The sequence below is a fragment of the Azospirillum melinis genome (assembly GCF_013340935.1).
Lineage (GTDB): Bacteria > Pseudomonadota > Alphaproteobacteria > Azospirillales > Azospirillaceae > Azospirillum > Azospirillum melinis.
Window position 1 is genome coordinate 1 of the sequence record NZ_WHOS01000027.1, and the last position, 98,489, is coordinate 98,489.

A 98,489-nucleotide genomic window follows, 5' to 3' on the forward strand; every position below is an offset into this window, starting at 1 on the left:
TGGTGGTCATGGCGAGGTGTCAAACACCCGATCCCATCCCGAACTCGGCCGTGAAAAGCCTCCGCGCCAATGGTACTGCGTCTTAAGACGTGGGAGAGTAGGTCGCCGCCAGGTCGCTCAGGCACAAGAGACGCTCCAATCCAAAGTACGTACGCTTGCATCTTCATCCAGATCGGAAACGCCCCGGCTCCAACGAGCCGGGGCGTTTCGCTGTTCGGATCGCAATTACTCCGGTGTCAGGTCCCGCCTGGAGATATGAGTCGTTGACGCACGGCTGCCGCCAGAGGAATGCAGGGCTGATTGTCAGTCTGCCGAATTAGCATGCTCTGCAACCTAAAGAGGGCGGCCGGTCATGATGGACGAAACGGTGGGCGGCAAGCGAAACAGGACGGCCCGCCAGATGGTAGCCGGAACGGAACCCGGCCCGACAATCTACCTGCAACTTGCCGGAGTCGTCCTGTTCTGGGGCGCCAACTGGCCGCTGATGAAGCTGGCGCTGGTCGACATCGGACCGCTCGCCTTCTGCGCCGTTCGGCTGGTCGGCACCATAGTAAGCTTGGCCTTGCTGGCGCCGCTGTTGCGCTATCCCTTGCTGCCCCAACGCGGCGAACGGCTGATGCTCGCGGTCGTCGGCCTGCTGCAGGTCGGCGGCATGATGGGGCTGAGCAACATCGGGTTGCAGTTCGTCTCGCCGGGGCGGGCGTCGGTGCTTGCCTACACCATGCAGATGTGGACACTGCCGCTCGGCCTCCTGCTGCTTGGCGAGCGCATCTCCAAGCGGCAAGCCGCAGCGGCACTGCTGACCTTCGCCGGGGTGGTCGTCTTTTTCAACCCGGCGCTGGTGAACTGGAGCGACGTCAACGCACTGATCGGCAATGGCTTCCTGATCGGCTGTGCGATCAGCTGGGCATTGGGGGCGACGCTCTACCGCCGACGGCTGTGGCGCACGCCGTTCTGGACCCAGATTTTCTGGCAGGTCGCCGCCAGCGCGGCGGTGATGGCGCCGCTGGCTCTGTTCGCCGAAACGGCGCACCCGATCAACTGGTCGGGCTCGCTGTTGGCGGTCATCGCCTACAACTGCCTGATCGCCACCGGGCTTTGCTATTGGTGGTGGAGCAAGGCGCTGTCGGTGATGCCGGCCAGCCAGGCCGGGCAGATCGTCTGTCTGGTGCCGGTCACGGCGCTGCTGTTGAGCGCGATCTTCGACAGCGAGCCGCTGAGCTTGGGGGTGCTGCTGAGCGTGGCGCTGATCGGCGGCGGCATCGCCCTCTCCGCACGGGTACGCTGATCAGTGGCATCAAGCGAACGCATGTAGGAAATCCCGATTGGCGGGCGGGCTTTCGGCCGAAGACGGGCTTCGGTAACGGGGCGGCCGGCCGCAATCCGTGCGGAGAACCGTCCTTCATTTTCGAAGTAGCCGTGGGCGCAATCCTCAATTGCGCTCAAATTTTCTTTGAACCGTTACCTTGTGGCGGTGGATTGTTCCGGAAATGGATTATCCAACAGTCCAGTTCGGAGCAAGTCCCGGTCGAAGCGGCGGCGTCAGTGTGGATACTGAGGCGGGAGAAACGGACCAACACTGGAGAGCACCCGATGGCCGGTATTCAGATCGCCGAGATGGATTTTTCCGCAGGGCTCAAGACCAAGCACATGAAGGTGCCTGCCATGGTCGCGAAGGTGGATCTGAAGGAGGTTCCGAAGGATCTCCAGAAGGCCATCGACAAGGATAAGATCATTGTCCAGAAGCTGATCGAAGCGGCCTATGAGCAGCTCAACAAGTCCAAGAAGGACATCCAGGGGGCTCTCCAGGATTTCGATGTCAACCTTGGCAAGAAGCCGCCGGCCAGCGAGAAGGAACTGGCCGAGCGCGAGAAGACGATCAACGTCATGTGCAAGCAGTTCACCGAGGCGCAGTCGGGGCTGGCACTGAAGGCGGTGGAAAAGGCGTGGGACGCCTATGCCAGCAAGAAGTCCGACCTGAAGTCGTTCAAGCTGAAGTTCGCCAAGAGCATGGTGCTGGGGTCGATCAGCATTCTTGCCAGCACCGTGTCGGCCGGCGTCAGCGTCGGTGTGGCGGCGGTGACGGCGGGCGGCGCCACCCCGATGGCGATCATCGGCATCTGCACGACCGTCGCCAGCATCGGCAAGACCGCCGTCACCATGGCACTCGCCATTCACAATTTCGCCCGCGACATCGAGAAGGCGGAAGCCGACATCCGCAAGACCGACGACACGCTGGCGTCGGCCTACAGCAGCGGCGACCTGAATTTCAAGGCCGGCGCGCGCGAAGTGGCGGCGATCCTGGGCGTGCCGTTCGTGAAGTCGGTCGGCGGCATGGAGAAGCTGCTGCTCGAATACCACGCCAAGACCGGCAAGATGGAAGAGCAGTCCGATAAGCTCTATGATCAGGCCAAGAAGATGATGACCCAGATCGAGAAGCTGGAGAAGGAGAAGCTCTCCAAGCAAGCCGATGCTCTGGTCAAGATTCTCGGCGAGAAGGTCACCTTCACGCTCGACAAGATCCACGAGCTGCAGGCGCGTATCAAGACGAAGGACGTCTTCTACGATCAGATGACCGGCCACCTGGTCTGCTACAAGGATCTGCGCGGCAAGCCGCTGGAGAAGATCGGTGTGACGAAGGAGACGCTGGAGACCATCGTCACCATCGGCTCGACCCTGAAGACCATCGTCTCCACGACGCTTCAGATCGTCAAGCTGGCCGGGGGCTGACGCCGGCGCCTATCGGAGTCTGTCCGGTGCCTGGAGAGGCGCTGGACAGACTCCGGGCTTTATTCCGGGAATGGACCGCAGGGAACGGGAAGGGGAGACGCATCATGGGAATGCAGGCCGTCATGGGCGCGATGACGATGTGCAGCTTCGGCGCCGCACCGTCGAGCCTCATGGTGCTTCCCGCCAGCGCGGTGATGAGTTCCAAGGTGCCCGCCGCCAACATCATGGACAGCAAGCCGTTCGTCAATGTCTTGCCGTTCGGCATGTGCATGAGCATGGCCAACCCGGCGGTGGCCGCCGCCACCGCGGCGGCCTTCGGTGTGCTGACGCCCATGCCCTGCACGCCGATGACGGCCGCCCCCTGGGTGCCCGGCTGTCCGACCGTGCTGGTCGGCAAGATGCCGGCACTCAACAACAGTTCGAAATGCATCTGCAGTTTCGGGGGTGTCATCCAGATCACGCTGCCCGGTCAGTTCACCGAAATGATCCCCTGAGCATCGGTTGCCGGACCGAACCGCCCGACGCTATCGCCCCGGCGGCTTCGGCGCCGGGATCGCGCCGGTTTCCTTCCCGCCTTCGGAGAAGGTCCGCAACGGCTCCACCAGGACGCCCTGGTGATAGACGCCGCGCTGCATAACCTTGCCGGACGGAAAGAAACGCAGGAACTCTCCCTCCAGCAGCCCGTCCTTGAAGACTGCCTGCTCGCTGACCGCTCCGCCTTCGAAAAAGCCTGCCGTCGGGCCGTGCAGACGGTCCGCAGCGTAGGTCTCCCGGCGCAGAACCGCGCCATGCGGGCTGTAGAAGACCGACTCGCCCTCGCGCTTGCCGGCACGGTACTGCACCACGGCCGCCACCGTGCCGTTGGTGGCGAAATAGACGGATGGCCCTTCCAGTTCGCCGGCGCGGTAGCTCATGCGGCAGACCAGCCGCGCCTGCATGTAGAAGGTCGATGTGCCGTGCAGCACCCCGTTTGCATAATCGGCGATCTGCACGATCTTGCCGTCATCGTCATAGTGGCGTGTCTCGCCGTGCATGACGCCGCCGCGCATGCGGGCCCGCATCGCCGGCAGGCCGGTTTCCCCATAACGGATGAAATCGCCGTCGAAAACCCCGTCCACCAGCCGTCCGGATTGAACGATGCGCCCGTGCGCGTCGCGCTCCTCGACCCTGATCTCGGTGGGGCCTGCGGCGTCGGGGGTGTCGGTTGGAGAGTCCATGTCCGTCATCTCAGTTCACCATCACCACGCCGCCCTTGAGCGTCAGCATGCCGCCGCCACTCACCTCCGCCGATGCCGACCCCTTGACCGTGCTGGACAGGCCTTCGGCGGTCAGAGCCAGCCCCGCCTTCAGGTCCAGCGTCGTGCCGCCCTTGAGCGTGGCGCCCATACCGGCCTTCATGTCCAGGCCCATGCCGGCGTCGATCTCCATGCCGGTTCCGGATTTCACGGTCATCGCGGTGCCGGACTTGACGTCCAGGGACGTGCCCGCCTTGATCTCGATGCCGGTCGCCGCCTTGATGCCGATGTCGGCCGAGGTCGCCGTCAGCTTGATCGACTTGCCCTTGATCACGATGTCGCCGGTCACGTCGATGGTCAGGTTGCCCTTGACCGTCAGCGTGTAGTTGTTGTCGACGGTGTGCTCGAAGTCGTCGTTGTTGAGGTGCGTCTCCTTGCCCTTGACCGACAGGTCGCGGGTGCCCTTCGAAATCGCGTGCGTCTCGTTGCCTTCGGACACAGTGATCGAATGGTTGTTCTTGACCGTCAGCTTCCGGTCGTTCTTGACGTCGATGGTGCTGTCGTTCTCGATCGTCTCGATCTCGTCGTGCTTGACCAGCCGTGTCAGGTCGTTGAGGACCTTGATGTTCATGTCCTTCTGGGCCTGGACGAAGATCTCCTCGTTGTCGGCCTTGTCCTCGAAGCGGATCTCGTTGAACTTGCCGGTGCCGTTCTTGGAGGTCTGCGTCTTGATGGTGCTCTTCGTGGAATCGTCGGGCAGCGTGTAGGGGACGGTCTGGTCGGCGTTGTAGACGGCGCCGGTGACCAGCGGCCGGTCGGGATCGCCGTCCAGGAAGGTGACGACCACCTCCTGCCCGACGCGCGGGAAGAACATGATGCCGTAATTCTTTCCGGCCCAGCCCTGCGCCACCCGAACCCAGCAGGAGCTTTTCTCATCGTTGGTGCCGAGCCGGTCCCAGTGGAACTGCACCTTGATCCGCCCATACTGGTCGAGCCAGATCTCCTCGCCCGACTTGCCGACCACCTTGGCGGTCTGGGTCGAGTGGATTCGCGGCTTCTGGGCGGTGTTGAGCGGGCGGAAGGGATGGGCTGACGGGAAGCCGGTGAAGGTCGCGACGAAGCGGTTGGTCGCCCCATCGATGCGGACGGAGTTCAGCACCATCTCCGCGTTGAGCGAGTCCTTGCGATGGCCGGAGATGGTGATCTTGGTCCCGGCCTCCAGCCCGCGACAACTTCCGCCGCCGCGGATGCGCTGGCTGGCGAAGGCGAGTGCCTGCTGGCGCACCAGGGCGATCTGCTCGCCGTCGGCGGACACGGTGTGGCGCACCGCATAGTCGTTCATCGTGCCGGTGCCGGCACTCCCCTCCGCCGTGGCGTAGAGGTCGGTTGACGGCGTCTCGAAGTGATAGCTGTCCACTCCGACGCTCTTGGTCGTCACCCGCCGCTCGACGCCGAGCTGGGTGATGACGTTGTCCTCGTTGTCGTAGGCCTTGTGCCCGCGATACTCGTAGGTGGAGACCAGCGCGCTGGTGGTGAAGGCGCTGTCGCCGTCGCCCAGAACCAGCTTGTGCTCGCCGTCGGCATGTTCGAAGAAATAGAAGATGCCCTCCTCTTCCAGCAGCCGGGCAATGAAGTTGTAGTCGGTCTCGCGGTACTGCACGCAATATTCGCGGGTCGGGTAGGTGCCGTTCAGCACCGTCTTGATGGTGCCGGTGGAGCCGATCACCGCCTCGACGATTTCCGGCACCGTCTTTTCCTGGAAGATGCGGCAATCGCCGGAATGGGTCAGCATCCACAGCCAGGGATGCAGTTCCGCCTCGTAATGCGCGGAGGAATCGCGGTCGTCGATGTGCGTCAGCTCGATGCGGCCGACGATGGCGTTGATGTAGCGCTTGGAGGTGCCGTCGCCCAGCGTCAGGGTCACCGTCACCGGTTTGCCGACGATCTGGTCGAAGTCGATGTCGTCGTCCGACGAGATCATGGTCACCCGGTAGGAGAAGAGCGACGACAGCCGCTCCTCGCCCACGATGTTGCGCAGGATCAGCTTGTCGGGTCCGAGCGGAGTCGAGATCGACAGGTGCTGTTGGGCCTGTGAGAAACGCTCGCTCATTTTTCCCTCGTGCTGCCTCGCCCCGTCCCGCGGCCGGTCAGGCCAGCGCCGGTTCCGCGGCTCCAACGGTCACGGTGAAACGCCCGTCGCTCTCGCAATCGACCCGGATCGCCCCCACCGGCTGTCCGGCGGCCACCTGATCGAGGATCCGCATGGCCACTTCGGGCACCACGAACTCCGACAGCAGGGTGTCGATCATACGGGCGCCCGCATCGGAATGCACGGCCCGCCGCACCAGCGCCTCCAGTGCCGCCGGCGTCACGGTCAGCGCTGCCGCACGGTTGCCCTCGGTGCGCTTGCGCAGCTTCTCCACCTTCATCATGGCGATGGCGCGGACCTGCTGCTCGCTGAGGGGATAGTAGGGCACGACCGTCAGGCGACCGAGGAAAGACGGCCGGAAGCGCCGCCGCAGCGGATCGGAGATGGCCTCGACACCCTCTTCCAGCGCCTCGCGGATCTCGCCGGCATCGAGCCGCGCCCGCCCGAGTTCCGTCAGCTCCACGTCGCCGAGATTGCTGGTCAGCAGGATCAGCGTGTTGCGGAAGTCGACCTCCACCCCCTCGCCATCCTCCAGCACGCCCTTGTCGAAGACCTGATAGAACATGTCCAGCACGTCCGGGTGGGCCTTCTCCACCTCGTCCATCAGGATGACCGAATGCGGACGGCGCCGTACCGCCTCGGTCAGCACGCCGCCGCTGCCATAGCCGACATAGCCCGGAGGAGCGCCGCGCAGGGTCGCCACCGCGTGTGCCTCCTGGTACTCCGACATGTTGATGGTGATGAGGCTCTGTTCGCCGCCGTTCAGCAGCTCGGCCAGGGCCAGCGAGGTTTCCGTCTTGCCGACGCCACTGGGACCGCTCAGCAGGAAGACGCCGATGGGACGGTTGGGCTCGTTCAGGCCGGCGCGGTAGCCGCGCACCGCCCGCGCGATGGCGCGCAGGGCCTGCGGCTGGCCGACGACGCGCGCCTCCATGCGCCCCTCCAGCCCGACGACGACATCGACGTCGTCCTTGGACATCGAGCCGACCGGAATGCCGGTCCAGTTCGACACCACCGCGGCGACCACGCCGCCGTCGACCCGGTGCGGCACCAGCGCCTCGTCGCCGCGCAGCGCGGCCAGCCGCTCTTCCGCCGCCACCGCGTCGGCCTGCCGGCCGGCGGTCAGCGCCTCGTCGATGGCCTTCACCAGCTCGGTCTCGCGGTTCCAGCGCCCGGTCAGCGCCGCAAGCTCCTCGGCGACGGCAAGGCGGCGGGTGGCGATGCCGGCCAGCCGGGCCTCGTGCGTTGCGCCTGCCTCGCGCTCCAGCCGCTCGGCCTCGCGGGCCAGCATCTGGTCCTCGCGCTCTAGGGTCTCGATGGCTTCGGGCTTGGAGGTGCGGGCGACGGCCACCCGCGCGCAGGCGGTGTCCAGCACGCTGATCGCCTTGTCGGGAAGCTGGCGCGCCGGGATGTAGCGCGCCGACAGCTTCACCGCCGCGGCGATGCCGTCGTCCAGCACGCGCACGCCGTGGTGTTCCTCGAAGCGGCGCACCAGCCCGCGCAGCATGGCGGCGGCGGCAACCTCGTCCGGCTCGGGAACCGAGACCGGCTGGAAGCGGCGGGCGAGCGCCGGGTCCTTCTCGAAGTATTTCTTGTATTCGGCCCAGGTGGTGGCGGCGATGGTGCGGAACTCGCCGCGGGCAAGCGCCGGCTTCAGCAGGTTGGCGGCGTCGCCCTGTCCGGCCGCCCCGCCGGCACCGATCAGCGCATGGGCCTCGTCGATGAAGACCACCGTCGGTACGGCGGAGGCCGCCACCTCCTTGATGATCGACTTCAGCCGGTTCTCGAACTCGCCTTTGACACCGGCGCCCGCCTGGAGAAGGCCGAGGTCCAGCGTGCGGATCGCCGTGCCGCGCAGCGGCTCCGGCACGTCGCCCTCGGCGATGCGCAGCGCCAGCCCTTCGACGATGGCGGTCTTGCCGACGCCGGGGTCGCCGACCAGGATCGGGTTGTTCTGCCGCCGCCGCATCATCACGTCAACGACCTGGCGGATTTCCCGGTCGCGGCCGATCACCGGGTCGATCTTGCCGGCCCGCGCCTGCGCCGTCAGGTCGACGGTGTACTGGTCCAGCATGGACTGGCCGGAGGCCAGCGGCGATGGGGTCGGTGGCGCCTCGCTGCCGAGCGGTGCGGCCGCGGTGGCGGACGCCTCGCCCAGCTTGGCATCGCTGCGCAGCATGCGCACCAGTTCCGGCAGGTCGGTGGCGGTGCGGTCGCGCGGGATGGCAAGAAGCGACGGTGCGGACTCACCGACCACCGCGCGCACGGAATCGCAGGCGACCGCCGCCCACAGCAGGGCCGGCACTAGGATCTGCGGGCTGTCCAGATGCGTCACCGAGGTGAGCAGCGCATTCTCCAGCAGCTCCGGCACCCGCGGCGAGAAGGCAGGGGTGCGCGTGTTGCCGCGGCGGATTTTCTCCAGCGCCGCGTTCAGCTCGGCCTCGACCCGCGCCGCATCGACGTTGTAATGGCGCAGGATGCCGGCCACGACGCCGCTGTTGGCGCGCAGGACACTGAGCAGCAGATGTTCGACCTCGACGTCGTAATGGGTGTTCGACACGCACAGCGCGGCGGCGCGTTCCAGCACCTTGCGGCCGTCGCGGTCGAGCTTTCCGATCAGGGTCTTGATGTCGGCGGTCACGGGCTGCCTCCGGTCGCGGGCTGAAGAGTGAGCTGGCCGGGTGTCCGGCTCGGCGAGTTGGGGAAGCGCAGCCAGGACGTCCAGCCGAGCAGGCTGCCGTCGCGGGCGGAAAGGCGGGTGCGCGGCACCATCGGCGGGCTCAGCACCAGGGAGATCTGGAAATCCATGCCGTCGCCGCTGTGGAAGCGGGCGAGGGCGCACAGCGTGGCATGGTGGCGGCCGTTGGGTAGGAAGTCGCGGTAGCGCTCCAGCGAGTCCATTTTCAGTTCGATGTCGTAGCAGGTCTGCTGGTCCCAGACGCGCCGTCCGACAACCACATCCTGGCCCAGCCGGTTGTTGCGTCCCCGCCGCCCGGCGCTGACGACGGTCGTCGCCTCTTCGCCGAGGGGAAGCCACCGGCCGACGAACCCCTTGACCCGCGCCTCCACCTGGAAGATGGCGCCGATCATCGTCTCCAGCCCGGCGGCCGAGCGCACGCGGCAGGACAGGATGCCGGAAAAGGCCAGCAGCATGCGGTCGGGCGCACCGGGCAGCCGCTCCTCCAGATGACCGGTGCCGATGCCCACCAGGGAGCGCAGGGCCCGCGCCAGCAGCGACCGCTCCGGATCGCGCTCCAGCAGCGGCAGGCTGCCCTGCCGCGTCCGGTAGAGGATCGACATCAGGCGGTGGTTGAAGATGTCGTAGAAGGCGGCGCCCGCCGTGTCGTGGCGGGCCACGCGCTCCAACATCATCTCGGTGGCGACATAAGGCAGGGGGCCGCCCGTGCCGCCGAGCCCCAGCACCGGCGAGCGCACGACGCCGCGTCCATTCTCGTCCTGCCGCGCCGACACCACGTCGCTGGCCGGAAAGGCGAGGGTGGCGTCATGTTCGATGCGCACGGCCTCGCGGTCGGGATCGATGCCGGACCCGAGCGGCTCGCGGTCCGGTGCGGCGCGTTCCAGCAAGGCGATGGCCTGGAACAGGTCGAACCCCCAGGGCTCGGCCTCCAGCGCCTCGATCAGAGGACGGGCTGATTGCCTGCCAGGCGTGGCCATGTCTTCCAGATCCCCCCTCGTTGCACCGACCGCAGCCGGAGCTGGGCGAAAGCGTTGACGTTGACGTAGAGGCCGAGGAAGCGGCTCAGCACCCCGCCGAACACCAGCGGGCTGGTGCCCACGAAGTTGCGCTCGTCGATGTCGAGCGTCAGCTCCAGCCCGCGCACGAAGCCGCGCCAGGCATCCTGGCCGATGCGGTGCAGGACCGGCCGCGAGGACAGCGCGTTCAGGCCGCGCAGCTGGTTCTGCGCCATCACGTCGTCCGGCGCATAGAGCCCGAGAATGGCCTGGAGCGCCCGCAGCCCCTCCGGATCGCCCGTCAGGCTGAGGTGGTTGACCGACAGGTGCGAGACCAGCTTCCACGCCGACGTGCCGCCGATCGGGGCGGGACGCCCGGCGGTCGGCTTGTTCAGGCAGCGGATGGATGCGATGGGGGCCGCCTCCTCGATCATCAGCACTGCGCCTGCCGGCACCTGCTCCGCCAGCCCGCGGTTGGTGCAGGTGACCCGCACCAGCAGCGTCTCGTCCGCCGGCTCCGCCGGGTCGAGGTCGAGATGGTGCAGGCTGAGATAGACGTCGGTGCCCGGCATGTCCTCGCGCTGGGTCGGTTCGCGCGCTGCAAGCCAGAAGCCGCGCGGATCGGCATCGGCGCTGGCATGCTGGAAGGAGAACAGCGGCACATAGGTGCGGCGCGCGCCGTCGGCGTCGCGCATGCCCGTGACCTCCAGCACCGAATGGATCTCGGTGGTCCGCTCGCGCATCGCATCGGCGACGACGCGGTAGGAGGTGCGCTTGTGGTTGAGCCGCACCGGCTCGGCCGAGCGGGTGAACAGGTTGACGATCGGCGTGCAGCCCAGCCGGAAACAGTCGCGGCGCACCGTCAGCCGGTTGGGCAGCGGGCGCGACACCAGGATCAGCACGTCCACCACGGTTCCCGACAGCCGGCCCTGCGGCAGCGCCAGATCGTAGAAGTCGAACTTCTGCGGGAACTCGAAATACTCCTGCAGCAGGCCGTAGGCCGGCTGGGCATGCCGCGGGTGGGGCAGCACGGTCTGGTCGGGCTCGAAGCCGACGGGGCGGAGCAGGTCGTCGCCGCGCAACCGCACCGGCGGCTTGCCGGGCATCAGGTAGACGACCTCCACCATGCCGCACAGCAGCATCTCGTGCAGTGCCGCGTTCAGCACCGGCTCGCCGTTGAGGAACAGCCTCAGGCTTTCCACCGGCAGGTTCTCGAAGACCTGATTGCAGGTTTCCAGCCGCAGGCGCAGGACCGAGGCGGCTTCGCCGCCGTCGATGAAGTCGTAGCGCTCGGTCGGCTCCACCGCGGCCTCGGTCAGCGCCAGCGGCCACAGGGTCACATCGTAGGCGGTGCGGAAGCGGCAGCGCGCCGATCCTTCCGCCAGGGCGTGCAGGGCCGTGCCCCGCGGCACGGTGAAGCCGCCGGTGAGCTGGCCGTTGCCGGCCGCCGGTTCCATCTGGGCGATGCCCATCGGCGGCACCGGCGCCACCAGCTGCGGGTGGAGGATGCCCAGCAGCGCTTCGGTGAAGCGCGGGAATTCGCGGTCGAGGTTGAGTTGCAGGCGTCCGGTCAGGAACGCAAAGGACTCGATCAGCCGTTCGACGTTGGGATCGGCCGCCTGGTCGGGCCCGAGCGCCAGGCGCCGGGCGATCTTCGGGTAACTGCGTGCGAACGCCTCGCCCGCCCGGCGGACGTACAGCAGTTCGCGCTCGTAATGTTCGAGGAGATCCTCGCGCCGCATGTCAATCCGTCCCGGCGGCGAGGCCGGCGGTTGGCGTCGGGGATGCAGCGCCGAGATTGACGGAGAAGAACAGCGGCTCGACGACGGTCCCGGCGGCCACCTCGCCGGAGATTTCCACCGTCAGCGTCCCGTTGCCCTTGCCCGGCGTCACGACGACGCGCGGCCGCAGCAGGCGCGGTTCGAAATCGAGGATGGCATGGCGGACCACGGTCTCCACCCGGCGGCGGTCGGTGAAGGAGCGCGGGTGGATCTCGCCGAAGTCCGGCAATCCGTATTCCATCACGGTGCCGCCGGTGTCGGTCCGGCGTTCGCCCGCGGTGCGGCTGTCCAGCAGGCGCTGGATCTCCCGCTGGATGGACGCGGTCAGGTCGGGCATGGACATGACGATCATGGACGGATCGTCGGTCGACGGGTTGTCCGGCTCGAAATCGATCAGGCGCTCGAAGAGCAGCGTGCGCCCGCCGTTCATCGCCTTGGACTGTGTCATTACCGGCCTTTCGATCCCTTGTCGTCGTCCGCTTGCCCGCGGCGTTGCCACGCTTGCCCCTCCCTTGCGGAGCGAGAGAGGGGGCAACCGTTTCCGCCACGGCATGGCCCCGGCGGTTACCGGGGGCTCATGCCGCAGAGTCTCAGCTCGCGCCGCCGACCGCACCAGTGAGCAGATCGAACGAGACGCCGCCGCCGCCCTGGCTGGTCTGCTTCTCGTCGTACTGCTTGTAGACCCAGGTGATCTTCGTGGCGTTGATCTCCAGGCTCTCCGTGGTGTCGCCCTCGCTGACGCTCAGCGAGTGCTTCGACAGGAGCGGGTTGGTCAGCTCCAGGGTGAGGAACTCAACCCACTGGAACTCGTCGTCGCCCAGCGGCTTGACGCAGTGGATCTTCCAGGTCTCGCCCTTCACGCCGGCACGCAGCAGCAGGCTGATGAGCTTGGGGGACGCGATGTCCCACTTGCGCTCCAGCGTGATGTTGTTGACCTTCGGCGTGTGAACGGTGCGCCGCGCGTTGGTCGTGACTTCCATCTCGACCTCCATGTCCTGTGAGAGCGATTCGCACAGGATCATGTCGGTGAAGTCGACCTGCTTCGTCTTGACCCGGCACTCGCCCTTGACCTCGGGGATCTCCAGGATGACCATGGACATGGTGATGAACTCCTAAACAGATGGGCGTTGGACGGTCGGGACCGGGGTCAGGCTTCCGGCGCCGGCAGCTCGGCCACCAGCCGGATCGAAGCCGACAGCTCTTCGAGCTGGAAGTGCGGGCGCAGGAACACGTTGGCGCGGTAAACGCCCGGACGGCCCGGCACCTCGTAGACGTCCACGCGGGCTTCGCGCAGCGGGAAGCGCGCCTTCATGTCCTGGGAGGCGTCGTCATCCAGCAGGATGTAGTTGCCGATCCAGGTGTTCAGGTAGCTCTGCACGTTGCCGCGGGTCGCGAACGAGCCGATCTTGTCGCGCAGCATGACCTTCAGGTAATGCGCGAAACGCGACGACACGAGCATGTAGGGCAGCATCGCCGAGAGCCGCGCGTTCGCGTTGGCTTCGTTGGTGTTGTACACCTTCGGCTTGTTGGCCGTCTGGCCGCCGAAGAACGCCGCATAGTCGGTGTTCTTGCAGTGCACCAGCGAAATGAAGCCGAGGTCGTTCAGCTCCTTTTCACGACGGTCGGTGATGGCGATCTCGGTCGGGCACTTCAGCGCGACGTCGCCCTCGTCCGTCTTGAAGGTGTGGGTGGGCAGACCGCCGACCCGGCCGCCGCCTTCGACGCCGCGGATGGCGGCCGTCCAGCCATACTTGGAGAAGGCTTCGGTGATGCGAACGCCGAGCGCCCACGAGGCATTGCCCCACAGGTACTTGGAGTGGTCGCGGCCGTCCACGTCCTCCACGAAGTTCACGCCTTCGACCGGCACCGTCTTCGGGCCGTAGGGCAGGCGCAGCAGCGTGTGCGGCATGACCAGCGCGACGTAGCGCGAGTCTTCCGACGCGCGGAAGGAACGCCACTTCACCATCTCGGCGGTTTCGAAGATCTTCGACAGGTCGCGCGGACCCGACAGCTCGGAGAAGCTGTCCATGTCGAACATCTTGGGCGAGGCGGCGGCGATGAAGGGCGCATGGGCCGCAGCGGCGACGTTCGAGATCTTCTCGATCAGCGACATGTCCTGCGGGTGGCGGCCGAACTCGTAGTCGCCGATCAGCACGCTGTAGGGCGTGCCGCCGAGCGTGCCGTACTCGGCCTCGTAGACCATCTTGAACAGCGCGCTCTGGTCGAACTCGACCGCGCTGTCCAGGTCCTTCTGCAGATCCTTGCGCGAGCTGTTCAGCACGCGGATCTTGAGCTGCGTGCCGGTCTCGCTGTTCATGACGAGGTAGTTCAGGCCGCGCCAGGTGGCTTCCAGCTTCTGGAAGTCCTCATGGTGCAGCACCTCGTTGAGCTGAAGGCTGATCAGCTCATCGATCTGGGCGATGCGGTGGTTGATCGCCTCGACGACATCCACGGCGACGGCGTCGCCGGTCTCGGCGACGACCTGGTCGACGAACTCGGACAGCAGATCGCGGGCGTAGGGGCGCTGGCCTTCTTCACGCGCCATCTTGCCCTCGACCATCATGCGGTCGAGCAGGCTGGCGCTGGCGGTGCTCTCGACGGACATTTCCGTAGTCACTTGGGCACTCCTGTGAATGCGTTCCGTATCAGCGGATTGGCGGCCGTCAGGCGGCCGGCGGCTCTTCCGTCGAAACCGGCGCCATGGCCGTTTCCGTGGGGCCGAGGAGCTTCTTCAGCTCGTCCTGCTGTTCGGTGTTGGAGATGACGTCGTTGAGCAGGCCGCTCAGCTCGTCGTTGCCGTCCAGCTTCGCCAGCAGATCGGAAAGCTTCTGCCGGGCCTCGAACAGGCGGGCCAGCGCCGGCACCTGGTTCAGCACCTGGACCGGCTCGAAATCGCCCATGTCGTCGAAGTTCAGCAGCACGTTGAGCTTGCCGCCGTCGGGCTGGAGCTTGTTGTCGACTTGGAACGCCAGCCGCGGAGCGGCGGAGGCCAGAACGTCGTTGAAATTGTCGCGGTCGATCTCGACGAACTTCCGCTCCTTCAGCTTCGGCAGCGGCTTTTCCGGCTTGCCGCTCAGGTCGGCCAGGACGCCGACGAGGAACGGAAGCTCCTTCATCTCGGTGGCGCCGCCGGTGTGAACCTCGTACGTCAGCTTGACGCGCGGCGGACGGACGCGCTCCAATTTCTTCTGGATGCTCTCGGTCATGACCTCACCACCTCGCAATGGATCCATGCGCGCCCTGCGCCGCGCGTTAGCCCCGCCATCATTCGGAGTGCAATCAATCTTAGCCAGCCGAGATAGGCCCCAATTGGCTGGCATCCCCCGGGAACACCTCCGTTTCGGAGGTATTACCCCGCAACCGGCCTTTCGGCCTGTTCCATTCCGGCGGGAAGCCCCGCGCCGGTACGGAGTTACCGGCGCAGGTGCCGCAGCAGGAAGTTGCGCGCTTCCACCAGCTGGCTCATCCGTTCCGCGCTCGACAGCAGGCCGGTGTCGGGATGGTAGATCGGCGCCAATGTGCGGAAGCGGCTGTTGACCGCCTGCGGATCGAGGCCCCATTCGTGGGTGAATCCCAGCACATAGGTCGCCTGCCAGGGCTTGAGGATCGGCTGCTGGAGCGGACGGAAGGCCAGCGTTTCCAGCGCGGACGTCAACTGCTCCAGGCGCAGGCGGCAGCGGCTCATCTCGGTTTCCACCGCCGCCAGTTCGCCCGACGTGACCAGACGCGCCCCGTCGGATGCACCGATGGTCGCCGCCGCCCACGCCGCCTTGCGCACTGTCGCATGGTCCAGGCGGACCGGGTAGCGCACCCTCAGCTTCGGCACCACGCGCACCCGCCGGGTACGGCCGTTCTTCAGCGTCACCCGCCGGTACGACAGGTCCACCGGGTTGGGTTCCCCCGGATCCGGCAGGGCTTCCAGCACGTCGGGACTCATGACCGTCAGGAAGGCTCGAATGAGCTGCGATGTCGTCATGCCGCGGGCGACCGCCGCCGCCTCGACGGCCGACCTCAGGGAATGCTGGCAAGGCACGACGATGGAGGACAAAGGGCAACCCCGAAGTGTGAGTGAAACCATGAATGACCTGTAAGGCTCAGTCCCGCGCCTGCCGGAGCTGGGCGAGCGCATCGCGGATCGCCGCCTCCAGCGCGGCGATCCGGCCGCGTTGCTGTTCGTCGCGGCGGGCGGCGGCCTGTGCGGCGCTGCGCAGGCGGCCGACCTCCTCGATCGGCGATGCGTCCACCCCCTGGCGGTCGAGGTAGAACAGCCCGACCTCGATCACCTCCCGCAGCGTCTGGCCGGCCGGCAACAGCCGCTCCACCGCTGCCAGCGCGGCAATCCGCTCGCCCGCCGCCTCGCTGCCCAGACGCGGAAGCACCGCCCGCAGGCGCTTGTCCCGGCTCAACGCGCCGCCCGGTCAATGCACGGCATGGGCGAGCCGCTGGAACATGCAGAGATAGCCGTGGACCGGAACCGACGCCTCGGTGCGCAGGATCACGTTGTCGATGGTCCTGGCGCGGAACAGGCCGCGCGCGCTGCTTCGCAGATGGTCGAGGCCATGGACGTAACGGCCGCTCGGCGTCAGCCGGTATCCCGGCTCCTCCTGCCGCTCCACCGTGAAAGCCAGCAGCCCGCCAGGATTCAGCACCCCCGCCGCCGCCCGGAAGACCTCCGTCAGGTCGCCGATGTAGCAAAGCACGTCCGCGCTGACGACGGCATCGAAACGTTCGTCCGTTCCGGTCATGAACCGGACGAGCTCGGCCTGCGCCAGCAGGTCATAAAGGCTGCGGTCGCGCGCCTTGTCCAGCATGCGTGCCGACAGATCGACCCCGACCAGCCGGGATGCCGCCGGACGCAGGATCGGCCCGCACAGGCCGGTGCCGCAGCCGATGTCGAGAATCCGCGCACCGCCATCCGCCGCCAGGGGCGCCGCCAGGGCCGCGACCGCGGTGCGGGCGACGATCTCATGCGCCTTGTACTGGAGCGTCTTGACCAGATGATCGTCGAAACGGTCGGCATAGGAATCGAACACGTTGGCGACATAGGCCTCCGGCGCCTTGGCCGAGGTGGTCCCGGCGATGGCGTGGACGAGATGGGCCAGAACCGTGTCGTCCGGGTCGAGTTCCATCGCCCGGCGATACACCTCGAGCGCCTCGTCGCGGTGATTGCGGTTCACCAGCAGCGATCCCAGCACGATCAGCGATTCCCGCCGCGATGGTTCGAGCGCCGCCCCGCGGCGGGCGGCGGACAGGGCCTCCGCCGACCGGCCGACGGCGTCCAGCGCCTGGGCCTGCACCGCCAGGACTTCCGTGCCCGCCGGATCCAGGGCGAGCGCGGCGCGGCACACGGGCAGGGCCTCCGCCGGCGCCCGGTCCTTGAACAGGGCCATGGCGCGCAAGGCATGCATCGCCGAGTGGTCCGGGCGCAGCTTGGCCGCCTGCTCGGCAGCGAGGGCGGCGTCGCGGTAGCGGTTCTGGGCAAGCAGGATGCGGGCGAGGTTGGCGAAGGCCTCGGAATAGTCGGGACGGTGGCGTAGCGCGGCGGCGCAGGCGAGCAGCGCCTCCTCCAACCGGCCCATGCCGCGCAGCGCGACCGCGAGGTTGTTGTAGGGCATCGGCCAGTCGGGTTGCGCGGCGATGGCGTCGCCGAACAAATCGGCGGCCTCGGCGAAGCGCCCCTGGCGGAGCAGGGCCGTGCCGTCCTCCACCTTCGCCCGGATTTCATCCGGGATCTCGCCGGCTTGGAATGAGGTGGTTTGGAGAGACGGGGCATGACGGGGGGAGGGTGTTCCGGCGACACTTGGCTGCGCCATTGCGGGCGCCATAGCGGCGGACGCTTCGTCCATGGCGGTCCCCTCCGAGAAAGACAGATATCCGGCCTATGCCGTGACAAAGGGCATACCGCACCCCCGATGCCGCCGCAAAAGCAGATCGAACCAACATGGGCCAATCTTCAGGGGCTCCGGCGCTGGATTCCGGCTATAGCCGAACCAGGAGGCCAGCCATGCTCTTCGGTTTCGGGCGCCTTGCATTCGTCCTGTGGCTCTGCGCGGTCGGCGGTCAGGTCTTCACCCTGTTCGCCTTCCACAACGCGGTGGCCGAGGCTCACACCAGCGAGATCGCCGCGCGGCTCTCGGCGCTGACGAACCGCGTCGCCGCGGCCGCGGCCGAACGCGCCACCATCGGAATTCCGCTGGCCCACCAGAGCGACCTCCAGCGCCGCATCGAACTGGCGACCGGCGTCGGCAGCGGCGTGGCGCTGCATGTCGTCGACGCGCGCGGCACGGTGCTTTTCAGCACCGCGCGGGAAATGGTCGGCGCGACGGTTCCGGCTTCGTGGATCGGCATCGTCGCAGCCGCTCCGGCGGATCCGTGGAGCCACGAGGGGCGTGACGGCATGGTCATCGGCGTGCCGGTGCTCGACGCCCTGGGGGCGGTGGGCGGTGCCATTCTCGGCCATGCGGCGCAGGAGGATGCGCGGGTCGAGGTGCTGACGGCGCTGCGCGAGACGGCGACGGTCACCCTTGTGTTCCTGATGCTGGTCGCCGTGCTGGCGGCGCTGGGCACCCGTCTGCTGGTCGGGGAGACCCATCGTTCCGTTTTGAAGCTAAAGGCATTCTATGAGGCGCAGTGCCAGAGGCTGATGGGGGCGGAGCCCGCCAACGCCGAGACGCGCCCGGCGGGGCAGGCTCTCGGCGTGGTCCTGCATGGTCTGGAGCAGGCCGAGGAACAGGCGGCCCGCATCGACGATGCGCCACCCCGCGGCACGTCGGGAGCATAATCAATGCTGTTTGGATCCGAGCACCCCGTCCGCCGCTTCGTCCCCCTGCTGGTCGCGGTCGTCGTCATTCCGTGGATCGCCACCCTGGCGGCGGCGCTGGTCGGCGCGGCCAATCTGGCCGACCGCGGCACGGCGACGCGCACCGACATCGTCGGACAGGCCCTGGTGCAGGACCTCGAAAAGGCGCTCGGCCTTGGGCTGCCGCTCAACCGTCTGGCCGGCATGGACGATTATCTGGAGGAACTCTCCGACATCGTTCCTGAGATCGAGCTGGTGCTGATCGCCGACGCCGATGGGAAGACGCTTTTCCAGAAAGCGACCACCGGGCGGCCGGACCTGTCGGCGCGCCTGTCCCCGGCCGAGACCGACTGGTCGGCCTTCCACCTGTCGGTGCAGCGCTATCCCCTGCGAACCGGGGCGACGCAGTCCGGCGAGGTGATCCTTGGCCGGAAGGCGCTGGCGCAGCCGGCGAACACCCGGCGCATCCTCATCGATTTCGCGGTGGCGCTGACCATCGCGCTGACGGGTGGGTCGCTGCTTCTCCGCATGCTCGTGCACACGCAGCTGGTCGCTCCGCTCGGCTATGCCAGCGGGCTGGACGCGGTGGTGGCCCGGCGCGTCTATGACCGGATCGCTCCGCCGGTGGATCAAAGCCTGATCGGCGGCCTGCTGGCGGAAATGAACCGGCTGGTGATCGGCGTCAACGACCGCTTCGCCCGCGCGCATGCCTACCTGACCGAAGTGCGCGACCTCAGCTTCAATCCGGATGCGGCGACGGAGGTCGATCCCCTGATCGCCCGCATCGAGCGGCTGGGCCGCTTCTCGCCCGACCGGCTCGCGGCGCTGCCGCCCGTCGCGGGCAACCCGCTGCCGCATGCCGTCGTCTTCTTCGCCGCGGTGGCGCTGTCCATCCTCGCCGGCGTCGCCGCCCAGCGTCTGCCGCTCGACACGGCCCTGGCCGCCACGGCGCTGGGCATCGCCCTGGCGGCCCCCTTCGCGCGCATCGTCGGGCGGTACGGGCTGGCGGTGACGCTCGCCGCGCTGGCGGCCTGGGGGGTGACCACCCTGTCGGACCCCGGCCGCGACCTGCTGCTCGCCGCGGCAGTCCTGGGCGGCATCGGCGCCGGCCTGTCGGTCCAGACCGTCCGCCCGATCCTCGACACGCTCGGCGCGGATCTCGGGGTGTCGGCCACCGGGGGGCTGGTCGCCGGGGCGGGGATTTCCATCCTCTGCACCGCGAGCATCGGCACCGGACCGGTCATGGGCATCGGTGCCCTGTCGGCAGCCATCGGCCTGCTGGTCGCCCTGCGCGTGGAGCGCGTCGCGTCGGCGCGCCGGGCTCCCCTGATCCTACGCCAGATCTTCACCCTCGACCGCTGGTGGAGCGGCGGGCGGCCCGCGCCGAAGGGCTGGGCGCTGTGGCTGGTCACCGGCCTTGCCCTGACCTATTCCGCCATGCCGCAGGTGGCCGGCAACCCCGGTGTCCGCCAGGGCGCGGAGTTCATCTGGTTCCACGGCGGTGCCGCGTGGCTGGCGGCGATTGCGGTGGTGGCGCTCTCGCCCCGGCCGGCGACCGCCGTGCTGCTGTCCTTGTCCGCCACCGCCCTGGCGGCCGGCGCGTTGGCGTTGGGGGCCGCCGCGGCCGGGCCGGGCACGGCGCTGACCGTCGCCGCGGCTCTCGGTGCCGGGCATGCCGCGCTGGCGGCGGGCGGCGAGAATGGCGGTCTGGTCGCCCTGCGTGGAGCGATGGCGCTTCTGGCCGGAATGGGGCTGCCGCTGCTGCTTGGCGGCAATGCCGGCGTCGCCGCGGCCTCGGCCGGACTGGTGGTGACGGTCGCCCTGCTGCCGCCCATCGCGCTAGCGCTGCGGCGCGTCCTGCTGGACCGCCGGACTGTGCCGGCCGCCGCGGCGGAGGGGAGTGCGGCGGCATGAGGATGGGCATTATGGGAGCCGGTTTGGGCGGGCGGATGTTCGTCTTCGCCGCCGGCGCGGTGCTGGCGGTGCTCGCCACGGCGGTCCTGTTCGCCGTGCTGTGGGGCGACCGCACCGCGGAGCGCCGTGTGGCGGAGGAGACCCGCGTTGCCCAGCGGCTCTGGGAAAGCCTGATGGAGGAGGAGGCCGTCGTCATGCAGCGGGCGGCGGCCGACCCGCTGCTGGTCGCGGCGATGGACCGCAACAACGGCCAGGCCGCGGCGGCCCGGCTGCCGCTGCTCGGCTTCTCCTCGGCGGCGCTGGTCAACAGCGTCGGGCAGCCGCTGATTTCGGTTCCGGCGCCGACCGACATGCGTCTTATCGACGAACGGCGGGTCGCCCAGGTGCTGGCGCAGAACGATGCCTACACCGGCCTCGTCGTCGTCGGTGGCGCCGTGCAGCACATGGTGGCAGCACCCTTCGGCGAGACGCGGCCGGCCGACCGTGTCGTCCTTGCGCTGCGCACCGTGCAGCCGAGCCTTACGGTGCTTGCCCGCGTCCTTGGCGGCTCGGCCTATCTGGTCGACGGCAACGGCGTGCTTTACGACCGTGCCGGCGCCCTGCCATGGGAGGACATCCAGCCGTCCCTGGGTGGAGGAGGCGGGGACCATGCCAAGGTCCACCGATCCGGCCGCAGCTTCGAGGTCCGCACCCTTCGCCTCGCCGATCCTGCCGGCGGCAATACGCTGGCGCTGGTCGTGGCGCGCGAATCCACGCTGGAGGACATGGCGACCAGCCTGTTCGACACCAGCGCCATCCTGGTGCTGATGACCGTGCTGGCGGCCAGCCTGTTCGGGCTTGAGTGGTTTTTCCGCCGCTCCCTGGCGCCGATCCACGCGTCGCTTTCCGCACTGTCGGCGCTGGCCGACGGCAACACCAACGTGGCGGTGCTCGGGGCCGAGCGCAGCGACGAGGCGGGCCGGCTCGCCCGGACCGTGGAGGTGTTCCGCAACCGCAGCCGCGCCCTCCAGGATGCCGAGGCGCGGCGTGGCCGCCATTGGCTGCGTCAACAGTCCTTCATCCGCAAGCAGATGCTGCGCATGGCCGAAACCCTGCCCGACCAGGGGCGGGTGGAGCTGCTGGGGGATCTGGACCGTATCGAGTCCGTCACCGGCCGCGGCGACGGGGCGGGCGGTGACGGGGCTGGCGGTCTGGCGGTCGCCTTCGAGGTGATGGCCGAGCGCGTGCGCAGCCAGCACGCCGCCCTGGACGGCATGGTCGTGCAGCTTCGCGCCTCGCTCGACACCAAGACCGAACTGGTGGAACTGCAAAAGCAGTTCGAGATCGCCCGCCGCATGCAGGAGGCGATCCTGCCGGCCGGCCTGCCGGCCCGCCCCGATCTGGCGGCGGCCGGCCTTCTGCTGCCGGCGGCGGAGTTCGACGGAAGCTTCTACGACTTCTTCCTGGCCGACGACGACACGCTGGTGGTGCTGCTGGGTCAGGTGTCTGGCGGCGGTCTGGCCGGCGGCTTCATGACGGTGACCGCCCGCACCGCCGTGCGCGCGCTGGCCTCCGCCGGGCTCGGTCCGGGGGCCTGCCTGACCGGCGCAAACCGCCTGCTTGCCGCCGACAATGCGGCGGGGCTGCGGATCGGGCTGGCGATGGGCGTGGTGACCCTGCGCAATCGCCGCTTCGTCTTCGCCGGTGCCGGCGTGCCGGCCCCGTTCCTCGCCCGTCGCCTGGGCGACGTCGTCGATCTTCCGGTGGCGGAGAACCCGCCGCTTGGGCTGGATGCCGGGCTGACGGTCGCCGAGACCGCATTCGACCTGCCGGTGCCGAGCACGCTGGTTCTGTGTGGCTCGGGACTGCTCGACGGCACCAACCGCTTCGACGTGCCGTTCGGCCGCACCCATATGGGAGAGGTGCTGAGCGGTCTCGACGATCTTTCGGCCGACAGCACGGTCGCCGCCGTGCAGGCGGCACTGTTCGAACATGCAGGCGGCCGCACCGTTCCGATGGCGCGCGACCGCACCTGCCTCGCCGTGCGGGTGCGGGCATGACGGCCGGCAGGCTTGTCCGCGCCGCGGCGGCGTTCGCTTTTCTCGCGCTGCTCGCGTTCCCCGGGGCCGCGCGGGCGCAGCATCCGTGCGAAAGCTACTTCGCGGCGAACGAGGCGGCCTATGGCATTCCCACCGGCATCCTGCACGCCATCGGCATGACCGAGTCCGGCCGCGGCGGCGCGACCTGGCCCTGGGCGCTCAACCTGGGCGGCGCTCCGGCCTTTCCGGCGAGCCGCGGCGAGGCGCTGGCGCTGATGGGCGACGGGGCGGGGTCGCTGCGCCTCGACATGGCGGTCGGCTGCATGCAGGTGCACACACGCTGGCACGCACGCGCCTTCCGCTTCGGCGAGGATATTCTGGACCCGGCGACCAACGTTGCCTATGCGGCGGCCTTCCTGCGCCTGCTCTATGACCGCCATGGCTCCTGGACCGAGGCGGTGCGCCGTTACCATGCCGGCGCCGGCAACACCCAGGCGCAGGACGTCTACCTGTGCCGGGTTCTGGGCTGGCGGGTCCGTCTCGGCTACCAGCGCGAGACCTCGGCGATGGACGGTCTGTGCGCCGCTGCCCGGACCGTTTCGGCGGAGGGGCGATGAAGAAGCTCCTCCTCGCCGTGCTGGTCCTGCTGCTGTTGGTGGTTGCGTTCGGCGGCGGTTACTATCTGGCCGGCGGCGGGCTTCCGGGCGTCACCGCCCAAGCCGCCAAGGATGCTCCGGCGCCCGCAGGAGGTGCCGCAGTGGGCGCCAATAGCAACGCTCCTGCCAACGCCCCGGCCGAAGCGAAGAGCGCGGAGGGGAAAGACGCCAAGGATGCGAAGGGCGCACCGGGGGAAACCCCGCCGCCCGACATCCCGGTGAGGCCCGCGGCGGCGGCAGCCAAGGGCGGCACGGTCTACGCCGTCGAACTGGGCGCCTTCCGGTCGCCCGACAATGCGAAGGCCTTTGCCGGCGTGATGCAGGAGCGTGGCCTTCCCGTGTCCATCGTCGAGACGGTCGATGCTGGCGGACGGCCCTGGCTGCGCGTGCGCGCCGGCAGCTTCGCCGACCTGTGGCAGGCCGAGGCCCGCCGGCCGGAGTATGAGCGGGTGGCGGGGATCGGTGGCGTGGTGGTCGGCGAGACATCCCCTGCCGCCCCTGTCGCCCCTCCCTGAACGGCGGTCGTCCGCGACCAGCCTCGGAAGTTGAATGCTCCACATTGGATGTATGCCTCAACCCCGCGGAAACGCATGGGATGCGGACTTTCGCCCATGCCGGAAATAGGCCTTCGGGACAGCGTCCGGTCCGCCCCTGCGGACTACGCCAGAACGAACCAGACAGAGGGCGTGATTCCGGCGGCTTGATGCTTCAATTGCCACGATCCGGGCCGACGGGCTCTCGGAACAGGATTTCGCTCGGGATGCGATGGCGATGACGACGATTACGCTGGGGCGGGGACAGGTGGCCGGGCTGGCCATCGGCGTTGTCGTGCTCATGGTTGTCGCCGTGCTGCTGGGCGTCGGGATCGCCGTGGCGACGATGGGGCCGGTGCCGGCCACGCAGGTCGCCGCCGGCCCCGGTGCCGCGCCGGGTGCCGCCCCTGCCACCGCCCCGGCTGGCGAAGGCCGGCTTGCCGGCGTCGCCGACACTGTCGGCATGAGCGCCATCTCGCGCCGGTTCGAGACCGAACAGGCGGTCAAGGCCAGCGCCGACCGTGCCGCTGACACCGTCTCGGGTGTGGCGGAGTCAGTGCTGGACCCGGTCGCCCACGGCACGCTCGCCGCCGCCGGCCGCTTCCTTCCGTCCTGGATGGCCGCTCCGATGGCCAAGTCGGTGAACCGCGCCTCCTTCCAGGCGCGCAGCAAGCTGTCCTACGGCGTCGAGAACAGCGTCGAGGAACGTCTCTTCAACGGGCTCGATCAGGTGTCCGGGCAAGGGCAAGGGGGGCAAGGGGCGAAGGCGGGCGACCCGGCCCCCGTCCGCAGCTTCGCGGTCGAGCTGGGGCGCTTCGCCAACCAGGCCAATGCCGAGAGCTTCGCCGACGCCGCCGGCCAGCGGGGCGTTGCCGCCGCCGTCTCCTACGCGCCCGACGGCGGGGCCACGACGCCCTACGCCGTGCGCAGCGGCCGTTTCGCCACCACCGACGAGGCGACCGCCGCCGCGGACGCCATCAAGCGGTCCAGCGGCGTCGCCGGAACCGTCGTCACCCTAGCCGAGCCGGGAGGACGGTCCTGATGTCCCTTCGACGTTCCCATGCTGCCCTTGCCATTCTTTTGCTTCTCGGCGCCTGTGCCGACAAGCCGGCGGCCTGGCTGAACACCGTGTCGTTCACTGTCGCACCCGCCGCCAACGACAGCACGCCGGTCGCCATCGACGTGGTGTCGATCCGCGACAAGGCCCTGGTCGATCAGCTAACGGCGCTCACCGCCGCCGACTGGTTCGCCAAGCGCGAGCAGTACCGGCGCGACCACCCCTCGACCCTGGACATCGCGAGCTGGGAACTGGTGCCCGGCCAGAAGCTCGACGCGCAGCTTCCGTCGGACCGGGAAGCGGCCTGGGCGATCCTCGTCTACGCCAACTACGCCACCCCTGGACCGCACCGCCTGCGCGTGCCCGACACGCGCACGCTTTCCCTCGCCGTCGGCGACAAGGATGTCGAACTTGCTCCCTGACGTATCCGCCATTCACCGGAGGCCGGCATGACCGAGGCACGCGACATTCCCGAGGCCATCGCCTGGCACGACGGCATGCTGCTGGCCCCGCAGCATTTCCAGCAGCAGGCCCTGCGCAACGAGCGGCTGCTGACCTACCACGCCGGCCATGCCCGCCCCTTCCACTGGGGCGTCGTGCATTTCCAGGTGGACCGCGTCAATCTGGTGTCCGGTCTGGTGCGCATCCGCGAGCTGGAGGCGATCATGCCCGACGGGCTGATCGTCCATCACGGCGGCGACAGCACCGAGCCGTTGGAGGTGGACATCTCCGCCTATGCCGACCCGGTCGGCCAGACGCAGATCACCATCCATCTGGTCGTCCCGCAGGCTCTGGCGGACCGGGCGCCCGGTCCCGGCGAGGTCTCCCGCTTCCTCTCGGTGGAGGGGCGTCCGGTTCCCGACCTCAACGGCGGCGAGGAGGTGGCCATCGCCCGCCTGCGTCCGCGCCTGGGACTGTTCGCCACCACCGGGCCCAACCAGAAGCCGCCGCAGAAATTCGTGTCGATGCCGGTGGCCCAGGCAACCTTCCGCAACGACGCCTTCGTGCTGACCGACTTTGTGCCGCCGACGCTGTCGGTGACCGCCAACTCGGCGCTCGGCCGCCTGGGCGGCGAGATCGTGCGGCGCGTGCGCGAGAAGGCGCTGTTCCTGGCCGAACGCTCCGGCGTCGGCACCGGCAACGCCGCCACCGAGCTGGCCGACGCCGCCCGCACGGAAATCCGCAGCCTCGTCACCGGACTGCCGCCGCTGGAGGCGCAACTCGCCGTCGGCGTCTGCCATCCCTTCGATGTCTATCTCTCGCTGTGCACGCTGGCCGGCCATCTCTCCGCCTTCGCCAACGGCGCGGTGCCGGCCAAGCTGTCGCGCTACGATCACGACGATCCGATGTCGGCCTACGGCGAGGTGCGCGACTTCATCCTGCGGATGATCGACCGCGTCAAGGAGGGCGTCGCCCGCATCCCCTTCACCTTCGAGGCCGGGATGTTCGGTCTGGTGATGGAGGAGGCCTGGCTGAAGGGCCGTCTGGTCATCGGCGTGCGCGGCCCGGCCGCCGCGACCGTGGGCGAGGTCGCGGCCTGGATGGAGAACTGCATCGTCGCCTCCCATTCCAAGCTGGAGACGCTCTCCGGTTTGCGGGTGAAGGGTGCCGACCGCATCGCGCTCGACGACAGCGGCGAATCCGGCGTCGCCGCACCGCGCGGCGTCGTGCCGTTCGAGGTGGTGGTGGACCCCCGCTACATCGTTCCCGGCGAGCGGCTGGAAATCTGGAACCCCGACAGCATCGGCAGCCGCTTCCGGCCCGCCGAGATCACGCTGTTCGTCACGGCCTGAGCTGAGGATTGGCACGATGCTTCACCGCCGGGATCTGGTCGATCACTTCCTCGCCTTCGCCCGCGAGATCCAGCAGCACCGTGCGGCGATCCGCGCCGGCCGCCCGGCTGCCGCTGCCGCCACAGGTTCCGGGGCGGAGGCGACCGAAAGCCTGCCGGCCTTCCTGAACGAGGACGTGCTCGCCCTGTCGGCCATTCATGCGCCCGCCGGCTTCGCGGCCCGGTCAGGGATCGGCGGGGTGGGGGGGCCGCCGGCGCTATCCCTCGAACCCGATGCGGAGATCGTCATCCGCCGCCTCCAGGACTTTCTGGAAGCCCAGGCGGCGCAGGTCGCGCGCACCGGCACCGAACTGATGATCAGCCAGTACCGTGAGGCGCAATACGCCATGGCGGCGCTGGCCGACGACCTGTTCATCCATGACGTGGAGTGGAACGGGCGGGAGGTCTGGCGTTCCGCGCTGCTGGAGCAGGCGCTGTTCCGCACCCGGCTTGCCGGCGAGCGCGTCTTCGACCGCATGGAGGCGCTGCTGGCCAGCAACGACCGCCGGCTGTCGCAGCTCGCCGCCGTGTACCTGCTGCTGCTGGGGTTGGGCTTCAAGGGCCGTTACCGCGAGCCCGGCGGTGCCGTGCAGCTGCGCAGCATCTCCGCCCGCCTTTTCGAATTCATCGCCGGGCGCGAGTCCGAGCTTGCCCCCGGCCTGCTGCCGGCCGGGCGCACGCTGATCCCGTCCGCCTACGCCCACACCATGACCGACGGGCAGATGCGCACGCTGGCGCGCGGCGTCCGCTGGCCGGTGGTGCTGGCCGCCCTGGCCGGGGCGTGGCTGGTCGTTGGTCAGGCGATGTGGTGGGTGACGACCGCGAACCTGTCGAGTGCGGCGGACGCGGTGATGCAGGCGTCCGTTCGCGTGACGCGCTGAGCCGGGGCGGGGAGAGGGACCATGGATATTCTCGGCACCGTCCTGACGGGCATCGCGCAGAACCAGCTGTGGTTCTTCGCAGCACTTCTGCTGGTCGTCCTCGTCATCATCGCTGTCATGGCGGTGATCCTGCTGCGTGCCGGCCGTCGGCCGGCCGAGCCGCCGCCCGAGGTCAAGGCCCTGCCTGCGCCCGAGAGCGCCGATCCCGCCGGGGCGCCCGCGTCGGGAGTGCCCGCGGCGCTCCCCATCGTCGGCGGGCGCGACCTCCGCCGGCTGTTCCGCGAGGGCCTTGCCGCCTATCGCGAAACCCTGTCGCGCAACGTCTATCTGGTGCCGTGGTACCTGCGCACCGGCGTCGTGCCCGGCGACGATGGCGGCCTGTTGACCTGCGCCGAGGAGGTCCGGCCGCCGGTGGAGTCCAAGGACCGGCCCTTCGGCTTCCACTGGCGCTTTTACGACCGGGCGGTGGTGATCGACATCGACGACGCCCGCGTTGCCTGGAAGGGCGTGCTCGACCAGCTTGCCCGCCACCGCGTCATGATGCCGGCCGACGGCGTGATCCTGACCATCCCGCTGGAGGAGCTTGAGGACGTCCGCCGCGCCGCCGCGCGCGGCACCGAGCTTTATGCCCGCCTGTGGGAGATCCAGCGCACGCTTGGGCTTGCGCTGCCGGTCTATGTGGTGGTCACCGGCTGCGACGCCATTCCCGGCTTCCCGCTGCTGGCCGATGCGCTGCCCGAGCCCCTGCGCGACGGCATGCTCGGCTGGTCGTCGCCCTACGCGCTGGAGACGGTGTTCACCCCGGACGTCGTCGGCGAGGCGCTCCAGTCCGTCGCCGCCGGCATGCTGGCCCTCCAGCTCGAAGTCTTCGGCGCGGCAGCGCGGGAGGACGGGGCGCAGATCGTGGCGCTGACCGACCGGCTGACCGGGACGGAGGCGGCGCTGCGCGCCATGCTCGGCACCGCCTTCAAGCGCACCGCCTATCAGGAAACGCTGTATGTCCGCGGCCTGTATTTCGTCGGCCGGACGGCGCCGGAGACGCCGGCCGTCTTCGGCCGCGACCTGCTGAACCGCAAGATCTTCCCCGAGGCGGGGCTGCCCAAGCCGACCCGCGCCTTCGCCGCGACGCGAACCCTGCGCCGCCATGCCTGGCCGGTCGGCACCGCCGTTGCCTCTGCCGCCGCGATCCTGCTGCTGTGGATGGGCGTGCACCGGGTGAACACGCTGTCGGACCAGCTGGTGCCGATCCTGTCGGACATCCCGGCAAACCTCCAGCAGCTTTCCGACCAGCGCGCCGCCAATCAGGCCGGCGCGCCGCTGCCGCCGACCTATGCCGATGCCGCCGCGCGGTTCGTCCAGGGCATGGCGACCCTGCCGCAGGATTTGCCCTTCAACCCGCTGCCGGCCGCCTGGATCAGCGGCGTGCCCGACGAGGTGGCCCGTGCGCTGGCGGTCGGCTATCGCCGGCTGACGCTGGCGACCATGCGCGATGTCGCCGAGGACCGGCTGCGCCGGCTGGCCCGCGATCCGCTCCGCGTCCAGATCGGTGCCAGCGAGTTCGACCGCCTGCGCGCCTTCGCCGCCGAGGTGGGCATCGCCGAAGGACTGGCCAGGGCCTACAACACCGTCGATTCCCGCGACGCCAACATGCCGCTCGACGAGGCGCTGGAATTCTCGCTGGGCTCCGCCGGGGCGCGCGGCTTCTCCGCAAGGCTGCAGGGCTGGAGCGTCGACGTGCCGCCGTCGGGCGGCGCCGTCCCGGCCCCCGGTCCCGGCGCGCAGCGGCCGATCGACCTGTCCGCCTATCGCGGCGACGTGACGCGCCGCTTCCGCCAGTTCGCCGACGCCTATCTGCGCGAACTCGCCATGAGCGGCCTCGCCGTGGCCCGCCTGTCGGTCGCCGCCAACGAGCTTGAACTGCTCGCCGGCGGAGCCCGCACCGGCGCCGATGCCGCGACCTCCTACGCCGAGGTGCTGGGCAGCCTGGACGAGGCCGCGCGCGGCCTGAACATGGAGCGCGGCGCCTGGATCGGCACCGATGGGCCGGTGCTGCCGCCCGAATTCGACACCCTTCTCACCCGCCTGGAGAAGTCGGAGCTGTTCGGCCCCGGCTTGCGCGCCGACATCATGGAGTTGGCCCAGCGCCGCTATGACGAGGCCGGGTCGGGCGGAAAGTCGCTGGATTCGGTGATCGGCCGGCTGCTGGTCCAGGGGCCGGCCGGCGCCCCGCGTCTGTCGCCCACGGCCGAAAGCCTCCGCCAGACCCTCACCGTCTGGTCGGCGCGCCGCTTCATGCGCTCCGGCGAGGCGTCGGGCACGGCAGCGGCTCCGACCAACCGCGCCGGCTGGGACCGCGCGGCTCTGGAGACGATCCCGCCGCTGCTGGAGGATTACCTGCTGTTCGACGCCAAGGAGGTGCCGCAGGCCCCGCAGATCCTGCGCGCCTCGATGCGCGCCGCGGCGCAGCACCAGCTTCGCCGCGGTGTCGAACAGGTTCTTGCCCGCGCCCTGTCCGGCACGCCGGCCGGCGGGACCATCGACCGTGCCGGCGGGCTGACGCAGCTTCGGGAGTCTGCGCGCTCGCTGCGCCTCGCCTTCCCGGTGCTGGCCGAGACGATGCAGAGCTTCCGGCAGATCGGCCTCGCCACGCCGGCCGACGCCATCCGCGACATCGTCGCGCGGCAGGCCAACGCCGTGCTCGCCCAGGCCGACCGCATGCTGGAGGAGGACCAGCTCTACCGCCCCGATGCGCGGTCGCTGAACGCCTGGATCGACGGCCCGCTGGTTCCCGCCCAGCTGTTCGGCCAGCAGAGCCCGACGGCGCTGGCCCTCTATCTCGGCAACGCGCGGCAGGAAGTGATGGCGCTGACCCGCGAGGTCGCGGCTCCGGTGGTCGAAATCCTGGAGAAGCCCGTCATGGGCGGAGGCGCGGCCTCCGGTCTCTCGGCCAAATGGTCGCGCATCGTCGCCGAGTTCGACCGTTACGAGGGTGGCCGTCCGAACAGCACGCTGGCCGCCCTGGAGAAGTTCGTCACCACCGACGTGGCCGCCATCGACGCCACCAACTGTTGGGACAAGGCGCAGCTCGACCCGCAGGCGGGCGATTTCTTTGCCAGCCGCCTGAACGAGCTGAAGCAGTCCATCGCCGACCGCTGCCGCCTGATGGTCGACCAGCGCGTCTATCTGGGCTATGCCGAGCTTGCGACCGCCTTCAACGTCTCGCTGGCCGGCCGCTTCCCCTTCGGTCCGGTCGGAGAGAACCAGGCCGACGTCGCCATGGTGCGGGCCTTCTATGACGCCTTCGATGCCCGCCAGGGCTATGTGATCGAGGGGTTGCGCCGCTCGACCCGCCTCGGCACCGCCGGTCACGACGCCCTGCGCTTCATGGAAACGATGGCGCTGGCGAAGCCGGCGCTGACGGCCGCTACCGTCACCGACCAGTCCGGCGGACTGCTGCTCGATCCGACCTTCCGCGTCAACCGTGGCCGCGAGGCCGGCGGCACCAACATCATCGAGTGGAAGCTGTCCACCCCGGCCGGCATCATCGCCAATATCGGTGCGCGCTCGCCGTTGCGCTGGTACCCCGGCGACCGCGTCGCGCTGTCGCTGCGTTGGGCCAAGGACGGCAAGCTGGTGCCGGTCACCGGCGTCGGTGCATCGTCCAGCGTGGACGATGCCACGCTGACCTTCGCCTATGAGGGGCCGTGGGCGCTGTTCGCGCTGGTCCGTCAGCACAATGCCGCCCAGCGCGACCGGCCTTCCAATGCCGATACGATCCTTCTGTTCGAGGCGCAGACCAAGCCCGTGTCGGCCGCCAGGGACAGCGAGGGCAGGGAGGTCGAGGACAAGGCCGGACGCGATGCGCCGGTCTCCCTCAGCCCGACTCCGCGTCCCGGCACGCCGGGTCTGCCCTCCGTGCCCGAGGCGAAACGGCCGGACACGCGGGTCTTCATGGCGCTGGGCGCCAAGCGGACAATCGTGACCGACGGCAAGCCGCCACGCGACGAGAAGGTGGCGCTGCCCGAGCTTCCGTCGTCGGCCCCGCTGCTGGCATCGGCCGGCGGCATGCCGCGGCCGGGCTACCCACCGGCCGTCCCGCCGAGCTTTTCCTCGAGTTTTCCAGCCACACCCCCGGCGGGGCTGACGGGCTTCCCCTCGGCCGGCTTCGGCGGTCAGCCGGTCAACCCGACGGACCGCGCCTTCTTCGACCTCCAGGCGCCGCCGGGCGTGCCGCCGCTGCTGCGGCCGGCCAACCAGCGCGTCTACTGACGTGTCAACGAACGGATCCCAGTCAACGCCATGACCGACACGCAGACCGCCGAACGCCCTCTCATCGACGTCGAACGGATTCTCATGCCGATCCCGGGAGATCTTCCGGCCGGCGAGGACATCCGCTACGAGCCCGAGTTCGACGCGCTGGCCGAGGCCCGGCGCATGGACGACGACACCGACAAGGGAATCTGGCAGACCGACGACGTCAAGCGGGCCGACTGGAAGGGCGTTGCGGCCGGGGCCACCGATCTGCTGGCGACCCGCTCGAAGGATCTCCAGATCGCCGTCTGGCTGGTGCAGGCGCTGGTGCAGCAGCATGGGCCGTCCGCCATCGCACCGGGCCTGTCGATGCTTGCCGGCCTTGCCGAAACATTCTGGGACGGGCTCTACCCGCGCATCGACGAGGACGGCGACATGGAGGCGCGCTTCGCGCCCCTCTCGTGGTTGGATGAACGGCTGGCCCGCGATCTGCTGGCGATGCCCATCGCGCTGCCGGAACAGGGGGCCAAGTCGGGCCTCCGGCTGCAGGACTGGCAGAACGCCCAGCGCCTGCGCAAGCTGGCCGGCCGCGATGCCCGTGCCTACAAGGCCGCCATCGCCGAAGGCGAGGTGCCGGTGGAGCGGATCGTCAAGGACGTCGAGAAGACGCCTTCGGAGTTCTACGTCGCCCAGCGTGAAAACCTGAAGGCGGCCGAGGCGGCGGCGCATGCGCTGGGCGCGGTGCTGGACCGGCTCGCCGGCCGCAACGCTCCCGCCCTCTCCCGCATCAAGCGCACGGTCGAAGAGCTGTGCCGGTTCCAGGAGGATGTCCTGCGCAAACGCGGTGTCGCCCTCGAGCCGGCGTCACCCGTGGCGGCCCCCGAAGACGCCGCTGCCGGCGACGCCGCCGCGGCCCCCGATGCCGCGGCTCGTCCGGCCAGCGCCGGCTGGACCGGCGGGCCGCGCAATCGGGAGGAGGCCTACGGAATGCTCCGGCAGATCGCCGACTATCTGGAAAAGGAGGAGCCGCACAGCCCGACCTCCTATCTGGTGCGCCGCGCGGCCTCCTGGGGGCAGCTCTCGTTGCCGGAACTCTATGCAGACCTGCTCGGCGACCGCGGCGAGGTCGGGCGGATGTTCTCCGTGCTGCGCCTGAAGGACGAGTGACCCCGCGATGCGCATCCTTCTCAAATATCCCGGCATTGCCGGGGATTCGCTGCTTCAGGGCTACAGCAACCTGATTTACTGCACGAAGTTCGACATGAAGACCGGCTCGAACGATGCCGGGTCCCTGGAATACGGCTCGGCGGTCGAAGACGACGACTACGACGTCTATGGCATCGCGGCGATGCACGACAATTACCGCAACGTGAAGCCGCAGGCGAAGCGGCGCACCGTCGGCATCGACAGCGTCGACCTCAGCAAGCCCATCGACATGGCCTCGCCGCTGCTGCTGAAGGCGGCGTTCGCCGACCCGGTGCCGGGTGCCGAGGCCACGATCTACTTCCTGCGGCCGATGGACACGCAGGTGTCGGCCGAGCAGTCGGACATCAGCGGCGGCAAGATCAGCTTCGACAAGTTCCTGACCATCGTGCTGACCGATGTCCACGTCACGTCCTACACCGTCTCCGCCAGCGGCAGCGGCGACAACAGCGGCGACGAGTCGATCTCGCTGTCCTTCACCAAACTCAACATGACGTACGTCCATTTCAAGAACGGCCAGCCGCAGAACGTTCCGGCTGAAATCAAGGTGGCAAAGAAAGAATGACACACGCTCATATTACTCCGGCGGAACTCCCGGCCGGCGCTCCGATCCAGGCTCCCCGTGGACCGGCGAAGCACGTCGAACATTGGCTCGAACAGGCGATGTTCCAGAGCCGCTGGCTGCTGGCGCCGCTCTATCTCGGCCTCGTTGGCGCACTCGGCATGATCGGCTGGTGCTTCGCGGTCGAGTTCGTCCACGCCTTCCCGAAGCTGGCCAGCGGCAACGAGTCCGAGGTCATCCTGGTCGTCCTGGCGCTGGTCGACCTGACCATGGTCGGCAACCTCGTGCTGATGGTGATCTTCAGCGGCTACGAGAACTTCGTCTCCAAGATCGACGTGGCCGGCCATTCGGACCGTCCGGAATGGATGGGGAAGCTCGATTTCAGCGCCCTGAAGGTGAAGCTGATCGCCTCCATCGTCGCCATCTCGTCGATCCAGGTGCTGAAGACCTTCATGCATGTCGGAACGGTGTCCGACCGCGACCTGATCTGGCTGGTGGCAATCCATTGCACCTTCGTGGTCTCGGGTCTGCTGCTCGCGCTGATGGATTACATGGTCAAGAAGAGCCACGCGCTCGAACACTAACCGGGCCGGAAAGGGGGACTTGAGATGTTTAGGAACCTGCTGGCGCTCGCGCTTCTGCTGTTCACGGGTCTGTCCGCCATGGCGGCGGACGAAGCGCGGGCCGAGCCGCAGAAGGTGATCGTGGGGAGTTACATCAACCAGATCACCGGGCTGAACCTGAAGGAAAAGCAGGTGACGGTGGACTTCTATGTCTGGTTCCGCTGGGATGCCGACGACATCAATCCACTCGACTCCTTCGAGGTGATGAACGGCACCATCAGCTCGAAGGAGCCGACACCGCTGCGCAAGGTCAACGGCCAGAATTACATCTCGGCCCGCGTGCATGCCGTGCTCAACCAGGCGTGGGACATCAGCCGTTTCCCGCTGGACAAGCAGTCGATCCGCATCGAGATCGAAGACAATGACCGCACCGTCGAAAATCTGGTCTATGTCGCCGACACCGAAAACACCGAGGTCAATCCGGACATCGACGTTGCCGGCTACAACGTGACGAAGTCCACGGCCGGCATCATGGAGAAGGCGTACCGCACCAACTACGGCGACATTTCCCTGCCGAAGGCGCACGAGTCGCGCTTCTCGCGCTTCGTGCAGGAGGTGCAGATCGACAGGCCGAACACGATCTATTATTTCAAGACCTTCTCGACGATCTTCATCTCGTGCCTGGTCGCCTTCCTGGCCTTCCTGGTCAAGCCGATCGACCTCGACCCCCGCTTCGGTCTCGGCATCGGTGCGCTGTTCGCGGTGGTGGCCAGCTACTTCATCGTCGCCGGCGAGCTTCCGCACAGCACGGGCTTCACGCTGTCCGACAAGATCAACATGGCGTCGATGGGGCTGATCTTCCTCAGCCTGCTGCAGAGTTCGGTGTCGCTGATGATCTACGAGCGCGACGCGGCGAAGGCCGTCAGGCTCGACCGCATCTCGGTCATCGTCTTCCCGATCGCCTACGTGATTCTCTGCGCCTGGATCACGGTGGGGTAAGGCCCCCGCCGCTCAAGGCAGGCGGCGGGCGGGGAGGCCGCAATGGGGCGGGCCTCCCTCCATCAACGCCGCCAGAACAGCAGTCCCTTGCGCTTCTTGGGCGGTTCGGGCTCCGGTTCCTTTGCTTCGGGCTCATCGTCGAAGGAGAAGGCGTCGGCACTGACCGTCGGGGTGTCGTCGGCTTCGGCTTCGTCGTCGAAAGCTTTGAACGGGTCCTCGTCCTCAGCCGTCTCAGCCTCAGCCGTGCCGTCCTCCGGATCGTCCTGAACTTCGGCCGTGCTTTGCTCCGTTTCGGACGAATCCTCCTCGGTGTCGAAGGCAGCGAACGGATCGTCGGAACCGAAGGGATCCTCTTCGCCGGGCTCCTTTTCCTTTTCGTCCTCGTCGAAGCTGAAAGGATCCTTGCCGCTTTCCGTCTCCGTGTCGCTGCTGGAACCGAACGGATCCTCCGCAGCTGTTTCAGCATCGTCATCGTCGCCGAAGCTGAACGGGTCTTTTCCGCTTTCGTCGTCGCCAAAGCTGAAGGGATCGGAGTTGCCCCCCTCTTCGTCGTCGTCGCCGAAGCTGAACGGGTTTTCGTCCGACGCGGCTTCGTCGTCATCGGTGGTCGAGGACCCGCCGGTAGCCCGCATTTCCTCTTTGAATTGCTCCAGTTCGGCGCGGAAGCGCTCCTCCGCCTCGGACCAGCGCGCACGTTCGGCCTCGAGCGCCTCCAGCAATTCCTCTTCGCGGGCACGCGCCTTGGCGCGCTCCTCGTCGAGGGCGCGGATCAGTTCGTCCTGGCGGTCGATCATCGTCTCGTGACGCTCGTCGAGCGTGGCGATGACCTCGCGGACATACTGCTCGAATGCCTGGAACTGAAGGGCGAGGACATCCCTGTCGTCATCCGCGGCGGCAGCCTTGGCGGCCTTCCCCTTGGGGGCCGGTGCGGGCGTTTCCGCCGGGCTGGATGTCGACTTTGAAACAGAGGCGACCCGGGCTGCCTGCTGAGCCGGGCCGTCGCCGAGCCAACGCGCCACCAGGATGTAGGAGACCTGCAACTCCTCGGATATCCGCCGATAGCTCCAGCCCTGCGCCCGCAGGCGCTCGGCCATCTTCTGGCGGTCCATCTCATCGCGCGACGTTGGGGCTTGGTCGGGGATCTTGCGGCCAACGTCGCCGGCCTGATCGGCCGAGGTCAGCACGATCAATTCCTTGAATTTCCGATCGCTCATTCAGCCCCCGCGGCCACGCGCTTCAAGATTGTCCGGCCTTCCCGAGTGTCGCGGGTTTGCATCGCGGTTGTCGATGCCCAAACAGTCCTCATTGGTGCGGTCTGCGGACCGGCGGAAGGGTCCGCTTCAGGCCGTCAATTGAACGGAGGCGGATTGATGGACTGGATGTGCTCGATGTAGCGGGACATGGCGGCGATCCCCTCTTCGGTCAGTTCGACGAAGACCCGCCGGCCGTCCTGATCGTCCGCCACCCGGCGGATCAGACCGCAGCCCTTGAGGTTGGAGATGCGGCGCAAGGCGGTCGTCTGCGCAACGCCGGACGCCATACAAAGCGAGGATACCGAGATCCGCTTGCCCAGCAGGTGGTTGGTCATCAGATCCAGCAGCATGGCCCAGCAGGGATCCTCGAACAGATCCTTCGGGAAGAATTTGTCGCGGGACGCCTGCCACTGCTGGAGCGCACGAAGCGCGCGCAACCGCTCATGGTCCGATTCGGGGCGGATCGGAACGGGCTTCTTCGCCTTGGTCATGGGGACGACGCTGATCGTCGGCGCTGGAGGCGCCACCGTTCCGGCGAAGGCGTGCGGGGTGGCCGAATTCTGCCGTTCGCGCAGTGCCTTCACGGCGGCGATCATCGCCATTCCGTGCCGGTAGGCCTCATCGAGCGCTGCGTCGTGGGGCGGGGCTTCGCGCGTGGTCTGGCTCACGGACAGCGCCCGCACCAGGGCACCGTGCAGCCGGCCGAAATCCTCCGGATCGTCCACGAAGTCGGCCACCTTGAGGTGCATCGCACGCACCACGTCACCGACCTGCGCACCGGATGCCAGGATGATAAACTGGACGGAACGGCTGCCGATGGAGGACTGCATGCGCTCGACCAGCGCCAGCCCGTCGAAATGCGGCATCACCATCTGGACGACGACGACACCGATTGAGGAGTCGGCCTCCAGCGTGTCGAGCGCCTGGACGATGTCGCTGGTCACCTGGATGCGGTGACCGTTGCGCAGGAAACTCTCACGCACGCGGTCGGCCGCGGGGAGGTTCTGCCCGACCACCAATATGGAAGGACCCGGTGCAACAAGCTCCGTGCTGGTCTCCACCGGTCGGATCGGCCACGTCAACGGTCGCTCGATTTCGATCCGCATCATCCTACCCTCTGGGTTGCGATGTAGCTATGCCCATAGTAGGTACCACAACGGGCGGCAGTATGAAAAGAAGCGATGTAGCACGGATGGGCATAAACTTCCGTGATCTCCCGAATTTGCGGAAACAATGCTGTGACACGACTCACGCTTATTCGGATGGTTGATGCAATTACCCCGCAATTGTCATGTTACAGCTTAGAAATATTAGATTGTTCTTGAAGGAAGCGAAGCTATCGCTCAGATTGTGGTGATATTACTTAAGTCGTAAGCGCACGAAATGAATGCCTGCTCCGGCCAGTGCACGCCGGACGCGTCCACTCTGGACCCGTCTCGTCCTCTGGGTCGGTGAATTTGCGTTAAGGTCGGCTGAACCCGAGTTCCAGGCCCGGCAGCAAAGCCGAGCAGACAAATCTGCGATCAGCCAAGCGACCGACCGACAATGCGATTGACCCTGTCGACCAAGATCATGCTCCTGCTTCAGGTGGCGCTGTGCTTCGCGCTCGCCTCCACCGCGGTGCTCTCGTATCTCAAAATGGAGCGCATGGTGGAGGAGACGGTGGCTTCGCGCTTCCGGGTCGTTGCCCATGGGTTGTCGAGCGAGGTCGAAGGTGCGGTGAGCCTCGGCGTGGCGCTGAACGCGTTGCGCAACCTCGACGAGATGATCCAGCGCGCCCTGGTGCGCGACCTCCAGATCACCGGCTTGATGCTGTTCAACGACCGGGGCGAGGTGCTGGGCGCTGCCGGCGGCAGTGCGGTCCGGGGCACGCTGCCCGACAGCTGGCTCGCGGCCTTCCACCGTGACGGCAAGACCGACCGGGGAGCGAAGATCGTCGACGGCGGCTCCCAGGTGCTGCTGCTCAGCATCGGCAACGCCTATGGCGGCGTGGCCGGCGGCGTCGCGCTGACCTACTCCCTGGACGCCTTGCGCGCGGGCATCCGCGGTACGATTCCGGAGCTGGCGATCTCCGGCGCGATCAACCTCGCCACCTGCTACGTCATCAGCATACTCGTCGTCTGGCTGGTGATGCGGCGCCTTCAGCGGTCCCTGCGGGAGGCGGCGGTCATCGTCGAGGCCGCGACCGACGGCGGCCGGCCGGTCGTTCCGCCGGAGATCGCGGCGTTCGCTCCGGGACTTGCCGGTTTCGTGGACCGCGTGTCCGCGCGACGCCGGCAAGGCATGGACGAGCGCAAGGCGGCGCCGGTGGAGGTCGCGTGATGGACCTCACCTTCATCAAGCGGCTGAACTGGCTGCTCACCGGTCTCGTGTCGGTTCTCATGCTGGTCAGCCTCGTCGTCCAGACCTCCCACTTCAACACGCTCTTCCGTCCCCAGGCGGAGCCGGAGCTGGCGCGCAAGGCGGAGGTCGTCGGCAGCTACATCGTCGCGCAGATCGACCGGGCGGTGTCGCTGGGCTTCGAGGTCGAGAAGCTCAACGGGGTGGACGAAATCCTCGCCGACGCCCTCGCGGTCAATCCGGACGTCAACTACATCGCGCTGATGGTCGGCGACCGGATCGCCGCGTTCGCCGGCGCCCCGGACGCGCGTGCCGGCGATGTGCTGGCGGCGCGCGACGCCGATGGTGCGGTGGCCGGGCGTTACATCGATGCCGCCTTGACCGTCGGCGGTGGTGTGCCGGCGCTCCTGCATGTCGGCGTCCCGTCCGGCTCGGTCGAAGCGGCGCTCAACGACATCGTCTTCGATCTCGGGTCGGTGCTGATCGTCGCCATCCTTCTGAACATCGAAATCCTGCTGCTGGTGGTCGGCAGTTCGGTGACTGCACCGCTTCAGCGGGTGGGCGACGTTCTCAAGGAGGGTGCGGAGGGCAGGCTGACCCTGCGGACCGGGCTGCGCGGACGCGACGAGGTGGGACATCTCGGCCGCGCCATAGACCGCGCGCTCGACGTCATGCGCGATACGGACGGGGCCGCCCCACGTCAGCAGGGCGCAAAAGCGGCCGAGGCGCCCGCCGCTGCCGACCGCATCGTGACGATGCAGAGGATCAGCGAGCTGCGTTTCGCCATCTTCGTCTTCGCCCTGGCGGAGGAACTGACCCGCACCTTCCTGTCCGTCTATATCAAGGATCTCTTCGAGCCGGTGCCCGGCCTGAGCAAGGAGCTGGTGATCGGCGCGCCCATCGCGCTGTTCATGCTGCTCTGGGCCGTCGCCCAGCCGATTGCCGGCAACGTGTCGGAGCGCCGGGGCCGCCGCACCGTTTTCCTTGCCGGCGCGGTGTTCTCGGCGCTTGGGCTGCTGGGATCCGGCCTGGCGACGGATCTGATCCAGCTCATCGTCGCCCGGTGCCTGACCGCGGTCGGCTACGCCAGCGTCTTCATCGCCGCGCAGGGCTTCGTCATCGATGCCACCGACCCGCGCCGGCGCGCCGGCGCCATCGCGCTCTATGCCGGCGGCATCCTGACGGCCGGCGTCTGCGGTCCGGCCATCGGCGGTGTCGTCGCCGACCAGATCGGCTTCCGCATGACCTTCATCGTCTCCGCGTCGCTGGCCCTGGCGGCGGCCCTGATGGCGTGGCACCTCCTGCCCAGGCATGTCGACAGCGGCAAGGCCAAGACCCGTGGGCTGAGGCTGCGCGACGTCGGCGTGTGCCTGACCAATCCGCGCTTCGTGGCGGTGACCCTGTTCAGCGCCGTGCCGGCGAAGTTCGGTTTGACCGCCCTGCTGTTCTTCCTGCTGCCGCTGGCGCTGGACGACAGCGGGGTCAGCCAGTCGTGGATCGGCCGCGTGCTTCTTCTCTACTGGCTGATGATGATCGTGGCGTCGCCGCTGGTGGCACACCTGTCCGACCGTTCGGGGCGGAGAACCCCGTTCCTGGCGATCGGCGGGGTGATCGCCGCGGGTGCCGCCTATGTGCTGGCGAATTCCGGGACGCTGCCGATGACCATCACCGGCGTCGCCCTGCTCGGCCTTGCCCATGCGCTGGTCAACACCCCGCAGATGGCGCTTCTGGCGGAATCCTGCGTGCGTGAGCGTTCCACGCTCGGCGAGACCACGGTGATCGGCATGTTCCGGCTGATCGAGCGCATGGGGTCGGTGGTCGCACCGTTCCTGGCCGGCCTGTTCCTCGCCTATTACGGCTACCACGGCGCCATGAAGGGCATTGGCATCGTGCTGGCCGCCTGTGTCGCCGCCCAGCTTCTCCTGCTGGCCGCCACCGGCGGGCGGCCCTCCGCTGACCTCCCCCAGAAGGACCCGGCATGACCTCCGTGACCCGACGCTCGCTGCTCCTCGGCTCCGCCGGCGCGCTCCTGGCATCCGGCCCGGCCGCGGCCGCCGTGACGGGTGCTCCGGCGGGAGCCCCGGTGCCCAATCCGGCCACGGCCGGGCGTGGCAACCGGCCCGCCAGCATCATCGTGCTGACTCCGCGCAAGGATGTCGGCGACGTGCTCGGATTCCGCGATCTGCTCGAATCCATGGGCATGCAGGCGAAAATCGACGTGCGCGAGGTGCAGCAGGCGTCCGCGGTCGCCGGCATGCTGCCGGACATCCGCGCCGCCCGCCCCGACCTCGTGCTTACCGTCTTCACGCCGCTGACGCTGGCGACCGTCGGCCGCTACGACGATCCCGATCCGTCGAAGTTCCTGACGGATGTGCCGGTGGTCTTCACCTCCGTCACCGACCCGGTCGCCTCTCGCATCGTCCGCTCGCTGGATCAGCCGGGCCGGGCGGTGACCGGCACCCGGCACATCGCTCCGGTGGCGGTCCAGCTGAAGACGATGCTGGCCTACCGGCGCTGGAAGAAGATCGCGGCGGTCTACAACCCGGCCGAAGAGAACATGGTCGTCGCCGTCCGCGACCTGAAGGAGGAGGCGGCCCGCCAGGGGGTTGAGATCATCGACGGTGCGGTTCCCCGCGATGGAGCCGGCAGGCCGAATCCCGATGCCATTCCCGACCTCATCCGGGACGTGGCGCGGGCCGGGGCGGAACTGGTCTACATCGGCCCGGACACGCTGGTGGCGTCGAACAACAGCCAGGCGGTGGCCGACGCCGCTCTGGCCAACAATGTCGCCACCTTCTGTTCCACCGAGCTGCCGATCCGCCGCTCCGGCCTGCTGATGGGGCTGGTGAGCCCGGCGGTCAACGTCGGCCGGTTCGCCGGGCTGAAGGCCTACGACATCCTGAGCGGAGCCAAGCCGGCCACGGCGATACCGGTGGAGACGCTGAACCGCTTCTCCCTGCTGTTGCGCATCAACACCGCCAAGCGCCTCGACCTTTATCCGCCGATGCGCCTGCTCAACATCGCCGAAATCGTCAAGGATGCCTGACATGCCGGTCGTGTCCTCTCCGTTACAGAGTCTCCATCAAGGCATTCTGGGCCTGTGCAACGGACAGCCTTCCGGCATTCCCTACCGCGTGCGTTTCCTCGACGCCGACGATCTTCCGGCGCTGGAGGAGTTCCGCGCCTTCATCTTCGGCAGCCTTCCGGACATCGACGCCTATTTCCCGGAAACGCCGGAATTCTCCGGCCTGCATATGGCCGAGCGCGGTGTCACGCTCGGCCTGGAGACGCACGGCGCGCCGGGCGGCAACCGCCTCATCGGCTGCGCTGTTCTCGGCCTGCCACAACCGGGGATGCCGGCCTTCGCCGATGACCTGCCGGGCGGAGGCCCCGATGTGACGGCTACCGCCCACATGTCGAGCTGCATGGTGCATACCGACTTCCGGGGCAACGGGCTCCAGCGCCTTCTGGTGACCATGCGCACGCTGTACGCCCTGGGGGCCGGCCGGCCGCACCTGCTGAGCCGGGTGGCGCTGTCCAACCCGGTCAGCCTCTCCAACATGCTGGCGTCCGGCTTCACCGCCCGTCGCATCCTGGTGATGCACAGCGGCCGGCTGCGCTACCTGCTGCACCGCGACATGCAGGCGCCGCCGCCGGCCTTCGAGCCCGGAACCGACCGTGCCCTGCGCGTCGCGGACCATGCGGCGCAGAACGCCGCCTTCGAGGCGGGGCTGGTCGGGCGCACCGTCACCTTCTGCGGCGACGAGCCCTTCATGATCTACGCCCGCCCGGCTGCCGCCGCCCGCCGTGCGGCCGCTCCTGCCGAACTGGAGGTCATCCCATGAGGACAGCGATCGTCGTCGATCCCTACTCGACCGGACATCTGCTCGCTCCGCGGCTTCGCGCGCGCGGTTACCGCGTCATCGCGGTGCAGAGCCGTCCCGATCTCGCGCCCTCGCTGCTTCTCAGCTATGTTCCCGGCGATTTCGACGAGCTGGTCCTGTTCGACGGCGACCTCCCGGCCCTGGCCGAGCGGATGCGGGCGCACGGCCCCTCCTTCGTGCTGCCCGGCAACGAGTCCGCCGTGGAACTGGCCGACGCGCTCGGTGCGGCGCTGGGCACGCCGGGCAACACGCCCAAGCTGACGGCGGCGCGTCGCAACAAATACATGATGATCGAGCGGCTGGGCGCCGCCGGCCTGCTGACGGCCCGGCAGACCATGGTGGAGTCGGGGGCGGAGGCGGTGGAGTGGGCGGCGGGCGCCGGCTGGCCGGTGGTCGCCAAGCCGCTCGACAGCGCCTCCACCGACCATGTCTATTTCTGCGACGGCACTCCGGCGCTGCGCGAGGCCGTGGAGTCGATCCTCTCCAGCCGCAATTTCTGCGGCACGCCGAACCGGCGGGCGCTGGTGCAGACCTATCTGGACGGCGCCGAGTATGTGGTCAACACGGTGAGCCGCAATGGCCGCCACTATGTCTGCGACGTGCTGCAGTCGGCCAAGCGCACGCTGAACGGCTCGCCCTTCGTTTACGACTATTACCGCCTTCTGCCGCCGGATGACGAGCGGTCCGTCCAGCTGATGTCCTACATCCAGCGCACGCTCGACGCGCTGGAGATCACCGACGGCGCCGCCCATGCCGAAGTGCGGCTCACCTCCCGCGGACCGGCGCTGGTGGAGATCGCCGCCCGGGCCATGGGGCCGGCGGGCTCGACCACGGCGATAGGTCATGGCACCGGCCACGATCAGGTGGATCTGCTGGTCGAGGCCTTCGACAGCGGAGTCTGCCCCGGTGGTCCCGATGGACATTACCGCTTCCTGGCCGACGCCATGGTGCTCTACCTGCCGGTGCTGGTCTCCGGCCGTGTGGAGGCGCTCCCCGACCTCGGCGTGCTGGACCGGTTCGAGAGCGTCCGCGGCTACGGCATCGTGCCGCGCATCGGTGCCCATATCGTCCCGACGCTCGACCTGACACAGGTGTTGGCGAAGATCTACCTCTCCCATGCTGACCGCGCCGTGTTCGAACGCGATTGGGCGGCGATCCGTGGAATGGAGGAGAGTCTGCAGCCGGTGGTGACCCCCTGAAGCAATCGACCCGCAAGGAGGAATAGATGGCGCACGTTCCGTATGATGAGCGGTGGGAAAAGGCCAAGAGGGAGTTCGAGGCGCTCACCGGCAAGCATAAGCCGAAGGAGAGCAAAGGCATTTTCAATGCCTTCGGCAGCCACACCGGCCTGTCCGGTTCGCTGAAGAAATGCGAGAAGGCGCTCACCGCCTGCGACACCGCCAACTCGACCGATGTCAAAGAGGGCAAGAAGGTCGTTGCCGCGTTCCAGGCCGCGTCGAAGGATTTCGCCAAGGCCAAGAAGGGCTATCTTGAAGTCCTTCAGAAGGAAATCTACGCGGAGTTCGACAAGCGTACGGAAAAGGACTTCAAGACGAACTACGAAAAGGCGCTGAAGTTCCTGGTCAAGGAGCTTGCGGCGCTGGAAGCGACCATCGAGTCCGCGGTGGCGATGTACACCCAGAAGTTCAATGAGGCAGAGAAGGATCTGTCCCTCGAGCAGAAAATGCTCAAGAACTGGGAAAAGAACATCAACGGTGCGTTGGCCCGCGCGGCGGCCGGCGTTGCCAAGGTCAAGGCCAAGCCGACGGCGGAAACCTACAACGAGCTGTTCCCGACGCTGGCCCGCGACATCACCATGCAGCTGGTGTTCGCGCGCAAGATCGAAGGCCTGTTGGCCGATCCCGACTTCTTCAAGAAGAAGTTGGACCCCTGGGCCAATCAGAGCAACACGGCCGAGCCGGTGAAGGTGCCGCCGGATGCCACACCGAAGCTGATCCTCGACCATATGAAGGAGTTTTCGGCAGCCTGCAAGGGCGTCGTCCAGCTCGTCAACTCGCGCACGAACGCCTGATCGGCTGCCCGATCCGCCGCCGGTTTGACGCCGGATGGTGCCTGCGCAGGTCGGAGCAGGGCGGGCAAAATACGCCCGCCCGGTCCGACGGATGCCGGTCACCGGAAGGAACAACCGTGTGGGACGGAAAGGCGTCCTCGATGGAACGGCAGCCGTGGCCCATAGAAGGGCGAAAATTTAACGAACAACAATCGTAAAATATAAGAGCAAGAGATGGCAAAGAAATATCTGGAATCCTGGAAGAAGGCCAAAGCCAAATTCGAGGCGGACACCGGCAAGAAAAAGCCCGACCCGAAGAGCCGCTTCGGGAAAATTTTTGCCAAAGTCAGCTCTACGGGATTTGAAAAATCGTTGAAGGCGTACGATGCGGCGAAGACCGTCAAGGAGGCGGAGAAGTACGCACGCGCCTTCCAATCTGCCGCCTCCGACTACATCCCGACGCTGGACGCTGCCGGCAAAGCGGCGCGGCAGGATGGGGACAGCGTGTATGCCGACGCCTGCGCCGCGATGGTTGCGTCGCTCAACAAGATCACCGCAAACGTCTTCATGGATCTGGAACGGTTCGGGAGCTGGCCGGATGACCTCGACGGCTTTTTCAAATCGCCATACTGGCACAAGCTCCTGCTGAAGCAGGCAAAAAAGGAATACTCGACCGAGAATATGGAGCTTTTCGGGCTGATCCTGAACAAGAAGGTGAACTCGGAAGCCAACGCGCAGAAGGCCTATGAACTTTACGTCCGAGTGGGTTCTCAGAAAGAGGTCAACATGTCCTCATCGACCCGGAAGCTCTGCGACAAATGTGCGCAGGACGGCAAATGGAAGGCGATGCCCTGGGACAAGGTCGAGATGGAAGTCGGCGTAAATCTGGCCGATACCGTCGCGAGGCTCGGCGCGGCGGTGGCCGACGGGACGGCGTAGCGCTGCCCACAGCGGTCGCATCTGTCTCCCGCCATAGGATGTCCGCTGGATATTGGAGGTGCGGATTGCCGCGTTGACCTGCATACTCGTCGTTGGGTGTCACCTGTCCCGGAAGTAGGCATTCGGAAGCGTCAGGGTCCGGATGCCGCATCTGTGCGTTTCATCTCCGGGAATGACACCGAGGCGAGTGCCATGATGAAGGATCCGAAGCAGATCGCGCGCGTTTGCCTCCAGGCGGCACGCGTCGACTTGGAAGCGCACGCTGCCTGTGGGCTGATCACCGCGGACGACGAGTTCGGCCTGCGCTACAAGATCGCTGTCCAGGCATGCGATGTGAACGGCGACGATTGCCGGTTTCCCGCCTGCGCGTGCCCTTGGCCGGACTGTTCCCGGCAATCCCGGAACCAGTGATCCGAATATGGGCTGAGGAAGCCGCCGTCGCCGGCCCTCTGACCGGCGACGGCGGCTTCCTTCACGTCGGCTTCCGCCGGAGCGGCGTTACCCGTTTCACACTGTCAGGAACAGCGCGGGGGTCCCCACCCGCGACTGGTCGCGCCGGCGTCCGGTGAGGAGCAGCGGATGCTCGCGGCCTGCCGCCAGATCCAGTCCGGCCAGCGCCAGTTCCGCCAGCGCCTTGTCCCGCTGCTCCGCCTTCGGCAGCCGGCCGGCCATCCACAGGCCGAACCGCACATGTCGAGCACGTCGGGCCAGGGAAACAGCAGCGGCGACTGGAAGACATGGCCGAGCGCCGGTATCTTCGGCGTCACCGTCTCGCCGTCGATGGTGATGCGGCCGGAATCGGGCGGCAGGAAGCCGGACAGCAGGTTCAGCAGCGTGGTCTTGCCGCAGCCCGATGGGCCGAGCAACGCCACGAACTTCCCCGGACGGGCTGATCGAGTGCCGCAAGGGTACCTTCACGGCGGGCAAGCGCGTCCAGCATCCGCCCGGCCTGCCGGCGGGAGCGCCGGTGCTGGTGATGGACCGCCGTTCCGTCTTCGTCGGCGGCGGCTGCGCCGACCGTTCGGTTTTCCATATCAGATCCGAACGCTACAGCGTCATCCTGTCCCACCGCTGGGAAGGGTAGGGTTGGGCGACGGACATCCCGGCTTGATAATACATGAAATATCTGTGCATCAGAATTTTAAATCGCTATCTTTACAGTAGGAATAAATAAGGTCTATGTTCTCTCCAGATGGTGAATGGAGAGCGCTGCACACGACCCCGAACGAGGAAGGATAGCGATCCGCGGCAGTCCATCGCTGTCGCCCGGACAGTCCCCGCCGATCCGGATACCCCGCTGCCGCCAACCGATCCGAATTTCAAAATTTGAAAGCCAGATTTTTGAAAGCCAGCCCCATGCTCGATCTGATCCTTCGTTCCACCGCCCTGGTCGCCGGCACCCTGTCGCTGCTGGCCGCACTCGGCCTTGCCCAGCCTGCCTTTTCGCGGACCGTGCCTACCGGCCCGGCGAAGGTGCCGGTGATGGTTGGCGTCGGCGGGCTGCCGTCGGTCGGCCAATAGCAGTTCCCGCGTTCGGCGGTTTCTCACGGCATAGCCCAACGCTCCAGGGCGGTGCGGACCCGAAGGATGACGGGAGGCCAGTCGCCCGGCCGGTCCTGGCGGAACAGGCGCATCGTCGGATACCAGGGGCTGTCGGACCGGTCGCGCAGCCAGCGCCAGCAGGCATCATGGCGCGACAGCATCCAGACCGGCCGTCCCAGCGCGCCGGCCAGATGGCACACCGAGGTGTCCACGCTGATGACGAGGTCGAGTTCCGCGACGAGCGCGGCGGTGTCGGCGAAATCCTCGACCTCATCCATCCAGTCGACAAGGTCGAGACCGGGCGGACACGCCTCGCTCGCCGGCGGACCTTTTTGCAGGCTGTAGAACCTCACACCCGGAATGCCCGCGAGCGGAGCCAGCGCGGAAAGCGGCAGGCTGCGCCGCCGGTCGACCATATGCGCGACGAACTGGTCGTCATGCGCCGAACCGGCCCAGACCAGACCGACCTTCAGTCCGCCCTCACCGCCGGGGCTCCCGTCGAGCCTCCGTTTCCAGGCGGCGCGCTCCTGCCCGGACGAGCTCAGATATGGGACGGAGGCCGGAATGGTGGCCAGACCCGTGCCGAACACCAGGGGAAGGCTGAGCAGCGGAATGCAGGCATCGCAAGCCGGTGGCGGCTCCGTGAGCGACCGGACGGAGGCGATGCCGGGAAGCCCGGACAGCAGCCGGACCAGCGCCGGCTGCACCATCAGGTGGACCTGGGCGCCGAGTGCCGCCAGCATCGGGGCATAACGGACGAACTGAAGCGTATCTCCCTGCCCCTGTTCGGCGACCAGAAGGAGTGAGCGCCCTGCCGGATTTCCGCCGGTCCAGTGTGGCGCATGGGCCGGATAGGCCACATGCTCCATCCGCCAGCGCGATTCGTAGAGGCGCCACCCCTTGGCGAAGTCGCCTTCCGCCAGCAGCACCATGGACAGGTTGAAGCGGGCGATGTCGCTTTCGGGCTGAAGCGCCAGGGCGCGCTCGTTGCCGCGGCGCGCCGGTTCCGTCATTCCGCTGCCATGTTCAGCCAGGGACAGGTTGATGAGGGCGGCCGGAGAAGCCGGTTGCAGGACGAGAGAGTGGCGGGCCAGCGATAGGGCCGTCGCGAAATCGCCGCGCAGGGTTGCCGCCAGACTGTCGCCGGCTTCGGCATGTCCTTCCAGCGGCGCCAGCCGGCGCAGCCGGCCATGCAGGGCCTGCGCCGCGTCGAGCCTGCCCAGCCTGATCAGCAGGCCGGCATGGTTCACATAGCCGGCCGGGCGGTCAGGCGCCAGCGCAACCGCGCGCTGGACACAGGCAAGCGGAAGAGCCGGCTCCACCGTTTTGCCAAGCCCTCCGGCCAGCGCCAGCCACGGCAGCGGGTTATCCGGAGCCAGCCGCACCGCCCGGCGGAGGACAATCGGCAGGCGCTCCATCGCCCGCCGGTCCAGCAGGATCGAGCCGGCGACCGACCAGGCTTCGGCAAACCCCGGATCGAGCGCCAATGCGCGCATCGCGGCGCGCGCCGCGACCTTGGAGCGGCGGCTTTTGAGTAACAGCGCGGCCAGCCCGGTCCAGGCCTTCGGGTAGGCAGGACGCAACCGCAATGCATGGCGGTAAGCCTGCGCCGCACCGGCAGATTGGCCCAAGGCACGCCGCGCTTCAGCGAGATTATGCCAGATGCTTGCCCGATGGGGCGCCAACAGGGCGGCTGTGGTGAAGTGGGAAGCGGCAAGCGCTGCCTCTCCCTCGGCCAGGGCGGCGGCGCCTCGGAGGGTGAGGGCGACGGCCGGGTCTGCAAAACTTTTGGTTTGGTAGGACATAATAAAATTGCCCTCTGGAACGTCTCGGACCGATGCAGAGCAGCCTTGGAGAGATGTATAGGCGGATTGGTGCTTCGGTCCGATTCGGACGGATGAAATTCCCGGTCCGCTCCGACCTCTGCAATCTTAAATCGTTCCTCCGTCGATATCCTCCCAAGTCATTTCTATCTTCGGATGCGGGTAATTCCCAACTTAAAGGAGATTTCATATTCTATTATTAATTTAACTTTATTTTACGGCGTATGCGAATAAATCATTGAGGATGGTTGGGGACGGACGAGAGGGAACGTTGGATGGCCACTGAAGAACGATCCCTGCCCATGGCGGCCCGGCCAATGCTGGAAGCTACACCGAGTCTGCCCGACTGGCTGGAGACGATCGGCTGCGCGATTGCCTTTTCGACATACGAGACCCACAGGCTGTTCTTTCTGGGGTTGGGTGAGGATGGGCGTTTGAAGGCCCATGAGCGGATGGTGCAGCGTTGCCAGGGGCTGTGTATCGACGGCGGCGCGCTGTGGGTCGGCGGGCAGTCCCACCTCTGGCGCTTCGCCAATACGCTTCAGCCATCCGACCGGACGCCGTCGGGCGCGGACCGTCTTTACGTGCCGCGCCTGGGCTATATGACCGGCGACGTCGATATCCATGACATCGCGGTCGGGCATGACGGTGTTCCGGTCTTCGTCAACACCCGCTTCAGCTGTCTTGCCGTTCCCGACCCCGACCGGGGCTTCCGTCCGGTCTGGAAGCCCGCCTTCATTTCCGCTCTGCGCAACGAGGACCGCTGCCATCTGAACGGGATGGCGCTCGGCGAGGACGGCCGGCCGATGTTCGCGACGGCATTGGGCCGCTGCGATGTCATCGAGGGCTGGCGCGAGCGCCGGACCGACGGAGGCGTGCTGATCGATGTCCCGTCCGGCGAGGTCGCCTGTGCCGGACTGTCGATGCCCCACTCCCCCCGCTGGCACCGCGGCCGGCTTTGGCTGCTCAATTCCGGCAGCGGCGAACTTGGAACGGTGGACGGAAGCGGCCGCTTCGAGCCGGTCTGCTTCTGCCCCGGCTTCGCGCGCGGGCTGGCCTTTCACGGGAAATGGGCGGTCATCGGGCTGTCGCGTCCACGGGGCGGTCACGGAACGCTGAGCGCCTTGCCGCTCGAACCGGCGCTGGAGCGGGCCGGGGTTTCCGCCCAGTGCGGCTTGGCCGTCGTCGATACGGACAGCGGAACCGTGGCGCATATGCTGTGGCTGCATCACACCGTGAACGAGCTGTACGACGTCGCCATCCTTCCCGGCGTACGCCGTGCGGAGGCGGTGGGATTGCTCGACGCGCGGGCGCTGGCCGAAGCGGTGACCATTCCAACGGAGATTCCGAATTGACCGGACGTCCGATGGCGGACGATGAGCGGAATTGTTGTCGGCGCTTGCATTTGAGGGGCTGAAAGATCGTGACCACTCCCACCTTTACCCTGGTCGGCACCAATTCTTTCGGCCTCAACGGCGTCGGCAATTATGCCGCCCCCACGTTCAAGGATCTCGACGGCGACGGCGACCTGGATCTTCTGGTCGGCAACGTGCTTGGCGAGACGGTGTATTTCGCCAATATCGGAACGGCGCTGGCACCGACCTACTCCCTGCAAGGCACGAATCTTTTCGGCCTCTCCAGTTTCGATACTTATGCGAAGCCAAGCTTCGTCGATATCGATGGCGATGGCGACCTCGATCTGTTCATCGGCAGCAAGAGCGGCGGCACGCGGTTCTTCCGCAACAACGGAACGTCATCCTCCCCAACCTTCTCGCTGGAGGGGACCAACCTCTTCGGCATCGTCACCGGCAGCTACATGGCTCCGACCTTCGCCGATCTGGACGGCGACGGAGATGCAGATCTGCTGATGGGGGACCAATCCAACGGCCTCCTTCTGTACCGCAACAACGGGACGTCGTCGTCGCCGACCTTTTCGCTGGAGGGAACGAACCTCTTCGGCATGACGGCGGGTGTCAGTCACAATGCGCCGGTCCTCGTCGACCTGGACGGTGACGGCGATCTCGACCTCGTGAACAAGGATGTCGTTTCCATCAACGTCGGGACGACATCGTCCCCCACATTCTCCCTTGTCGGCACGGCTGTCTACGGTCTCGTCACCGGGGGCTATCCGATGCCGGCGCTGGCCGACCTCGATGGCGACGGCGACGTCGACGCGCTCTATGGCGTCGTCAATGGCTCCCTGATATATCTCAGGAACGTCGCGCCGGTCGTCAGAATCCTGGCCGATTCCGGCAACACGCTGACGCTGTCGCAGATCAACACGCTGACAGGCGGTGCCGGGACCGACGCCATCACGCTGGGCGATATCGGTGCGACCTTCGGCGTTACCGGCGTCGAAACGCTGACGGGCGGAGCCGGCACCGACGTCGTCACGCTGGGCACCGCCGGCGCCACGATGCTGCTATCGTGGTTGGAAACCGTGCTCGGCGGTAGTGGCACCGACATCATCCTGCTCGGCACCGCAGGCAACACCCTTGCGGTCGCGGCAATCGAGACGCTGACCGGCGGGTCCGGCACCGATGTCGTGACGCTCGGCACCACAGGCAACACGCTGAGCGTCACCGCCATCGAGACCCTGACCGGCGGCAGCGCAAGCGACCTCGTGATGCTCGGCACTGCGGGCAACACGATTCTGGTTTCGCTTATCGAATCGCTGACCGGTGGTGCCGGCACCGACATCGTCACGCTCGGCACTGCGGGCAACACTCTCACGGTCGCCACAATCGAGACGCTGACCGGCGGCGGCGGCGCCGATGTCGTAACGCTCGGCACCGCAGGCAACACGATTCTGGTTTCGCGCATCGAAACGCTGAGAGGCGGCGCCGGTACCGATATCGTCATGCTCGGCACTGCGGGCAACACTCTTACGGTCGCCGCAATCGAAACGCTGACCGGCGGCGTCGGCACCGACATCGTGACGCTCGGCACCAGTGGCAACACGCTGAGCGTCAACGGTATCGAGACCCTGACCGGCAGCAGCGGCACCGATGTCGTGACGCTCGGCACCGCAGGCAACACGATTCTGGTTTTGCGCATCGAGACGCTGACAGGCGGCACCGGCACCGATGTCGTGACACTCGGCACCGGCGGCAACTCGGTGCTGGCATCCGACATCGAGACGTTGATCGGCGGGGCTGGCGCGGATTTCATCATACTCGGCACCGCAGGCAGCACGATTCAGGTCTCCCGCGTCGAAACACTGACGGGAGACAGCGGCACCGATGTCGTAACCGTGGGGTCCGCCGGCGTAACGATGAGGATGCAAGGCATCGAGACCTTGACCGGTGGGGCCGGTATCGATGTCCTGACGCTGGGCTCCACCGGCAACACGGTGATGTTTGCCGCCGTGGAAAGCATCATCGGCGGCACCGGTACAGATGTTGTGACCTTCGAGTCGGCCGGCAGCACGGTATTGATCTCGGCACTTGAAACACTGATCGGCGGTGCAGGTGTCGATTTCGTCGCAACCAGCGCCAGCGGCGGGACCCTGGTTGTTTCCCTGGTCGAAACGTTAAGCGGTAATTCAGGCCGTGACGCCATATCGCTGGCGGCATCAGGCAACACCATCCTGCTTTCGCGCATCGAAATGCTGACAGGCGGGGCCGGCACCGATGTCGTGACGTTCGGAGCCAGCGGAAACACGACACTGACATCCGGCATCGAGACTTTGACCGGCAGCACCGGCACCGACTTTGTGACACTGGGCACCGCCGGCAACACGCTGTCGGTCTCGGCTGTCGAATCGCTGACCGGCGGTGCCGGCACCGACGTCGTGACGCTCGGCACCGGCGGCAACACCCTGCTGGTCCTGGCTCTCGAAACGCTGACGGGTGGGGCCGGCACCGACGTGGTGACGCTTGGCACCGGCGGCAACATGGTGCTGGCATCCGACATCGAGACGCTGAACGGCGGGGCTGGCGTGGATGTCGTTGTCCTCGGCACCGGCGGCAGCACGATTCAGGTTTTCCGCATCGAAACGCTGGTGGGGGACAGCGGCACCGATGTCGTGACGGTGGCATCCAGCGGCGCATCGATAACGGTAGAAAACCTCGAGACGTTGACCGGAGGTATCGGCAGCGATGTGGTGATGTTGGGCACGTCCGGCAACACGATGTTGGTCTCGACTGTCGAATCGCTGACCGGCGGTGTCGGCACCGACGTCGTGATGCTCGGCACCGCGGGCAACACGGTTCTGGTTTCGCTCATCGAAACGCTGACCGGCGGTGTCGGCACCGACGTCGTGACGCTGGGCGCCGCCGGAAACACCCTGCTGACGACCGGCATCGAAACGCTCATCGGTGGCTCCGGCACCGATGTCGTCGTGATCGGCTCCAGCGGGGCGACCATTCACGTCGCCAATATCGAAACCGTCATCGCGACGGGGCAGACCCTTCATCTGAGCGGGCTGGAAACCCTGGTCAGCATTCTCACTGCCGACGTTCTCGTCCTGGACGACGGTGGCAGCACCCTGTCCGTCTCCACCCAATACAGGACCATTCTCGGATCGTCGGCATCCGATGTGATCGCGCTTGGAAGCGGCGGCAGCACGGTTCTCGTCGAACGCCTCGAAACGCTGACCGGATCGAACGGCGGCGATGCGGTGATCGTCGGCACGGCCGGCATCACGCTGCTGGCCACGCTGTTCGAAACGATCATCGGCGGGGCCGGCACCGACATCATCACCCTTGGCGGCGCAGGCGGCACCCTGCTCGTCGACCGGCTGGAGACTTTGAGCGGCGGCAGCGGAGTCGATATCGTCACCCTGGGCACCACCGGCACAACCCTGCTGGTGAATGGCATCGAGACATTGGCAGGGTCGGCAGGCACCGATGTCGTCACATTGGGAGCCGGCGGCAACACGATCCTGGCCGATCTGATCGAGACTCTCGTCGGCGGCACGGGGGACGATCTGGTCGTCCTCGGCACGTCCGGGTCCACCATCTCCCTCTCGGCCATCGACAGCCTGACCGGTGGATCCGGGACCGATGTCATTGCGCTGGGCTCGGCCGGCAACACCCTGCTGCTGCGCGGCATCGAGACGCTGGCCGGTGGCGCCGGCACCGACATCGTCACGCTGGGCATCACCGGCAACACCCTGCTGGTTTCGGCTCTCGAAACAATCGTCGGCGGTGCGTCTCTCGACTCAATTTCGCTGGGCACCGCGGGCAGCACCCTGTTTGCAACCGCTCTCGAGACGCTGACAGGCGGACTGGGCACCGACGTCGTGGCTCTCGGTTCTGCCGGCAACACCCTGTCCGTTTCGGGTGTCGAGACCATTGCCGGCGGCGGTGGCGCCGATGTCGTCGCCCTGGGCACGGCCGGCAACACCCTTCAGATCTCAGGCCTGGAGACGATCACCGGCGGTGCGGGCACCGATGTCGTGACGCTCGGTTCCGCCGGCGGCACCCTGCTTGCCAATTTGCTGGAGACGATTGCCGGCGGCACGGGCTCCGAGCTGATTTTCCTTGGCTCGGCCGGCGGCACGATCCTGGTGTCCGGCCTGGAAATGCTGATCGGCGGTGCCGGCGCCGACATCGTCACTCTGGGGCCGGCCGGCAGCACGGTCGTTGTGCGTGGCCTTGAAAGCCTGACCGGCGGTTCGGGCATCGATGCCGTCACCATCGGCGACACCGGCATCACCATGGCGGCCTCGGGCATCGAGACGCTGGTCGGCGGTTCGGGCAGCGATGCCATCACCCTGGGCACAGCCGGCGGCACCCTGCTGGTTCGGGCGATGGAGACCCTGACCGGCGGCATCGGCACCGACGTGATCGCCATCGGGTCGGCCGGCGGCACTCTGCTTGCCGACCTGCTGGAGACGATTGTCGGTGGTGCGGGCTCCGAGTTGATCTTCCTCGGCTCGACCGGTTCGACGGTCACGGTATCGGGCATCGAGATCCTGATCGGTGGGGCCGGCACCGACGTTGTCGCACTGAATGGCGGCGGCAACACCCTGCTGTTGCGCGGCATCGAGACCCTGACCGGCAACAGCGGCACCGATGTGGTGACGCTGGGCGACACCGGCAACACGGCGACGGTCTCCCTGTTCGAGACCATCATCGGCGGCACCGGTGTCGACGCCATCCTGCTCGGCAATGCCGGCAACACGCTGGCGGTGTCGCAGCTGGAGACGCTGTGGGGCGGGTCCGGCCTTGACGTGGTGACGCTGGGGTCCGGCGGCAGCACGCTGATGACGGTGGCGGTGGAAACACTGATCGGCGGCAGCGGCCTGGATGCGGTGACGCTGGGCACCGGCGGCACGACGGTGCGGATTGTCGGCATCGAGTCCGTCACCGGCAACAGCGGGCGTGACGTCGTCCAGCTGTCCGACGGCGGCGGCACCTTCGTCGTCAATCTGCTGGAAACGCTGGTCGGCAGTTCGGGCAACGACGTGGCGGTGGTCGGCGAGTTGGGCGGCGGCTCGACCCTGCTGATCGCCGGGCTGGAGATCCTCGTCGGCAGTTCCGGCTCCGACATCGTCACGTTGAGCGACGGCGGCAACACCACGCTGCTGCGCATGCTGGAGACGCTGACCGGTGGGACCGGGCTGGACGCCATCACCATCGGCAACCGCGGCTCCACCATGCTGGCGTCGAACCTTGAGACGCTGGTCGGCGGCTTCGCGCTGGACGTGATCGGGCTTGGCACCGGCGGCAACACGCTGCTGGTGTCGCAGCTGGAGACGCTGACCGGCGGGGCCGGTCTGGACATCGTGACGCTCGCGACCGCCGGTTTCGACATCGCGGCGGACATGAACCGGGTGTCTGGGACCAGCGGCAACACGCTGCTGGTCTCCGGGCTGGAGACGCTGATCGGGTCGAGCGGGACGGACGTTGTCTATCTCGGCTCGGCCGGCAACACGTTGCTGGTGTCGGGGCTCGAGATCCTGGTCGGCGGCAGCGGCAGCGACGCGGTGACGCTGGGCGATGGCGGCAATACCGTGCTGCTGCGCGGCATCGAGACGCTGACCGGCAACAGTGGTGTCGACGTCCTGACGCTGGGCGACACCGGCAATACGGCGACCGTATCGCTGTTCGAGACTATCATCGGCGGCACCGGCAATGACCTCATCGCCCTCGGGCCGACCGGCAACACGCTGGTTGTGCTGGGTGTCGAGACGCTGGTCGGCGGATCCGGCCTGGACGTGGTGACGCTGGGGTCCGGCGGCAGCACGATCTCGACCGTGGCGGTGGAAACGCTGATCGGCGGCAGCGCTCTGGATGTGGTGACGCTGGGCACCGGCGGTACGACGGTGCGGATCGTCGGCATCGAGTCCGTCACCGGCAACAGCGGGCGCGACGTCGTCCAGCTGTCGGAGAGCGGCGGCACCTTCATCGTCAATTTGCTGGAAACGCTGGTCGGCAGTTCGGGCAACGACGTGGCGGTGGTCGGCGAGCTTGGCGGCGGCTCGACCCTGCTGATCGCCGGGCTGGAGATCCTCGTCGGCAACTCCGGCTCCGACATCGTCACGCTGAGCGACGGCGGCAACACCACGCTGCTGCGCATGTTGGAGACGCTGACCGGCGGGGCTGGGCTGGACGCCATCACCATCGGCAATCGCGGCTCGACCATGGTGGCGTCGAACCTGGAGACGCTGATCGGCGGCTTTGCGCTGGATGTGATCGGGCTTGGCACCGGCGGCAACACGCTGCTGGTGTCGCAGTTGGAGACGCTGACCGGCGGGGCCGGGCAGGACATTGTGACGCTCGCTACCGCCGGCTTCGACAGTGCGGCGGACATGAACCGGGTGTCGGGCACCAGCGGCAACACGCTGCTGGTCTCCGGGCTGGAGACGCTGGTCGGGTCGAGCGGGACCGACGTGATCTATCTCGGCTCGGCCGGCAACACGCTGCTGGTGTCGGGGTTGGAGATCCTGGTCGGCGGGGCAGGCAGCGATGCGGTGACGCTGGGCGACGGCGGCAACACGGTTCTGCTGCGCGGCATCGAGACACTGACCGGCAACAGCGGTGTCGACGTCCTGACGTTGGGCGACACTGGCAACGTGGCGACGGTGTCGCTGTTCGAGACCATCATCGGCGGTACCGGTGTCGACAGCATTCTGCTCGGCACCGGTGGCTCCACGCTGCTGGCGTCGCAGTTGGAAACGCTGTCGGGCGGGGCGGGGCTCGATGTGGTGATGCTGGGGTCCGCCGGCAGCACCTTGGTGGTGGCCCAGCTTGAGACGCTGCGGGGTGGGGCCGGTCTGGACGTGGTGACGCTTGGCACCGGCGGCACGACGCTGACGGTGTCGGCCATCGAAACCATCACCGGCGGTGCGGCGACCGATGCCATCACCATCGGGTCGGGCGGCATTACGCTACAGGCGACCGCGCTCGAAACCATCATCGGCGGCGAAGGTCTGGATCTGGTCTTCCTGGGTGGTGCCGGCAGCACTCTGCTGGCATCGGCGCTCGATATCCTGGTCGGCGGCAGCGGTCGGGATGTCATCGCGCTGGGCGCTGGCGGCAACACGCTTCTGCTGCGCGCGATCGAAACGCTGACCGGCGGGGCGGGCAGCGATGCCGTCACCATCGGCGACACCGGCTCCACCATGCTGGTGGGTGCGGTCGAGACGCTGACCGGCGGGACCGGGCTGGACATCGTCGCATTGGGTTCGAGCGGCAACACGCTGACGGTGTCGCTCCTCGAAACGCTGACCGGTGGGGCAGGCAGCGACGTGGTCGCGATCGGCACCCTGGGGGCGACCCTGGTGGCCAATGCCCTTGAAACCCTGCTGGGTGGCACGGCATCCGAACTCATCTTCCTCGGTTCGGGCGGGTCGACGATCTCGGCGTCGGGCATCGACACCCTGATCGGCGGCACCGGCACGGATGTCGTGACGCTGGGTTCGGCGGGCAACACCATCCTGCTGCGCGGCATCGAGACCCTGATCGGCAACGGCGGTGTCGACGTGCTGACGCTCGGCGATACCGGCAGCACCTCGACGGTTTCGCTTTTCGAAACGATCATCGGCGGCCTCGGCAGAGACCTCATCGCCCTCGGCACGGCCGGCAACACGCTGGTGGTCACGGGTGTCGAGACATTGGTCGGTGGGACCGGCACCGACATCGTGACCATCGGCACCGCCGGCGGCACGCTGCTGGTGTTCGGTATCGAGACGCTGATCGGCGGCACGGGCCTGGAGGTCATCTTCACCGGTTCGACTGGGTCTACCCTGACCGTCTCGGGCGCGGACTTCGTGATCGGCAACTCCGGCACCGACGTGCTGACCCTGGGTTCGGCGGGCAACACCACCACCATCCGGGGCATCGAGACGCTGATCGGCGGCACCGGCACCGACCTCGTGTTCCTGGGCGATACCGGCAATACGATGACGCTGGGTTCGGGTGTCGAGATTCTGGTCGGCGGCGCCGCCACCGACGTGGTGACCATCGGCACGGCGGGCGCCACCCTGCTGACCCGCGGTGTCGAGACCCTGATCGGTGCGGCCGGTATCGATGTCATCACCCTCGGCGACACCCCGAATACGGTCACCGTCACCGGCATCGACAGCCTGACCGGCGGTGCCGGCACCGACGTCGTCTTCATCGGCCCGGCCGGCGTGACGATGACGGTCTCGGGCATCGAGTTCCTGGTCGGCGGTGTCGGTTCGGATGTCGTGACGCTGGGGGCGGGCGGGGCGACGGCCACCGTCCGCGGCATCGACACCCTGTCGGGCGGTGCCGGCAGCGATTTGGTGATCCTGGGCGACACCGGCGTCACCATGCGGGCCGAGAGCGGGATCGAGATCATCGTCGGCGGTGCGGCCACGGACGTGGTCAGCTTCGGCGACGGCGGTTCGACCGTCCTGCTGCGCGGCATCGAGACGCTGACCGGCGGCACCGGCAACGACGCGATCACCTTGGGCGATACGCCGAACACGGTCACGGTCAGCGGCATCGACAGCCTGACCGGCGGCGCTGCCACCGACATCGTCCTCACCGGTTCGGCCGGCGTGACGATGACGGCCTCGGGCGTCGAGTTTCTGGTTGGCGGCGCCGGCTCGGATGTCGTGACCCTGGGTGCGGCGGGCAACACCGTCATCACCCGCGGCATCGACACCATGATCGGCGGTGCGGGCAGCGACCTGGTGATCCTGGGCGACACCGGCGTCACCATGCGGGCCGAGAGCAGGATCGAGATCCTGGTCGGCGGCGCCGGTTCCGACCTCGTCAGCCTCGGCGATGGCGGCAACACGGTCCTGCTGCGTGGCATCGAGACCCTGACCGGCGGCACCGGCAACGACGTGATCACGCTGGGCAACACCGGCGTGACCATGTCGGTGCAGAACGTCGAGACGCTGGTCGGCGGCACGGGCACCGACGCCATCACGGTGACCGGCGGTTCGGGCATCCGCTTCCAGGCCGGCACGGGCGACAGCCTGACCCTGGCCTCTGGCAGCGGCACCGACACGGTGGTGTACTCGTCCTTCACCGACATCTCGGCCCCCGACATCTCGGCGTTGGGCGCGAACACCGGCTTCGTCTCGGTGTCGAACTTCCAGTCGGGCGCCGACAAGGTGCAACTGACCGATGCCGCCCGGACCGTTGCGGACCGGAACGGCGACGCTTCGCTGACCACGGCAAGCGCGGCGACCAACGGAGTGAGCATGACCAACGAGCTGGTGAGCCTGACTTCGGTCGTCAGCGGCAGCCTGACGGATGCCGGCCTCGCCAATTTCCGCACGGCCCTGGGGACGCTGACGAACTCGTCGGCCGGTGCAAGCATGCTGGTTCTGGCCAACAACGGCACCAGTTCCGGCTTGTACCAGGTAATCGACACCAACGGCGACGGACAGGTGGCCGCCACCGAGGCCCGGCTGCTCAGCATCTACAACAGCACGGTGCTTTCGCTCTCCGACGTCAACCTCGGTTGATCCGGGTGCCGGTGTGGTATTGCGGCAGGCTGGGGAAGGCAGGTGTTCCTCCTTCCCCAGCCTGCCGCAAATCTGCTATGGCCGCGGAACCGGGCGTGGGCTAGACCATGCCCGGGTGAAAGGAGTGGGTGCCATGTGGCCCCTTGACTGGATCCGCCGTTCCCTGCCGAGCACCCTGCGCGGCAAGCTGCTTCTGGTATCGCTCGCCGTGGTGGTTCTGCCCATCTCGCTGACCGGCTATCTGCTGGAGCGGGAGGGGCGACAGGCGCTGGTCCGGGAAAAGTCGGAGAAGCTCTTCGGTCTGACGCGCCTGCTGGATGCTCATCTCGGCCCCGGCTTCGAGTCCCTTCTGACAGATGCCGGTGTTGCGACCGGCGACCGCGATGCCGCCATCCGGGTCCTTTCGGGCCGGCTGACCCCCTTCACCGACATGATCGCCGGGGCGAATCCCGGCGTGGGTGTCGGCTATTACAGCAAAGCGCTCAACGCCATCATCACCTATGGGCCGAGCCGGGACTACAGTGCGACGGTCGGCACCACGATACCGCCGGAGCATCCGGGCTGGCATGTGCTGGAAAGCGGAAAGCAGGCCGTCGAGAGCGGCCGGCAGGTGCGCGGCTTTATCCTGAACGCGATGCTGCCCATCCTCCGCGACGGCGGCGTGATCGGCTATATCTGGGCCAATGAGCTTTCCGACGATGTGGAGCGGCAGGCAGCCGCCATGGACCGCGCGGTCCTGACCGTCAGCCTTGGCGGAATACTGCTTGGGCTTGTGCTGACGCAGGTGCTGACGCGCGGGGTCGGCCGCGACATTCGCCAGATCATCGACGGCCTGCTGCGCATGCGGAGCGACCTTGGCGACGCGATCCGGCCGCCGCCGGGCGAGGTCGGCGCCATCGCGGTCGAGGTCAACGCCATGGCCCGCGCCCTGCTGGATGCCAAGTCGCTGACCGAGAATATCCTGCACAGCATCGCCGACGGCGTGATCGCTGTGGATCGGGCCGGGCAGGTCACGGCACTCAACCCGGCTGCCGAGGCGATGATCGGGGTGAGCGCCGCCGAGGTGATCGGCAGGCCCTACGAGTCCCTGTTCAAGCCGGATGGCCGCTTCGCCAGCCCATTGCTCGACACGCTGAAGACCGGCCGGCAGCATGTCGGCGTGGTGCTGGATTTCCCGGGGACCAGACAGACCCTTCATCTCACGGTATCGAGCAGCGTTCTGCGCAACAGCCATGGCGAGGCCATCGGCGCGGTGGTGGTGCTGAAGGACTTGACCGAGCAGCAGCGGCTCCGCACCCAGGTCATGCGGGCCGACCGGCTGGCGGCGCTGGGCGAGCTGGTCGCCGGCCTCGCCCACGAGGTGCGCAATCCGCTGACCTCGATCCGCGGCTTCATGCAGTTTCTGGAAAGCTCCGACGATGTCGCCGAGTGGCAGCGCTATGCCCCGTTGATCGTGCGGCAGGTCGACAGCCTGAACCGCCTCGTCACTGAACTGCTGGAGTTCGGCCGGCCCCGCCCGCCGGCCTTCCTGCCGGTGCAGCTGAACGATCTGATCCGCGAGGTGTCCTTGCTGGCCGGGCGCAAGTCGAATGCCCGCATCGCCCTGCATCCCGCCCCCGACCTGCCCCTGGCCGAAGCCGACGGCGAGGCGCTGAAGCAGGTCATGCTCAACCTGATCATCAACGCGGTGCAGGCGACCTCGGAAACCGGAGGCATCGCCATCGCCACCGCCATGGCGGCGGATGGCCGCGAAGCCGTCATCACGGTGAGCGACGACGGCGAGGGAATCGCGCCGGAGAACCTCGACAAGGTGTTCGATCCCTTCTTTTCGACCAAGCCGCAGGGGACCGGGCTTGGGCTGGCGATGGCGCACCGGATCGTCGACGCGCATCATGGCACCATGGCCATCGCCAGCGTGCCGGGTGCCGGCACCACGGTAACCCTGCGGATTCCCATCCTTCACAACCGGGCGGTTGACGCATGACGACCCAGTTCCCTGCCATGCAGGCCATTTCGGCGCCGGCCGTCCTGGTGGTGGACGATGACGAGGCGATCCGCGAGATGCTCGCCGCGGTGCTGACGCGCGACGGGCTGTCGGTGACCACCGCCGCCGACGGGGTGGAGGCGGTCGCCGCCTTCGCCGCGCAGCGCCATGCCGTGGTGCTGATGGATGTCCGCATGCCGCAGATGACCGGGTTGCAGGCGCTGGCGGAAATCCGGAAGCTCGACCGCTCCACCGCGGTGATCCTGATGACCGCCTATGCCGAGGTGGGCGCTGCGGTCCAGGCGATCAAGGATGGCGCCTTCGACTATGTCATCAAGCCCTTCGACATCGCGGAGATCCTGCTGCAGGTCGGGCGGGCGTTGCAGATGCGCCGGATGCGCGACGACATCGCCACCCTGCATCGCGAACTGTCCAGCAGCTATCGCACCGACCGCATCCTGACCGCCAGCCCGCGCATGAGCGAGCTTCTCCAGACCATCGCCAAGGTCGCCAAGAGCAACGCCACCGTGCTGGTGACCGGCGAGAGCGGGACCGGCAAGGAGCTGGTGGCGGCGGCCATCCACTACAACAGCCCGCGCAATGCCGGCCCCTTCGTCAAGGTCAACTGCGCCGCAGTGCCGGAAGGGCTGCTGGAAAGCGAGTTCTTCGGCCATGAGAAGGGGGCCTTCACCGGGGCCCAGGCGCGCCGCCGCGGCCGCTTCGAACAGGCGGAGCACGGCACCCTGTTCCTCGACGAGATCGGCGACATCTCCCCCAGCCTGCAGGTGAAGCTGCTGCGCGTGCTTCAGGAGCGTGAGTTCGAGCGGGTCGGCGGCACCGAGCTGGTGCGCACGGATGTGCGCGTCATCGTCGCCACCAACCGCAACCTTGAGGAGATGGTCCGCCAGGGACTGTTCCGGCAGGACCTCTATTTCCGGCTGAATGTCGTGACCCTCAGGACCGTGCCGCTGCGCGAGCGCCCGGAGGATGTCCGCCTGCTCGCCAGCCATTTTCTGCAACGCTTCGCCGCTGAGAACCGCATCGAGGTCAGCGGCATCGACGAGCAGGCGATGGAGCGCCTGCTGGCCTACCGCTGGCCGGGCAACATCCGCGAACTGTCGAATGCGATGGAGCGCGCGGTGGTGATGAGCACCGGTGCCATGATCGTCACCGAGGATCTGCCGGAGCAGATCGCCGGGCAGGCCGGGGACAGCGAGCCGGTCGCCGAAAACGACGGTGACGGCGCCGCCGCCCCGTCCGCCGCCGGCAGCCTGCGCGAACAGGTCAGCCGCTTCGAGGCGCGGGTGGTGGCCGAGGCGCTGGCCCGCAACGACGGCAACCGGATGAGGACGGCCCAGCAGTTGGGGATCAGCCGCCGCTCCCTGCTCTACAAGCTACAGGAATACGGCATTTCCTGAACGGCCGGTCTGAGGGGGCTGCTGCGCAAGTTTTTGCGCAGCACGCACAAAGTTGCGCACCGGATCGGGCGGATGCGCCGGCTCTCTCCCGGTTCCGACTGGCGGCGGCCGCCGAATTCCAGGGCAGGTGCTGGATTTCTCCGCCATCCGGACCGGAACCGGCGATTGGCACATCCATTGCTAGAGTGTGGGTATATCGGCCGGCTCAAACGGTCCACGGCAATTGCCTGGATGTCGCGGGTCTCCCGATCGCAGCGCTATGAAACCAAGAATGAGCGCGCGGTCCACCTCTCAAGGGTCCCCTTCCGGGATCCCGGGGCGGGCTCCGCGCCCGCGGGGCTGCCGGCGGAAATCGATCCGTCGCACCCCGACGTCCAAGGGAGACGTCGAATGAGTAAAGTGCGAAAGCTGGAAGAGGCCGTTGCCATGATTCCCGATGGCGCGGTTCTGATGATTGGGGGATTCATGGGGGTCGGCACGCCGCCCCACCTGATCGATGAACTGCTCCGCCAGGGCAAGCGCGACCTGACGGTCATCGCCAACGACACCGCCCGCCCCACCGTGGGGATCGGCCGGCTGGTTTCGGCGAAGGCGGTGCGCAAGGTGATCGCCAGCCACATCGGCACCAATTCCGAGACCCAGCGCCAGATGATCGCCGGCGAGACGGTGGTCGAGTTGGTGCCGCAGGGCACGCTGGCCGAACGGGTGCGCGCCGGCGGCTTCGGGCTGGGCGGCGTGCTGACCCCCACCGGTGTCGGCACGGTGGTCGAGGAGGGCAAGCAGCGCATCGAGCTGGACGGCACGGTCTATCTGCTGGAGACGGCGCTGAAGGCCGATTTCGCCCTGATCGCCGCCAAGCGGGCCGATTATCTGGGGAATCTCGAATACGCGCTGACGGCGCGCAACTTCAACCCGCTGATGGCGATGGCCGCCGAAACGGTGATCGCCGAGGCCGAGGACATCGTGCCGGTGGGCGTCATTCCGCCCGACAGCGTCGTCACCCCGAATGTGCTGGTCGACTGCCTGGTCGCCAAGGAGCGTCGCCATGGATGAGAAAACCCTGATCGCCAAGCGCGTCGCGCTGGAACTGCGGCCGGGCAACCTGGTGAATCTCGGCATCGGCCTGCCCACCATGGTCGCCGCCCACCTGCCGGCCGGCGTCAACGTCTTCTTCCAGTCGGAGAACGGCATCGTCGGCATGGCCCCGGTCCCCGAACCGGGAGCGGAGAACGAGGATCTGAGCGATGCCGGCGGCAGCCCCATCGGTGCCGTTCCGGGGGCCGCGTCCTTCGACAGCGCGATGTCCTTCGGCCTGATCCGCGGCGGGCATCTCGACGTCACTGTGCTGGGCGGCCTCCAGATCGACGAGGAGGGGCGGCTCGCCAACTGGATGGTGCCCGGCAAGATGGTGCCCGGCATGGGCGGTGCGATGGATCTGGTCTCCGGCGCCAAGCGGGTGATCGTCGCCATGCAGCACAGCGCCAAGGGCACGCCCAAGATCGTCAAGCGCTGCGAACTGCCGCTGACCTCGGTCCGGCGGGTCGACCTGATCGTCACCGAACTGGCGGTGATCGAGCCGACGGACAAGGGGCTGGTGCTGCGGGAAGTGGCACCCGGCGTCACGGTCGCCGACGTGCTGGCCCAGACCGGGGCCGAGCTGATCGTCCCGTCCGCCGTGCCGACCATGCCGGTCGCCGTCTGACCGCCGCCATCCACGCATCGGTCCATTTTGATCGTTGGGGGGAACCGTCCTCCCCGCGCCGTCCGGCCGTGCAGCCGGCGGCGCGGGAACGGCCCCCCTCGTGCCGGAGACCCGCCATGAGCGTCACCACAGCCCCCCCGCCGGCGCCGGAGACCAGCGCCCGCTTCAACCCGATCACGCCGATTTCCCGTGCGCTGACCTGGCTGGTCAGCCGCTATCTGCCCGACCCGCTGATCTTCGCCATCATCCTGACCGTGCTGACCTTCGGCTTCGCCTGGTGGCTGACGCCGAGCGGGCCGGTCGATCTGGTGCGCATGTGGGGCAACGGCTTCTGGAACCTGCTGGCCTTCTCGATGCAGATGGCGCTGGTGCTGGTCACCGGCCATGCGCTCGCCAGCTCCGAGCCGGTACGCAACGTCATGGGCCGGGTGGCCTCCATCGCCAGGACGCCGGCCCAGGGCGTTATGCTGGTCTGCTTCGCCGCCGCGGTAACCAACGTCGTCAACTGGGGCTTCGGCCTCGTCGTCGGCGCCATGTTCGCCCGCGAGGTGGCCCGCCGCGTGCCGAAATCCGACTACCGGCTGCTGATCGCCTCGGCCTATATCGGCTTCATGACGTGGCACGGCGGCTTCTCCGCCTCGGTTCCGCTGGTCGCCGCGACCAAGGGCAACCCGATGGAGAAGACGGTCGGCCTGATCCCGATCTCCGACACCATCTTCACCACCTACAATGTCGGCATCACGCTGGCGCTGATCGTCGTCCTGCCGCTGATCTGCTGGATGATGCACCCGAAGCCGCATGAAGTGGTGGCGGTCGATCCCGCTCTGCTGAAGCCGGAACCCTCGACCAAGCGCGTCCTCGGCCCCGACGCCAGCCCGGCTGAAAAGCTGGAGGAGAGCCGCATCCTTGGCTTCGTCGTCGCCGCACTCGGCATCGGCTACCTGTTCCTGCACTTCCAGGCCAAGGGCTTCGACCTCAACATCAACACGGTCAACCTGATCATGCTGGTGGCCGGCCTGATCCTGCACGGCACGCCAATGGCCTATGCCCGCGCCGTCGCCAACGCCGCCCGCGGCACCGCCGGCATCATGGTGCAGTTCCCCTTCTATGCCGGCATCCAGATCATGATGGAGCATTCCGGCCTGGGCGGTCTGATCACCAACCTGTTCGTCGACATCGCCAACAAGGAAACCTTCCCGGTCCTCGCCTTCCTGTCGTCGGGCCTGATCAACTTCGCCGTCCCGTCGGGCGGCGGCCATTGGGTGGTCCAGGGTCCGTTCATCATGCCGGCCGCCCAGCAGCTCGGCGTCGATCTCGGCAAGGCGGCGATGGCCATCGCCTATGGCGAGGAGTGGATGAACATGGCGCAGCCCTTCTGGGCGCTGCCGGCGCTCGCCATCGCCGGGCTGGGGGTGCGCGACATCATGGGCTACTGCGCGACGGCCCTGGTCATCACGCTGCCCATCTTCCTGATCGGCCTCTACTTCTGACCATCAACGACCAATCGGCCGCCGCGCTCCACGGATGGACGCGGCGGCCTTCCTTCCTGCAAGACAAAATTGTTCCGGAGGAGTCCTCCATGACCGAGATCGTCATCGCCAGCGCGGTCCGCACCGCCATCGGCAGCTTCAACGGCGCGCTGGCGTCCGTCCCCGCCCATGAACTCGGCGCCGCTGCGATCCGCGAGGCGCTGTCGCGCGCCCACACCGACGCCGCCGAGGTGTCCGAGGTAATCCTGGGCCAGGTGCTGACCGCCGGCCAGGGCCAGAACCCCGCCCGTCAGGCCGCGGTCAAGGCCGGCATCCCGGTCGAGAAGACCGCCTTCGGCATCAATCAGGTCTGCGGGTCGGGCCTGCGCGCGGTGGCGCTCGGCTGGCAGGCCATCCGCACCGGCGACGCCGAGGTGATGGTGGTCGGCGGCCAGGAGAACATGAGCCTGTCGCCCCACCTCATGCATCTGCGCAACGGCACCAAGATGGGCACGGCCGAGATGCTCGACAGCATGATCCGGGACGGGCTGTGGGAGGCCTTCCACAATTACCACATGGGCACCACCGCCGAGAATGTCGCCCGCGCCTGGGACCTGAGCCGCGAGCGGCAGGACCGTTTCGCGCTGGCCTCGCAGCAGAAGGCGGAGGCCGCGCAGAAGGCCGGCCGCTTCCGGGACGAGATCGTGCCGGTGACCATCAAGGGCCGCAAGGGAGACACCATCGTCGACAGCGACGAGTATCCCAAGCACGGCACGACGCTGGAGGCGCTGGCCAAGCTGCGCCCGGCCTTCGCCAAGGACGGCACGGTGACTGCCGGCAACGCCTCCGGCCTCAATGACGGAGCCGCCGCGCTGGTGCTGATGACGGCGGAGAACGCCGCCCGACGCGGGCTGACTCCGCTGGCGCGCATCGCCTCCTGGGCGACGGCCGGCGTCGATCCCAGCATCATGGGCACCGGGCCGATCCCGGCCTCGAAGCTGGCCTTGCAGAAGGCCGGCTGGTCGGTGGACGACCTCGACCTGATCGAGGCCAACGAGGCTTTCGCGGCGCAGGCGCTGGCGGTCAATGCCGGCATGGGCTGGGACGAGGGCCGGGTCAACGTGAATGGCGGCGCCATCGCGCTCGGCCATCCCATCGGTGCGTCGGGGGCCCGCATTCTGGTCAGCCTGCTGCATGAGATGGGCCGGCGCGACGCCCGCAAGGGCCTCGCCACCCTGTGCATCGGCGGCGGCATGGGCGTCGCCCTCTGCGTCGAGCGCGCCTGATCCAAGCGAGACATGCGGAGCCGCCGATACCACCACATGGCGGCGGCTCCGCGACCATTTGTACCCTTTTGAAGGAAAGTAGTATGGCAGAGATTATCGAAGTGTCCGTCACCCTCCACATCGCGGTCGCCGACGCCTCTGACGGGCAGGCCCTCGCCCTGCGGGCGGCGGAGCATTTCAGCCATGTCAGTCATGCCCAGATCGCCGCGTTCAACGAGGTGAACCGGGTCCATTCCGCAGACCAGGGCACCGTCGAAGCGGTGACCAGCATCGTCGCCGGTGCGGGCCGCGGCTCGTAACGTCGGTCCGGCCCCCGGAAGCGGGCCGGAAAGAGGGAAACACAATCATGCGTTTGTCGGAGCTGCCGTTGCGGTGGCGAATCGGATTCCTCGCGTCGCTGTCGATCATCGCCGCCGGGCTGGTGGCGGCGGTCGGCGGCCATTTCGTCAACCGTGCGCTGGTCGAGCAGCGGATGAACAGCGTCCGCTTCATCGCCGAGAGCGGCGGCAGCATCGCCGCCCGCTTCCACAAGCTGGCGCAGGACGGTGTGATGAGCGAGGAGGACGCCAAGGACCGCGCCAAAACGGCGATCGGCGCCATGCGCTACGCCGACGGGGAGTATCTGTGGATCTGGACCTCGCAGATCGTCAACGTCATGCACGCCAACCCGGCGCTGATCGGCAAGAGCGGTGCCGAGATCCGCGACCGCAACGGCGTCTACGTCATCCGCGAGGCGGTGCGCGGCGCCCTGACGCCGGTGCCGGAGTTCGTGACCTACGAATGGCCGCGTCCCAGCGATCCCAAGGGGCCGACCTATGAGAAGCTCGCCTACTCCGTCCATTTCGAGCCGTGGGACTGGGTGATCGGCACCGGCGTCTATACCGACGATTTGCGCTCGGCCTTCGTCGGCATGATGACCGTGTTCGGGCTGGTGGTCGCCGGGCTGTCGGCGCTGGCCCTTCTGCTGGGCTGGGCGGTCGCCCGCAGCGTGACGCGTCCGCTGTCGCGCGTGCATGGCGTCATGCTGCGCCTTGCCGACCATGATCTGGAGGCCGAGGTGCCCGAGCGTGGGCGGCGGGACGAGATCGGCGGCATGGCGCGCACGCTTGAGGTCTTCAAGGAGAACATCCTGCGCAATCGCCAGATGGAGCAGGAGCGCCGCAGCGCCGCTGCCCAGGCGGACGCGGAAAAGCGGGCGGCGGTGGTCGATCTGGCGAACCGGTTCGAAAGCCGGGTCGGCCGCATCGTCGACCAGCTCGGCCTGTCGGCCAGCGGCTTCCAGCAAACCGCCTCGCAGCTGTCCGGCGCGGTCCGCAAGGCCGAGCAGGACTGCACGTCGGTGGCGTCGGCCTCGGAGCAGGCGTCGGTCAATGTGCAGGCCGTCGCCTCCGCCGCGGAGGAGATGTCGACGGCGATCCGCGGCCTGTCGGGACGGGTGGTGCAGGCGGCCCAGCGGTCCAAGGTGACCGCCGAGCGGGCGGAGCAGGCGCGCGGCCATCTGGATGCGCTGTCCACCGCCATCGAGCAGGTCGATCAGGTCGTCGCGTCGATCAACGCCGTCGCCTCCCAGACCAATCTGCTGGCGCTGAACGCGACCATCGAGGCGGCGCGCGCCGGCGAAGCGGGCAAGGGATTCGCCGTGGTCGCCAGCGAGGTCAAGAATCTGGCGAGCCAGACCCATGCGATGACCGAGCAGATCGGCCAACAGATCGGCACCGTGAAGGCGGCGTCGGACCGGACCGTGGAGGCGATGCGCGGCATCATCGGCCAGGTGGAGCAGATCGACCAGTCGGCTGCCGAGATGGCCGCTTCGGTCGAGCAGCAGAGTGCGGCGACCGACGAAATCAGCCGCAACGCCCAGCAGGCCGCCCTCGGCACCAACGAGGTCTCGCACAGCGTGGTCGACATCCAGAAGGCCGAGCGGGAGAGCGGGGTGGCGGCCGGTCAGGTCAAGCAGTCCGCGGACACGCTGGCGACCGATGCGGCCTTGCTGAAACGCGAACTCGATGCGTTCCTGGCGGAAATCCGTGCCGCCTGAGACTTGTTCGGTGCGTGATTGCACGAACGCCCCGGTTCGCAGGAGCCGGGGCGTTCGTGTGTCTGGACTGCGGACGCTGTCGGTCAGGTGAACCAGTAACGCGTGAGATGGAAGAACAGCGGCGCGGAGAACACGACGGAATCGAGACGGTCGAGGACGCCGCCATGCCCTTCGATCATCGTGCCCCAATCCTTGACGCCAAGATCGCGCTTCATCGCCGACAGGACGAAGCCGCCGAAGAAACCGGCGATGACGATGATCAGCGACATCCCCGCCGCCTGGAGCGGCGTGAAGGGAGTGATGACGTGCAGGCCGGTGCCGATTGCAACGGCGGTCAGCCCGCCGCCGACCAGCCCCTCCACCGTCTTGGACGGGCTGATGCCGGGCGACAGCCGCGTCTTGCCCCACAGCTTGCCGAACACATACTGGAAGACGTCGCTCAGCTGCGCCACCGTCATCAGGTACAGCAGCAGCAGGGCGGGGGGCAGGCTGTAGCCGGGGATGTCGAGCCACAGCAGGGCCGGCGCATGGCTGGTGCAGTAGACCGCCAGCATCAGGCCCCACTGCGCCTTGGCGGTGCGGGTCAGGAAGTCGGTGGTGTCGGCGCCCAGCACCGACAGCGACGGCAGCGCCATGAACACATAGACCGGGATGAAGATCGAGAACAGCCCGTACCAGCCGATCCCGACCAGCCAGTATTGCAGCGGCACGACCACGAAGAAGGACAGGAACAGCCCGGCATGGTCGCCGCGCCGGGTGGGCGTCAGCGTGATGAACTCGCGCAGCGCCATATAGGAGAGCAGGGCGAACAGCACCAGCGTCACCCCGCTGCCCAGCAGCATCGCCGCGGCGAACAGCGCCACCATCACCCACCAGGACCGGATGCGGGCGTTCAGGTTGCGCACCGTGTCGCGCCCGGCCGGCGTCTTCACCCGATAGGCCAGGACGGCGCCGATCAGTGTGGCGACGACCAGCAGGCCGAGGGCGGCGCCCGACAGCCAGAGGAACAGCGGATCGGTGGTCGTGAAGACAGTCATCACTGAGTTGATCACGCTGCTCATCGGGCGGTCCGTTGGTCGGAAGGTTGGGAGGCTGGTTGGGAATTGGGCTGGGAGGTGGGCCGGGACAGCGACACCAGCGCGTCGCGCGCCCGTCCCAGAAATGCCGCCTTGTCCTCGCCCTCGATTCCTTGCAGCGGCGCGCCGAAGCGCATGGTGCAGATCAGCGGCACCAGCAGAGGCATGCCCTTCGGCATCACGCGGTGCAAATTCTCGATAAAGACGGGAACCAGTTCCGCCGCCGGCACCCGTTGGGAAAGGTGGTAAAGCCCGCTCTTGAACGGCGCCACGGTGCCGTCGCCGCGCGTGCCTTCGGGGAAGAGGATCAGCGACTGACCGCTTTCCAGCACCGCCGCCATGGCGTCCATCACCTCCGCCGTCGCCTTGCCGGTGCGGTCGACCAGCAGCGCGTTCAGGCAGCCCACCGCCACCGCACGGCGCAGGGCCGAACCGCCCCAATAGTCGAGCGCCGCCACCGGATGGGTGCGCACCCGCAGCTTCGCCGGCAGGGCCGCCATGACGGCCAGCGTGTCGAGGTGGCTGGTGTGGTTGGCGAAATAGATGCGCGGGACGTCGGCGGGGGCGCTGCCCTCCCAGCTTGCGCGGGCGCCGACCAGCAGGCGGGTCAGCCCGAGAAGACCGTGGCGGAGCGCCGGTTGGAACAGGGGGATCATGACCGGACCTCCGGCTTGAGGGCTTCCAGATGTTGGGCATTCAGGCGGCGGGCGATGCCGAGCGTGCGCGTCGCGACGGTCAGCAGGCTGCCGGCCGTGATGATCCAGGCCGCTGCGAGCAGGCTGTAGCGCGTGCCCCACAGCGCATGCTCGACCGCCTGGGCGAGCAGGGCGACGGTGAGGGCGGCCATGCGGCGCTGCTTGGCCATCACGCCGCCGAAATCCTGCGCCAGCCCCAGGGCGCCGCCGAAGGTGCGGACATAGGCGGTCATCATGGCGGCCAGCGCCGCCGCCCAGCCGAGCCAGGGCAGGCCGGCGGCATAGCCCAGCGGCACCAGGAAGGCGGTGTCGGCGACACGGTCGGGAATCTCGTTGTAGAGCGCGCCGACCGGCGACCCCTTGCCGCCCTCGACCGCGACCATGCCGTCGAGCAGGTTGCACACGAGGCGCAACTGGACGCACAGCGCGGCGCCGATCCAGGCCAGCACGCCGCCCTGGAGCAGAAGGGCGCCGCCGATCGCCGCCCACACCGCCGACAGCAGCGAGATCTGGTTGGGGGTCACCGGCGTCGTGGTCAGCCACGCCGCCAACCGTTGCGCCCAGCGGGCCGACCGGGTGGCGATGGGGCGGCGGTCGGCGGCCGGCTTGGCGGCGGCAGTTTTTTCGGCGGTTGCGGAGGTCTCCATCATGCAGGCTCCTTGGCTGCGGCCGCCGCGGCGAACCGCGTCACGGCCGGATAATCGGTCTTGCCGGTGCCCAGCAGCGGGACGGCGTCGATGCGCAGGATGTCGCGCGGAATGGCGATCTCGGGCGCTCCCCTGGCCCGTGCGGCGGCGACCAGCGCATCGCGGGTCAGCGTGGCGCCGGTGGTCGCCAGCACGATCCGCTCGCCGCGCTTGGCATCGGGCAGGGCGACGGCGGCATGCGTGGCGTCCGGGTCGGCGAGGCTCGCCAGTTCTTCGACGAGGCCGAGCGGGATCATCTCGCCCGCCACCTTGGCGAAGCGCTTGACCCGCCCGACGATGCGGATGAAGCCGTCGGCGTCGATCTCGACGATGTCGCCGGTGTCGTGCCAGCCATCCTGCGGCGGCTGGATCACGCCGGGACGGTCGGCGTGCAGGTACCCCTTCATCACGTTCGGCCCGCGCACCCGCAGCCGCCCGCCGGCATCGACGCCGGGCACCGGCACCAGTTCGGTCTCGATGCCGGGCAGGGCCTGCCCGACGCTGCCGGGACGGAAGCGGGCCGGGGTGTTGACGGCGATCACCGGCGCGGTCTCGGTGGTGCCGTAGCCCTCCAGCAGATGGACGCGCAGCCGTTCGGTGTAGACGCGCCGCGTCTCGTCCTGAAGCCGCTCGGCCCCGGCGAAGACGAGGCGCAGCGAGCGGTAGTCGTAGGGGTCGGCCGACCGCGCCCAGGCATTCAGGAAGAAGTCGGTGCCGAACAGGACGGTGGCGTTGGTCTGGTAGACCAGTTCCGGGATCAGCCGGACATGGCGCGGGTTGGGGTAGAGCACTGTCTTCACGCCGTTGAGGATCGGCAGCAGCATGCCACCGGTCAGGCCGAAGGAGTGGAAGACGGGCAGGCAGTTGAACACCACGTCCTGCCGGTTGAAATCCACCACCGACGCCACCTGCGCCATGTTGGCGAGCAGGTTGCCGTGGCTGAGCGCCACCCCCTTGGGCGGCCCCTCCGACCCGGAGGTGAAGAGGATGGCGGCGATGTCGTCGCTGTTTCCCTGCGGCGGAAGCAGCCGTTCCGGTGCCAGCAGCGCCGCCAGGGCGCGCAGCTTGTCGCCCAGCCGCAGCCCGCGCTTGACCTCTTCCAGATGGATGATGGCGTGGTCGGCGGCCAGCGCCTCGACCAGCGCGCCGAGGCGGGCCTTCTCGATGAACTGGGCGGACGTGACGATCCGGCGCACCCCGGCGGCCCGGCAGGCGGCCTTCACCGCGTCCGGCCCGGCGGTGAAGTTCAGCATGGCGGCCGGCCGGCCATGGGCGGCGAGGCCGAAGAACACCGCCGCCGTCGGCGAGGCGGTCGGCAGCAGCACGCCCACCGGCTCGCCCGCTTCCGTGCCGCGCGTCAGGATGCGGCCGAGCACCAGGGCGCGGGCCGCCAGCGCACGGTAGGACAGGGTGGAGAAATCACCGTCCTGCACGGCCTCTTCCCGCGCCCCGGCCTTGGCCCGGGCGTCGAGCAGGGCCAGCATCAGCGTCTCCTGCCGCGGCCGGGCGGCGAAGACGCTTTCCGTCATCACGCGCGACAGCCAGGATTTCAGGGCGGCGCGCCGCTTCTTGCCGACCAGACCGCCCCCTGGACCGCCGACATCCGGGGTCGTCACCGGCGGCAGCACGGTGATGGTGATGTGCGGGAACAGGCCGAGCCGCAGCCGGCCCTTCATCCGCGACAAAACCGAGCGCTGGGCACCTTCGATGCAGACCGGCACCACCGGGCAGCGCGCCTTGTCGGCCAGCATGCCGGGGCCGCCGTTGATCTTCATCAGCGACCCGGTGACGGTGATCCGCCCCTCCGGGAAGACGCAGACCTTGTCGCCCTGGTCGAGCGCGCGGGCCAGGATCCGGGTGCCGAGCGGGTTGGTCGGATCGATGGTGACATGGTCGGCGATTGCCAGGAACGGCTTGACCAGCGGGTGTTTGGCGATGTGGGTGTCGACCGCGAAGCGCATGCCCGGCAGGAAGGCGGCGAGCAGAGCGCCGTCCAGAAAGGACTGGTGGTTCGGCGTCACCACGGCGGCGCCGTCGAGATTCGTCAGATGCTCCGCCCCGCGGACCTCGACACGGAAGGCCAGCCGGAACAGGCCGCGGAAGACGGCGCGCATCAGCGCCTGCGCATCGACGGCGAGCGCCATCACGACGGCAACCGCCATGCTGGCGCCGCCCACCGAGGCGACCGTCAGCGGCGAGGCTCCCAGCGCCAGCATCCCGGCGGCGACGGCCGAACCGGCCACCATGTAGAGCGCATTGACCACATAGGCGGCGGCGATGACGCGGGCACGGGCCCCCGGCGCCGCCCGATGCTGGATCAGCGCATAGAGCGGAACGGCGAAGGCCCCCCCGGCGGCGGCGATGACGAAGAGGTCGGCCAGCAGCGGCAGCGCCCAGGGCTGGGCCAGCAGGGCCATCGGCGACAGCGGTACCAAAGCCGGGGCGGCCGGGGTCAGCAGAGGCAGGACGGCGCCGGCCAGGGCGGCGACCAGACCGGCCAGCGCGGCGCGGCCGGCATCGGCGGTGGACGGGGTACGGTGGCTGAGGCCGGCGAACACCGAGCCGGCGGCCACGCCGATGGCGAACACCGCCAGCAGCAGGGTGGCGCCGCCGCTGTCCGTCCCCAGCGTCTCGCGGGCGATGGACGGGAATTGCGCCATCACCACCGCACCGACGCCCCAGAACACCGAGATGCCATGGATCGCCCGCATCGACGCCCGGTCACCGGCGACCGAGCGCAGCACGCGCACCGTCACCGCCAGCGGGTTGAGCCCGACAGCCACCGCCGGATCGGCATTGCCGGCGCGCGGGATGAACAGCGACGCGGCCAGACCCAGCAGCGCGGAAGCGCCCAGCATGCCCGGCACTGCCCAGGGATGGAGCAGGGCAAGCGAGCCGCCGGCGATGGTGCCCAGCAGGATGGCGACGAAGGTTCCGGCCTCGACCAGACCGTTGGCGGCGGTCAGTTCGGAGGGGTGGAGCAGGTCGGGCAGCAGGCCGTACTTGACCGGCCCGAACAGCGTCGAATGGGCGCCCATGCCTACCAGCGCGACGATCAGGACCGGCAGGTCGGCGGCGACGATGCCCCAGGAGGCCAGCGCCATCAGCCCGATTTCCGCCAGCTTGACGATGCGGGCGATCACCGTGCGGTCATAACGGTCGGCCAGTTGGCCGGCACTGGCGGACAGCAGCAGGAAAGGCAGGGTGAAAGCGCCCGCCGCCAGGGTCGAGATCATCGCTCCGCTGAGTACGCCATCGCCGGACACGCCATAGACCGCCAGCACCGCGATGGCGCCGCGCAGGACATTGTCGCCGAAGGCGCCGAGGAACTGGGCGAGGAACAGCGGCAGGAAGCGCCGCGACGCGAGAAGGGATGATGCGTTCATCGTCCGGCTCCGGTCCTGGCGGTGGCGGGGGCGGTGGGGGTTGCGATGCCGGTGAGGATCGCGTCCGCAATCGGGTCAGCGAGGCTGGAGAGCGGCGCCGTCTGCCGGCCGTAAACCTGCGACTGCACGTTCAGCACGATGGCGCCGATGACGATGTGGGACAGCGCATCGCGGTCGGCCGGCACGATGCTGCCCTCCGCAATCCCGTCGGCGACGATGCCGCAGATCACGTCGACCGGCGTTTCCTGGCCGCTCGGCACCAGCGGCAGCGATTCATGCTGCGACAGCAGAAGGAAGCGGGTGCGGTCGGGGGCAGCCTCCGCCAGATGGAAGGCGTGATGGATGACCCGCCGCAGCCGCTCCGGCGCCGGACCCTGGCCCGCCGCCTCGCGCAGGCTCTGCGACATGGCCGTGTATTCCGCCGCGAACAGGTCGGCCGCCAACTCCTCCTTGCTCGGCCAGTGGCGATACAGCGCTCCCTCCGATACCCCGGCGGACCGGGCGATGTCGCGGACCGTCGTCGCCTTCACCCCTTTCTGGGCGAACAGCGCGATGGCGGCATCGCGGACCCTGTGGCGAACGTCGGTGGACATGACGCCTCCATGTGAATGAATGTTCACTCACAAGGTGACGAGGCCACTTCACGGGCGCAACGACGAAAAAGTATAGGGTGCAACATTGCTGTCTCAGCTCATGGATATACCACCTATGAGCTGCGGCGCTTCGCCCCCCGCCATCCCGATCCGTCCTTGTCGAACGCCCTTCAACGATGCAACGCTAGGAAGTGGCGATGCAACGTTGGATGAAGATATGACGCCGGTTCTCCAGTCTCTGACAACCCTTCCGTCATATTTGCTCTTCGCCGTCGTGATGCTGGGGTTCCTGCTGCTGTTCATCCTGGCCTACACCGCCGTCACCCCCTATCGCGACTTGGCCCTGGTCCGGCAGGGGAACACGACCGCGGCCCTGACCCTGGGCGGCGCCATGATCGGCTTCGCCCTGCCGTTGATGAGCGTCGCCTCCCACACCACCAGCCTCGTCGATCTGGCGGTGTGGGGCGTGATCGCACTGGTGTCGCAGCTGTTGGTCTACGTCATCGGCTCACGCGTGCTGCTGCCGGATTTCCGCGCCGGTGTCGAGGCCGACCGCACCGCCTACGGCATCCTGCTCGCCAGCCTGTCCATAGCGGTCGGGCTGCTGAACTACGGCTCGCTGACCTATTGATCAGAGGAAAGGCTTTCCGATGAAGCGCTCGCGCACCGTGGCGGCCCTGCTGCTGGGCGGCATCAGCCCGCTCCTGTTCGCCTGCGGCGAGGACGGGCCTGAAGAGGCGACCGTCTATCCCTCCGTTGAAGCCTGCACCGCCGAGAAGCCGGCAAGCGACTGCGCCGAGGCCTTTGCCGCTGCCCGCCAGGAGCATCTGGCCGGTGCTCCCCGTTTCTCCAGCCGGGAAGCCTGCGAGGCGGAGATGGGCGACGGTGCCTGTACTCCGGCCAACGAGGGCGTGGGGAGCGGCACGGGCAGCATCTTCGTTCCGGCGCTGGTCGGCTTCATGATCGGCCGCAGCCTGACCGGTGGCTATGCCCAGCCGGTCTATTTCGACCGCCAGGGCTATGCCCGCAGCGGCAACACCCGGATCGCCGAGACGCCGCTGCCGCCGCAGCGCCGGGACGAAATCCGTCAGGGCAGCGGGGGCGTGGCCTCCAGTTCCGGCTCCTACTACCGGCCGGGCTCGGGCAATTCGGGCAAATCCTTCACGGTCACCACGAGCGGGCGCAGCGCCGGGTTCGGTTCGACCGGGTCGTCGCGCGGCTTCTCGGGGAGTTGAGGCGATGGAACGCGTGACCACAGCCCCCCGCCCGCAGTGGCAGGCCAAGCTCGACGAGATCGGCTTTCCCTTCCACACCGATGCCGACGGCACGGCCTATTGGGATGAAAGCGCTTATTGGCGCTTCTCCCTCGCCGAAATCGAAACGCTGGAGGAGGCCGCCGAAGAGGTCTACCGGCTCTGCGAGGAGGCGGTCGGCCATGTCGTGACGCGCGGCCTGTACGAGGCGGTCGGACTTCCCCGCTGGGCGGCTCCCGCCATCGAGACGAGCTGGGCGGAGCGTGAGGGGCGGGACATGGCGCTCTATGCCCGTTTCGACTTCGCCTGGGACGGCAAGGGCGGGCCGCCCAAGGCGCTGGAGCTGAATGCGGAAACGCCGACCTCGCTCTACGAGACCGCCGTCGCCCAATGGTGCTGGCTTCAGGACGTCCATCCCGACGCCGACCAGTTCAACAGCCTGGAGGAAGCCCTGGTCGAGCGCTGGCAGGCGCGGATGCAGGCCTTTCCCGCGCTGGCATCGCAGGCCGAGGCGGTGCATTTCGCCTGCCTGATGCCGCATCCGGAGGACGAGGCGACCATCGCCTATCTCCAGACCCTGGCCCTGCGCGCCGGCATGACCACCAAGGCGATGCCGATTCAGGCGATCCGCTACGACGATGCTTCCGGCTGTTTCCTGGACGATGCCGGCCTGCCGATCCGGCACCTGATGAAGCTCTATCCCTGGGACTGGATGATCCGGGAGGAGACCGGCCGCGAACTGGTGACCGCCGCTACGCAAGGGCGGATCCGGATGATCGAGCCGGCCTGGAAGATGGTGATGGCGTCGAAGGGGCTGTTCGCCCTCCTTTGGGAGCTGAACCCCGGCCATCCCAACCTGCTGCAGACCGCGCTCGACCGCGCCGGCTTTCCGGCGGGAGCCACGGTGGTGGCGAAGCCGCTGCTCGGCCGCGAGGGCAGCAACGTCAGCATCGCCACCCTCGACGCCGCCGGCTTTCCGGCCGGGCAGCCCATCGCCCAGACCGAAGGACCCTATGGCGAGGAAGGCTGGGTGTACCAGTCCTTCACGCCCTTGGCGGAGGCCGACGGCAACCACGCCGTCTTCGGCGTCTGGATGGCCGGCGACAAGCCCTGCGGTCTGGGCATCCGCGAGGACCGCGCGCTGATCACCGGCAACACCAGCCGTTTCGTCCCACACCTGATCGCGCCGCCCTGACGGCGTTTGCGGTCACGCGCCGCCGAAGACAAGCCCGTCAGCGATGATGGCGCCGCTCGCCTGCATCAGGTACAGCCCGATGTGGTGGGCGACCGCCTGCGGGTGGGCCGCGGTGTCGGGCAGGCCGAGGCTGCGGGCGGTGGCGAGCGGCAGATCGTAGGTGGAGCAGCCCGGCTCATACACGACGACCTCGCGCAATGGTCCGGTCATGCCGTGGTTGCGCGCCGACAGCAGGGCCTGCACCGCCTGAAGCACGCAGATGTCGGTGCAGATGCCGTCCACCACCAGCGTCTCGATGCCGTTGGCGGCGATCCAGTCGAACAGCCGGTTTTGGCCGGTCGTCAGGTCGGTCGTCCCGACCACGCCGTTGATGCAGTCCTTGCGCATCAGCGTGACGCCGGGGGTGCCGTCCAGCCAGGACAGCTCCTCGACCAGATTCTCCTCGCCGGTTCCGGCCTCGCAGTGGGGCGGGTAGGGGTATTCGGGCTTGCCCGGCTCATGGGTGTCGAGGAACACCGCGATGGGATAGCCGGCCGAGAGGAACTGCCGGTTCGTGCGGTCGATCTCGGCGATCATGCGGGTGACCTGGGCATTGGCGACCAGCGGCGCCAGATTGCCGCCGCCGATGGCGGCGAACCCGTTCACCGGATCGACGTCGAGCTTCCCAACCCGCTTGCCGGTCAGCGAGACGACGGTGCTGCGCACCGGCAGGGCGGCGGCGACGGACTCCAACGCAGCGGCGGGGTCGATGGAGGGGCTGATAATGGTCTCGGTCATGGCGTCTCTCCCCTGTGTCAGACCAGCACCGGGACGTTGGCGACGCCCTCGGTGCCGAAGATGGCACGATAGCGGGCGACTTCGGAGGCCGGCCCGGTGGCCTTCTCGTAATTGTCGCTGAGCTTGACCGCTCCCTTCCAGGCGCCGTCCACCTCGACCGCCGTCACCTTGCAGACGAGGCTCAGCGGATCGAGCCCCTGGCCGTTGCGCGGGTGACAGTTCCGGAAGTCCGAGGTCAGCAGCGTGCCCCAGCCATAGCCGTCGCGGATGCGGCCGCCGAAGGTTTGGTGAAGCGTCACGATGTCCTCGACATCCAACCCGTCGCTGAACAGGACGCGCTTCTCGCGGGGATCGCGGCCATGGCGCTCAAGCCACGCGATGTATTCCTCGCCGGCCGCCACCGGCTCCTTGCTGTCCACCCGCATGCCGGTCCAGTCCGCCACCCAGTCCGGCGCATCCTTCAGGAACTGGGTCGACCCGAAGGTGTCGGGCAGGAACACCAGCATCGCGCCGCCATAGGTCTCCTGCCACAGCCGCAGCACATCGTACTGCGCCACCCGCAGCTCGCCGTCGGTCCGCGCCAGCGCCGCGACCGTCGTCGGCAGCTCGTGCGCGTTGGTGCCGATGGCCTCCAGATCGTGCTTCATGGCGAGGTGGGTGTTGGAGGTGCCGATGAAGCGCGGGCCGAGTTCCGCCGCCATCGTCTCCACCACATATTCCTGCCAGAGGAAGCTGTGCCGCCGCCGCGTGCCGAAATCCGACAGGCTGAGATCCTCCAGCGGGCGCAACCGCTCGATCTTGTCCCACAGACGGACCTTGGCGCGGGCGTAGAGGATGTCGAGCTCGGTCTCGGTCATGCTGGCGAGCGCGGCGCGTGTCTTCAGCTCGTTGATGACGCTGAGGGCGTAGATCTCCCACATCGTCGTCATCGCCCACGACCCTTCGAAATCCAGGCGCCACTGGCCGTCCTCCTCCGACAGCCGGTAGTCGGGCAGGGCGAAGTCGTCGGCGAGCCAGGCGACGAACTCGGGCCGGAAGATCCCGCGCTGCCCATAGAAGGTGTTGCCCTGGAGCCAGACCGCCTCGGACCGCTTCAGACGCAGCGAGCGCACATTGTCCAGCTGGCGGCGCAGTTCCGCCTCGTCGATGATCCGGGCCAGCTTCACCGAGCGGGTGCGGTTGATCAGGCTGAAGCGGACCTTCACGTCGCGGAAATGCCGCCAGATGAATTGCAGCATCGCCAGCTTGTACCAGTCGGTGTCGAGCAGCGACCGGACGATGAAGTCGGTGGCGAAATTGTGATTGTGGGCGCGGCTGCTGAAATTGACGAGCATGGCTGAAACCTCCTGTTCTCGCTGACCGGGTCACAGCCCGTAATGGTTGGTGACCGGCAGACGCCAGCCCGGCCCGTAGGTCCGTTCGGTGACGACGACGCCCGGAGGGCTCTGGTCGCGCTTGTATTGCGCCCGCGCCGTCATGCGGGCAATGCGCTCGGCATAGGCGGTGGAGATCGGCTGGCCGACGGCGGCGCCCGCCAGTTCGGCGGCACGGTCCGCTCCGTTCAGCCCCTCGACCATGGTGGCAAGCACCGCGTCCAGATGCTCGTAGGCGCCAAGCGCCTGCTCGTCCGTCTGCCCCTCGCGCAGTTCGGCGCTCGGCGGCTTGGCGATGATACGGTCCGGCATCACCGCCCCCTGCGGGCCGAGCAGCCCTTCGGCCCTGTGCGTGTTGCGCCAGCGTGCCAGCCGGAAGACCACCGTCTTGTAGACGTCCTTCAGCACCGAATAGCCGCCGCACATGTCGCCGTAGAGGGTCGCATAGCCCACGCTCATCTCGCTCTTGTTGCCGGTGCTCAGCACCATCAGCCCAAGCCGGTTCGACAGGGCCATCAGCGTCATGCCGCGCGCCCGTGCCTGCACATTCTCGAAGGTGGTGTCGGTCGAAGGCACCGGCAGGCCGTCGAAGACCGGGGCGAGCATACTGTCGAAGGCGTCCATCGCGGGTGCAATCGGCACCGTCAGCAGACGGGTTCCGAGCAAGGTCGCGGCCCGTTCGGCATCCTCCATGCTCTCCGCCGAGGTGTAGGGCGACGGCATGCGCACCGGCAGCACGCGCCCGGCCCCCAGCGCGTCCACCGCGACGGCGGCCGACAGGGCGCTGTCGATGCCGCCCGACATGCCGAGCACCACGCCGGGAAAGCCGTTCTTGTCCACATAGTCTCGCAGGCCCAGCACCAGCGCCTGATACATCGCCTCGGTCTCGTCGGGGTAGCCGTTCGGCAGCATGCCGAGCACGTCGCCGCGCCGCAGATTGACCCCGCCGTCCTCGCCGCGCTCCAGCGTGATGTCGAATTCGCACTCCCGGAATCCGGCCTGGGCGATCACCAGCCCGGCCCGGTCCATCACATAGCTTCCGCCGTCGAACACCAGACTGTCCTGTCCGCCGACCTGATTGACGTAGAGGACCGGCAGGCCGGTGGCCTTGACCGTGCGCCGTCCGATGGCGAGCCGGACCGCCTGCTTCCCGGTCCTGAAATGCGAGCCGTTCGGCACGATCAGAACCTCGGCTCCTTCGGCTGCCAGTGCCTGGGCGACCTTGCCGTGCCAGAAATCCTCGCAGATGGCGATGCCCAGGCGGAAGCCGCGGAAATCGACGGGCGAGGGCAGCGGCCCGGGGGCGAAGACCCGCTTCTCGTCATAGACCTCGTCGTTCGGCAGCGTGTGCTTGAGAACGATCTTCATCGACCCGTCGGTCTCGATGAGAAAGGCAGCGTTGTAGGGCAGGGCGGCGCCGTCGAGCGGACCGCCGACCAGCACCGCCGGCCCGCCGTCGCCCCGCATCTCCCCGGCCAGCGCGTCGAGCGCCGCGCGGAAATCGCGCCGGAAGCCGGGACGCAGCACCAGATCCTGAAGCGGATAGCCGCTGCCGAAGCACTCGCTGAACACCAGCAGGTCGGCCTTGCCGCGATACTGCGCGCGATGGCGGCGGACGATGTCGAAATTGCCCTGAAGCGCGCCGACCGTGGGGTTGGCCTGGACGCAGACGATGCGCAGGATGGAAGAGGTGTTGGTGGAAGAGGTGTTGGACATGGCAAAGCTCCTTTGCCGAATGCCGCCGGTCTGTCCGGCGGACTTGATCGTCATGGAGTGATGCGACCCTGACCATCTGAGCGGAAACCGGCCGCATTCAGCTGTTGGACAGGGCGATCAGGGTCTGGATGATGTGGTAGTGATCCTCGAACATCCGTTCGGGATCGATTTCCGCAATCGGCATCCAGCGGGCCGATCTGGCGTCGTCGCCGCCGCGCACCTTGGGAAAGCCTTCGTCGGTGGGCTTGAGCTGGATGAGGAAGGCCTGCGTCACAGTGCGCCCGCGCGTCGAGCGGTAGGGGTGATCGAAGATCTGGCTGGCGCGGATGCCGCCCTCCAGAAAGCCCGCCGGAATCTTGAGCTTCGTCTCCTCCCGCAACTCCCGGATCATGGCGTCCCTGATCCGCTCATGCTGGCCGACGAAGCCGCCGGGCAGCGCCAGCAGGCCGCGCCCCGGCAGGCCGCGGCGTTCGACCAGCAGGACATGGCCGGACAGCACCACCACCGCATCGGCGGTCAGGAATGTGGGAGGATACGGTGCGTTGGCCCAGCCCGCCCTATATTTGGCGATGTAGGCGCTTTCCTCGGCCAGCCGCTTGTACTCGTCTGTGCGCGCGAACTCCGCCAGGAAGGCGGCGACAGTGGCGGGCAATGCCTCTTTCCAGTCCACCAGCGCCGCCTCGGCATCGGCGAAATAGGCATCGCGGATCGGCGTCGCCGAAATCCCCTGGAAATTCGGGCACTCCACGGCGTTCCATTGCGGGAACATGCGCAGATAATAGCTGCTGTGGTCCTTCGAATGACCGATCAGCCCGACCCGGGGGAGCGAGCCGTCGGCAGGCCGGTGGTGCTGCACGACGACGCCATGCACCGCGGACTGCACGTCGCGGATCCATTCCAGGTCGTTGTAGCGGTCGATGAGGGGAAGCACCGTGATGCGTCCGCACTCTTCCGGTGTGAAGGCGCCCTCGATGCAGGCGCGCACCTCTTCGAAGCGGAAGGGATTGCGGTGGCTGCGCGCCTGACGCGACGATCCGACCAGCACGATCAGATGCCGGCCCAGCGACAGGGCTCGCCTCATGACGGTGAGATGGCCGAGATGGAAGGGGCGGAAGCGGCCGACGAAGACCAGGAAATCGAAACTCGAAGCGCTTTGCGCGCTTGGGCTTGTGGCGCTCTGCGCGCCGGGTGCCGCGGTCTTCTGCGGCAACGACAGGGTGCCGGACTCGCGTCCGGTCAGGGAACCGATGGTCATGCTCAGCAAGCTCCTTGCTGAAAGAGCGCCGCAGTCTATCTGCGGCACACAAACGATACGGGCTCGACCGGCATTTCTCAAGCTCCCCGGATATGCTCTTTGGGAGCAATACGGTTGGCTGGGCCGCATGGCTGCCCACAATCTATCGCTCGCCGGTGCCTTCCACCTCGCGGAACCAGTCGGCATAGGGCGTCGTCCGGACCATGTGCCGGTTCAGGTCCGGCGCACCGTCGGACCACCAGACGGGTCCCCGTTCGCCGAGCGCCCGCTTGGCCTGATCGACGGCGGCATGCGCCGCCGCTTCCGCGCCGGTGTCGCCGGCCCGCCTTGCGGTCGCCACGGCGCGGCGGGCTCGCATCAGATCGGCGACCAGGCCGGCGCGGGCCTCGTCGGTCAAGGCCGGGTTTGCGGTGCGCCACAGACGTCCGCGCATGACGATGTAGCGGCCGTCGGGGGTGGTGAGCGGGCTGGGTCTGGCGGACAAGAGAACCTCCGACGCGTCTGCTGCGTGAACAGCGAGAACGTCGAAACGGCGCGTCAATCCGCGGCCTCAATCCGCGGCCTGGACGCCCTCCTGCCCCGCGTCCGGCAAATCGCCGGCATTCTCAAGCAGATTGGCCCCCATCCTGCCCATGAACGCGAGCCGGCGGTCGAATTTCGTCTCCATGACGATGCAGGAGGTGGTGCGGACGACGCCCTTGATCATGTTGATCCGCGTCAGTTCGGTGTTCAGCTTCTCCAGCGTTTCCGTCGCGACATGGATGACGAAATCCCAGTCGCCGGAAATGGCATACACCGCCTGCACCGCTTCCATCGTCCGCATCTGGGCGATGACGTCGGAATAGGTCTTGTTGTTGCACACCGCCATGGTGAAGCAGTTCACCGTGTAGATCAGCTTGCTGTGGTTGATGCGGACCGAATAGCCCTCGATCACGCCCGCACTCTCCAGCCGCTGTATGCGCTCCTGCAAGGCCGTCCGCGACACGCCGATCTTGCGGGCCAGCGAGGAGGTCGGCTCCCGCGCATTCTTCTGCAACAGGGCGAGGAGTTGCTTGTCCTTGTCCGTCAGGCGGAACCCCTGCTCGTTGCCCGGCCCAGACATTCCCTCATCCCCTCGCATCGATGATTTTCCCTTAAGCGCCCTGACGCCGGGATCGCGATTCCTGCCAGAAATCCATCAGGCGCAGTCCCGTATAGACCAGTTCCGCCGCAGGGGGGCCGAAGATACCGCCATTCCAGGTCAAACCGTAAGGGGCGAAAAACCGGATCCGGTCGCTTTCGCCGGTGATCGCCTCGGCAATGACGCGCCCGCCGATGGGGGCCGTGTTCATGCCATGTCCGCCGAAGGACGAACAACTCCACAAGCCGTCCTCGACCTTGGCGATGTGCGGCATCTTGTGGCGCGCGTACCCCATCAGCCCCGACCACGCTTTCTCGATCCGCACATCGGCAAGGCCGGGGAAGACCCCGCCGATGTCCTGCCGCAACATGGCGGCAAGACGCTGTTCGTCCTGTTCGTAGCGGGTGGTGATGCGTCCGCCCCACAGCAGCCGGTCGCCGTCGACGATGCGGTAATAGTCGGAAGACCGGCGGTCGTCGCCAACCGCATCGGTGGTGGCGACGAAGTCCGCCATCCGCTCGCCCAGCCGCTCGGTCAGCACGACATAGGTGGCGATCGGCAGGAAGGCCCGGTGCAGGCGGCCGAACTCCGGTCCGCCGTACCCGCCTCCGCACATCACCACATCGTGGCACAGGACCGAACCGTCCACCGTATCCACCCGCCAGCGGCCATTGGGGCCGGACGTGTCGGTGCGGCTCATGCCGATCATGGCGGTGCCTTCGAACAGGCGCCCGCCGGCATCGGCGATCAGGTCGGCAAGACCGAGGCAATAGTTCAGCGGGTGGAAATGGAAGCCGACCGGGTCGCGCAGGGCCTGGAAATAGAGGTCGCTCTTCAGCAGACCGCGCAACGTCGGGCGGTCGATGTAGGTGAAGTCGTAGCCGTAGGTCCGCGCCATGTGGTCGCGATGCCGCTGCAACTGGTCGGCCGCCTCGTAACGTGTGACGCTGAGCTTCCCCGTCGTCGGGTCGCAGCCGGGCAGCGAATGGCCGGCGATGGTGTCGCGGACGATCTCCACCCCTTCCACCGAAAGGCCGAACAGCGCGCGGGCATGGTCCCGGCCACAGCGCGCCTCGATGTTGCGCAACCCCTCCGACCAGCCTTGCAGGACGAAGCCGCCGTTGCGGCCGGATGCCCCCCAACCGATCCGCTGCGCCTCGAGCAGCGCGACCGAACGGCCGCGCCGGATCAGTTCCCAGGCGGTGGACAGGCCGGCCAGTCCGCCACCGATCACGCAGACATCGACCGCCACCGTACCGCGCAGGGGGGCGTGGTCGTTCGCCGGGCGGCGGGTGGCGCTGTAATAGGTGTTCGGATAGTCGAGCATGCCGGTTGGGTTCCGTTTGCCGGATTGATGCCGGGTTGTTCTGTAGGGCTTGTCGGAGGCTGGCCGCCGCGCAAGGAGGTGGCCAGCCTCCGGCCTGAATACTTGGCGCCCAGTTTATTTGGCGACGGTGTAGTCCATGCCGTACCACTTCTCCGACAGCGACTTCAGCGTGCCGTCCGCCTTCAGGGCGGCGACGATTTCCGTCAGCTTGGCGTTCAGCTCGGCATCGCCCTTGTCGATGGCGATGGCCAGCGGCTCGTGATAGGCCGGCTTGTCGTTGATGGCGCGGATCGGATAGCCGCGCTTCACCGCCGCCTCGACGGTCGGCAGGGCGGACACGATGGCATCCACCCGCACGCCGTCGCCCAGCCGCAGATCGTCCAGCGGGCCGACGCTGTCGCCATAGGTCTTGACGGTGCCCGGCTTCACATCTGCCGTGAACTCGGGAACGCCGACGGCGTCGATCTTCAGCTTGCCGTTGATGTAATCCTCGGAGGTCGTGCCGCCTTCGACCCCGATGGTCTTGCCGGTCAGCGCTGCCCGGCTGTCCAGCTTCGATGTCTTGTGAACGGCGAAGACATAGGGCGTGTAGTAATAGATCGCCGGGAAGTCGAGGACGCGGGTCCGTCCGGTGGTCGGCGTCATCGAACCGACCGAGATGTCCCAGCGGCCGTTCCAGTTGCCGGCGGTGATGATGCCCCATTCCGGCGTGATGAAGCGGGCGGTGGCGCCCAGCCGCTTGGCGATCTCCTTGGCCACCTCGACATCGAAGCCGTCCAGCTGGTTGTCCTTGTTCATGAAGGACTGCGGCGGCCAGTTGGCGGCGGTCGCCACCACCATTTCCTTCTTCTGCGTGATGCGGTCCAGCGTGGCGCCGGCATCGGCGGCACCGTTGGACAGCGCGAGCGCGCCAAGGGCGACGGCGCCGAGGCACAGGGATTTGAGCAGGGTCATGGACGGTCTCCTGACGTGAGGGGAAGCCTTGGCGTTCGGACGATGTGAATTCTTGGGAGGTGACCCGCGCCGGCTCAGTGGCGGTGGCCGCGCGCCAGACGGCTCTCCAGCCGGGCCTGCACCTGCTCCAGGACGATGGAGATCAGCCAGTAGAGTCCGGCGGCGGTGATCAGCATTTCCAGGTGGCGGAACTCGTCGCGACCCTGGGTGCGGGCGAGGAACATCAGTTCCCACACGCCGATCACCGAGACGAGCGAGCTGTCCTTCAGCATGGCGATGAACTGGTTGCCGGTCGGCGGGATGATCAGGCGCAGCGACTGCGGCAGGATGATCAGCACCAGCGTGTGCATCGGCCCGAAGCCGAGAGCGCGCGCGGCCTCCCACTGGCCCTTGGGGATGCTCATGATGCCGGCGCGGAAGATCTCCGTCATGTAGGCGCCGTAGCACAGCGACAGCGCCGCCACGCCGGCCGGGATCGCCCCGATGACGTAACCGAGCTGCGGGATGCCGAGATAGATCAGGTAGATCTGGATCAGCAGCGGCACGCCGCGGAAGAAGGAGGTGTAGAAGGATGAGATGGCGATGGCGAAGCCGTTGTTCGACAGCCTCGCGATGGCGCCGACCATCGCCAGCACGAAGGCGATGGCGATGGAGATCGCCGAGATGTACAGCGTCGTGGCGACGCCCTGGGTGATCAGGAAAGACAGCTTGCCCAGGATGAAGCTGTAGGACAGGTCGAAACTGTAGAAGAAGACCAGGAACAGGCTGAACACCTCCAGCCAGACGGCGGCGACCTGCAACCGCAGGCCGAGCCGGCCGATAAGATGGATGTTCAGCGTGAAGGCCAGCGCAAGGCCGATGGCGGCCCAGACGGTCGCCAGGGAGTCGCCGCCCGGCAGGACCGCGACGACCGGTGCGAAGGCGGCGCCAAGGCCGCTGTGCCCGATGCCGCCGACGATGCCGGCCACCGTGACCGCGAGCGCCAGCACGCCCAGGAACCACGCCTTGTTCGTCAATCTGTCCCGGCGCACATGGTCATGGTACATGCCTGCGTTTTTCCCTTCCGTGCGTTTCACCCACAGTCCGTTCCTCAGCCTGTACCGGCTGTGCGACGGGCGGTATCCGGCAATCCGCCGGTTCGCGAAGGAAAATTTGGAAAATCGCCGGGTCCGACCCGACGGTACGCCGGCCGGCCCCGCCAAATTGAGTGGGTGCAGGGCCTTTTTAAAGGTCGCCGGACCTCCGGCCTCTGGCCGGAGGTGACCTCATTCGGCGACCGCGATCACGCCGGTTCGGCAACCCGGCCGGCAGGCAGGCTTCGCAGTGGGGTGAGATCGGCCACGGTCCGGCAGCCGAGCAGGGCCATGGTCCGGTCGAGTTCATCCCGCAGGATCGCCAGCGCGTGTTCGGCCCCCGCCTGTCCGCCGGCCGCAAGACCGAACAGCGGCGCCCGGCCGAGCAGAACCGCGGCGGCCCCGGCGGCCAGCAGCTTCGCGGCATCGCTGCCGCGCCGCACGCCGCTGTCGGCCAGTACCGTCAGACGGTCGCCGACCGCGTCCATGACCCGCGGCAGAACGGTGAGCGGCGACGGCGCGCAATCGAGATTGCGCCCGCCATGGTTGGACACCACGATGGCCTCGACCCCGGCCGCCGCCGCACGCAGCGCATCTTCCGGCGCCAGCAAGCCCTTGAGGATGATGCGCCCCTGCCAGCGGCGGCGCAGCTCCGTCACATCGTCCCAGTTGACCCGGTCGCACAGACGGATCGGGTCGTGCGCCGCGGCGTCGGTGATGCGGGTGCGGTACTGCTCGGGATAATGGGCGTATCCGGGCCAGCCGCCGTTGGCCAGCAGGCGGAGCAGTACCCCGCCCGCCCAAGCCGGGTGGCGCGCCACGTCCAGGGCGCCACGCAGGGACGGCTCGACCGGAACACTGAATCCGTTGTGTCGGTTATACTCGCGCTTGGGCGAAACCGCGGTGTCCACCGTCAGGATCAGCGTATCCACCCCACAGGCGGCGACGCGGTCGAGCAGGCCATGGGTCAGGCTGCGGTCGCGCCAGACATAGAGCTGGAACCACAGTTCGGCTCCGGACTCCGCGATGGCTTCGATGCTGGTGATCGACTGGGTCGAAACGGAGAAGGGGATGCCGGCGGCGCGGGCGGCGCGGGCCAGCAGCACCTCGCCGTCATAGCGGACCAGACCGGCGGCGGCGGTCGGCGCGACGACGAAGGGCATCGGGCGGTCGCGGCCGAACAGCGTCACGCCGGTGTGGCGTCCACTGCAATCGACCAGCACCCGCGGAGTCAGTTCGGCCTGCGCGAAGCTGTCGCGCAGCCGGCGCAGGGAGGTCTCGTCCTCGGTGCCGCGGTCGATATATTCGAACAGGCCGCGCGGCAGGAAACGGCGGGCGCGCAGCCGCAACTCGTCGATGTTCAGGCATGCCTGATGGGCCGCCATGGGATCACCGCCTCCCGCGGGATGGGGCGGCTATCGGGAATAGCTGCCGAATTTGTGGACGGAAATGGAGGCCGCCGCCACCTGGACATGGCGGGCAAGCTCCTGCTCGACCTGCTCCGGAGTCCAGCGCGTGGCCGGAACCGAGATGCTGAGGCCGGCCACGGCGCGGCCGTGCTCGTCGGTGATGGCGGCGCCGACCGAGATGTCGCCCATCACCGTCTCGTTGATCAGCAGGGCATAGCCCTTCTCCCCCGCTTCGCGCACGCGGGCGCGCAGCCGGTCGGGATCGCAGACGGTGTAGGGGGTCAGCGGGCGCAGGTCGGTGCGGGCGAGGATATCCTCCCGCTCCTCTTCGGATAGACGCGACAGGATGGCGGTGCCGGACGCCGTGTAATAGGCGGGCAGGCGGCTGCCGACCATAAATTCGATGTTGACCAGATGCTTGCCGGGGAAACGGGCGACGAAGACGATCTCGGCGCCGTCCAGCTCCTGCAGGTTGGTGGTTTCGCCGACGCTGCGGCTGATGTCGAGAAGGTAGGGGAAGGCCTTTTCGATCAGCTCGTTGGCGCGCAGGTAGTTGTAGGAGAATTGCAGCAGCTTCGGCGTCAGCGCATAGTTGCGCGTACCGTGGACGCGGCGCAGATATCCCAGAACCTCCAGCGTATAGACCAGCCGCTGAGCGGCGCTGCGGTCCAGGTTGGCCGCCCTGGCGATCTCCGACAGCGGCATTTGCCGGTGCGGCCCGTCGAAGGCGTGGAGGATCTGGAAGGTCTTCTCGGTCGAGCCGACGAACAGCGAGGAGTCGCGCGGATCGGGCTTCCTGGCCTCCGGCTCCGCGGTCACTCCAGCCACAGTCACTCCAGCCGCAGTGCCGCCCGGCTCCGTCACGGCCTCTTCCGCCTTCGGCTTCCGTCCTGCTGTCCGCGTCATCGGCAATTCCCCAAGGCAGTCTCCATCCCGCCGGACCCTGGTCCTGTGCTTTTGCGCCAGGGTCCGCCATCTCCACGCTAACGCATAGCATCCGGCGAACCGAATGCCACGCGCTGCGCGGTTGCTACCCGTCATACCGGCTGGGCGGCCGGCATTCCCTCGTAAGTGACCAGCAGGCGGGACAGCTCGCGCCGCAGCGACTGCTTCAGCGGCTCGCCCGGCTCGCGCAGCGGCGCCAGCATCGCCGGGGCATGCACGCCGATCAGATCCATCACCGCCTTCATCGGGCCGGGGTTGGTCTCGGCGAAGGCGAGGTTCATCATCGGGATCAGCGTACGGTGGATTTCCAGCGCCTTGTCCAGCTTGCCGGTGGAGGCGAGGTCGTGGATCAGACGCCACGCCCGCGGCAGCAGGTTGGCCGTCACCACGATGCCGCCCCGGGCGCCCGACGCCACATGCAGCGGGAACAGCGTGTCCTCGCCGCTCAGCACCGCGAAGGAGGAGTCCACCCCCGCCACCGTGCGCAGGAAATGATACATGTCGGTGTTGCAGGCCTTCATGCCGACGATCCGCTCGTGCCGCGACAGCTCGTGCAGGATCTCCGGATCGATGGCGATGCGGGTGCGGTAGGGGATCTCGTAGATCAGGATCGGCACCGGCGATTCGTCGGCGTAGCGCAGGAAATAGTCGCGGATGCCGGCCTGTGTCGGGTTGGTGTAGTAGGGGGTCAGCACCAGCAGCCCGTCCACACCGGCGGAGGCGAAATCGCGGCCCGCCGACAGCGCGTCGTAATAGCCGGTGTCGAGCACGCCGGCGATCACCGGCCCGCGCTTCTCGCCCGCGCCCGCCATCGCCTCGACCGACAGCTCGGCGAAGCGGATGCGCTGGTCCTTCGCCAGGGCGCCATACTCGCCGGTGCCGCCGAGCGGGACCAGCCCGTCGATCCCCTGGCGGAACAGCCAGGAGAACAGCGCTCTAGAGGCCGCGACGTCGATGGTGCCGTCGGCTGTCACCGGCGTCGGAGTGGCGGGCAGGATGCCGCGAAGCTTCGTGGCGTTGAGCATGTCTTGTCCTTGGAAGAAGCTGGTGGTGAAGGCGGTCGGGAAGCCGGTTTCAGCCGGCGAGGCTGCGGCGGCGCAGACGGTCGGCGACATAGATCAGGGTGGCGACGAACAGCAGCAGCCCGGTCGACACCGCCGCGATGACGGGGGAGACCTGCAGCGTCACCTCGTCCCAGAACTGCTTGGGCAGCGTGGCGCTCAGCCCGCCCGAGGAGAACAGGGAGATGGTCAGCTCGTCGAAGGAGGTGGCGAAGGCGAACAGGAAGGACGACAGCATGCCGGCCCCCAGGATCGGGAAGGTGACATGCCGCAGCGCCGCCACCGGCCGGGCGCCCAGGCTCTGCGCCGCGAGGTCGAGCCGGGTGTCGTAGTTGCGCAGCACCGCCATCATGGTCATGACCACATAGGGCACGGCGACGACGGTATGGCCGATGACCAGACCCAGGATGGTGCCGACCAAGCCCATCTGGGCGAAGACATAGAACATGCCGACGGCGATGATCATGCGCGGCACGACGATGGGCGACAGGATGAAGGCCAGCATGGCGCCCTTGCCCCGCATCTGGCTGCGCACCATCAGGAAGGCGGCGGGAACGCCGATCGCCATCGACAGGAGGCCGGTGCCGAACGCCACCACGATGGAGCGCCACAGCGCCTGCATCCAGATCGGCGAGTCCAGCAGCTGCTGGTACCATTGCAGCGTGAAGCCCGACGGCGGCCAGGCGAGCCCGCCCTTGCCGAAGGACAGCGGGATCATCAGGAAGGCGGGCAGGCTGATCAGCACCAGCAGCAGCCAGACGAAGGCGGTCAGCGCCACCGGACGCTCGGACCGGCCGCGCAGCGGATGGCGGCGCGGCACCAGCCCGATCAGCGCATCGCTGACGGAGCCAAGCGCGGCCAGCACGCGCCCGCCCAGCCGGCGCATGGCGGTGTCGCGGTTGCGCACCACGGCGCTCTCGCCGGTCAGCGACGCGAAGCCGAAGACGCGGTCGTACAGCAGGAACACCACCAGCACGACCGTCAGCAGCAGCACCGAGATGGCGCCGGCCAGACCCCAGTTCAGCGTCTGCTGCACCTGATCGATGATCAGCTGGGTGATCATCGTCTCCTTCCGGCCGCCCAGCAGGGCGGGCACGATGAAGAAGCCGATGGCCGACACGAACACCATGATCGCGGATGCTGCGACGCCGGGAAGCGACAGCGGGAAATAGACGGTCCAGAAGGCGGTGCCGGGCCGGGCGCCCAGCGTGCCGGCGGCGCGCGGCAGGGTGCGGTCGATGTTCTCCATCACCGCAAGCATGGTCATCACCGCCAGCGGCAGCATGGCATGCACCATGCCGACCAGCACGGCGCCGAAGCCGTAGAGCAGGTCGGCCGGGGTGTCGATGATGCCGAGCGACATCAGCGTGCTGTTGACGACGCCGTTGCGGCCGAGGATGACGACCCAGGCGAAGGCGCGCACCAGGAAGCTGGTCCAGAAGGACAGCAGGACCCAGAAGATCAGCCGGCTTTTCGCCGGGCCCTTGGCGATGGAGATCAGGTAGGCGACCGGATAGGCCGCGACCACCGCGACCACCGTCGTCGCCAGCGAGATCTTCAGCGTGATCCACAGGACGGTGATGTAGAGGCTGGAGGCGAACAGCTGGGCGTAGGGCGCCAGCGTGAAGCCCTGGCCGTTGTAGACGCTGAGCGCCAGCAGCTGCCCGACAGGGAAGACCAAAAAGGCGACGAGCAGCAGGACGAGCGGGGCGCCCATCAGCACCGGCTTGCGCCAGGCGGGCGGGGGCGAGTGGCGTTTGGCGCCTTGGGCGTGGGTCATGGTCATGGACTGTCCGCTCATCTCACGCCGTCCCGGCCGCACGGGCGCTGTCGGCGATCACCACGGCGTCCCGGCCGCTCCAGGACAGTGTCAGCACGTCGTCGATGCGGACCGCGTCGTCGTCGTTGCGGGTGGGGAAGGCGGCGACCAGCGGCGGCAGCTTGCCGTCCAGCGGCTCCATATAGACCTTGGTCAGGCTGCCGGTGACCATCACCTCCGACACGCGGCCCTGAAGCCCGTCGGGAGTGCTTCCGCCCTTGCGGGCGACCGTCAGGTTCTGCGGCCGCACCATCACGCGCACCTCGGTGCCGGGCGGAAGGTCGTTGCCGTTGGCGAGCGCCCGGCCGGATACGCCCTGCGTGCCGAGCCCGATCTCCACCTCGTCGCCGCTGCGGCTGCCCAGGGCAGCGGGCAGGATGTTGGATTCGCCCAGGAAATCGGCGACGAACAGCGAGCGCGGGCGGAAATACAGGTCGGCCGGCGTGCCCAGCTGCTCGATCCGCCCGGCATTCATCAGGCAGATGCGGTCGGACATCGTCATCGCCTCTTCCTGATCGTGGGTGACGTAGACGACCGTCGTTCCCAGCTCGCGGTGCAGGCGCTTGATCTCCAGCTGCATGTGCTCGCGCAGCTTCTTGTCGAGTGCGCCCAGCGGCTCGTCCATCAGGATGATCGAGGGCTTGTAGACCATGCAGCGGGCCAGCGCGACGCGCTGCTGCTGGCCGCCCGACAGCTCGCGCGGGTAGCGGCCGGCGATGTGCGGCAGATGCACCATCTCCAGCGCCTCGAGCGCGCGCCGCTTGGCCTCCGCCGCCCCGACCTTCCGCATCTTCAGCGGAAAGGCGATGTTCTCCTCGATGGTCATGTGCGGGAACAGGGCGTAGTTCTGGAACACCACGCCGATGTCGCGCTCATAGGGCGGGGCGTAGGTGACGTCCTGCGAGCCGATGCGCACGCTTCCCTCGTCGGGCGGCACCAGCCCGGCCAGCAGGCTGAGCAGCGTCGTCTTGCCGGAGCCCGACGGACCGAGCAGCGTCAGGAATTCGCCGTCGGCGACGACGAGATCCGTGGGAGCCAGCGCCACGAAGTCGCCGTAGCGCTTGGCAAGACCCTGGACGGAAAGGCTGGAAGAAGACATGCGCGCCTCCTCGCGAAGGGGTGGGGCCGAAGGGGAATGGGGGCGGGAAGGGCGGGGAGGGGACACCGCACCGGCATCCCCCACCCGCGTTTCCTCAGCTCAGCAGCCAGGCGTTGTAGCGCTCAAGACCCTTCTGCTGGTTCTTCAGCCAGTAGTCGGCGTTGATCTGCACGCCGCGTTCGATGTTGGCCGGGAAGGTCGGGCAGTCGGGGGCGATCTTGGCGTCGATGTGCTTGAAGGCCTCCGGCTGGGTGACGCCGGCCGGGAAATACTTCACCAGTTCGGCCTGACGCTTGGCGTCGGAGGCGAACTTGATGAACTGGCGGCAGGCGTCGGCGTTCGGGGTGCCGGCCAGGATCGCCCAGCTGTCGAGGCCCCAGATGTTCTGGTCCCAGACGATGCCGACCGGCGCACCGGCTGCAATGGCCGCCTGCGGACGCGACACCCAGGTCGGCACCATGTCCACCTCGCCCGACAGCAGCATCTGCTCGACCTGCGCGCCGCTGGTCCAGAACACCGAGATGTCCTTCTTGATGCGGTCCAGCGCCTTGAAGGCGCGGTCGAGGTCGCAGGGATAGACCTCGGCGTTCGGCACGCCGTCGGCCATCAGCGCCTGTTCGATGGTGTCGAACGGGTGCTTGCGCAGGGCGCGGCGGCCGGGGAAGTTGGCGACGTCGTAGAAGTCCTTCCAGGAGGCCGGCGCCTTGCGGCCCTTGAAGGCTTCGGTGCGGTAGGCCAGCACCGTGGTGTAGACGTTGGTGCCGACGCCATATTCCGACATGTACTGCTTGGGGATCGAGGCGACGGCCGGATCGGCCTCCAGCCCGTGCTTCTCCAGCAGCGGCTTGTCGCCGCCGGTCAGCATCAGGATGGCGGGCTGGCTGATCTTGGCCATGTCCCAGGTGTAGGACTTGGCTTCCACCATCGAGCGGATCTGCGCGGTCGGTTCGGCATTGGCCTGGACGCCGACCACTTCGATGCCGGTCGCGGCGGTGAAGGGTTTATAGAAGATCTCGCCATAGGCCTTGGTGTAGATGCCGCCGTCATCGCGCACGACGATCCGCTTGTTCTGCGCGCGGGCCGGGCTCCAGATCGCCGGCATGGCAAGCGCGGCCGTGCCGGCGGCGCCGGCTTTCAGCAGGGTGCGGCGGGACCAGCCGGATTGGCGGATGCTCATGTCGGAACTCCTCTTGGTGGGCCTGAACGGCGAAGGAACGGCGGAAGAAGGAACGGAATGGGTCTCAGCCCGGCGGCAGCAGGCGGCCGGGATTGAACAGATTCTGCGGATCCAGCGCCTGCTTCACCGCGCGCATCAGCGCCAGTTCGGCGGCAGGCTTGTAGCGCGCCATCTCGCCCAGCTGGACGCGGCCAACGCCGTGCTCGGCGCTGAAGGTGCCCCTTAGCCGGGCGGCCTCGTCGTTCACCGCATGACGGATGGCGGCGGCGAGCGCCTCGCGGTCGGCAACCGCGTTCCAGGCGTCGAAGGTGAAGAAGGGGATGAAGTGGACGTTGCCGTCGCCGAGATGGGCGACGACGATCGACGGCAGGTCCGGCACCAGCGCCCGCACCGCGGCGTTGGCGGCGTCGATGAAGGCGGGCACCGCCGACAGCGGCACCGCACAGTCGGTGGTCAGGCCGACGCCGGCCTTCTTGTTGGCCTCCGACACGCTGTGGCGCACTTCCCACATGGCGTGGCGCTGGGCGTCGCTGGCGGCCAGCGCCGCGTCGGTCAGCAGCCCGTCGCCGAAGGCGTCCTCCAGGATCAGCTGAAGCTCCATGTCCAGCGCGTCGCCGTCGCTGTTGTCCGACAGCTCGATCAGCACATGCCAGTCGGCCGAAGTCTCGAGCGGGCTGCGTCGGCCCGGAACCTGCTCCACCACCAGATCGAGCTGGAGGCGGTTGATCATCTCGAAGGCCGACAGCCGGGCGCCGCAGCGTTGCTGCACACGGGTCAGCAGAGTCAGCGCGTCGGCGGGATCGGCCATGCCGACCCAGGCGACGGCGTGGCGCGTCGGCAGCGGATGCAGCTTCAGCGTCGCCGCCGTGACGATGCCCAGCGTGCCTTCCGACCCGATGAACAGATGCTTCAGGTCGTAGCCGGTGTTGTTCTTGCGCAGGCCGTAGAGGCCCGACCAGATCGTGCCGTCGGCCAGCACCACCTCCAGCCCCAGCACATTGTCGCGCGTGTTGCCGTAGCGCAGGACCGAGGTGCCGCCGGCGTTGGTCGCGATGGTCCCGCCGATCTGGCAGGAACCCTCGGCGCCCAGGCTGACCGGATAGAGCCGCCCCGCCGCCGCCGCTGCTTCCTGCACGGTGGCGAGCACGCAGCCGGCCTCGACCTCCATGGTGCTGTTGACCGGGTCGATGCTGCGCACCGCGCGCATCCGCGCCAGATTGAGGATGACCGGGGCGGGGCCGCTTTCCCATGGGGTGGCGCCGCCGCACAGGCTGGTGTTGCCGCCCTGCGGCAGGAGCGGAATCCCGTGCCGGGCGCAGCAGCGCACCACCGCCGCGACCTGTTCGGCATTCGCCGGCCGGACGAGGCAGAGGGCCGGCCCGCGGTAGCGCCCGCGCCAGTCTTCCGTCGCCGCGTCCAGGTCGGATTTGGATGTCAGAACGGCGTCGGCGCCGATCAGGCCCGACAGCTCAGCGATCACGTCCACACGCGATCTCCTTGATCTGCATAGTGTTTGTTTGTAATCGCTATTCGATTACAGCAACTGGAATATGATAGCGCGTGATTGGTGAGCCAACAATGCACTTTTTGCATAGAGACCGAATTTTTGGATAGACGGCGAAATTTCCGGGATGGAAGCGAATGCCGGTCGGCCCTTGCATCACCGGGACGCCGCTCATGCGGCGGCGCGCACACTCGACCTGCGGTGGCGACCCTGCCATTATCCTGTGCTTGCGTGGTGCAACGGGGCGGTCCAGCCCCCAGGGCGAGAGTTGATGAGCCTTTCGAGCGATACAGTGCCTACCGATCCATCGGCAGGGGCGAAGCCCAGGCAGAGCCGGCCGCCCTCCCGCCGGTTCGTCGTCATCGACTGCGAGACCACCGGGCTGTCGACGGCCGGCGGCGACCGCATGGTCAGCTTCGCGGCCATCGAGCTGGCGGATGCGGTCCCGACCGGCCGCAGTCTCAGCCTCATCTTCAATCCGGGGCGCAAGTCGAACCCGCATGCGCTGAGGGTGCATGGGCTGCCGGACCATCTGCTTCGCCACCAGGATCCCTTCCACAGCGTCGCCCAGGACATCCTCGGCTTCCTGCAAGGCGCGGTGCTGGTCGGCCACAATGTCGGCTTCGACATCGAGTTCCTGCGGCATGAGTTCGAACTCTGCGGGATTCGCTGGATGGCGGGCCAATCGGTCTGCACCATGCAGCATGCCAGGGCGCAGGTGGCCGGGCGTGCATCGCTCGATGCGGTGGCGTCGCTGTTCGGCATCGATGTCGGGATCCGGGCGCGCTTCCACGGCGCCTTCGTCGATGCCGAGATCACCAGCCGTCTGTTCCAGAAGATGATCCTTGGCAGCACCGAGATGCTGGCGGTTCCCCATCTGGCGCCGACGAACCAGATCGACCCGCCGCCGCTGGTCCTGCAACCGGCCGCTCCCATCACGCACGGCATCGATGGCTATGCCTTCGCCGTCACTGGCGAGCTGACCGGCCTGTCACGCGAGGCGGTGATGGCCCGCATCCAGACTCTGGGTGGACACTGGCATCACAGCGTCCGCAAGGACACCGACTATCTCGTCGTCGGCCATGCCCCCGGCGCCACCAAGCTGGACACCGCCGCCGCCCGGCGCGCCAAGTACGGCAAGCCCGACACCATCGACGAGGCGCAGTTCTTCGCCATGGTCGCGGCGTCCGGCGCAGCCAAGCGGGCCTGACGCCCGCCCGGCGTTTTTTCATCCCACGCTTAGCGCCGGCCGGCGAAGGTGATAGGACTGGGGGACCCCAGTGTTTCATCCACCGGAGGAACGGCATGGCGCGGTGGCGGCGGTCCACCCGACTCGATTCCGAAACAATTGAGCACAGGCGCCGCTCATCACGCCAAAACCTGCCCCCTTGCGGTCGCAGGGGCGGCGGATGGAACAGTGGAACAGGGTGGAGTGCCCCCTGAAACTGAGACAGTGTTAAAGTGTTCCGGTTCTCTGATGGAGAGGACCGATGGGAGAGAAGCGAAGTTTGGAGTTCAAGGTTTCGCTGGTTCGACGGCTTGAAGCTGGCGAGCG

77 protein-coding genes and 1 rRNA gene are annotated in these 98,489 nt (G+C 67.8%); 41 read left to right on the forward strand and 37 right to left on the reverse strand.

Features of this window, described 5'->3' with window-relative positions:
* From rrf to GBZ48_RS19745, 4 genes are all read left to right on the forward strand, one after another.
* A 5S ribosomal RNA gene (gene rrf, locus GBZ48_RS19730) occupies window positions 1–114 on the forward strand; the annotation flags it as partial.
* A gap of 286 nt (window positions 115–400) precedes the next feature.
* On the forward strand, window positions 401–1,288 hold the full coding sequence (locus tag GBZ48_RS19735) for a DMT family transporter (protein ID WP_174472557.1): 888 nt from the start codon (window positions 401–403) through the stop codon (window positions 1,286–1,288).
* A 305-nt stretch (window positions 1,289–1,593) separates the two neighbouring features.
* The gene (locus GBZ48_RS19740; protein ID WP_174472558.1) at window positions 1,594–2,730 is read left to right on the forward strand and encodes a hypothetical protein; all 1,137 of its coding nucleotides are present in this window, start codon (window positions 1,594–1,596) and stop codon (window positions 2,728–2,730) included.
* A gap of 122 nt (window positions 2,731–2,852) precedes the next feature.
* Window positions 2,853–3,224 carry a DUF4280 domain-containing protein gene (locus tag GBZ48_RS19745; RefSeq protein ID WP_246307326.1) on the forward strand — a complete coding sequence of 124 codons (372 nt, stop codon included), beginning with the start codon at window positions 2,853–2,855 and terminating at the stop codon, window positions 3,222–3,224.
* Between the two features lie 30 nt (window positions 3,225–3,254).
* On the opposite strand, the gene GBZ48_RS19750 is transcribed toward GBZ48_RS19745, so the two are convergent.
* The 12 genes from GBZ48_RS19750 to GBZ48_RS19805 all read right to left on the reverse strand — a co-directional run bounded on the left by GBZ48_RS19750 (window position 3,255) and on the right by GBZ48_RS19805 (window position 17,434).
* Complete coding sequence (locus tag GBZ48_RS19750; RefSeq protein ID WP_246307327.1) at window positions 3,255–3,947, reverse strand: toxin-antitoxin system YwqK family antitoxin; 693 nt, start codon at window positions 3,945–3,947, stop codon at window positions 3,255–3,257.
* Window positions 3,948–3,957: 10 nt separating this feature from the next.
* Complete coding sequence (locus tag GBZ48_RS19755) at window positions 3,958–6,075, reverse strand: type VI secretion system Vgr family protein (RefSeq protein ID WP_174472561.1); 2,118 nt, start codon at window positions 6,073–6,075, stop codon at window positions 3,958–3,960.
* A gap of 37 nt (window positions 6,076–6,112) precedes the next feature.
* Entirely contained in the window at window positions 6,113–8,755 is a 2,643-nt protein-coding gene (gene tssH / locus GBZ48_RS19760) for a type VI secretion system ATPase TssH (RefSeq protein WP_174472562.1), read from the reverse strand.
* Entirely contained in the window at window positions 8,752–9,789 is a 1,038-nt protein-coding gene (gene tssG, locus GBZ48_RS19765) for a type VI secretion system baseplate subunit TssG (protein ID WP_174472563.1), read from the reverse strand. The genes tssH and tssG overlap by 4 nt, the downstream gene beginning before the upstream one ends.
* Window positions 9,753–11,549 (reverse strand): type VI secretion system baseplate subunit TssF, encoded by a 1,797-nt coding sequence (tssF, locus tag GBZ48_RS19770; RefSeq protein ID WP_174472564.1) that lies wholly within the window; start codon window positions 11,547–11,549, stop codon window positions 9,753–9,755. The genes tssG and tssF overlap by 37 nt, the downstream gene beginning before the upstream one ends.
* 1 nt (window position 11,550) lies before the next feature.
* Window positions 11,551–12,036 (reverse strand): type VI secretion system baseplate subunit TssE, encoded by a 486-nt coding sequence (gene tssE / locus GBZ48_RS19775; RefSeq protein ID WP_246307328.1) that lies wholly within the window; start codon window positions 12,034–12,036, stop codon window positions 11,551–11,553.
* A 142-nt stretch (window positions 12,037–12,178) separates the two neighbouring features.
* On the reverse strand, window positions 12,179–12,688 hold the full coding sequence (locus GBZ48_RS19780) for an Hcp family type VI secretion system effector (protein WP_174472566.1): 510 nt from the start codon (window positions 12,686–12,688) through the stop codon (window positions 12,179–12,181).
* Window positions 12,689–12,735: 47 nt separating this feature from the next.
* Window positions 12,736–14,205, reverse strand: coding sequence for a type VI secretion system contractile sheath large subunit (tssC, locus tag GBZ48_RS19785; RefSeq protein WP_209798496.1), 1,470 nt, complete (start codon window positions 14,203–14,205; stop codon window positions 12,736–12,738).
* A gap of 46 nt (window positions 14,206–14,251) precedes the next feature.
* Window positions 14,252–14,794, reverse strand: a complete 543-nt coding sequence (gene tssB, locus GBZ48_RS19790) for a type VI secretion system contractile sheath small subunit (RefSeq protein WP_174472567.1) — start codon at window positions 14,792–14,794, stop codon at window positions 14,252–14,254.
* A gap of 206 nt (window positions 14,795–15,000) precedes the next feature.
* Complete coding sequence (locus GBZ48_RS19795) at window positions 15,001–15,564, reverse strand: hypothetical protein (protein WP_246307329.1); 564 nt, start codon at window positions 15,562–15,564, stop codon at window positions 15,001–15,003.
* A 118-nt stretch (window positions 15,565–15,682) separates the two neighbouring features.
* Window positions 15,683–15,994, reverse strand: coding sequence for a hypothetical protein (locus GBZ48_RS19800; protein ID WP_174472569.1), 312 nt, complete (start codon window positions 15,992–15,994; stop codon window positions 15,683–15,685).
* A 12-nt stretch (window positions 15,995–16,006) separates the two neighbouring features.
* Window positions 16,007–17,434: a tetratricopeptide repeat protein gene (locus GBZ48_RS19805; protein WP_174472570.1), complete on the reverse strand. Its 1,428-nt coding sequence runs from the start codon at window positions 17,432–17,434 to the stop codon at window positions 16,007–16,009.
* A gap of 158 nt (window positions 17,435–17,592) precedes the next feature.
* On the opposite strand from GBZ48_RS19805, the gene GBZ48_RS19810 reads away from it, so the two are divergent.
* The 14 genes from GBZ48_RS19810 (at window position 17,593) to GBZ48_RS19875 (ending at window position 34,855) form a co-directional block, all read left to right on the forward strand.
* On the forward strand, window positions 17,593–18,369 hold the full coding sequence (locus GBZ48_RS19810; RefSeq protein ID WP_174472571.1) for a hypothetical protein: 777 nt from the start codon (window positions 17,593–17,595) through the stop codon (window positions 18,367–18,369).
* A gap of 3 nt (window positions 18,370–18,372) precedes the next feature.
* Window positions 18,373–20,301 (forward strand): hypothetical protein, encoded by a 1,929-nt coding sequence (locus GBZ48_RS19815; protein ID WP_174472572.1) that lies wholly within the window; start codon window positions 18,373–18,375, stop codon window positions 20,299–20,301.
* The gene (locus tag GBZ48_RS19820) at window positions 20,298–22,340 is read left to right on the forward strand and encodes a PP2C family protein-serine/threonine phosphatase (RefSeq protein ID WP_174472573.1); all 2,043 of its coding nucleotides are present in this window, start codon (window positions 20,298–20,300) and stop codon (window positions 22,338–22,340) included. The genes GBZ48_RS19815 and GBZ48_RS19820 overlap by 4 nt, the downstream gene beginning before the upstream one ends.
* Window positions 22,337–22,936, forward strand: a complete 600-nt coding sequence (locus tag GBZ48_RS19825; RefSeq protein ID WP_174472574.1) for a lytic transglycosylase domain-containing protein — start codon at window positions 22,337–22,339, stop codon at window positions 22,934–22,936. The genes GBZ48_RS19820 and GBZ48_RS19825 overlap by 4 nt, the downstream gene beginning before the upstream one ends.
* On the forward strand, window positions 22,933–23,490 hold the full coding sequence (locus GBZ48_RS19830; protein WP_211105819.1) for an SPOR domain-containing protein: 558 nt from the start codon (window positions 22,933–22,935) through the stop codon (window positions 23,488–23,490). Before GBZ48_RS19825 ends, GBZ48_RS19830 begins: the two co-directional genes overlap by 4 nt.
* 256 nt (window positions 23,491–23,746) lie before the next feature.
* A complete protein-coding gene (locus tag GBZ48_RS19835; RefSeq protein ID WP_246307330.1) occupies window positions 23,747–24,550 on the forward strand; it encodes an SPOR domain-containing protein in 804 nt (267 codons plus the stop codon).
* Window positions 24,550–24,987 (forward strand): hypothetical protein, encoded by a 438-nt coding sequence (locus GBZ48_RS19840; RefSeq protein WP_174472577.1) that lies wholly within the window; start codon window positions 24,550–24,552, stop codon window positions 24,985–24,987. The genes GBZ48_RS19835 and GBZ48_RS19840 overlap by 1 nt, the downstream gene beginning before the upstream one ends.
* A gap of 27 nt (window positions 24,988–25,014) precedes the next feature.
* A complete protein-coding gene (gene tssK, locus GBZ48_RS19845; RefSeq protein ID WP_174472578.1) occupies window positions 25,015–26,358 on the forward strand; it encodes a type VI secretion system baseplate subunit TssK in 1,344 nt (447 codons plus the stop codon).
* Between the two features lie 16 nt (window positions 26,359–26,374).
* Complete coding sequence (locus tag GBZ48_RS19850) at window positions 26,375–27,277, forward strand: DotU family type IV/VI secretion system protein (RefSeq protein WP_246307331.1); 903 nt, start codon at window positions 26,375–26,377, stop codon at window positions 27,275–27,277.
* A gap of 21 nt (window positions 27,278–27,298) precedes the next feature.
* On the forward strand, window positions 27,299–31,546 hold the full coding sequence (locus tag GBZ48_RS19855; RefSeq protein ID WP_174472579.1) for a type VI secretion protein IcmF/TssM N-terminal domain-containing protein: 4,248 nt from the start codon (window positions 27,299–27,301) through the stop codon (window positions 31,544–31,546).
* 30 nt (window positions 31,547–31,576) lie between these two features.
* Entirely contained in the window at window positions 31,577–32,695 is a 1,119-nt protein-coding gene (gene tssA, locus GBZ48_RS19860; RefSeq protein WP_174472580.1) for a type VI secretion system protein TssA, read from the forward strand.
* 7 nt (window positions 32,696–32,702) lie between these two features.
* The gene (locus GBZ48_RS19865) at window positions 32,703–33,296 is read left to right on the forward strand and encodes a type VI secretion system tube protein Hcp (protein WP_174472581.1); all 594 of its coding nucleotides are present in this window, start codon (window positions 32,703–32,705) and stop codon (window positions 33,294–33,296) included.
* Entirely contained in the window at window positions 33,293–33,877 is a 585-nt protein-coding gene (locus tag GBZ48_RS19870; RefSeq protein ID WP_174472582.1) for a TIGR00645 family protein, read from the forward strand. The genes GBZ48_RS19865 and GBZ48_RS19870 overlap by 4 nt, the downstream gene beginning before the upstream one ends.
* Window positions 33,878–33,901: 24 nt before the next feature.
* Complete coding sequence (locus tag GBZ48_RS19875; RefSeq protein WP_174472583.1) at window positions 33,902–34,855, forward strand: ligand-gated ion channel; 954 nt, start codon at window positions 33,902–33,904, stop codon at window positions 34,853–34,855.
* Between the two features lie 62 nt (window positions 34,856–34,917).
* On the opposite strand, the gene GBZ48_RS19880 is transcribed toward GBZ48_RS19875, so the two are convergent.
* A complete protein-coding gene (locus tag GBZ48_RS19880) occupies window positions 34,918–36,069 on the reverse strand; it encodes a hypothetical protein (RefSeq protein WP_174472584.1) in 1,152 nt (383 codons plus the stop codon).
* A gap of 134 nt (window positions 36,070–36,203) precedes the next feature.
* Entirely contained in the window at window positions 36,204–37,217 is a 1,014-nt protein-coding gene (locus GBZ48_RS19885; protein ID WP_174472585.1) for a response regulator, read from the reverse strand.
* A 463-nt stretch (window positions 37,218–37,680) separates the two neighbouring features.
* Here GBZ48_RS19885 and GBZ48_RS19890 point away from each other — a divergent pair, with 463 nt between their 5' ends.
* The 8 genes from GBZ48_RS19890 (at window position 37,681) to GBZ48_RS19925 (ending at window position 45,693) form a co-directional block, all read left to right on the forward strand.
* A complete protein-coding gene (locus GBZ48_RS19890) occupies window positions 37,681–38,430 on the forward strand; it encodes a hypothetical protein (RefSeq protein ID WP_246307332.1) in 750 nt (249 codons plus the stop codon).
* Entirely contained in the window at window positions 38,430–40,430 is a 2,001-nt protein-coding gene (locus GBZ48_RS19895; RefSeq protein ID WP_174472587.1) for an MFS transporter, read from the forward strand. Before GBZ48_RS19890 ends, GBZ48_RS19895 begins: the two co-directional genes overlap by 1 nt.
* Window positions 40,427–41,494 carry an ABC transporter substrate-binding protein gene (locus GBZ48_RS19900; protein WP_174472588.1) on the forward strand — a complete coding sequence of 356 codons (1,068 nt, stop codon included), beginning with the start codon at window positions 40,427–40,429 and terminating at the stop codon, window positions 41,492–41,494. The genes GBZ48_RS19895 and GBZ48_RS19900 overlap by 4 nt, the downstream gene beginning before the upstream one ends.
* Before the next feature lies 1 nt (window position 41,495).
* The gene (locus GBZ48_RS19905) at window positions 41,496–42,293 is read left to right on the forward strand and encodes a hypothetical protein (protein ID WP_246307333.1); all 798 of its coding nucleotides are present in this window, start codon (window positions 41,496–41,498) and stop codon (window positions 42,291–42,293) included.
* A complete protein-coding gene (locus tag GBZ48_RS19910; protein ID WP_174472590.1) occupies window positions 42,290–43,531 on the forward strand; it encodes an ATP-grasp domain-containing protein in 1,242 nt (413 codons plus the stop codon). Before GBZ48_RS19905 ends, GBZ48_RS19910 begins: the two co-directional genes overlap by 4 nt.
* Window positions 43,532–43,557: 26 nt before the next feature.
* A complete protein-coding gene (locus GBZ48_RS19915; RefSeq protein ID WP_174472591.1) occupies window positions 43,558–44,364 on the forward strand; it encodes a hypothetical protein in 807 nt (268 codons plus the stop codon).
* Window positions 44,365–44,577: 213 nt separating this feature from the next.
* Window positions 44,578–45,282, forward strand: a complete 705-nt coding sequence (locus GBZ48_RS19920) for a regulator of G-protein signaling domain-containing protein (protein ID WP_174472592.1) — start codon at window positions 44,578–44,580, stop codon at window positions 45,280–45,282.
* 192 nt (window positions 45,283–45,474) lie between these two features.
* A complete protein-coding gene (locus GBZ48_RS19925) occupies window positions 45,475–45,693 on the forward strand; it encodes a hypothetical protein (RefSeq protein ID WP_174472593.1) in 219 nt (72 codons plus the stop codon).
* Between the two features lie 104 nt (window positions 45,694–45,797).
* Here GBZ48_RS19925 and GBZ48_RS19930 read toward each other — a convergent pair whose 3' ends face one another.
* Window positions 45,798–46,154, reverse strand: a complete 357-nt coding sequence (locus GBZ48_RS19930) for an ATP-binding cassette domain-containing protein (protein WP_174472594.1) — start codon at window positions 46,152–46,154, stop codon at window positions 45,798–45,800.
* A gap of 484 nt (window positions 46,155–46,638) precedes the next feature.
* Here GBZ48_RS19930 and GBZ48_RS19935 point away from each other — a divergent pair, with 484 nt between their 5' ends.
* Window positions 46,639–46,803 (forward strand): hypothetical protein, encoded by a 165-nt coding sequence (locus GBZ48_RS19935; RefSeq protein WP_174472595.1) that lies wholly within the window; start codon window positions 46,639–46,641, stop codon window positions 46,801–46,803.
* A 23-nt stretch (window positions 46,804–46,826) separates the two neighbouring features.
* On the opposite strand, the gene GBZ48_RS19940 is transcribed toward GBZ48_RS19935, so the two are convergent.
* The gene (locus GBZ48_RS19940) at window positions 46,827–48,629 is read right to left on the reverse strand and encodes a glycosyltransferase family 9 protein (protein WP_281362450.1); all 1,803 of its coding nucleotides are present in this window, start codon (window positions 48,627–48,629) and stop codon (window positions 46,827–46,829) included.
* Window positions 48,630–48,922: 293 nt separating this feature from the next.
* Between GBZ48_RS19940 and GBZ48_RS19950 the strand changes: the two genes are divergently transcribed.
* From GBZ48_RS19950 to GBZ48_RS19995, 10 genes are all read left to right on the forward strand, one after another.
* Window positions 48,923–50,002 carry a TIGR03032 family protein gene (locus GBZ48_RS19950; RefSeq protein WP_209798495.1) on the forward strand — a complete coding sequence of 360 codons (1,080 nt, stop codon included), beginning with the start codon at window positions 48,923–48,925 and terminating at the stop codon, window positions 50,000–50,002.
* Between the two features lie 68 nt (window positions 50,003–50,070).
* Window positions 50,071–59,544 carry an FG-GAP-like repeat-containing protein gene (locus tag GBZ48_RS19955; RefSeq protein ID WP_174472597.1) on the forward strand — a complete coding sequence of 3,158 codons (9,474 nt, stop codon included), beginning with the start codon at window positions 50,071–50,073 and terminating at the stop codon, window positions 59,542–59,544.
* A 133-nt stretch (window positions 59,545–59,677) separates the two neighbouring features.
* Complete coding sequence (atoS, locus tag GBZ48_RS19960; protein WP_174472598.1) at window positions 59,678–61,528, forward strand: two-component system sensor histidine kinase AtoS; 1,851 nt, start codon at window positions 59,678–59,680, stop codon at window positions 61,526–61,528.
* On the forward strand, window positions 61,525–62,946 hold the full coding sequence (atoC, locus tag GBZ48_RS19965; protein ID WP_246307334.1) for an acetoacetate metabolism transcriptional regulator AtoC: 1,422 nt from the start codon (window positions 61,525–61,527) through the stop codon (window positions 62,944–62,946). Before atoS ends, atoC begins: the two co-directional genes overlap by 4 nt.
* A gap of 390 nt (window positions 62,947–63,336) precedes the next feature.
* On the forward strand, window positions 63,337–63,999 hold the full coding sequence (locus GBZ48_RS19970) for a CoA transferase subunit A (protein ID WP_174472599.1): 663 nt from the start codon (window positions 63,337–63,339) through the stop codon (window positions 63,997–63,999).
* Complete coding sequence (locus tag GBZ48_RS19975; RefSeq protein WP_174472600.1) at window positions 63,992–64,648, forward strand: 3-oxoacid CoA-transferase subunit B; 657 nt, start codon at window positions 63,992–63,994, stop codon at window positions 64,646–64,648. The genes GBZ48_RS19970 and GBZ48_RS19975 overlap by 8 nt, the downstream gene beginning before the upstream one ends.
* A 116-nt stretch (window positions 64,649–64,764) precedes the next feature.
* Entirely contained in the window at window positions 64,765–66,138 is a 1,374-nt protein-coding gene (locus GBZ48_RS19980; RefSeq protein WP_174472601.1) for a TIGR00366 family protein, read from the forward strand.
* An 89-nt stretch (window positions 66,139–66,227) separates the two neighbouring features.
* On the forward strand, window positions 66,228–67,403 hold the full coding sequence (locus tag GBZ48_RS19985) for an acetyl-CoA C-acetyltransferase (RefSeq protein ID WP_174472602.1): 1,176 nt from the start codon (window positions 66,228–66,230) through the stop codon (window positions 67,401–67,403).
* 83 nt (window positions 67,404–67,486) lie between these two features.
* Window positions 67,487–67,702, forward strand: coding sequence for a hypothetical protein (locus GBZ48_RS19990; protein WP_174472603.1), 216 nt, complete (start codon window positions 67,487–67,489; stop codon window positions 67,700–67,702).
* Window positions 67,703–67,749: 47 nt separating this feature from the next.
* Entirely contained in the window at window positions 67,750–69,441 is a 1,692-nt protein-coding gene (locus GBZ48_RS19995; protein WP_174472604.1) for a methyl-accepting chemotaxis protein, read from the forward strand.
* An 83-nt stretch (window positions 69,442–69,524) separates the two neighbouring features.
* On the opposite strand, the gene GBZ48_RS20000 is transcribed toward GBZ48_RS19995, so the two are convergent.
* The 5 genes from GBZ48_RS20000 to GBZ48_RS20020 are packed head-to-tail and all read right to left on the reverse strand — an operon-like array spanning window position 69,525 to window position 75,877.
* Window positions 69,525–70,502 carry a phosphatidate cytidylyltransferase gene (locus tag GBZ48_RS20000; RefSeq protein WP_211105820.1) on the reverse strand — a complete coding sequence of 326 codons (978 nt, stop codon included), beginning with the start codon at window positions 70,500–70,502 and terminating at the stop codon, window positions 69,525–69,527.
* Complete coding sequence (locus tag GBZ48_RS20005) at window positions 70,499–71,173, reverse strand: lysophospholipid acyltransferase family protein (RefSeq protein WP_174472605.1); 675 nt, start codon at window positions 71,171–71,173, stop codon at window positions 70,499–70,501. Before GBZ48_RS20005 ends, GBZ48_RS20000 begins: the two co-directional genes overlap by 4 nt.
* Window positions 71,170–71,862, reverse strand: a complete 693-nt coding sequence (locus tag GBZ48_RS20010) for a CDP-alcohol phosphatidyltransferase family protein (RefSeq protein WP_174472606.1) — start codon at window positions 71,860–71,862, stop codon at window positions 71,170–71,172. Before GBZ48_RS20010 ends, GBZ48_RS20005 begins: the two co-directional genes overlap by 4 nt.
* Window positions 71,859–75,284, reverse strand: coding sequence for an acyl-[ACP]--phospholipid O-acyltransferase (locus tag GBZ48_RS20015; protein ID WP_174472607.1), 3,426 nt, complete (start codon window positions 75,282–75,284; stop codon window positions 71,859–71,861). The genes GBZ48_RS20010 and GBZ48_RS20015 overlap by 4 nt, the downstream gene beginning before the upstream one ends.
* Window positions 75,281–75,877 (reverse strand): TetR/AcrR family transcriptional regulator, encoded by a 597-nt coding sequence (locus GBZ48_RS20020; protein WP_174472608.1) that lies wholly within the window; start codon window positions 75,875–75,877, stop codon window positions 75,281–75,283. Before GBZ48_RS20020 ends, GBZ48_RS20015 begins: the two co-directional genes overlap by 4 nt.
* A 217-nt stretch (window positions 75,878–76,094) precedes the next feature.
* On the opposite strand from GBZ48_RS20020, the gene GBZ48_RS20025 reads away from it, so the two are divergent.
* The 3 genes from GBZ48_RS20025 to GBZ48_RS20035 are packed head-to-tail and all read left to right on the forward strand — an operon-like array spanning window position 76,095 to window position 78,325.
* Complete coding sequence (locus GBZ48_RS20025) at window positions 76,095–76,508, forward strand: DUF350 domain-containing protein (protein WP_174472609.1); 414 nt, start codon at window positions 76,095–76,097, stop codon at window positions 76,506–76,508.
* Between the two features lie 19 nt (window positions 76,509–76,527).
* On the forward strand, window positions 76,528–77,112 hold the full coding sequence (locus GBZ48_RS20030) for a DUF1190 domain-containing protein (RefSeq protein ID WP_174472610.1): 585 nt from the start codon (window positions 76,528–76,530) through the stop codon (window positions 77,110–77,112).
* A gap of 4 nt (window positions 77,113–77,116) precedes the next feature.
* A complete protein-coding gene (locus GBZ48_RS20035; protein ID WP_174472611.1) occupies window positions 77,117–78,325 on the forward strand; it encodes a glutathionylspermidine synthase family protein in 1,209 nt (402 codons plus the stop codon).
* A gap of 12 nt (window positions 78,326–78,337) precedes the next feature.
* Here the strand turns inward: GBZ48_RS20035 and GBZ48_RS20040 are convergent, their stop codons facing one another.
* The 16 genes from GBZ48_RS20040 to GBZ48_RS20115 all read right to left on the reverse strand — a co-directional run bounded on the left by GBZ48_RS20040 (window position 78,338) and on the right by GBZ48_RS20115 (window position 96,916).
* Window positions 78,338–79,102, reverse strand: coding sequence for an isochorismatase family protein (locus GBZ48_RS20040; protein ID WP_174472612.1), 765 nt, complete (start codon window positions 79,100–79,102; stop codon window positions 78,338–78,340).
* A 17-nt stretch (window positions 79,103–79,119) separates the two neighbouring features.
* Window positions 79,120–80,436 (reverse strand): nicotinate phosphoribosyltransferase, encoded by a 1,317-nt coding sequence (locus GBZ48_RS20045; RefSeq protein WP_174472613.1) that lies wholly within the window; start codon window positions 80,434–80,436, stop codon window positions 79,120–79,122.
* A gap of 30 nt (window positions 80,437–80,466) precedes the next feature.
* Window positions 80,467–82,191, reverse strand: coding sequence for an NAD+ synthase (locus GBZ48_RS20050; protein ID WP_174472614.1), 1,725 nt, complete (start codon window positions 82,189–82,191; stop codon window positions 80,467–80,469).
* A gap of 97 nt (window positions 82,192–82,288) precedes the next feature.
* Window positions 82,289–83,446 carry a bifunctional nicotinamide-nucleotide adenylyltransferase/Nudix hydroxylase gene (locus GBZ48_RS20055; RefSeq protein ID WP_174472615.1) on the reverse strand — a complete coding sequence of 386 codons (1,158 nt, stop codon included), beginning with the start codon at window positions 83,444–83,446 and terminating at the stop codon, window positions 82,289–82,291.
* 142 nt (window positions 83,447–83,588) lie between these two features.
* Window positions 83,589–83,930, reverse strand: a complete 342-nt coding sequence (locus GBZ48_RS20060) for a hypothetical protein (RefSeq protein ID WP_174472616.1) — start codon at window positions 83,928–83,930, stop codon at window positions 83,589–83,591.
* A 66-nt stretch (window positions 83,931–83,996) separates the two neighbouring features.
* Complete coding sequence (locus GBZ48_RS20065) at window positions 83,997–84,548, reverse strand: Lrp/AsnC family transcriptional regulator (RefSeq protein WP_174472617.1); 552 nt, start codon at window positions 84,546–84,548, stop codon at window positions 83,997–83,999.
* Window positions 84,549–84,579: 31 nt separating this feature from the next.
* Window positions 84,580–85,893, reverse strand: coding sequence for an NAD(P)/FAD-dependent oxidoreductase (locus GBZ48_RS20070; RefSeq protein WP_174472618.1), 1,314 nt, complete (start codon window positions 85,891–85,893; stop codon window positions 84,580–84,582).
* 114 nt (window positions 85,894–86,007) lie between these two features.
* Complete coding sequence (locus GBZ48_RS20075) at window positions 86,008–86,847, reverse strand: transporter substrate-binding domain-containing protein (protein WP_174472619.1); 840 nt, start codon at window positions 86,845–86,847, stop codon at window positions 86,008–86,010.
* 74 nt (window positions 86,848–86,921) lie between these two features.
* The gene (locus GBZ48_RS20080; RefSeq protein WP_174472620.1) at window positions 86,922–87,893 is read right to left on the reverse strand and encodes an amino acid ABC transporter permease; all 972 of its coding nucleotides are present in this window, start codon (window positions 87,891–87,893) and stop codon (window positions 86,922–86,924) included.
* Window positions 87,894–88,129: 236 nt separating this feature from the next.
* Entirely contained in the window at window positions 88,130–89,305 is a 1,176-nt protein-coding gene (locus tag GBZ48_RS20085; RefSeq protein ID WP_174472621.1) for an alpha-hydroxy acid oxidase, read from the reverse strand.
* Window positions 89,306–89,335: 30 nt separating this feature from the next.
* Complete coding sequence (locus tag GBZ48_RS20090; RefSeq protein WP_174472622.1) at window positions 89,336–90,235, reverse strand: IclR family transcriptional regulator; 900 nt, start codon at window positions 90,233–90,235, stop codon at window positions 89,336–89,338.
* A 131-nt stretch (window positions 90,236–90,366) separates the two neighbouring features.
* Window positions 90,367–91,299, reverse strand: a complete 933-nt coding sequence (locus GBZ48_RS20095) for a dihydrodipicolinate synthase family protein (protein WP_174472623.1) — start codon at window positions 91,297–91,299, stop codon at window positions 90,367–90,369.
* Window positions 91,300–91,348: 49 nt separating this feature from the next.
* The gene (locus GBZ48_RS20100; RefSeq protein WP_209798494.1) at window positions 91,349–93,136 is read right to left on the reverse strand and encodes an ABC transporter permease subunit; all 1,788 of its coding nucleotides are present in this window, start codon (window positions 93,134–93,136) and stop codon (window positions 91,349–91,351) included.
* 1 nt (window position 93,137) lies between these two features.
* Window positions 93,138–94,253, reverse strand: a complete 1,116-nt coding sequence (locus GBZ48_RS20105) for an ABC transporter ATP-binding protein (protein WP_174472624.1) — start codon at window positions 94,251–94,253, stop codon at window positions 93,138–93,140.
* A 94-nt stretch (window positions 94,254–94,347) separates the two neighbouring features.
* Complete coding sequence (locus GBZ48_RS20110) at window positions 94,348–95,430, reverse strand: ABC transporter substrate-binding protein (RefSeq protein WP_174472625.1); 1,083 nt, start codon at window positions 95,428–95,430, stop codon at window positions 94,348–94,350.
* A gap of 64 nt (window positions 95,431–95,494) precedes the next feature.
* A complete protein-coding gene (locus tag GBZ48_RS20115; protein WP_174472626.1) occupies window positions 95,495–96,916 on the reverse strand; it encodes an FAD-linked oxidase C-terminal domain-containing protein in 1,422 nt (473 codons plus the stop codon).
* Window positions 96,917–97,205: 289 nt separating this feature from the next.
* Here GBZ48_RS20115 and GBZ48_RS20120 point away from each other — a divergent pair, with 289 nt between their 5' ends.
* Window positions 97,206–98,144 carry an exonuclease domain-containing protein gene (locus GBZ48_RS20120; RefSeq protein WP_174472627.1) on the forward strand — a complete coding sequence of 313 codons (939 nt, stop codon included), beginning with the start codon at window positions 97,206–97,208 and terminating at the stop codon, window positions 98,142–98,144.
* Window positions 98,145–98,489 lie beyond the last annotated feature (345 nt).

Excerpts from the sequence above, each read along its gene's own strand:
- GBZ48_RS20040 (WP_174472612.1), bottom strand. The coding sequence starts at position 79,102 with ATGACCGAGACCATTATCAGCCCCTCCATCGACCCCGCCGCTGCGTTG.
- tssG (WP_174472563.1), bottom strand. The coding sequence starts at position 9,789 with ATGGCCACGCCTGGCAGGCAATCAGCCCGTCCTCTGATCGAGGCGCTG.
- GBZ48_RS19840 (WP_174472577.1), top strand. The coding sequence starts at position 24,550 with ATGTCCCTTCGACGTTCCCATGCTGCCCTTGCCATTCTTTTGCTTCTC.
- GBZ48_RS19895 (WP_174472587.1), top strand. The coding sequence starts at position 38,430 with ATGGACCTCACCTTCATCAAGCGGCTGAACTGGCTGCTCACCGGTCTC.
- GBZ48_RS19805 (WP_174472570.1), bottom strand. The coding sequence starts at position 17,434 with ATGGACGAAGCGTCCGCCGCTATGGCGCCCGCAATGGCGCAGCCAAGT.
- GBZ48_RS20020 (WP_174472608.1), bottom strand. The coding sequence starts at position 75,877 with ATGTCCACCGACGTTCGCCACAGGGTCCGCGATGCCGCCATCGCGCTG.
- tssB (WP_174472567.1), bottom strand. The coding sequence starts at position 14,794 with ATGACCGAGAGCATCCAGAAGAAATTGGAGCGCGTCCGTCCGCCGCGC.
- GBZ48_RS19855 (WP_174472579.1), top strand. The coding sequence starts at position 27,299 with ATGGATATTCTCGGCACCGTCCTGACGGGCATCGCGCAGAACCAGCTG.
- atoC (WP_246307334.1), top strand. The coding sequence starts at position 61,525 with ATGACGACCCAGTTCCCTGCCATGCAGGCCATTTCGGCGCCGGCCGTC.
- GBZ48_RS19970 (WP_174472599.1), top strand. The coding sequence starts at position 63,337 with ATGAGTAAAGTGCGAAAGCTGGAAGAGGCCGTTGCCATGATTCCCGAT.
- GBZ48_RS20070 (WP_174472618.1), bottom strand. The coding sequence starts at position 85,893 with ATGCTCGACTATCCGAACACCTATTACAGCGCCACCCGCCGCCCGGCG.
- GBZ48_RS19985 (WP_174472602.1), top strand. The coding sequence starts at position 66,228 with ATGACCGAGATCGTCATCGCCAGCGCGGTCCGCACCGCCATCGGCAGC.
- GBZ48_RS20010 (WP_174472606.1), bottom strand. The coding sequence starts at position 71,862 with ATGATGGAGACCTCCGCAACCGCCGAAAAAACTGCCGCCGCCAAGCCG.
- GBZ48_RS19735 (WP_174472557.1), top strand. The coding sequence starts at position 401 with ATGGTAGCCGGAACGGAACCCGGCCCGACAATCTACCTGCAACTTGCC.
- tssE (WP_246307328.1), bottom strand. The coding sequence starts at position 12,036 with ATGACACAGTCCAAGGCGATGAACGGCGGGCGCACGCTGCTCTTCGAG.
- GBZ48_RS19980 (WP_174472601.1), top strand. The coding sequence starts at position 64,765 with ATGAGCGTCACCACAGCCCCCCCGCCGGCGCCGGAGACCAGCGCCCGC.
- GBZ48_RS19880 (WP_174472584.1), bottom strand. The coding sequence starts at position 36,069 with ATGAGCGATCGGAAATTCAAGGAATTGATCGTGCTGACCTCGGCCGAT.
- GBZ48_RS19795 (WP_246307329.1), bottom strand. The coding sequence starts at position 15,564 with ATGACGACATCGCAGCTCATTCGAGCCTTCCTGACGGTCATGAGTCCC.
- GBZ48_RS20085 (WP_174472621.1), bottom strand. The coding sequence starts at position 89,305 with ATGGCGGCCCATCAGGCATGCCTGAACATCGACGAGTTGCGGCTGCGC.
- GBZ48_RS20005 (WP_174472605.1), bottom strand. The coding sequence starts at position 71,173 with ATGATCCCCCTGTTCCAACCGGCGCTCCGCCACGGTCTTCTCGGGCTG.
- tssK (WP_174472578.1), top strand. The coding sequence starts at position 25,015 with ATGACCGAGGCACGCGACATTCCCGAGGCCATCGCCTGGCACGACGGC.
- GBZ48_RS19740 (WP_174472558.1), top strand. The coding sequence starts at position 1,594 with ATGGCCGGTATTCAGATCGCCGAGATGGATTTTTCCGCAGGGCTCAAG.
- GBZ48_RS20100 (WP_209798494.1), bottom strand. The coding sequence starts at position 93,136 with ATGAGCGGACAGTCCATGACCATGACCCACGCCCAAGGCGCCAAACGC.
- GBZ48_RS19925 (WP_174472593.1), top strand. The coding sequence starts at position 45,475 with ATGATGAAGGATCCGAAGCAGATCGCGCGCGTTTGCCTCCAGGCGGCA.
- GBZ48_RS19815 (WP_174472572.1), top strand. The coding sequence starts at position 18,373 with ATGCTGTTTGGATCCGAGCACCCCGTCCGCCGCTTCGTCCCCCTGCTG.
- GBZ48_RS19905 (WP_246307333.1), top strand. The coding sequence starts at position 41,496 with ATGCCGGTCGTGTCCTCTCCGTTACAGAGTCTCCATCAAGGCATTCTG.
- GBZ48_RS19890 (WP_246307332.1), top strand. The coding sequence starts at position 37,681 with ATGCTCCTGCTTCAGGTGGCGCTGTGCTTCGCGCTCGCCTCCACCGCG.
- GBZ48_RS19900 (WP_174472588.1), top strand. The coding sequence starts at position 40,427 with ATGACCTCCGTGACCCGACGCTCGCTGCTCCTCGGCTCCGCCGGCGCG.
- GBZ48_RS19745 (WP_246307326.1), top strand. The coding sequence starts at position 2,853 with ATGGGCGCGATGACGATGTGCAGCTTCGGCGCCGCACCGTCGAGCCTC.
- GBZ48_RS20090 (WP_174472622.1), bottom strand. The coding sequence starts at position 90,235 with ATGACGCGGACAGCAGGACGGAAGCCGAAGGCGGAAGAGGCCGTGACG.
- GBZ48_RS19750 (WP_246307327.1), bottom strand. The coding sequence starts at position 3,947 with ATGGACTCTCCAACCGACACCCCCGACGCCGCAGGCCCCACCGAGATC.
- GBZ48_RS19975 (WP_174472600.1), top strand. The coding sequence starts at position 63,992 with ATGGATGAGAAAACCCTGATCGCCAAGCGCGTCGCGCTGGAACTGCGG.
- GBZ48_RS19870 (WP_174472582.1), top strand. The coding sequence starts at position 33,293 with ATGACACACGCTCATATTACTCCGGCGGAACTCCCGGCCGGCGCTCCG.
- GBZ48_RS19935 (WP_174472595.1), top strand. The coding sequence starts at position 46,639 with ATGCTCGATCTGATCCTTCGTTCCACCGCCCTGGTCGCCGGCACCCTG.
- tssA (WP_174472580.1), top strand. The coding sequence starts at position 31,577 with ATGACCGACACGCAGACCGCCGAACGCCCTCTCATCGACGTCGAACGG.
- tssF (WP_174472564.1), bottom strand. The coding sequence starts at position 11,549 with ATGCGGCGCGAGGATCTCCTCGAACATTACGAGCGCGAACTGCTGTAC.
- GBZ48_RS19755 (WP_174472561.1), bottom strand. The coding sequence starts at position 6,075 with ATGAGCGAGCGTTTCTCACAGGCCCAACAGCACCTGTCGATCTCGACT.
- GBZ48_RS19835 (WP_246307330.1), top strand. The coding sequence starts at position 23,747 with ATGACGACGATTACGCTGGGGCGGGGACAGGTGGCCGGGCTGGCCATC.
- GBZ48_RS20025 (WP_174472609.1), top strand. The coding sequence starts at position 76,095 with ATGACGCCGGTTCTCCAGTCTCTGACAACCCTTCCGTCATATTTGCTC.
- GBZ48_RS19950 (WP_209798495.1), top strand. The coding sequence starts at position 48,923 with ATGGCCACTGAAGAACGATCCCTGCCCATGGCGGCCCGGCCAATGCTG.
- GBZ48_RS19990 (WP_174472603.1), top strand. The coding sequence starts at position 67,487 with ATGGCAGAGATTATCGAAGTGTCCGTCACCCTCCACATCGCGGTCGCC.
- GBZ48_RS19780 (WP_174472566.1), bottom strand. The coding sequence starts at position 12,688 with ATGTCCATGGTCATCCTGGAGATCCCCGAGGTCAAGGGCGAGTGCCGG.
- GBZ48_RS20035 (WP_174472611.1), top strand. The coding sequence starts at position 77,117 with ATGGAACGCGTGACCACAGCCCCCCGCCCGCAGTGGCAGGCCAAGCTC.
- GBZ48_RS20075 (WP_174472619.1), bottom strand. The coding sequence starts at position 86,847 with ATGACCCTGCTCAAATCCCTGTGCCTCGGCGCCGTCGCCCTTGGCGCG.
- GBZ48_RS19825 (WP_174472574.1), top strand. The coding sequence starts at position 22,337 with ATGACGGCCGGCAGGCTTGTCCGCGCCGCGGCGGCGTTCGCTTTTCTC.
- atoS (WP_174472598.1), top strand. The coding sequence starts at position 59,678 with ATGTGGCCCCTTGACTGGATCCGCCGTTCCCTGCCGAGCACCCTGCGC.
- GBZ48_RS19820 (WP_174472573.1), top strand. The coding sequence starts at position 20,298 with ATGAGGATGGGCATTATGGGAGCCGGTTTGGGCGGGCGGATGTTCGTC.
- GBZ48_RS19920 (WP_174472592.1), top strand. The coding sequence starts at position 44,578 with ATGGCAAAGAAATATCTGGAATCCTGGAAGAAGGCCAAAGCCAAATTC.
- GBZ48_RS20080 (WP_174472620.1), bottom strand. The coding sequence starts at position 87,893 with ATGTACCATGACCATGTGCGCCGGGACAGATTGACGAACAAGGCGTGG.
- GBZ48_RS19865 (WP_174472581.1), top strand. The coding sequence starts at position 32,703 with ATGCGCATCCTTCTCAAATATCCCGGCATTGCCGGGGATTCGCTGCTT.
- GBZ48_RS20045 (WP_174472613.1), bottom strand. The coding sequence starts at position 80,436 with ATGCTCGTCAATTTCAGCAGCCGCGCCCACAATCACAATTTCGCCACC.
- GBZ48_RS19850 (WP_246307331.1), top strand. The coding sequence starts at position 26,375 with ATGCTTCACCGCCGGGATCTGGTCGATCACTTCCTCGCCTTCGCCCGC.
- GBZ48_RS20110 (WP_174472625.1), bottom strand. The coding sequence starts at position 95,430 with ATGAGCATCCGCCAATCCGGCTGGTCCCGCCGCACCCTGCTGAAAGCC.
- GBZ48_RS20015 (WP_174472607.1), bottom strand. The coding sequence starts at position 75,284 with ATGAACGCATCATCCCTTCTCGCGTCGCGGCGCTTCCTGCCGCTGTTC.
- GBZ48_RS20050 (WP_174472614.1), bottom strand. The coding sequence starts at position 82,191 with ATGTCCAACACCTCTTCCACCAACACCTCTTCCATCCTGCGCATCGTC.
- GBZ48_RS20105 (WP_174472624.1), bottom strand. The coding sequence starts at position 94,253 with ATGTCTTCTTCCAGCCTTTCCGTCCAGGGTCTTGCCAAGCGCTACGGC.
- GBZ48_RS20065 (WP_174472617.1), bottom strand. The coding sequence starts at position 84,548 with ATGTCTGGGCCGGGCAACGAGCAGGGGTTCCGCCTGACGGACAAGGAC.
- GBZ48_RS20000 (WP_211105820.1), bottom strand. The coding sequence starts at position 70,502 with ATGAGCAGCGTGATCAACTCAGTGATGACTGTCTTCACGACCACCGAT.
- GBZ48_RS19940 (WP_281362450.1), bottom strand. The coding sequence starts at position 48,629 with ATGTCCTACCAAACCAAAAGTTTTGCAGACCCGGCCGTCGCCCTCACC.
- GBZ48_RS19915 (WP_174472591.1), top strand. The coding sequence starts at position 43,558 with ATGGCGCACGTTCCGTATGATGAGCGGTGGGAAAAGGCCAAGAGGGAG.
- GBZ48_RS19885 (WP_174472585.1), bottom strand. The coding sequence starts at position 37,217 with ATGATGCGGATCGAAATCGAGCGACCGTTGACGTGGCCGATCCGACCG.
- GBZ48_RS19810 (WP_174472571.1), top strand. The coding sequence starts at position 17,593 with ATGCTCTTCGGTTTCGGGCGCCTTGCATTCGTCCTGTGGCTCTGCGCG.
- GBZ48_RS19875 (WP_174472583.1), top strand. The coding sequence starts at position 33,902 with ATGTTTAGGAACCTGCTGGCGCTCGCGCTTCTGCTGTTCACGGGTCTG.
- GBZ48_RS20055 (WP_174472615.1), bottom strand. The coding sequence starts at position 83,446 with ATGACCATCGGTTCCCTGACCGGACGCGAGTCCGGCACCCTGTCGTTG.
- GBZ48_RS20120 (WP_174472627.1), top strand. The coding sequence starts at position 97,206 with ATGAGCCTTTCGAGCGATACAGTGCCTACCGATCCATCGGCAGGGGCG.
- GBZ48_RS20095 (WP_174472623.1), bottom strand. The coding sequence starts at position 91,299 with ATGCTCAACGCCACGAAGCTTCGCGGCATCCTGCCCGCCACTCCGACG.
- GBZ48_RS19995 (WP_174472604.1), top strand. The coding sequence starts at position 67,750 with ATGCGTTTGTCGGAGCTGCCGTTGCGGTGGCGAATCGGATTCCTCGCG.
- GBZ48_RS19830 (WP_211105819.1), top strand. The coding sequence starts at position 22,933 with ATGAAGAAGCTCCTCCTCGCCGTGCTGGTCCTGCTGCTGTTGGTGGTT.
- GBZ48_RS20030 (WP_174472610.1), top strand. The coding sequence starts at position 76,528 with ATGAAGCGCTCGCGCACCGTGGCGGCCCTGCTGCTGGGCGGCATCAGC.
- GBZ48_RS19910 (WP_174472590.1), top strand. The coding sequence starts at position 42,290 with ATGAGGACAGCGATCGTCGTCGATCCCTACTCGACCGGACATCTGCTC.